Genomic DNA, 115,343 nt, shown 5'->3' on the forward strand with positions numbered 1-115,343 from the left:
AGCAGATTGATTTGGTAGATGAAAAGATTCAAGCAGTTAGCACGGGCCACTCTGACGGTGAGTGGGATTCTCTCACCGTAAAAATAGGTGTCCCTAATTACTGGTATCATTTGCACCATTCTAAGGGGGTAATGATTAGTGAATCAATGGCAATTAAACGAGGTATTCGTCCTGGCGACTATATTGATTTATTTGGCCAGTTGGGTAAACGCTGGCAGGTACTGGGTGTCTATTATGATTATGGCAACCCATATAATCAGATAATGTTGTCTCACCAAAACTGGTTAAAAGCGTTTAAAGATAGTGGTTCGGTGACTCTGGGAGTGATACTCCAAGATGGTGTGAATATTTCAGGCTTAAAACATCGTTTGGAATCAGTTTTCCGAGTGGGTGCGGAACGAACTTATGATAATAGTCATATCCATAAGAAAGCGATGAAGGTTTTCGATCGAACCTTTTCTATTGCAGACACTCTTGGCAACATCACGCTTGTAATAGCAATCTGCGGTATTTTTTTCGCCAGTCTGGCAGGGGAAGTTTCCCGACAAAGACATATCTCATTACTAAGATGTTTAGGAATAACAGGAAAAGAGCTGGTTCTCATGGGGAGCTTACAATTGTTTCTTTTTGGTGCTATTTCAGTATTTATCGCTTTGCCTCTAGGCCTAGCTTTAGCTAATTTGATCGTTGATATTGTTATGAAGCCTTCCTTAGGTTGGACTCTAAGCCTCCAGCTGCTCTCCGGAGAGTATTTCCAAACTAGCATTATGGCGATGTGCTCTCTTATGCTTGCGGGAGCTCTGCCAACGATGAGAATGATTAGGCATACGCCAATGAAGTTTGTACGGAACTCTTTATAGCATAACTAAGGTTAAGGGCCAGTAGTGATTGTTGGCGGTGCATGCTGTGCTCAGAGTTATTACAACAAAGGCCATCGGTAGCATCGTTATACCGAAATATGAACCTCAATAAAAACTCAAATTGTTTTATATATGACAATGACTTAAAGTGCGAATGGCAACCGGAGCCATCCTTTTTTGATGCTCTATTGGTAATGTAGAATCAAGACATTTGTCTCCCATTAAGCGTCCGGTTTTTTACTCTTGATGGACTGTCAAACCGGAAGGGCACTAAGTTTTTGGTATTTATCTCAAGAGTTGTTGTTTATATTGGTAATTCTCTGAATTTACCTATAATTAAGACAGGAATAAATGTGGTGTTACTCTTTAATTGTCGAAAATACCGAAGTGTAACCTCCAAACAAGCGATTTTTCCTGAAGGATATCTATGCGTAAACTCAGCTCTAGTGTTTGTTCATCGTGTATTAACATAATAATTTAAGGGACGATATCATGAACGATATTATTCGCCACTTCTTTAAAATGGAGTCAGCTGGAGGCATTCTTCTCGTCATTGCAGCAGCAATCGCAATGACTATCGCCAATACACCGCTTAATGATGTTTATCAATCGGTTCTTCAGTCTTATGTGCTAGGTTTGTCTGTTTCACACTGGATTAATGATGGTTTGATGGCGATATTTTTCCTCATCATTGGCCTTGAGGTGAAGCGTGAATTACTCGAAGGGGCACTTAAGTCGAAGGAAACCGCAATATTCCCTGCAATCGCAGCAGTGGGGGGCATGTTAGCTCCGGCTCTCATATACGTTGCTTTTAACTATAGTGATGCGGATGCCATTCGTGGCTGGGCTATTCCAGCGGCAACTGATATTGCTTTTGCGCTCGGCATTATGGCTCTTTTAGGTAACCGTGTTCCCGTAAGTCTGAAAGTCTTCCTATTGGCATTAGCTATTATTGATGATTTAGGCGTAGTGGTGATCATCGCTCTCTTCTACACAGGAGAATTGTCTACCACAGCGTTGGGTGTTGGCTTTGCAATGACAGCAGCGCTATTTATCTTAAATGCCGCAAAAGTTACTAAGCTCACCCCCTATATCATAGTCGGTGCGATACTTTGGTTTGCTGTATTAAAATCGGGTGTTCATGCAACATTAGCCGGAGTAGTCATAGGCTTTGCAATACCTTTGAAAGGTAAGAAAGACGAAGAATCACCTCTCAAGAAAATGGAGCATGGGCTGCATCCTTATGTCGCTTTTGGAATTCTTCCGGTATTTGCGTTCGCTAATGCAGGTATTTCACTTGCGGGTGTTTCGATTGATGGCCTAACGTCTATGCTCCCACTGGGAATTGCTCTTGGTTTGTTAATTGGAAAACCAGTGGGCATTTTCACTTTCAGTTGGGTGGCTGTGAAAGCTGGGGTTGCTAAACTGCCGGAGGGCATAAACTTCACTCATATATTCGCAGTATCGATTTTATGTGGTATTGGTTTCACTATGTCGATATTTATATCGTCTTTGGCCTTCGGTCAAGCTAATCCAGAGTACGATACATATGCGAGATTGGGAATCTTGATGGGCTCCACTATATCAGCGGTTCTTGGGTATATACTTCTTCGAGTATCACTTCCCGATAGTACCAAAATGGCAGATAAACCAGCCTAATCTAAATCGGAAAAGTTGCGCTCCTCACAAAAGGAGCGCTTTTAGTTTGCAGAAGAATCATTTCTCTATGATGCTAAATATAGTCCACTCTTCAACTACTATTTCATCTAGACCGATAACACTTGCTGTCACACTGCGGTTTGCAGCATGAGCGACTTCATCATCACCTTCGTCTTCCAGACGGCTTTCGCCAAATCCAACGATAGTAATGCGCTCAGGTGCTATGCCGTAATACAATAGTTCGTCCTGTACAGCTGCTGCTCTTTTTTTCGATAAATTAAGATTATATGCTGCTGAGCCTACTTTGCTTGTGTAACCACGTATTTGAATCGATGCAGACATATATTTTTCCAAGAAGTCGGCCATTTCTTGTATTTGGTCTGAAAATACAGGATTAACTTCGTATGAATCGTGTTCGAAAAGGACTCTTAATGCCCGCTCTTCTTGTGCTTTGACCGAGCTCGCACATCCATCATTATCGATTTTTGCGCCCTCTGGGGTATCCGGGCACAGATCTCTTGCATTAACTACTCCATCTCTATCATCATCCGTCAAGTCTGCTACTTGGATTGCTTTGGGTGTATCTATATAACTATACTCATCTTCTATAGCTAGGGAAGTACCAGACAGTGCAACACTGATACTAGTCAGTACAAATATGCCTACACTCTTCATGTTCAATACTCCACTTGTTCCATCCATTCAGGTGGGACAGCAACTAATAAGGAATCTAATAAATTACCAGTAGCATTCATCACTCGATACTTCGCATATTGTTCAGCATAATGCGCATCAAGATAGTCTCTTCGTGCTTCAAACAGCTCGTTTTCCGTGTTGAGAAGATCTAACAGCGTTCTCTGGCCAATTTGATACTGTTTCTCATAGGCGATAACGGTTTCTGAGGCCGAATCAACATGATCGGCAAGAAATTCTTTTTGTTGTAAAGAAAGGTCCAATGCACTCCATGATAATCGTAAGCTTTCCTCTACTTGGCGATAGGCATCATCACGTAAATCTTTTGCTCTGTTTAGTTGGTATGCGGCACGTTCAGAAAGGTCTTTATCAGAACCTCCATTAAAGAGGTTATAGTTCAATCTAAGCATAGCTAGTGATTCATCACTACTACCGACATTGCCTCCCGCATCCTCTCTCCATGTTTGGCTGGCTTCGACCGATATTGTCGGGTAGTAGTTACCTTTGGATTGTTTATACTGGTAACGCGCGGAGTCAACATCAGCCTGGGAGATTTTAATCACAGGATGACTATTGAAAGCAGTATCTAATGCGTCTTTAAGTGTAAGTGGAAGCTTAGACTCATCAGCTTGAGGATAGATTAAACCCAATGGGCTCTGCCCAACTAACCTAGTGAACTGAGTATGAGTGTCGATTAGGTTATTTTGCGCGGCAAGTAGATTGCCGTGAGCTTTAGCAATACGAGCTTCTACTTGGGTAACATCGGCAGTAGATCCAATGCCTGAGTCCGCGCGCTTTTTGATATCACGATATATCTTTTTGTGTACAGCAAGATTGCTCTCAGAAAGAGCAAGAATTTCCGTTGACTTGACAGCATTGAGGTAAACGTCAGTGACTTCTAGTGCTAGATCGGAAGCATCTGCCAATAATTGTAACCTAGATGATTCAGCTTGTGCTGCAGTTCTGTCTATATCGTTTAGAGTTGCATTTCCATCCCATAAAAGTTGAGTGAGTATAATGGATGCTTCTTTCCTGGTTAAGTCTGTATCGGTTCTACCTGATGATCGAGCAGGGCTGATACTCTCTCTACCTAATCCTGCGTCTAAATCAACATTGGGTAAGTAGGCACCAAAAGAGGCATCTGATTCTTTTAGAGCACTTTTGTATAGGTTGAATGTGCTCTTTAGTTCAGGGCTGGTCGCCAACGTAATTGATACTGCTTGCTCAAGAGTTTGGCTATTGCTGGTAAAACCAACTAAAGCGACACTACTTGCCAGAATCGCTTGTTTCCAGTTCAAGGGAGACTCCTTTCAAATCAATCTACTGAAAGCAAGATAAAACTTGTCCCAATTTATCTAATTCTTCCACGTGAAATTTATTGAATAATATAGTGCAACTGACTGAAAAAATGGTAACTTTTTACCAAAAATGCCGATTAAGTATCGAAATTGATCACTTTTTTTGTCACTATAAGTTTCAAGGGAAAGGCGTCGGTCGTGCAATGATGGAATATATTATAGAGCAGGCCAAGCAACGTGGTATCTCAAGACTTTATTCCGAGGTTAGTATTACCGCTCGCCCTTTCTATGAGTCTATGGGATTTAAGCTTGTGCGTGAGCAACAAGTCGAAATGCGAGGCCAATAGTTGACTAACTTTGTTATGGAGCAATATTTGTAGTTAGGTTGTAAATAAAGCGGGTGAATAGCATGTCTGATGAGTTGAATAATGGTCTGGATAGTAAGGGCTTTATAGTAAATCCTTGCTCATTGGATTATCTTCAGCCAGAGTTTCAGCCTTATCTTGAAAATACCATTCAAACTCTTGAATCTACATTTGATAACCAACTACATAGCGTATATCTATATGGCAGCGTTGCGAGAGGAAATGCGAAAAAGTATGTGTCTGATTTAGACATTTCATTAGTATTAAGGTGTCCGATAGAACCAAACATTATTGAGGAGCTATCATCGATCAAAATGCAATTGGAAGCTCAAACTCCAAAGCTATCAAAGATCGACTTTGATCCTGGTTACTTGAAACAAGTCCTCAGTCCCGATGAAGTATATCACTGGCAATTTTGGCTCAAGCATTGTTGTTGCTGTGTATGGGGGACTGATTTATCCCAGCATTTTACGCGTCAAAGGCCAAGTATAAACATTGCATTGGCACTAAATAACGATCTTGGGTTTTTTATGACTGAGCAGCGCTCGAAGGTGGATCAGTGCAATCAAAATACCATTGGAAAAATATTAGCAAAAAAAATGTTGCGTACTGCTTATACACTTAATGCTAACAAAGATAACAGCTGGCATACGGAGTTAAGTCGTTGTGCTGATGTTGTACGATACTATTACCCAAATCATGTTAGATATATAGAACTCGCTATGAGTATGATAACTTCAGGCAAAGCGACTGTAGATGAAATTGATAGCCTTATTAACGGTTGGGGTAACAAGTTATGTGAGCAAATAGAATTACTTGAAAGTACCTCAATCCATTCAAGTGCTGAAAAATCAATTGTAAATTAAATGTTACAATAGAGGTCGGTATTTCCCTTATCCTCATGAAGTTTTTTGACAAACTAGCCCCGTGTTACGTTTTGTTTACAAAATCCACGTATTTTTCCGATTTAATAATTTGATGGTCCTTTATTCCCTTAACGTAAAAGTTAGTACAAGTTAAATAGAAACGGACATCAATAAATCACAGAGGAAAAAACAATGACTCAGGAATATAACCCACTAGGAACCGATGGATTTGAATTTGTCGAATACACAGCCGCAACCGAAGAGGGTATTGGTCAACTAAAAGACTTGTTTGTTTCTTTGGGGTTTGCAGAGATTGCTAAGCATCGTTCGAAACAAGCATGGCTATATCGCCAAGGAGACATCAGTTTCATTATTAATGCTCAGCCACACAGCCAAGCCGAAGAGTTTGCCAAAGTTCATGGCCCGTCAGTCTGCGGTATGGCATTTCGTGTAAAAGATGCCTGTATTGCACTTCAGCACGCACTTGAAAACGGCGCAGAGGAGTTTAAAACCGAAATTGGCCCCATGGAGCTGAGTATTCCCGCTGTCTATGGTATCGGACAAAGCTTACTGTACTTTGTTGATCGCTATGGTAAGAAGAGTATCTATGATGTTGATTTCAACTTTTATGATGATGCCGACGATCGCTTGAAAAAAGCGGACGTGGGTATGTTTGAAATTGACCACCTCACTCACAATGTTAAGCAAGGCAATATGGATACTTGGGCCGGTTTCTATGAACGTATCGGTAACTTCCGTGAAATTCGTTACTTTGACATTGAAGGCAAGTTAACTGGTTTAGTTAGTCGAGCCATGACCGCGCCTTGTGGCAAAATTCGAATTCCTATCAATGAATCTTCTGATGACAAATCGCAAATTGAAGAGTTTATTCGTGAATACAATGGTGAAGGTATTCAGCATATTGCAATGTCAACAGACGATATTTACCAAACGGTGCAGACACTGCGTGATCGAGGCATGGATTTTATGCCAACCCCAGATACTTACTATGAGAAGGTGAACTCTCGAGTAGAAGGTCACACTGAAGATGTTGATAAGCTTAAGGAACTACAAATCCTAATTGATGGTGCACCTATGAAAGATGGGATCTTACTACAAATATTTACTCAAACTGTGATAGGGCCAGTCTTCTTTGAAATCATTCAGCGTAAAGGGAATGAAGGATTTGGTGAAGGCAACTTCAAGGCACTGTTTGAATCAATTGAAGAAGATCAAATTCGCCGAGGAGTGTTGAGCGATGCATAAGTGGATTACATTCCCTCACCGGGAGGGAGTGTGCTCCAAGCAGGCGCATGCAGATTTTCCGGAAGAGGCTATTTATGAGCGTGAAACAGGCCGAAGTGGTTTCTTCGGTCCTGCCTCTCATTTTCATCACCAACACGCTCCTACAGGTTGGATTGAATGGGAAGGTGAGTTGCGCCCAAGAGCGTTTAACTTCAACTTGGTAGAAAAAGCGGCGCAAATTTCGCCGTGGGCTGTACCAGACCTACTGTTCAATAACGATTGTAAGATTCGCACTTGGCGTCTTGAAGAAAAGATGGACTTTCTGGTGCGAAACGCTGATGGTGATGAACTACTTTTTATTCATCAGGGTAAAGCGGATTTGTACAGTGATTATGGTCATCTGACGGTTGGTGAAGGCGATTATGTTGTCATCCCGCGTTCGACTAACTGGCGGATAGAACCTTTAGAACCTTTGTTCATTTTGATGGTTGAAAACACTGATGCTGCTTACTCACTGCCAGAGAAAGGTATGGTAGGTAATCATGCTGTCTTTGATCCTGCAGTGCTAGAAGTACCATCCATCAATCAGCAGTTTAAGGATCAATATTCCGAACAAGAAACACAGGTTCAAGTCAAAAGGCATGGTCAGGTGAGTGTGATAACCTATCCGTTTAATCCTCTTGATGCCGTTGGTTGGCATGGTGATTTGGCAGTAGTGAAACTGAACTGGCGTGATATCAGACCATTAATGTCACATCGATATCATTTGCCGCCGTCTGCACATACAACGTTTGTTGGAGCAGGCTTTGTTGTCTGTACCTTCGTCCCTCGCCCAATAGAAAGTGATCCTGGTGCTCTGAAAGTGCCTTTCTACCATAATAATGATGATTATGATGAAGTCCTTTTCTATCACGCAGGTGACTTTTTCAGCCGAGATAACATAGAAGCAGGTATGGTGACATTCCATCCGGCAGGTTTTACTCACGGCCCTCATCCAAAAGCATTTCAAGCAGGCAGAGAGTACAAGAAAAAGTTCACTGACGAAGTGGCTGTGATGATAGATACTCGTCATGCACTGAGCTTTAGTGATGAAGCGCAATCGGTTGAGAATCAGGAATACGTTTACAGCTGGAAATCACACCCTAATAAATAACAAAGAGAATTATAATGAAGTTAGCCACCCTAAAAAATGGAACTCGTGACGGCCAACTAGTGGTCGTAAGCAAAGATCTTAGTGTTTGTTCGGCAGTCAAAGATATTGCACCCACGCTGCAATTTGCGCTCGATCAGTGGGCTAAAGTTGAGTCACAGTTGAATGAAGTTTACCTTGCCTTAAATGAAGGGCGCGTCGCTGACTCAATGCCTTTTGACCAACAAGCTTGTGAGTCACCATTGCCGCGTGCCTATCAATGGGCTGATGGCAGTGCTTATGTCAATCATGTCGAGCTAGTTCGTAAAGCGCGCGGTGCTGAAATGCCGCCAAGTTTTTGGACGGATCCGCTGATGTATCAAGGTGGTTCGGATGCCTTTATCGGCCCATGTGATGATATTCCGGTTGGAAGTGAAGAGTGGGGAATAGATTTCGAAGGTGAAGTTGCGGTGATAACTGATGATGTTCCTATGGGCGCAAGCCTTAAGCAAGCTGCCAATTCAATTCGCCTTATCATGCTGGTCAATGACGTCTCTTTACGTGGTTTAATTCCTAATGAACTGGCTAAAGGGTTTGGATTCTTTCAATCAAAGCCTTCGTCAGTCTTCTCTCCAGTTGCAGTGACGCCTGATGAATTAGGCCAAGCATGGGATGGCGGTAAAGTTAACTTACCTTTGCTTTCCTATTACAATGATGAGCCATTTGGTTGCCCTAACGCTGGTGTGGATATGACCTTTGAGTTTCCTCAGCTAGTCGCGCACGCAGCCAAAACTCGACCTCTTGCCGCTGGTGCGATTGTAGGATCGGGCACAGTATCTAATAAGCAAGGCACTGAATTTGGTACCTCAATCCAAGAAGGTGGAGTAGGATATTCATGTATTGCAGAAGTACGTATGATTGAAACCATTCGCGACAGTAAGCCTTCTACGCAGTTTATGAAGTTTGGCGATACCATCAAAATAGAAATGAAAGGCAAAGCAGGTGATTCCATTTTTGGCGCTATCGACCAGAAAGTGGTGAAGTACTAATGTCTAATATCACGCTTTATGACTATTGGCGTTCATCAGCGGCTTATCGAGTTCGAATTGCATTAAATTATAAAGGGCTTGCGTATCAACAAAAGTCAGTCCATTTGGTCAAAAATGGCGGCGAGCAGCATGCAAGTGACTTTAAGTTGTTAAATCCAAGCCAGCTTGTTCCCGTCTTAGTTGATGGCGATATACAGCTTAATCAGTCTCTAGCGATTATCGATTACCTTGATGAAACGTATCCAACAGCTTTATTGACTCCGTTGGATAAACAGAATCGCTACCTAGTTAAGGCTTTGGCTCAGGATATTGCAGTCGATATTCATCCACTAAATAACCTCAGAGTATTACAATATTTGACGGGTGAATTATTACTGGAAGAATCTTGCAAGTCCGATTGGTACAAGCATTGGATCCTACTCGGATTCGAAGGCTTGGAGCAAAAACTGGCCAAAAGCAGAGGAACGTATTGTGTGGGCAATGAAGTGAGTTTGGTTGATATTTGTTTGATTCCACAAGTATATAATGCCGAGCGCTTTGATGTTGAACTGACTGGCTTTCCAATAATAAGAGAAGTTTCTGCTGCATTAAGAGAGCTACCCGCATTCATTAATGCTGTGCCAGAAAACCAGCCTGATGCTGTTATTGGATGATCGCTTTTTTATAGCAATATTCTCCTTTCAATAGCAAGATTAAACGGCCACCTTTCACTATCTTGATAGGTGGCTTGATTCTTCATTTTTCTCATGATTTATTGCTTGTTCATAGCAATAAGAAGACAACATGCCCCAAGCAATTACATTGACTATAAAAGCTTTGATAAGATTCATTGGATTGAGAGGGATGGCTTGAAAAACAAAAAACGTACATAGACTTGCTGCAACGCCAACTAAGATACCTCTAATGTGCCATCTTTGCGTATTAAACCAAGGCAAACAGTACAACAATGCCCACAAGCCGCCCCAAAAGACTTGTTTATAGACAAAAAGGTGATCCGGTGACGCTAGTCCTTGCAAGGGATTAATAAGGTAGATTGCCAGTGCATTGGCTAGGCTTCCGATAAAACCAGCTCCTAGCGCAATAGTGATATTTTTGGTCATAGCTCTTGTTCTCCCTCTAATTGGATAAAATGTCATTAGCGACCACAGTACTCTACTCACCCAAGTAGCCATGGTGATTATTACTAATACTTTGAACTCAAATACGAGAATCAAGGTAAGAGAGAACAAGATAATTCGTTTTTCATTTCATATGGTTAGCTAAATGCCACGAAAACTTGATGAGCATCTAATTTTTGGCCTAATTAAATGGGTAAGTGATATAGAATTGCAGTAAATTTGCTCCTTATCAATGCAGTTTGGTTGGAGCACTGATGGTGATTAGGAAAGCAGTCAAGACAGATGCAAAGACACTTTTGCAGTTTATCAAGCTTAAAGCAGAGTTTGACCGAAGCATGAAAGGTTTTTCAGGTGAAGTGGCTGCCACCGTTGAAAAAATTGAGCGTGCCTTGTTTGTCGATACTCCTTATGCTTATGCCTTATTACTTGAGCTTGATGAAACAGTATTAGGCTTCGCCTTGTATCATTATCGGTATTCTTCTTTCAGCGGATATGCATCAATCTGGCTTGATGACTTATTGGTGCTGGGAGGTGAGAGATCGAAAGGATATGGTCAGCAGCTTATGTTAGCGATGAGAGAACAGGCCGATGCAGAATTAGTATCACATATAGCGTGGACAGCCAGTCCCTATAACATAAGGGCGCATGACTTTTACAAAAAGCTTGGTGCAGAGATCGAACGAATGGAAGGCCAAAGGCCTTATTTTCGTTGGGAATTAACTTAAGAGGTGGAATAGGTTTATTCCTATTTTTATGATAAATCATTTGCCATCTAGGTTTGTATCAATCGCTAGGTGAAAATCACCATACGATATATTTAAAAATTAGCAACAAATTCTATTTATTACTGTTAGGAATCATAATATGTCACAGCATTCAGCTGTCATTCGCTGGGTACGAAATGAAGACGAGATATTTAACGACGATCAATACAGTCGGGCGCACATTTGGGAATTTGATGGTGGTCTATCGATACCAGCATCTCCGTCCCCACTTGTTGTGCCATTACCATTGTCTAATGAAGCTAACGTCGATCCCGAAGAAGCATTTGTTGCAGCCTTATCCAGTTGTCATATGTTGACCTTTTTGTCGATTGCAGCTAAGCGCAAGTATGTGATCGATAGCTATACAGATGAAGCGATTGGCATGCTTGGCAAAAATAGTGAGGGTAGGGAAGCCATAACTAAGGTCGTTTTGCGCCCACATATAGTGTTTTCTGGTGATAAAACACCCACCAATGAGCAACTGACAAAAATGCACGATATATCTCATGAAAACTGCTTTATTGCCAATTCAGTAAACACTGAAGTGGTAACCGAAGTTGCGAACTGATAAAACTCGGCGCCAATAACTCATTGTTGGCGCGTCTCTGTCCTTCATAACCCTCAAAACTAGCCCCCATCAAGCGATAACGTCTCTTTTGTCATTTTTAAGCTTGCTTATTTGTGATTTTAATCTGGATATTGCACTTATACCTGACTATTTTATTAATGTTGTTATGAGTTTTATCACATATTGAGTGCTTCATATCAACTCTAACGTCAGTAGTAAGATTTAATGCAAACAACAAGGAAAGAGCACAATGAAAATTACTCTCTGCTCTGGCTTGGTGATCTGCGCTGTTGCTGTTTCTGCAAATACTTATGCCGAACCAAAGAACGAAGTCGTAAACCAATTAGCACTTGGGTGCTACTCCATCCAATCACCTCACAATGGAACTTTTCTAACCAAGTATGATAAAGGAGGACCTGTTAATGATGGGCTGAGTTACCGGTTTGAAGCTGTACCAATAGCTGAGGCAGAGCGGTTTTACATGAAACCGACATCGTTTATGAATTACTTTTTGACCGATAGAGAAGGGCGATTTCTTGCCAGCCATTTGCCTGCACAGATAGGTGCAGGGCGATATGTTGGCAGTTTTGCTGAGTGGAGTATCTCATCAACTGAAATTGCAAATGAGCAGCGGTTTGGATTGTATAATAAAGCTTTGAATATGGGGCTAAGACACAATTGGCAAGATGGAGGCCTCTATTTCTTCGACTTACTGAACCCAAGACATAAAACCAGCGAAAGAGAGTTTTTGCTGGTTGAGCAAACGGGTTGTAAAGCCTTTCCTGAAGTTGAGGTCAATGTTACCGGTGACCGAACTGCGCTAGCCGGAGATGTTAATAAACCGATTAGAGGGTATGTGGATCCTCATACCCATATTACATCGTATGAGTTTATGGGGGGCAAAATGATGCATGGCAAGCCGTTTCATCCGTGGGGAGTAGAAGAAGCGTTGAAAGACAGCGCTGAAGCGCATGGCCCTGATGGATCGCTTGACATTATTGGTAACTTGCTGGCTTTCAATGATATTACGCATAGATACGATACCCGAGGTTGGCCTGATTTCCCTTTTTGGCCGAATCATAAAGAAATGAGCCATATGGGATACTACTACAAGTGGATCGAACGGGCGTATTTATCTGGTCTTAGGTTAATGGTCAGTCATTTAGTGGAAAATGAAGTACTTTGCCATATTCAATCGACTGTAAATCCTGGTTCTTGGATAAATCCAAACAGTTGTAACACTATGGACAGCATACGCTTACAGATCCAAAGGCTCAATGAGATGCAGGACTATATAGATGCTCAATCGGGTGGGGTTGGTAAGGGTTTCTTTCGTCTGGTGACTTCACCCAGTGAAGCTCGCCAAGTGATTGCCGAAGGAAAGATGGCGGTAGTCATGGGCGTTGAAGCGTCTGAAACCTTGAACTGTGGTAAGAAGGATATATGTAATCTCGAGACTATCGAAGCTGGGCTCAATGAGCTTTATGACTTGGGAGTAAGAATCGTTTACCCCACTCATAAATTCGATAATCAATTGGCGGGCTCTCGGGTTGAACATGAGTTTATTAATATCGGCCAACTACTATCGACAGGCTATTTTTTTGAAACTAAAGAGTGCGATGCTGAAACTGGGACGGACAAACATTTTTACCCAGGTTTCCCTTTAATCGGCCAGCTTCCCTTCATCAAACCCATTCTTGATGCAGCTGGTTTAAATCCTCAATATGATGAGAGCATTTTGCATTGTAACCAGCATGGCTTAAGCACACTTGGTGAATATTTAGTTAATCGAATGATAGATAAAAAAATGCTGATTGAAATGGACCATATGAGCCCAGACACGGCTACGGCGGTGATGGATATTGTCGAGCAGAGGCAATACAGCGGGGTCATTTCATCTCACAGCTGGATGAATACATCAAGAGGTGGCGGACTTCATCCCAACACCAAGCGTTTGATTCATGCTGGTGGCTTTGTCGGACCCTACAATGGTGACGCTTATCAAATGCAAATTATGGTATCTAGGTATCTTGATGAGTTAGAAAAGACGCCTTATCTGGCTGGAGTCGGTGTTGGCACAGATATGAATGGATTAGGCACGCAGCCGGGACCTAGGTTTGATGTATCCACTAATCCTCTTAATTATCCTTACGTGTCGGAATTTGGATTAGTGTTTGACAAGCAAGTTTCAGGAAATCGGGTATTTGATTTTAATCAGGAAGGAATGGCTCATTACGGTATGCTGGCCGATCACATTCAAGATATGCGAGAGCAAGGTTCTGCTCGAGTATACGAGGCGGTTATGAACTCGGCAGAAGCTTATATACAGATGTGGGAGAGGTCAGAAGCGAATAACAGCGAGCCTTATATAGAAGCTGTTAAAGTTAACACGTCTGCACAGTCTCTATTGAGATCGACATTCACCAAACAAGCCATTTATTAAAGCCTAACCCGCAAGCGTACATACTATTTGGTATGTACGCGTTCCCATCTCTGCCATCATTATGCTTCATCTAACTTGATGAACGAGCGTCTTTTTCTTGCTGCTGAATCTCAGCTGCATTAAATTGGCGAACATCTAATTTAGCAATGTCGTTACACTCTTCACACGAGTGATGGCAAAGCCCATCTATATATTCATGTTTGGTGACCATACTGAGCTTTTTGCACCAATCGCAAACACCTTCAATAGTAAACATCATTCACCCCTAAACCTATTCTACGGTGTTATTTTCGGTGCGAATTATTACACGGCCAATAAATAAAAGTTAACTATTTGTTATGTGAATTGCGAAAGGAATCGATTACGTAACGTCATGAATTGACTCGGAGAGGTTGGGGCTTGTCACCTTTGAAGTGGGGGATTAACGTGGTGAAGGATGATTCTAAGTGCGCCATTCAGTCTCTTCATCTCTTCATCACTCCCTTTTAAGTCTGGATGATAGATTTTACACAGCTGCTTGTAGCGAATCTTGATATTCTTTTCACTGGGAATGGAATTAATCTTAAACCCAAACAGTGCGCAGGCGAGTGATAGCTTTTGATCTTTTTCCGGCGCTGTAGGACTGAGTCTGGCCTTAGCTTGCTGCGGAGATGAAGAAGACTGAATCTTTTTGAATTGTCTGTAGAGGGTTTCTAATTGCTTCTTTTGCTGCTTAAGCTGATGGCTTTTTTCTGCTAGTTTTTTTTGTAACTCACGCTTTTCGTAATCTGAATCTTTTTCTAAGGTACTTGATTGAGTTGAAAAGTTACGTAGTTTTAAGTGGTACCAGATGATTATCATTAAAAGGATGATGGAAAAGCTCAATAGCGCATAAATTAAGCTGTCATTATTGACCGATGAACCTAATACTTTTTTAGCAATAGGATCAATCTTAAGGCTGAGATCGTCGAACTGAATTTCTAATTGCTCTATTGATGATATTTGCTTGGCTCTCTGAGCGTTAAATTTCTTTTCCAGCACTCCCGAGTAGGCTTCCTCCGCCTTTTCATTGCCTGCGGATGCGGTTCGATACCACACTTCAGCTAAATCCAATGTCTTGGGTAGCTGAGGCAAGCTTTCATAGACTTTACCTAAGTTAATCTGCGCATCAATACTGCCTTCAAGAGCTAAACGGGTTAACCAGTAGATAGCTTCTTGGATATCACGTTTTGACGCTCCGTCTTCAAGATACAGAGAAGCTAACCGAGCCGCTGCTTGTGAGCTGCCATTGTTGGCGGCTTGTTCAAACCAATATAACGCATCGACACGTGAAGTAGGCGAAGAGGTAGTGAGATACTGCTCAGCAAGGAGAATTTGCGCCTCAACGTCGTTGTTCTGCGCTTTAGCTGTTAAAGCGTCGATGGATTCTGCCATACAAAAAGAGCAGAACAGAAGCAGTGAAAGGCTAACAAATTTCAATGTATTCCTTTACGAAATAAGCAGAATGACCTGACCTATAGTGTAATGTATTTACTGGGTAATGAAAAAGTTGTTACCACCACTGCTAAAGCTAATTTATTCACAAAACATCTCCATGTAGAATCATTGATTGAATGCGCCCACACCCGACTGTGGGAGCAAAGCAATTAATGCTCTAGTTGACATTTGTGTCAATTATGTATTTATTAATTTACTCAATATTTGCTTACTTCAAACATAAGTGGCTGAAAATCAGCCACCTTGTGCTGATTACTGGGAGTGTTTTCGTAACATTTTGGGTGCTTGCGCGCCGTCGATAGGTCTGCTTACTGATACAGAACGACCTTTTTTCAAGCCGACCTCATAGTCTTCGGTTAGGTTTTTCATGGCTTCCTTCAACTGTTTCTTGAAGGTTTCGCGATCTATGTTTTTAAACTCTTTATCTATGTAATCGTCGATTTTTTTGCAAGAGTCTTCATCAGGGTTGATCATCGGCAGCTTCTCAAGTGCCCCTTCGACCCACCCAGAAATAAATGAGTTCACGCGGCGGGTGACTTCGGTGTTAGAGGTTCCTGTTCCCGCAAAGCTGTTACGAAACTTTCCAGTTTGTTCGTTAAGCTCTCGATAAACGATATCAAATGCGAAGGCTGCAAAGATAGCGCGGTCTGCTTCGCCAATAAACTCAGCTCTTTTTAATCCTTTATGATTAGTAAGTACTGCCTCAACGCCAAATTTAGTGTTAATTCCTCGAATAATACGCAACAAGGTAGAGCTGATGTTGGAGGGAAGTAGGTGTGTCGATTGAGTTTTACCCATTTTGATAAATTCAATATCATCTTTGTCTAAGCCATATTTAAGCATCAGACGATGTGCCATTTTTATCGCATTGGCAGCTTCATTAACATTGGCAGAGTTACCAAGTTCAAGACATTTAGCGATCTTTTTTAGGGCTTTTTGTTTATCCATCGACAACAGAAAATCTCACCGTTTCTAAAGAAGTCGGGTATTTTAACTCTTCTGACATTAAAACGGAACTCTTGAAGCAATAATCTTAGTGACGGTGCATCATTAAGACAAACAAAGGCCGCCCAGTTGGAGCGGCTGTAGATATGGCGAGAAAAGAACTAAATACCAAGGTCATCCATTAAATCAGATGCTTGTGTATTTGACTTTTCTTTGCCCTCTTTTTCCTCTCTCACATCTGAAAGCGCCTGTTCCAAGATAGCGTCAGGGCTTTCCTCTTCATGTGATTCGAACTCTTCAAGCTGAATAAACTCTGTCTTGTCCATAGCGAGTTCAAGATAGAAAATATTGCCTGTTTCGGTGGAAAACGTTACTCGTCGCGCTTGTGGGCGATCAAGGTTTGTATCGACTGACAAGATGACTTGCTTATTTAGTGTAAGCATCTTAGGTTGGTTTTGAGTGATGTGCGTCTGGAGGTCTTTACGTATTTGGTTGGTGAAGCCACCAACAATCTGGTTCATTAGCTCACCGAGTACATCCGCCACTTCGTCTGAGGTGTGTAATGTGGCTAATTCTTCTTCTGGCATGCCCATATGGCGCATATAATTCGTATAAAGTTCTAATGCTGCTTTTGACGTGAAATTGATGACAACCAAACCGGAGAAGCCACCATCAAACAGAACAAAGCAGCCGAAATCAGGCTTTAAACCTGTTTTAGTGATTTTTTGCACCATGGCAGAGTAATGGATATCTGAATTACTCGCTTCGCTCAATATGGTTGATACAGATTGGCAAAGTTTTAATAGAATATCTTCTGTAGTGATGATTTGATTTTTTTTCATTGATGGCTCTCTTGTAAAAGATATGTGCTAACTAACCCATAATGACTAAGTGTGGATAAGAAATTAGATAAGTGCCATTTTCAAATCGTATTTATGTTTTATTCACCGTTTCAAATGTTGTAAAGTGACGAAAATCAAAAAATATTATCCGTTTATTAGGACCCTTTACTGTTAGGAATAGTGAAGTAGGGGCAGGAAGCAAATGTTACCAAGATTACACTCACAGTCTGATGTTGATCCGCTTGTACTCGGTTTTCTCAAAAACCTCAAAAATGAAGGTTTTGAAGGCGACATCGAAAGTCAATATTCTAGCCGTTTAGCGGTTGCTACCGATAACAGTGTATATCAACAGCTCCCTCAGGCTGTCGTTCACCCTAAATCAACTCAAGATGTCGTTTTATTGAGCAGGCTCAGCACACAAGAAAATTATGAGCGGATTACTTTCTCGCCTCGTGGCGGTGGAACTGGGACCAATGGTCAGTCTTTGACTCAAGGAATCGTTGTTGACCTTTCTCGCCATATGAACAAGGTTCTTGAAATTAATCAAGAAGAGGGTTGGGTAAGAGTTCAGACTGGAGTTGTTAAAGATCAACTAAATGATGCCATAAGGCCTTATGGGTATTTTTTCTCACCGGATCTCTCAACCAGTAACCGAGCAACGATTGGGGGGATGATCAATACCGATGCGTCGGGGCAAGGCTCGTTAAAATATGGAAAAACTTCAGACCATGTTTTGTCAGTCCAAGCCGTTTTTGCCGATGGTTCGCTGCTTGAATCCGATATGTCTGGTGGTAGACCGAATGAAGAAGGTTTGGCTCACCGTGCCTTGAAAGTCACCGAAAACGTATGTCGTGAAAAGCGAGACCAAATCAAAGCAAAATTCCCACCACTTAACCGTTTTTTAACCGGATACGATTTAAATAATGCCATTAACGAGCAAACGGGCGAGTTTGATATCACCCGAGTTCTCTGTGGTGCTGAGGGGTCTTTAGCATTTCTCACTGAAGCCAAACTTAATCTCACTCCGATCCCTAAAGTAAGAGTTTTGGTGAATGTTAAGTACAACAGTTTTGACTCGGCGCTGCGTAATGCTCCTTTTATGGTTAAAGCAAGCGCATTATCGGTAGAAACTATAGACTCTAACGTGTTGAATTTAGCCAAACAAGACATTGTATGGCACACGGTAAGTGATTTATTGACCGATGTCCCTGGCAAAGATATGCAAGGGATCAACATGGTGGAGTATGCTGGTCATGATGTTGAGGAAGTTGATCGCCAACTCAAGGCTTTGACCGAAAAGCTCGACAACATGATTGCCAGTAAAGAAGCTGGAGTCATAGGTTATCAAGTCTGTCGAGACTTATCGAGTATCGGGCGGATATACAAGATGAGAAAGAAAGCCGTAGGTTTACTCGGTGCTGCTAAAGGGCGTGCTAAACCAGTGGCGTTTGCTGAGGATACTTGTGTACCTCCCGAAAACTTGGCCGATTTTATTGCTGAGTTTCGTCAATTGCTTGATTCTAAATCACTGTCTTATGGCATGTTTGGTCATGTTGATGCGGGGGTTTTGCATGTACGTCCAGCTTTGGACTTGTGTGATCCTAAGCAAGAAGTGCTCATGCATGAAATCTCTGATCAGGTGGTTAAGCTCGTCTCCAAATACGGTGGTTTGATGTGGGGAGAACACGGCAAAGGCTTTCGCTCTGAATATGGTCCCGAGTTTTTTGGCGATGAGTTATTTACGGAACTAAGGAGAGTGAAAGCTGCTTTTGATCCGCATAATAAGATGAATCCTGGTAAGATTTGCACACCTCTTGATAGCCAAGCTGAATTGGTCAAAGTGGCAGGGATTAAACGGGGTTATTACGATCGTCAGATCGATGTAAAGGTTCGTGACAGTTTTAAACAAGCGATGGAATGTAATGGCAACGGGCTTTGCTTTAACTATGATACGTCCTCGCCCATGTGCCCTTCAATGAAAGTGACGGCCGACAGACGCCACTCACCAAAAGGGCGAGCGGGCCTTGTGAGGGAATGGTTAAGACAGCTCACCGAGCAGGGTATTGATATCCTTGATCTCGAGAAGAAAACTCTTACAGATACAGTGTCGATAAAGTCTATGATTGAGCGAGTAAAAAATTCTCTCACCAAGCAGAGAGACTATGATTTCTCCCATGAAGTGCTGGAAGCTATGAATGGTTGCTTAGCTTGTAAAGCGTGCGCCAGCCAATGTCCGATTAAAGTTGATGTACCAAGCTTTCGCTCTCGATTTCTGAATATTTACTACTCGCGATATCAACGCCCTGCAAAAGACTATCTTGTTGCTAATATTGAGTCTCTACTGCCGGTAATGGCAAAGACACCGAAGCTTATAAATAGTGTTTTGGGTCAGAATTGGGTACAGAAATTGACTACTTCTGTGGTCGGCTATACAGATTTTCCTTTGATGTCTGTACCGACACTTGACGCAAGAATGAGCATCTATAAAAGATTTAATTTGGACGAACTGACACGCCTATCTGCTGGTGATAAGGCTAATCATGTGGTTATTGTCCAAGATCCGTTCACCAGCTATTACGATGCGGATGTCGTCGAAGACTTTGCAAAACTGCTTGTTAAACTCGGAAAAACACCCGTGTTACTGCCATTTAAACCTAATGGCAAAGCTCAACACGTTAAAGGCTTTTTGAAGCGATTTGCTCACACAGCCGAAACTACAGCAGACTTTTTGCGGCAAGTCGCTAATTGCAACCTATCCATGGTTGGTGTTGACCCCGCACTTGTTCTTTGTTACAGAGATGAATACAACGAAGTCTTGGGAGAAAAACGAGGGGATTTTGAAGTACTCAATGTTCACGAGTGGCTAGAACCGAGACTCGAAGAGTTTGAAGCTACTGCTTCGAAATCCACGGAACCTTGGTATTTGTTTTCGCATTGCACTGAGAAGACAAAAATGCCCAATGCTGAAAAAGAATGGGGCAGGATATTTACTCATTTTGGGGCAAGTCTAAACACTGTCCCAGTGGGTTGTTGTGGTATGGCTGGAACCTTTGGCCATGAGGTTGACAAACTTGAAATGTCGCGGGATATCTATGGTTTAAGTTGGAAACCCCAGATAGAGCAGTTGCCGAAAGATCGATGCCTTGTTACGGGCTATTCTTGTCGAAGTCAGGTTAAGCGGTTTGATAGCACTAAAATGCAACACCCATTGCAAGCACTACTAAAGATTATGTGAATCATCTGGCCCAGCACGCGGTGCTGGGCTATTTTTTATATAAGTCAGTCAGGTTGGTATGGGATATGAAAAGTCTTGAAAGAAAGCTTCCTCCACCACTTGTTTTTATCATTTTGTGTTTAGCGATTAAGTTTACCAGCGATGAATTTAATACCCTGTCTGTTAATTTGCCGTTTGCTCACATCGTATTGATAGCATGTCTTGTCGTATCGGTGCTTGTTGGTTTTGCGGGTGTGTATGAGTTTAGAAAAGCGAAGACAACTATCAGTCCTATTCAGGTAAAACATGCGTCAAAGGTTGTCGATACAGGTGTATTTTCGTTTACTAGAAATCCAATGTACTTAAGTATGTTCGTTTTGCTGTTTGGTTTTGCTTATTGGCAGCAAAATATCTTAAGTATGCTGATTACATTTATTTTTGTATTCTACATTAATCGATTTCAAATTTTTCCGGAGGAAGCGGCTTTAGAGGAGCTATTTGGAGCAACCTATGTGGATTATAAGCAGCGTGTTAGGCGTTGGATATAAAAATCCCACATGTTTGTGGGACTTTTCTTTTGCTAGTTTAAGCTGCTTGGTTGAGCTGTGCTAGAAAGGTTTTTTTACGTTCGTTGAAACGAGATACTAGCTCATCGATATCATCTTGATTGTATTCTTTTAGACCGCTAGCTACCATTCTTTTGATACCTTTTCCGACAACTTCGGTTTCTTGCTTAAAATCAAAATTAAGCGTGACCACTCCACGCTTGCCTTCAACATCAAATGTTGCACCGTTAAATTCTACTTCTGGATTAGAGATATCTAAGCGGGAGAACTCTACTTCCATACTCTCGTAAATCACGAGTGGACGTTGGCAATTAATCATCATCTTTTGTTCTTGCATTAAGGGAACCATGATGTGTGGAAAATTCATCCCCGAAAACTGGACGTAGTTTGTTACCACATGCTCGATGAATGCGGGATCACGATTGATATCGCCCTCGCGTGTCATTTGAAGGTACTCTTTACCATTGCAATCGACAACGCTCGCTTGCTTGTTGCATTTATTATCTATGTGAAGAGCAATGCCTTCACCGACCATGCCTGAGAAATCAAACCGCATCTTCTGACTGACACCTTCTTTTTTTAGCAGGACAGCGAACAGAAGATCTCCGGGCACACAGAAGCGCTTGCTGTCTTCATCATGAATTGGATTGAAGTCACCAGCGACCACTTTCGCAAAGTGGCTTGCCTGCTGACGGGTGAATTCGAACTGCTTGTCATTGCTAGAAAAATAAGGTTTTAAAAACATAACTTACGCTAATTTGCCAAAACTGAGTTGAATTATATATGAGGTTTTAAATTCAATGGTCCATCCAGTGACAGGTTGCATTGGTTACAATCTCATTTGACGCTGAGAAAGAACAATAGAGTTTAGTTCGCTACTTTGATTTTGTTCAAAAGAATAAGTATGTAATTTCTCAAAAACCTGTACGATATCAACCATAATCAGTGGTTATGACTTTATATTCAATCGTTTCATATGTTATAAGTCAATTGATTTAAATGATTTTCAAATATGGTTCACTTGTTAAAAAAATAATAGATTTCGAGCGTGTGTTTTTATTTATTACGTTATATGTCTTTTATAAATTTTATTGTGAATTTATTAAATTTTAAAATTTTTATATCAAAACTTAAGTAATAGGTAAAGATGGAAACAGTCTCCGCCTTTTCTATTCAATTCATAGTTATAGATAAGGTATTGCAGATATTTGATCGTGTCTTTTTATCCGTAATAATATTTTTGAATGAAAATCACATTTTTATTTATTGGTATCAATTTTATTTATATCTAGGTCAGCTTTATAGGTCCTTGTTTTTATGGAGAAAATAATTTCTTGATACTCCATAAATTAATTGAATATTTTAGTTCAATAGGTGTGCAAGACTACCTATAAGAATTTATTCGTACTAGCGAAGAAAGCAGCTTTAATCTAATTAGGAAAAAATATGAAGTTTCGACAACTGGCACTCATTTGTGCCATGGCGTCTCCTTACGCGAATGCGTTTCAGGTTTGCAATATAGGTGAGGAGTATGGGGTGCTTGAAGGCGAAGGTTTGCACCAATTACGTAAATCAAATTATCGAGCATTCAGTGAAGATATCACACCAGAGCACTTGTTTACCTCAAATCCACTGCATAAGTCGGATATTAAACCCTCATTAATCGAAGCGGAAGATGTATATCCACAGACATCGTCATTGCTTGATGCTGGTCCTGCTAGTACTGTGGTTCTTGAAGCAGAAGAAGCGACAAGTTTGTTAAAGACAATCGGTCGTTCGACAATAGGAGCGGCAAAGGGAGCACTTGAAGTGCTAGGGCCAGTGGGTGATGCTGTCATGGTTGGTTTGTGGGCCAATGACGTCGCCAAGTCCTTTGAAGACGAGACCAATACCAGTTACGACCGTTTTGCAACTGTGATGAGTCTGATTGATTGGTTTGGTGTACTCAAGCTACCTGAACGTGAGATTGATCGTCAAATACTCGTCTCACGCTGGAACAAAGTTTCGGCGGGAGAACACTACAGCTTCAAGGTTCACAATGATATTGTGACGCAGCAAGATAAAAGAGATAAACAACACTGGGCAGATCTATCTAAAAATCAACAAGTGATGCTTGAAGGGATTGCGGAAGGTTTCGCGACAGATGTCGCTCTTAAATATCAGCAGTACTACCAAGAAGCAGTAATAGGGCAGACTCAATTGGTTGAAACCTTGCTTAACGCCGTTGACGAAGAGAGATACAAGTCAATCTCAAGCAAACTTTCCCTTGAAGAATCTGGAAGAAGAGTTTTTTCAGCAGACTTTTCATCATCTTGTCAAACTGAGGTGGATACTTTACTTGCACTTTACCCTGAGCAAGAACTCAACAATGAACGTCCACCAGCTATACCTTCAAAGCGTCAAGCAAATCGTGCGCTTGCAGATTTGCAACATTGTCAGCAAGACCAATTAGACGCGGCACTCTCTTTACTCGATAGAGTAAGAAATGGTGGTGTTGAAGGACTTGATCGTCAATCTATGCACAGGCTGTATCAACAAGTCCTGAATGCAAAAATACGCATTGTTGAAATCGCTGCACAGCAGTTAGAGGGGATGAAGAGTCGGTTGATCACAGAAATGCGTGCAGAGGGTCGGGAAGCCATCGATAACTTGTTCCAATCAGGAGCGGTGGAATCTGCCCACAGATACTTTATTGAGCAAGCTGACTACTTAGCGATTGACGAAATGTCTCGGAGTATTTTCGGTCGACCAGCAACATCTACTGAGCTTCGTCAGAAATACTTTGTCATTCAAGAAGGTTACAGAAAATGTACCAAAATTGGCATCTTAGGTGGAGATCCTAATTTTAGAGGATGTACTCAATACACATGGATCCCTGCTGAGATTGAGCGATATGACTCGTCAAAGGATGCGGTGATATCTCAAATGGTGATACCAGACAAAGACCATATTAAGCGCGTGTTTGATCGCTCTTTACAAAACTTAATCGACAATGGATGGAGTTCTCAACAGGAAGAAGACTGGCTTGAAACGCAAATTCTAAATTTCTCAGAAAAGCAAAGGATTATACAAAAAGCTCAGCAGGATAAGTCGAATGTTCTGCGCTGGCTGTTTGATTCCTCATCAGCATTAGAGCCTGAATGTGGAGGCGGTAATGCTTGTGCTGGGTGGTCAGCAGAGTATCTGAGTAAAGAAAACTTATCTCGTGATTCTTCTTTACATCACATTGCCAATTGGCATACGCGAAATAAAAACTCAGGTTATTACGTCCACTCAAAGCGTGTAGAACAGCTAAATAGCTTGATTCCAGAAGCTTTAGAAAGTGAATGGCAAGCCAACCATATTAAAGGTTTTTATAGTTATGTATACCCAGATAGTTTTGATCTAGATAAACACGCACCATTGATTGCTTCCGCGCTCAGGAACTCGAGTCTCGATATCACCAATTTAGCCTCAACACTTAGTTTAGCAAAAGGGATTGTTAAAACACATATCACTGAGGCTTTGAATCTTGCTGAGCAGCATGATGAAGGGTGGTTAAACGATAAGATTGGTGATTTTCATCGCTATGTTTCAATTGTTCATGCGCAGAATACTTCAACAGGACACTATGCCTCTGGTGAGATGGGAGCGACAGGTCTGTTCTCAGAGCCTTTGCCTGCTAACCAATTACGTTATTTAACATTGGACAGATATCAGAGTATTGATGGCGAGCAGCCAAGCTATTACTACTCAACCAAGAATTATGATGAGATGGGCTACGACACACGTTTACACTTTTCTATTGATGCTCTATTTGGCTCCAACTCAGATCTGGCAAATAAACTTGACCAGTTAAAGCAGGTTAACACTAGGTTTACTAGCCAGCCTGGTCGTACTTGTTTGATTGTTTACCCGCAGCTTAAAGATGCATTAATGCAAGTGTCAGCAAATGAGAGCCTGTATTGGATGACACCCGTATCTGATTGGTTTGATAGCTTGACTCGTCGCCAGTTTAAATTATTCGGCACGATTCGATTTGCCGTGATGAAGCAAAATGAACTTAACATTGGCTGTGATCTCAGTCCAAATAACCCTGAATATTGGCGTTAAGAAAGGATATTAATAAATATGAATACAATTAAGGAACTCAACATATTACAGCGTCTATACATAAACTGTAAGACACTAAATATAAGACCATTTTTTCTCACGTTACTATTATTACTGTCGACGCAAAGTTACGTTAATGCTGAAGATTTTGCTGAATTTAAAGGACGTAGGCTAACGTCGCAAGAGGAAGCGCAGCAGGCTGAAGATTTAATGCAGTGGTCTACAGCTCATAATGCAAGAGCCGAAAGGAAAATGCTGCCAGGTGAATATAAGGCAATTGAGCGTTATGGCCGCGTTGATTACGATGTTATTAATGAATATATGAGAGCGGGTGAGCCAGAACGTTATTTGGGTCCAATGTTTGATGATGCAATTAAATCGAGTGTGTCGAACATACGTAGCGCTTTAAACAAGCTTCCAAATTATAAAGGGACTGTCTATCGAGGATCATCAATTAAAAATAGCCTATTAGAGAAGCTGAATGTCGGAGATATCCTCTATGAGAAAGCGTTTTTGTCGACGTCAACGATACCAAGTGTCGCTCGTAACTTCGCCTCGACAGGGGCATCTCAAGAGCGTTCCATTGCGCAGTTTAAAATAGAGCTCAAATCATCGGGTCGTGCGATAAATGCATACACATTCAAAGATTATGAAGCGGAAATTTTAGCCAAGCCGAACACTTACTTTCGTGTTGAGGCAATAGAAAAAGTGTCGCCGACGAAAAACTATGTAAAATTAAGGGAAGTGAAAAATCCAGCTAAGTACGTTAGTGCAGAGCCAGATATTCACGTTTATGACAGCTATAACGGCGAGGAGGTAGCGCTTCGTTCTCGTTCAGGATTACGCTGTTTATAACCAAAATCGGCTGAGCAAATAGCTCAGCCGGATACTAAATTTTTTTAATCAAACACTTGGTAAGATTTTTTCGGGTAGAAGATGATTGTGAACAGCGAGTAAAAGGAGATTGTTCGCTTGTTCGATATCTGGTGCAAAATAGCGATCCTTATCGTAGAAAGACACTTTTTCTCGCAATATTTGCTTGGCTTCCTCTACTTTTGCCGATGATTTATTCGGCGCTCTAAAATCAAGCCCTTGAGCTGCTGCAAGATATTCAACGGCCAATATACCACGTGTGTTTTCAGCCATATCACCCAAGCGTCTACCTGCAAAGGTAGCCATAGAAACATGATCTTCTTGATTGGCGGAAGTGGGTAAGCTATCCACAGATGCAGGGTGAGCAAGTGCTTTATTTTCACTGGCTAAAGCGGCAGATGTGACTTGAGCAATCATGAAGCCAGAGTTAACGCCGCCATTGTCGACAAGGAAAGGAGGTAGCTTGCTCAAAGCACTATCAATGAGCAGCGCCATGCGTCTCTCAGATAAACTGCCCATCTCTGCGATTGCAAGAGCGAGATTATCCGCAGCCATAGCGACAGGTTCTGCATGAAAGTTGCCTCCAGAAATAATATCACCGTCATCAGCAAAAACCAAAGGGTTGTCTGATACCGCATTGGACTCAACTTCTAGAATGTCGGCAGAATTGCGGATCTGCTGTAGGCATGCTCCCATGACTTGCGGTTGGCAACGAAGTGAATAGGGGTCTTGCACCTTCTCACAACCTGTATGTGAGTCACCAATTTGGCTTCTCACATCCAATAACTCACGGTATGAAAGTGCAGCATCCATTTGTCCGCGATGCCCGCGAACTCTATGAATACGGGGATCAAAAGGTCGACGGCTACCCAGCGCTGCTTCAACAGACATAGCACCACATGTGGTTGCAGATGCAAATAAATCTTCAGCAGCAAACAGTCCTTCTAATGCGAAAGCGGTTGAAGCTTGAGTCCCATTAAGCAATGCTAGCCCTTCTTTAGGTGCCAGTGTTATCGGCTCAAGATCTGCGATCTTCATTGCCTCCAGCCCCGAAATAATTTTGCCTTTATGACGAGCTTGACCTTCTCCTAGTAATACTGTGCTCATATGAGCCAGGGGTGCGAGGTCGCCAGAAGCTCCGACAGATCCTTTTTGTGGTACACAAGGGTAGACTTCGGCATTGATTAGGTCTATTAAGGCTTGTATGACAGATAGACGTATCCCAGAAAACCCGCGTGCGAGGCTATTGACTTTTAATACCATCATCAGACGCACTGTTTCATCCGACATCAATTCACCTATGCCAGCTGCGTGTGAAAGAACAATACTTTTTTGCAGGGTTTCAAGATCTTCGGGAGCAATACGAGTATTGGCAAGAAGCCCAAAACCAGTATTTATGCCATAAACAGTGCGGTTTTCTGCAATGACTTGCTCAACGATTTTGGTGCTTTCTTCAATTGCGGGAATTGCTTCTGCATCGAGAGAAAGTTTTAGTGATGAGCGACTTACATGGCGCAGTTGTTTTAAGCTAATGCTGCCTGGTTTTAGCGTTAAATTAAACATTCTGATATTTCCTTGGTTCAACCTTTATTATTTGAGTTTGCTTAACTCTTCATTAATCATCGGAAGGTCTAACCCTTGCTCCGCTGCGCATTGTTTGGCGATGTCATAACCCGCATCGGCATGGCGCATAACCCCTGTTGCTGGGTCATTATGTAAAACACGCGCGATGCGTCGAGAAGCATCGTCAGTACCATCACAGCAGATCACCATTCCTGAATGTTGTGAAAAGCCCATGCCCACGCCTCCACCATGGTGAAGAGAAACCCATGTAGCGCCACCAGCCGTATTAAGAAGAGCATTAAGTAAAGGCCAATCTGATACAGCATCTGAGCCATCCATCATGCCTTCAGTTTCTCTGTTAGGGCTTGCAACTGAACCAGAGTCTAGGTGGTCTCTACCGATCACGATAGGCGCTTTGAGCTCGCCATTTTTTACCATTTCATTAAAGGCTTGGCCTAGACGTTCTCGGTCCTTTAAACCTACCCAACAAATCCGAGCGGGCAAGCCTTGGAATTGAATACGCTCTCTGGCCATATCTAGCCAATTGTGTAGGTGAGGGTTGTCGGGAATCAGTTCTTTCACCTTCTGATCGGTTTTGTAGATGTCCTCAGGCTCTCCTGAAAGGGCAGCCCAGCGGAATGGCCCAATGCCTTCACAAAATAGCGGTCGAATGTAAGCAGGAACGAAACCAGGAAAGTCAAAGGCATTCTCGACGCCTTCCTCAAGCGCCATTTGACGAATGTTGTTGCCATAATCAAGCGTCGCAGCTCCACGCTTTTGAAGCTCTAGCATAGCTCTAACTTGGATAGCCATGGACTCTTTGGCCGCTTTGACGACAGTTGCTTGGTCTTTTAGGCGCATTTCTGCTGCGTGGCTCATCGACCAGCCAATGGGTAAGTATCCGTTCAATGGGTCATGAGCAGATGTCTGATCAGTGACAACATCTGGTGTGATGTTACGCTCAACAAGTTCTGGAAAGACATCGGCTGCATTGGCATGCAAGCCCACAGAAATTGGATGTTCTGATTCATAAATAATCGCAAGGGCTTCATCTAAACTTGTCGCTTTCTTGTCGACGTAACCAGTACGCAGGCGGTAGTCTATGCGTGATTCATCACATTCTACGGCAATCATCGAGAAGCCAGCCATGGTAGCAGCAAGAGGTTGTGCTCCCCCCATTCCCCCAAGGCCGCCTGTTAGGACCCAACGATTTTTTGCTTCGCCGCCGAAATGCTTTTTAGCCACTGAAACAAAAGTTTCGTATGTGCCCTGGACAATGCCTTGTGAACCGATATAAATCCAGCTTCCTGCTGTCATTTGGCCGTACATCATCAGGCCTTGTTTATCCAACTCATTAAAATGTTCCCAATTAGCCCAATGAGGAACGAGATTAGAGTTGGCTATTAATACTCTGGGTGCATTTTTATGAGTTGGGAAGACACCAACAGGTTTACCAGATTGAACTAATAAGGTTTGATCTTCTTCGAGCCTTTCAAGTACTTCTACGATTTTATCGAAACACTCCCAATTGCGAGCTGCGCGTCCGATTCCACCATACACAACCAGCGCGTGAGGATGCTCTGCAACCTCAGGATCGAGATTGTTCATCAACATGCGAAGTGGCGCTTCAGTTAGCCATGACTTTGCTCTAAGTTTCGTCCCCTGTGGGGCTCGAATGGTACGGTTAGTATCGAGGCGTATATCTTCAGATTGACGTTCCGTCATAAGTTAATTCCTTGTGTTTCACTTTATTTATTTGTGCGCGACCGACACAAAAGTAGTGCTTCTGTGTACATTACCCGCTATGTATCTATTGGTTATTTTTCAGAAAAAGCGTTAGCTATGTCCCAACAAAGTCGTGCTGCAAGGCGAGCAGTTTGGCTGTCGACATCATAAGTAGGGTTGTATTCAGCAATATCAGCAATCACTAATTTTTTTTTGTAGTGTAAGATTCTGTCGAGGAACAGAGCCATTGTATCCATACTAACGCCTCTGGCAGCAGGTGCACTGACCCCTGGCGCTGTTGCTGCAGGAAATACATCGAGATCGATAGTGAGGTAGATGTAGTCACATTTGTCGATAAAGTGCTGCAACTGGGTAAGATGATAAATGTGGTTCAAGTGCGCTAGGTCTTTATCTTCGACAAACCATACGTTGAGGTCTTTGGCTCTTTCAAATAGGGCTTGAGTATTACTCGCACGGCTAACCCCTAAACATGCATAATGGAATGGCCAATTATTTTTGAGGCAATAATCATGAATCTGATTAAATGGAGTTCCTGAGCTAGGCTTGATGTCGGCGTTACTACTTTCGAAGGCTCTCAAGTCGAAGTGCGCATCGAAGTTGATTATGCCAATTTTAGGCGCTTTGGCAGGGTTAAGGTACTCAAAGTAGCGAGCGAGTCCGAGAAACGATGCCCAAGCAACTTCATGGCCGCCCCCCAATGTAATGACAGGTGTGGAGTGTAAAGCTGCGGCAATGACATCAGCACATTCCGATTGATATTGTTCGAGTAAATCGTCTTCACACACTATGTTACCAAGATCGATCACGGCACTTTCTTTATGCCATGCCATATTAGCTAATGCTCGTCGAATTAAATCTGGGGCTTTGCGGGCGCCAATACGTCCTTTATTACGAGCAACACCGGCATCACACGCAAATCCTAATATACTCACAGCATTACGGTAGGGCTCTAAATCTTTGACTTGCAGCTGCTTAATAATGTGGTGAACACGTTTGCCTAAAGCACCATCTTCTTGATCATGGCGACCCTGCCAATGAAACTCTTGATTTGTTATTGGTAGATTAGACATGATCAACTTCTCCATTAATGACTCGAGCTGACAGTCTTGCTATTCCTTGTTGATAGCTAAAATCTGCGGGATGTTCCACATCCCAAATGGCGAGGTCTGCGTCAAATCCATCACGGATCTGGCCTTTAACGTCTCCAAGCCCAAGTGCTTTTGCTGCATTACAGGTTACTCCGCGCAGCGTCTCTTCAGGTGTTAGCCCGAAAAGTGTACACCCCATATTCATCATCATAGTCAAATCTGAGAAAGGTGAGGTGCCTGGGTTCACATCAGTTGCAATCGCCATTGGAATCTTATGTTGACGCAAAAGCGCAATTGGAGGCAGTTGAGTTTCTCTTAAAAAGTAAAAAGCGCCGGGTAATAGAGTTGCTACAGTGTCGGAGTTGGCAAGAATTTCGACTCCTTCCTTGTCCAAGTATTCAATATGATCAGCCGATAGCCCCTTATATTGAGCTGTTAAAGCGGTTCCACCTAAGTTTGATAATTGTTCGGTATGACCTTTGACATCCAAACCATACTGTTTAGCTGCGATAAATACTTTTTCGGTTTGTTCTAAATTAAACCCAATAGATTCGCAGAATACATCGACACTGGATGCAAGTTTCTCTTCAGCCACTAGCGGAATAATTTCTTGGCATATGAGTTGGATATAATCATCGGCCTTACCTTGATATTCCGGTGGAATAGCATGGGCAGCAAGTAAAGTAGTGACTATGTTAATTTTACGATGACTCTGTAATGCTTTTGCGGCTCTCAGCATTTTTATTTCATCTATTAAAGTCAGCCCATATCCGGATTTGACTTCAACGGTAGTCACTCCTGAACGAATAAGCCCATCAAGACGAGGCAAAGCATACTCGACTAGTTCTTCTTGGGTAGCGTTTCGAGTGGCTTTGACCGTAGAAAGAATTCCACCGCCTTGTTTTGCTATGTCTGAGTAGGGGACGCCATTTAGGCGCATTTCAAACTCATTCGCACGATTTCCTGCGTAAACGAGGTGTGTGTGGCAATCAATAAAGCCGGGAGTGATGAGTTTGTTATTACAGTCGTAAGTTTTGATATTATGCGGGACATCGTTATTTGAAGTAATCAGCTTTCCCGACTTAATATATAACTCTGACGCAGGAGAAACATAATATCCTTGCTCACCTGCTATCATGGTGACTAGTCTAGCGTTGGTGAGTAACAGCTCTTGATGTTGCTTTTGAGATGTCGAGTTACCATGCATTTTATTGTCATCCATAAAATTAAATGTATATACAAATATATTCAGAACATAAAATAGTTCAAGAAGGTCATTAAAAAAGTGTGATCAAAAGATTTAAATTTTGTTAACTCAAGATGACTTTTGAACTCAACTTATAGCGAGTACCGGGGTGATATAAAAGTGCTGAGCTGACAAGTCGGTTGTCACTCCAAGTTCTTCTATTGAGTAATAAGCAGGGTTCATTGAGCCCCATTTTTAAAGCACTTCGGACATGATCACATGCAGCTATTGCTTCAACCGTGTGTTCTATTGCATTTAATGGACAGTTATCGGAAAGATACTCATTGGGGGTGATTTGAGTAAAATCTTGATCAAGGTACCCAGGAGCATAGACGCTGTTGACCCAACGCAACTCATATTGAATTGGTAAATCGTCTTCTAAATGAATAATCTCGCTATAGAAAACAGGGCTGTTCAACATAACGCCAAGCTTTGTTGCAACGGAGTCATCCGCACGTAATGCGATTTGCTGAAGCACTTTACTGGAGTATATTTTTCCTCGAACTTTGACTTCTTCTGCGATGTTTTGGATATCGAGTAAAGGTGACTCGGCTTTATCGTCCGAGGTACAAACGAAGGTACCAAGTCTAGGCTTTCTCTGAAGTTTACCTTCTGCTACTAGATCACGTACTGCTTTGTTGACTGTCATACGACTAACTTTGAATTGCTCAGTCAGCTCTAATTCTGTTGGAATACGATGTCCTACGGGCCATTGCGCAGATTCAATTTTATCACTGATGTACTGCTTTATTTGAAGGTATAAAGGTGACTGATTCATCATTTTATAGCTCAATCATATTTGACTATACAAATAGTGATTTATTTTTGAATTAATTGCAACTCTGGTTTCTATTTATCCATTGATGGATTGATTATATGAATTGAATTTCTTTCTGATATATCTGTTAAATAAATTACTTGCGGTAAGTTTTCTAAACATGATAATGAAAAATAACCATTATCATAAAAAAGGAAACACCATGTTTGGTCAGTTAAAAGCATCATTAGGTATTGGTGCTGCGAAGGTTGATACAGTTCTCGATAGTATGTCATATATGCAAGGCGATACTCTAAACGGGACAGTGCACATCCAAGGTGGGGACGTTGATCAACAGGTTGATGCAATTAATTTAAAACTTTGCACAGAAGTCAAAGTAGAAGGTGAAGAAGGCACGAGCTACCAGAACTTTACCTTAGGAACTTTACAGGCTGTACAGCCATTTACGATTCATGCTGGTGAAAATAAGCAAGTGCCCTTTCAGTTCAAGCTTGATCCTGAAACACCTATCACATCTCTGAATACAGTAAACAATCAATGCCATGTGTGGCTTGAAACCAGTCTTGATATTGACTTTGCTATTGACCCTAAAGATAGAGATTTTTTTGAAATCAACCCCTTACCTGTGGTTGCTAATCTCATTTCTTCAATTGAGAACTCGGGTTTTGCCATGGTTAAAGCTGATGTTGAAAAAGGATATTTAAATGGCGGTAACTTTTCATCAAAATCGGGCTGTTATCAAGAGATTGAATTTAGAAATAGTGGCATGATTAACAAAAAAGAAATAGAACTGTCCTTTATATTGGAGATGAACACTGTTCACTGTTTAGCCGAGGTTGATCGTTCTTTAAGTTTTCGTGGTGACCAGTATATTTCTTTTTCGCTAGATCGAAATGCAAGTCACTCAGACATACTTTCAGCAGTGAATCAAATTCTGTCAGTTTAAGGGTGCTCTGATAAGTTGTCGCCTCGGGAACCAAAACGGTAGCGATATCCAATACCGAATGCGATATCGGTACTGTTGTCCGCATTGAACATGTTTTCAATCGCCGTAAACTCTATCGAGGAGCTCTCCATTTGGTAACGATAGCCAAAAGTAAACTCAGTTGAGGGTTTGGAAAATTCATCGTTGCCACTTGACACGCCTTCATGTATTGCAAGTTGTCCAATCAAGTGGTGATTTTCGAATATCTTATATCGATAGCTGGTGCCAACCGTCCACGTGCTTGGTCGATAGGGCATTTCTTTGAACACGGTTGGTGTATCTCGGTATGTAAATGCAAATATGGCATCCAGAGAGTGTTTGTTCCGGCGATATCCATAGTTAAACTGGATGGCTTGCTCAAATTCTGAAGAGGAAAAAATACCGTGATGAGTATTGTTGTAATACAGCGATATCCCCACAGACAAGCCATGATGCTCTTTGGCTGTAATTTGATATTGTACATAACTTGTCAAAGCGTGACTTAAGCTCTCGCCGCGAAAGTCTTCAAGTTCAATCCCATACTCTGGTATATCGATAATGAACTGATCATTGTTGACATCTTCACGGCCATTTTGGTCAATGTTAAACCAATCATGAAACGAGATGGTAAGGCGATCCAGATGGTTATTTCCGGCGTAGTTCCATCGGTAATTCATTTCAAACTGCCACTCTTGGTGAGGTTGCCACTTTCCACCAATCGCTATTTGATTTTGGTAATAATCGAGCTTGTACTCTGGTGTTACTGCCCAGATACTTGAGATGGTTCCTGTTCCGAACAACTCCACTTGGCTTTTGTCCATCGAAAAGCCTGACCGAATCTGCGGAGAGAGGCTGTTGGTATGAAATGGAGACTGGGTGTAACTTTGTACTGGACCGTAATCAATGTTTGACGCGTGCCCATAATATGCCAGTACTGCAAGAAGAAAAAAGCAAAACGCCTTTATGCCATTCATGTGACCTGTTCTAATTCTTATTCTACTTCTATAAGATTAGTGTAGCTTGCTGACGTTTTCTTATTTGTTTTATTTATCTTAATAGTCGAACTATCAGTAAAGCTAATTAACTTTGTGCTTTAACGATGGGAAGACAGTCTATTCACAGCGGATATACTTTTTCAAACCGCTCTAATACAAGCTCTGATTCTGGCGTAAAGTTAGCTCCTACTTCTTTTGCATAGTTTGTGAAAAACTCAATATGTGCATCATGCCACCATTGATAACTTAGATCTCCTTCACCCTCTAGGCGCGCAAACTCTTCCGTCACTTGATTGAAAGGACAAATAGAAACGTCGGTTAGTTTGATAATGCAAACTGGCTCTTGATGCCAATTTAACACAATACCCAATCTCCCGACTTCTGGTAGGGGGTCACCTTCGATATCGTATCCTTCTTTAAGGCTACATGATGCTGTTTTTATGCCTTGGTTGATGAGTTTTGCGCACTGATTTGCGTTATACTCATCAGCACAAAAATGTTCAGCAATGGTGTCTGTTCTTGTTTCACGTTGGTCGCTTGGAAGAGAGGCGAGATATTGATCAAGAAATGCTTCCTGTTGCGGTGTCATGTACTGTTCCTTTTTTTTAACAACTAAAATACAGTGTGTTGATTAAGTTAAGCAGCACTTAGATGAGTAGTGATATATGGCTGCCATGCATTTTGATAGAGCGCTTTGGACTCAGTTCTCATAGAGCGAATTTGCGCTAATTCGAATTCACTCAAGGTGCGATTTTGAAGTGTCGCTTGACGCTCAATCGTTTGGATACTTTCATAAAGGTCATGTTCTGGCCCGTTCTTTACATCAGCAATTGCTTTTAGGTGCAACTGTACTTCTGCAATCAGATTGGTTTTAGGTAACTGAACGAGTATGTTTAGGTCGCGATACCCTGATGCAGTTGGATTTTTAAACCGGTTTTTAGTTTTGACTATGGTTGTTTCGCGGTTAAGTACCTCATAAAGAGAGATCAAACCTTCAATATCATCAGCCACTAAGGTGGCTCTGGCGAGATCTGTGATTCTATCCACTTGCCCATCGAGTTCTAAGGCTATCTTTTCACTTGCCCGATGAGAAGATTTAACCCCTGAAAAATAGGCTTGTGTAGAGGTCAGCATTGCCGCACTTTTACAGATCATTTCAAGTTCAGCTTGAGCTTGATGAGCTTTGCTATACAGAATATCGAAGTCACTGTAAGGTTGAATTGGTGTGGTCGATGTTGTTTGAATGCTGTATAAACCACTTAGGTTGTGCTTGAACGCTTTTGAGCAAACTTGGTTTTGATCAGTTGAGCAATTTCCCTCTACATTGGATTCGGCTTGAACGGTGGCGAAGGCGGGTGCACGGCTGAGCATTAAAAGCATCAGTGCAGTTGTTCGCAGAAATAGGCTCATTGACTCTCCTTAGATTCATAGCTGCTTGGACATAAGGGAAGGAAAAAGGTTAACGTCTCCAAAAAGCATTTATCCTATATATCTAGATGTGGTGTCAGTGTGACAAAAACAATGAATGCTCAAAGTGTTAGTGCAATTAGTAGAACTAAGTCACACTTAATATTAATTGCTTACGCCAACACATTCCATTTAACGTACCACAAGTATAATCGTCCAACCTGAACCTAATCTGAACAGATGATGCAGCAAAATAAGTACCGCTGCATAAGAGTTTAAGATAGGCTAAGGAGGTAGAAAATCATGAGAGGAAAGAGGATGAAAGATCCAGAGTTTTGGCATAGTCGATGGGCGGCAAATAAAATTGGTTTTCATCTACAAGATGTCAATCCGTTGCTTGTTGAGTTCTGGCCAGCGACTAACCCAAATCGATCTGATCGAGTGTTTGTGCCTTTGTGTGGTAAAACTGAAGATTTAGTATGGCTTGCTACTAAACATACACATATTCAGGGCGTTGAATTAAGTGAAATTGCAGTCCGTTCTTTTTTTGCAGAGCACTTCTACACACCTATGGTGACGTCAGTCAATGGCCAGCACGATTTATATCAATTTGATGAGCTATCCATTTATACTGGCGACATTTTTACTGCTCCAATAGAGCCAGCGGATATCATTTACGATCGCGCAGCCTTAGTAGCATTGCCTGAGTCAATGAGGCTTGAGTATGCAGAGCGGATAAAAGGCCTACTCAAAATCGGGGGCCGACTACTGCTGATTACTACCGAATACGAACAGGAAGAAATGTTGGGTCCACCTTTTTCAGTCACGGAACATGAGGTAAAAACACTGTTTTCAGAATTTAAAATCTCAAAGCTTCACAGAGATGAAGCCGAATTATCACACCCAAGAGTTGTAAAACATGGACTTTCTAGGTTTGCTGAAGAAGTGTATTTAATAGAAAGTTAAAACTTGAGTTTTGTCAAATGAGTCATAAAACTCTATGGCTCACTTGAAAGTTCATTCGTTAAAAAGAAAAATATCGTTAAATCCAAAGATTAAACTATGCGTAGCGACTAATTTTTTCTAATATAATATAGTATATACAATTCCTTACACTGTTCATCGGAATGAATAATCTATATTTTTATAATAATATAGATTTTTTCGTATGTGATCTAAGATGTTAAATAATTGTTGATGGATGTTTTTTTCTAAGTATATTTTTGACTGAAACAGCAATGTATATTAGAGAAAACAGTGATGATTAAATATCTTAACCAAATTATTATACTAATTATGTTAGTGTTTTCTACTCATCAGGCCCATTCCAAAGACGATAAGAATAGTCTTGATATAGATAGGTGCACTCTATTTGGATATGAAAATGAGTATCCAGATCAATGTAGCTATTATTTCCTTGATTTAGCCAACATTTCTTCTATTGAAAGACAAATATTTACGAACAAGATATTAGGTGTTGGCTTTAGCTCTCCGTATACCCTAATTACAAGCCCAAAAAACATAAGTCTTCGCCAAATATATATAATGGAAGAAAGAGATTTAGATTATATTTTTAGCATTGTCAATAAAAGAGTTCACAAGATATCAAAAATAGAACGAGTAAGCACAAACGTTAACAATTCGCAAATTATAGAATTTGCATTTCATCGACGGTTTTCTATTGGTAGAGATGGTAAAGGACATACAAACTTAAAATTTAAAGTTAGATACTATAGAAAATCTCCATACTTTTATAAGTTTGGTGACAAAGATAAATTTGTCGAAATTATATTAGATGAAGGTGCTGGGCTTAATATGGGAGATGAAGAGGATATCTATGCATCTTGGAAAAAAAATAGTCATACCAGTTATGTTTACCGAGAGTATATAGATTCAGCAAGTATTGACATTAGAATTAATGAGAGTGAGCGGTTAGATAATGGTGATATTTATCTGAATGATCTCGAGCCAAAGATGCAAGACCAGACAGATACTCGGATAGAAAAAGAAACGACCTCTTCCATAAAGCTTGGGTTGGGTCTCGCTCCAAAACTACCGATTCAAAACATTGAATATCGTCTTACTAACAAATATCAAATCAATAGTAGTAAACAATTTGGCTTAAAAACCGAAGCTCACAGAGATGGATACCAGCTTAAATATCTCAATAATACTTACGGATCGCATTTAAATCCTGAAGAAGGATTTTGTAGTTTGGGTACGGCAGATGGTTGGTGTTGGGATTGGGCTACATCAATGGATAAGCCATGGGATTTCAGTAAGCTTAAAGATAGGAATCCACTTTCTTTACAGGGTTTACGTCCCGACTTTGTGGCTAAAATTGCGGCCAAATCTCAGGTGACAGGTTTTTCAACTATTAATATCCGATCAAAAGTAAATACACTTGCTTTGTTTGGTCAAAATCGTATGTTTCTTGGTCGGAGATACATCATTTCTAATGAATTATTTTCATCAGGTAGGCATCATAGTTGGAGAGAAGATCGTAATTTTGAACAACGAGAATACAGCGACGACTTCACGATATTGGTAGATTGGGATAGTCCATGGTTTCTTGGGAGTGACGCTGTAACAATTAAATCTGTCTACTTGAGTCAAGACGATGCTATGTGTCTGACGGTTGAACCAAATTACCATCTGTCATTTAAGCGATGTGTCGAAGGAAGTAAGTCGCAAGCCTTTGTTTATGATCAAGAGAAACGTTATCGTAGTGTTGCCGATCTTGGACTCTGTCTTGATACGTCAGATGAACAGCTCAGTCTGAGTGATCAGTGCAGTGATGATTATGCTCCCAATACTCAGGTGTGGTATTGGGAAGAGCCTGATCGATTTACTAACGATGTCTTGTTTACCATCAATGCAGATCAGTCAATCAGCTTAATCGATGCATCTCAGGGTGAGCCAAGTGTACTCAAGGTAAATTATGATGAAGCTAAGCCTAACGGGACACAGTTCACTAGTCGATTTGCTGACTTTGGTACCGCTACCTGTTTGTGCAGCACCATTGAATAACAAATAGTAGGTGAGACAGCAAAAGCGAACGATTCAAACTCAATAGATAAGTATTTTTTGGGTTTGTATTTTACATGCATATAATTCATGCCACCTATGCGCCTCTGGTTTTCCTGTACCAATGGAATCACGTTAACTTTCCAGTGACTGAAATAAATTGAGTTTATAATTTAAATTATATTTATATCATTACTATCGATTGGTGAAGTGACTTCATGAAGTTTGACCCTGATAACTCGATAAAGATCCCCATTAAAACGCTTACTGTTGGGATGTTTGTAACCGCGATCGAAGATAGTGAGCGTGTGCATCTTGCCAATGCCGGAAGGGTGTCGTCAAAGAAAGCAATTCAACAGTTAGAAAGTAGTGGGATTAAATTCGCTTGGGTGGATCAGAGCCTTTCTATTGAAGGTAGTGTATTTAAACCAGTTGGTGATGAGTTGTCCGATAATATTCCTCGCATGGTAACAACGGCGAAACGCAAGTTATCGAGTCGCAAGGTAAGACAGTCGACAGCCGCTAAGATAATCCGTGACGCAAAAGAATTAGCTAATAAGCTTTTGCATGATACTTTTGATGATACTGCGCTTATTGTTCCTGATCTTGAACGTTGGGCTGAAGACTTGATTAGTGAAGCGCTCGACGATACGGATGCGCTTCATTGTGTGTCTGCGCTAAGAAACAAGGATGAGTATCTACTTGAGCACTCAGTTAATGTCGCTACCTTGCTAGTGACATTTGGTAAGTTTTTAGAGTTACCGAGTGATATGCTCAAGGAGATGGCGATAGGCGGTATTATCCATGATGTTGGTAAAATAAAAGTTGATGATAAGGTTTTACATAAAAAAGGAAAACTAACGCTGGAAGAGTTTGAGCATATGAAGCTTCACCAAGTGTATGCCGAACAAATTATTTCCGAAGTGGCAGGGATCAGCCCCATCAGTCGTGATGTTTGTTTGATGCACCATGAAAAGCTTGATGGAAAAGGCTATCCCAATGGGCTGAAAGGAGACGAAATCCCGCTGCATGGCCGCATGAGTTGCATTGTGGATATATATGATGCTCTGACTGCCGACCGATGTTACAAAGAAGGCATGAGTTCGGCTGATGCATTCAAGGTTTTACTTTCTCTGACCCCTTTTCACCTCGACAAAGACTTGGTTTATAAGTTCATAAACTGCGTTGGCATATATCCTGTTGGTGCGATTGTTGAGTTAAACGATGGAAAAGTTGGAATCGTGTGGACATCGAATATGAGTGATTCTTTAAAACCTGAAGTGAAGTGCTTTTACTCGCGCAAGTATAAAAGATTTATTGATGTTAAGTTCATTGACTTAAAGGATAAGCGTTACAGGATCGAGAAGGCAATCGCACCATGCGATTTGGAGATTGATGCCAGATCATTCTTTGATGTTTGATTAATTAGACAAAGGTGGTTTTTATCCACCTCTATCCTCAATATATTAAAGGCTTATATAGCTTAATGGAATGTCGGGATCGATAGTGTCCAAAGTAGATTGTGTCGTATCTAAATGACTGCACGAACCATCCAGTTTTTCTGCCAATGCAACGGATTCTATCTGACTAAACGACTTTCCATCTAGTAGGAGCTGACAAAGAGCGACTTGAAGCGGGGGCAAGCTAGGATTGAAAGCGGCATTCTCAGCGTAGGCACCTTGGTAAATTTTGCCATCTTTGATCTTGATGCTGACTCCACTATGATTCTTTGTGTATGGTGCGTAGCTTTTATTTAGCGCAGCAACCGCCGATGCAATCATTTCATCATTGTGTTCAGATACAAGTTGGTGATCAGTGTCAGCCATTAAACCAGAAGTCACGCCAAGATCTGCGGGACCAAAAGAATCTGGCAAATAGCTGTGAAGTGGTTTCTCACTGAGAGCTGGTAGCTGAATCATAAGCCTATCAGCGGTGATCAGTTCATTCATAAACTGGCGGCAATGACCGCACGGGCTAAAGTTAATGGTGATATCTAAAATGCCTTTCTCACCCTTCATCCATGCATGGCTGATGGCAGATTGTTCAGCGTGTACGGTCTGGCCAAGTTGAGTTCCTGAAATTTCAAGGTTTGCGCCGAAATATAAACGTCCAGATAAGCCTCGAGCAATCGCGCCAACATAAAAATTTGATATCGAAGCATGAGCATAGGCAGCGGCAAAAGGGAGTAAAGCGACTCTCAAGTCTTGATCAGCAAGCCCTGATAAATCCATAAGCTTAGAATATTGTTCTGTTGATAGAGTAGCATCAAAGTTTTCAGCCAATAGAATAGGAGATAGGAAGTCTGCGATGCTTGCAGGTGTTTCTGCCAGTGCATGTTCAATGCGGCTTCTCATTAATAAATCCTTGTGATGACATTGTTAAACATCTCGGTGCCACACGCTCTTTATCAATGTGGCGAACTTTGATGCGGCAGACCATTTTATGCCAAGAGGAGAATTTTACTGTGATAAAGATCGACATTGAAAGTGTAATATATATGTAAATTACACTATTTGAGTGATCTCACACAGGGTAACGATTGCGCAAATATAAACAATGTTTGATTTGAGATTAATACAATTTAAAGATTCTTAACCAAATCTATGCCGCTAGCCATATCGCTAGTGCAAAAAATACCGGTGAGATAATAGATGTTATGACACCCGATAGAACCAAGGCTAGGGAACTAAAAGCGGCATCCTGACCATCTTTTTCAGCGCAGGTTGCGGTGCCAAGTGCATGAGATACCGTGCCCATTGTAAGCCCTTTCGCAATAGGGTGAGTAATGTTAAGAAGCTCATAGATGGGGTAGGCACAAATGGCTCCAAATAAACCCGCTAACATAACTAAGATCGCGGCGATAGATGGCTCTCCACCAAGATGACTTGAAATTTCCATTGCGATAGGAGTGGTGACTGATTTGCCAAGTAAACTGGCAACTAGACTCAGATCAGCTTTCAGGTAGGAAGCAATAAGCGTAGTCGTAAACATAGACATAGCGCTGCCAACAATACATGACAGCATAATAATACGCCAATTAGAACGTATCTGAGGTAGCTGCTCATATAAAGGGTAAGCGAGTGCGACTACAGCAGGTTGAAGTAGATAGTTAATCCATTGATTGCCTTCATAGTAAGTATCAAAAGGCACATTGAAATAAATAAGGCAAGGTATGATAACAACAAGACTGATCAATAGTGGGTTCATCAATGGATTTCTTAGCTTTTGGCTAATCCATCGGGCTGAGAAAAATACGATCAAGGTTAAGATTAGCCACATTATTTGTTGCCCTTTTTGAGTACGCGATCCAGCATCAAGCCCAATGTGATGAGCACAATAAAACTACCGCCAACAACACTGGCGAGTACAGCAAATGCATTGGTATAAAGCATATCGAAATGTTCCATCAAACCAACACTCACTGGGACAAATAGCAGCACCATATAGCGAATGAACAAAGTGGCACTAGGGCGTACCCATTCAGAGGGAACGACTCCACTACTGAGAAGTACGAAAAGAATTAGCATGCCTATAATGCTGCTGGGTATGGAAGCACCAAGCAGGGATTGAACCTGGTTGCCTATGAGCAAGCACAGTAAGATTAACCCCATGGATACGACATATTTGAGAATTGTTGCTGTCATGATGAGCCCGCCTAACAATTACAACTTAACTATAAACACAAATACACCAGAGGCTGTTGTCTAGTGCATTTGCTGATTTTGCATGCCTGAGTGATTGTAATAGTGTAATGGCCTGCATTTCGTTAGGGTTCAGAGAATAGGTGCTTTACGAAACTAACTTCTCAACGTACTTATAGATAGATTTTAAAATAACAAGTTTGCTTTCGTCATCTTCATATTTGTGAACTAAGTTTTCCAAATTGAGCATGTAGTCTTCAATATGGTTGGCAAAATAATCTTGGCAGTGGCTTGCCCATCGACGTTGTTCACTGTCACTCAGAGTTGAAGGGAAGTTTCTTGCTCGATAGCGAAACAAGAGTGGGGCAATACGTTTATCGTAAAAAGAGATGTCTAACGAAGCCAATTTCTCTGCGTCTGCTTCTTTAATAATGTTCATTGAGCTGCGGTCTGCAGGAGAGAAAAAACCATCATATAGCTGTGAATCTACGTTGTGACTTGCTTCGTACTTTCGTTCTTCTGAATAAAGCGCAACAAGTTTCTCTCTAATCTCAGGGTTTTGTTTGATAAGTTCAAGATTTTTCAGGCATTGTTCACGGTTGATACCTATGATTTCTGCGTTCTCAGCCGTCAGTGTTTTTGCTGGTGCTAGGATAGGGCATTTATTTAGGTGTATCAGCTTAATGGGCACAGGAAGCTCATCTGGGCCGAGGTCTGAGTGTTTAGTGTATAGTCGCTGATTTAACTGCTCGGTATCAAACTCAAAAAGTGGCTGAGGATCTTTAGCTAAGTCGACTACAATCAGGGCATTTTGATTGGTTGGATGCCATGCTAATGGTACTACCCAACTTGTATATTGACACTCACGCCCAAACATACCAGAGACATGCATCAGTGGTGTCATATTAACAATGTCAACTAGCTCATTGAGCTTGCGCTTATGGCGCATGTTTAAAAAGTAATCAAACAGCTTGGGCTGGGCGGTTTTGAGCTTTTTGGCCATTTCAATGGTTGCAATCACATCAGCCATCGCATCGTGGGCGTTTTCGTGTTCTATACCATTGGCAACAGAAAGATGTTCGAGTTTAAAGCTAGTAAAACCCTCTTCATTTTCTGGCCAGTTGATACCTTCTGGCCGAAGTGCATGGCAGGCTCGCATAACATCCAGTAAATCCCAACGTGAATTGCCGTTTTGCCAGCTCCAAGCGTAAGGGTCGATGAAGTTACGGTAACAGGTATAGCGAGTAACTTCATCATCAAATCGGATATTGTTATAACCCAAGCTAGTCGTATTGGGAACAGATAGTTGACGGTGAATTTGAGCAATAAACTCTGGTTCAGGTAAACCATGTTGAACGGTAGTTTGTGGCGTAATACCTGTGATCAGGGCTGCTTCCGGTGAAGGCAAATAATCTGAAGGAGGCTGACAGTAAATAACCAGAGGCTCACCAACAATATTGAAGTCCATATCAGTGCGCACACCAGCAAACTGGCATGGCCTATCGAGAGCTGGACTTGTCCCCCATGTCTCATAGTCGAAGAAGAAAAATGTTGGTTGTTCTTTGTTACTCATTGGCTTATTGCTCTGTCTTTGTGATTTTTCACCATGAGTATTGTATATCAGTTGATAAACGAAGGAAGCTGTTTTCTCAGTGAGTGGGGGATTAATTGAAGTTAGATAATTACTTAAACTCATCGACTAATGCTTGGTACTCAGGTGTTTTTTTAAATTCATCTAACGCGGCTTGCATCTGGTTGACAACCTCAATAGGTGTAGTTTTGTTTACCGCAAAATAGTTGTCATTAAATTTAAATTGATACACGGATTCAACCAAGCTGATAGAAACGTTGAGATCGTTTAATACAGCTTCAGCGCCTTGCCAGTTGGTAGCCCAGAGATCGATACGCTCTTTTACAAGCTGTTGGGCAAGCAGCGCAGGATCATGTGAACGTATGATATTGTCTTCTGGGACTTTCAATTTTTCGACGCGCTTTTCTAAACTATCCCCCCTGATCACTCCGATACGATACTGGGCTAGGTCGGTCTCTGAGATGATATTTATGTTACTGGTTTTTCTAGCAATGAGAAAAGAAGGTGTTCCTTTGGATATCGGGCCTACCCACAAGAATAAAGCTTCTCTCTCTGGCTTACGCGATGTAGCAAATAGTATACTCCCTTTGCGTCTAAGTGTGCCTTTATAAGCTCTTGCCCAAGGAAGAATTAGGATGTCTTCTCTGCTAAGTCCTGATTTAGCATATCTCGCTGTTCCCAGTAAAACCTCTACTGACAGACCAGTTAAGCGACCGTTGTCATCAGTGAAATTTAGGGGAGGGTATTCTTCGGTCATGAACTTGAGTTCTCCCCAAGGATCATACAAAGGTAGACTAGCTCGCGAGACGAAGGACAGTAATACTAATGCTGTTACATAAAGTGTTCGGAGCATAATACACAGTATCGTTAGGGGCTAAGTTTAAGGTTCCTTTATCGAGGATAGGTCAAAATTACAAATTCGGCATTATATAGAGATGAAACAAGAGGTATTTTATTTTAAATAAAAAGCCCCAAACATTTAGGTTCGAGGCTTAGTGGGCTTAAGTTAAGCTTGTTGTACTTCTGGCTCTTTATCAGAGGATTCGTCTCCAATCAGTCGACTGGTGATGGTACCGGCTGTCATTGCTCCAGAGACATTTAAAGCGGTGCGTGCCATATCGATGAGTGGTTCGATGGAAATGAGTAGTGCTGCGATGGTGACAGGAAGGCCCATGGCTGGTAATACTATCAGCGCCGCAAAAGTAGCGCCGCCGCCAACACCTGCTATCCCAAATGAACTGATTACGATGATCCCGATAAGAGATAAAATAAAGTGTATATCTGTCGGATCAATACCTACAGTTGGTGCGACCATCACAGCAAGCATGGCAGGGTAGATCCCTGCACAACCATTTTGGCCTATGGTTGCGCCGAATGATGCAGATAGGTTAGCAATTGCTGGTGGAACGTTCAGCTTGTTGATTTGCGCTTCGACATTTAGTGGAATAGTTGCTGCAGAGCTTCGTGAGGTGAAGGCAAAAGTAAGGACAGGCCATATATTTTGAAAATAACTTTTGGGGCTGACACCCACGAAAGAAACCAGAATTCCATGAACAACGAACATAAGTGCTATTGCAACGTAAGACGCTATGATAAAGCCAAGTAAGTTAAGAATGTCATTGGCACTTGAAGTCGCAACGACTTTTGCCATCAATGCGGCAATTCCGTATGGCGTAAGTGCCATAATCATTTTTACGAGTCGCATGACAATTGACTGAGTGGCATCAACAAATACACTTATCGGCTTTTCAAGCTCTTGCTTTTCTATCATCACTTTACGTGCAGCAATACCAGTTAAAATACCAAATATTACGACCGCAATAATGGAAGTAGAACGTGCTCCTGTTAGATCGGCAAACGGGTTGGTGGGAATAAAGCTGATTAACATCTGTGGAATAGTAAGATCACTGACCGCGCCAGCTCTATTTTCCAGAACAGCAATACGGGCAGTTTCTCTGGCTCCTTCAACTAAACCCTGTGCTGTCAGCCCAAAAGCTTGAGTAATCATGATACCGACTAATGCAGAGATCGCAGTGGTAGCCAGTAATATTGAAATGGTTAGTCCAGAAATTTTTCCGAGTGAACCGCCTTTTTCTAATTTTACCACAGCCGATATCATAGATACTAATACAAGTGGCATGACAACCATTTTCAATAAACTTACATAGCCGCTGCCGACAATATTTATCCACTCAAGAGTCTGATTGATGACATGAGTTTCTTGACTGAAAGTAAGCTGGAGTATGAGACCAAATAAGCTGCCAACGATTAAACCGGTTAGAACCAATCGTGACAAACTGGTTTCTTTGTTTTGTTGCCGCATTATAAAAATAAGAAGCGCGACAAATACCGCCAAAGAAGCGATAGATGCAAATAACATAGTGTTAACCTTTAGTAACGAAGTTTATGACAATATTTGATGCTGCAATCAACGATAGTGAATTGCCAGGTCGCAATGAAATGAACATTGGGTATTACATATAACAATAAGTTATTAACCAGTCAGGATAGTGTTTCTTTGTACAAGCAGACCTGCTGTTAATTATTGATAACGATTGATGAGGTTTCTTATTTGAATGCTATCGAGAGTTCTTATCTTATGCTCGCAATTAGAAAACACACTACATTGCATTGCTTTTGCCACTTCACTCGCTTGAATTGGGATTAGTTTAGCCAGTTTTCCAAACATCAGCGGTCGTATTGATTTGAGAACTAATTGAATAACTGCTTCGTCTTTTCGTGGAGTGTCTCTTAACCCAACCAAAGGCCCGGGCCTGACGAATGTGACATGCTCAAACCCCATAGTTTCAATCGCCATTTCCATCTTGCGTTTGCAACGTAAATAATGAGAAATAGCATGTGTAGAAGCACCATAACTGGACGCAATAGCAATATGTGTGACGCCTAATCGCTTCATGGTTTGGGCAACGTCACAGACTAAATGGTAGTCAATACGTTCTAGTTCTTTTTTCGAGCCAGCTTGCTTTATGGTTGTGCCCAGAGAAATGAACCCGTATTTGGGCGATGGATTTTCCGATGGCCAATCTTTTACTTGCAGATGTGGATCTTTTATTACTTCAAGTTTTGGGTGATAAAAGGGCAGAGATCGTCGGCTTAAGGCATAGATATGTGTGATTGGCTCTGCTTCTAGCATTTGCTTGACTAATTCAGTGCCAATCAGGCCAGTTGCCCCAGCGATAACAATCACACGTGTTTTTTCTTCAGACAATGATGATGTCCTCAACAAACCTTTCGATGACTAGAGAATCTATCAACATGAGACAAAAATCTGTGATCTGTATTTGAGGTTTTAAGTTTTAGGCCCCGAACATTGAGGCCTGTGTCTACTTTAATCGCTATGTCAGTGAGAATGGAACGCGTTTTGGTGCTTTAGAAGTTGGTTTAGGGAGTTTATTTCTTTTCGATTTTTGATTGGCAAACATACAAACCTCCATGTACGAAAAAACTTTGCTCTGCAGATTAAGCAGGCTTTGTGCCATCAAACAAGTCGTATTATAAATTTCAATAGGTTACAGCGCTTTGGGCTTGTATCCACCTCAAAAGATAGCCAAAAACTCAATAATATCTTAATTTTGTCGTCAATTTTATTATCATAATGGTAATAATGCCCGTTTTTCTGTCTTTTGGTATGCTTTCTAGACAGTTGTACGGAGGTTAAGTTGAGATAATCTCAAGTTTTTTGTAGTGGGGTTTCATTCACCACAAATATGATATGATTGACAGTAAGCCGCCTAGACACTACCTCGTGCTGGCTGTTTACGGTGATGCCGCACAATTATTATTAATAAATATGACTTTTCTCGCTATAACTGAGATCATGTCAACATAATTTTCTTCAACAATTCATTAACATGCCCGCTGTGCAATAAAGGAGTAGCGCATGACGAAAAGCCTCTTTCGCCAATCTTTTCTTTTTGACAGCCTAGATCTAGATCAACCCATGTTAGCTGGTGAGATGATTGTTGCTAACGGCACCTTGTTTAAACTCCATGAGCGGGGAGTACTAGAAGTCATACCATCGCAACTGGATGAAAGCAGTAAACATATTATTCTATCTTGTGGTATTCATGGCAATGAAACGGCGCCTATGGAAATCGTCGATAAAATTGTTTCAGATATTCAAACAGGGTTTCAGCCAGTCAAAGAGCGTTTACTGTTCATTGTGGCTCATCCAGAATCGACCAATAAACATACCCGCTTTGTTGAAATGAATCTCAATCGTTTGTTCGATGACAAAGAACACTCAGCAACAAAAGAACTCGTGATTGCTGAAAATTTGAAACGAGTAGTCTCTTCTTTTTACCAAGAGACACCGCAAGATAAACGTTGGCATTTGGATTTACATTGCGCCATCCGGTCTTCCAAGCATTACACTTTCGGTGTGAGCCCTAAAACACGTCATTCAGTTCGAAGTAAAGCGCTGATTGATTTTTCAGCAAGTGCCCATTTGGAAGCTATGATGTTTTCAAATGCTCCTTCAAGTACTTTTAGTTGGTACAGCGCAGAGAATTATGCTGCACAGGCGCTTACGGTAGAGTTAGGAAAGGTGGCTCGTCTTGGCCATAATGACCTTAACAAGCTGGCTGCATTTGAGTTAGCAACACGTGATTTGATTGCGTCAACTGATTCAGAGCATCTTCCACGTCAACCAGTGATGTATCGAGTGAGTCGGACTATCGTTCGGCTTAATGAAAACTTTAATTTTCTCTTTGATGATGATGTGGCAAATTTCACGTCGTTTAAGCACGGAGAAGTGTTTGGCCATGACGGCGACAAGCCACTTATGGCTAAAAATGAAGGGGAAGCGATAGTTTTTCCTAATCGACATGTTGCTATTGGCCAGAGAGCAGCTCTCATGGTTTGCCCAGTCAAAACACGCTTTGAATCTGGTCAGCTTGTCTACGATTGATGTCTAGGAATTAACTCTTACTTTCTATTTTGGCGGCGTCAGGGTATGGTTGAGCGATTATTGTATATACTCAGCCATACTTGCTCTTAAAGCTTGAATCGAATGCACTTAAGCCAACTTCTTAACTATCAACATACTCGCTGGAAGCGCTTCGCTCTGGTGTCATTAGTCATCCTTATTACTGTTTCTGCCATCCACCTTATGGTTGGTGATATGTTTATCTCGCCGTTTTCACATTTAACGACGATTCAAACGCAGCTCGTTACTGAATTGAGATTACCTAGGTTGCTTGCTGCAATGATTATTGGCAGCGCTCTTGCGGTTTCAGGAGGTGTTCTACAAGTACTGTTAGGTAATGTGCTTGCGGAACCGGGAGTATTAGGCCTATCTGGAGGGGCCAGTGTTGTCATGGTTCTTCTTCTTTTTCTTTGGCCTGCGTGGGCCACACCTATTGGCTTTATGATTGCCGCTATTATTGGCGCCTTGTTATTTACAATTTTTTTGGTGTCTGTTGCAACAATGATGAAGCTCACCACAACCCGTTTGTTGTTGGTTGGAGTGACACTAGGGATTCTCACTGGCGCTATTGTTACTTGGGCGTTCTACTTCAGCGATGATTTAAGTTTACGTCAACTCATGTATTGGCTTATGGGCGGAATTGGGGGCGCTAGTTGGTATCATCATGTGCTTAGTTTATTTCTATTACCCGTATTAGTTTGGTTATGTATTCAAGGCCACATGTTGGATAAACTTATGATGGGTGAACAGCATGCGAAACAGCTTGGGATTGATGTTTATGCTATTCGTTGGAAACTTATTCTCTCGGTCTCTGTACTGGTCGGTGGTGCGGTTGCCTTAGGGGGAGTTATCGGTTTCGTTGGCCTGATTGTTCCTCATATGGTTAGATTGGTACTGGGTGCACACAATAGATACTTGTTACCTGTATCTGCAATCATGGGTGCAACATTAGTGGTGTGTGCCGATATTGTTGCTCGAATCGCTTTACACTCAGCAGAGCTTCCTTTGGGGGTTGTCACTACAAGTATTGGCGCACCGATATTTATTTGGATTCTGGTAAAACATCATGATTCGCATTGATAATTTGTCGCTCGGCATTCGTCTTCTGCCCCTTTCTTTTAGCCTAAATAAGGGTGAAGTGCTTCATGTGATTGGTCCTAATGGAAGTGGAAAAAGCACGTTATTGGCTTGTGTCGCTGGCCTATTAGACTTTCACGGCGATGTCTTCATTGATGATATAAACGTCGGGGAAAGCTCACTAGAAACTTTGGCTATTAGCCGTGCATTTTTAAGCCAAAATGATCGTCCAGCATTTAATCTCGACGTGTCATTTTATCTATCTTTGTCACTTCCTACTGCGTATCAGAAGCTCACAACAGCGGCTGAGGCCGTTGTTCAAGAGCTAACAGAGTTGCTTGAAATTACAGATAAATTGCACCGTTCAATACATGAATTATCCGGTGGTGAGTGGCAACGCGTAAGGTTATGTGCAATATGTCTTCAAGTCTGGCCATCACTTAACCCTGATGCCAAACTACTCATTCTGGATGAGCCTGCCGCTGCACTTGATATTGGACAGGAAGTTTTCTTGTATAGATTAATTCGTAAGATAGCAGATATGGGAATATCAGTCATTATGTCCAATCACGATCTCAATCGTACAATAAGAAATGCAGATTGTGCTTTGTTACTAGAGAAAGGAGTGATGCAAGCATATGGCTCTGTCAAAGAAGTATGTGACCCAGATGAACTCTCTCGCGTATTTAAAACCAGAGTGGAATTAGCACAAGTTAAGGGCGAGCCTGTGTTGTTTTTCACATAAGGTATCATAGCCACTCTAAGTATGGTTTTTTGGAGTCTCTTAGGGTGGCTGCAAGTATGCTTTATACCGTTAGTGGCGCTAGATCTGCGGGGCGATAGTAAACAGACTTTAATACTTTGCCTTGTCGTATCATTTTCGACTCGGACACAAAGTCTTCGGCACATTTAGCAATGATATAATCGCCTTTTTGAACCGCCATTAGTTTAATACCTTGCTCGGCATAATGAGATTCGGTGTCAGCATATTCTTGTTCATTGCGACAAACCTTACTCATATTACTTGAATGAACTTCATCCCAGCATGGAATAAAATTAATGCCACGATTTTCTGCGACGTTAAGTAATAAGTCGATGAGATATGTAATCGCAAGATTGGATTCTATCGCTGCATCCCCCAAATGTACTAAACGCCCCATGAGAACATAAACGCTATCGATAATGGCATCGGCTTGCTCGGTTTTATTGTCCGCTTCTGCTAGCTCAGTCATCTCTTCAATAGCAAGTGAGGTATGCAGTATGTCGGCTTGTAAATCTAGGGTGTCAGGGCTATCTACGGGTAAGTCAAAAGTAGTACGAAACTCCGTAATATCACGATAGAGATGATCAAAAATATCTTGAGTAAGCTTGGATAAGCGCATGATTAAACCAAAATACGAAAAATTTCTTGTATAGTATCAAAGCGTCACTCAAGGTGCCATCAAAGCCAAAAAAAATAATGGTACGACCTCACTAATAAGGGAAGCGCATGCTATTCTTTTGATAATGATGTTAATAAAAATACGCCACATCTAACTAAAAATATAGGTATTGAGATGGTAGCTACCAGCGAAACAGTAATCCGACGTCTGTATCAGATCACAAATGATTACCAGAAAGGTTTCGATATCCAAATTACCCAACTCATTATGCTTGGTTTAGAACGTTTTAACCTAGATATTGGGATACTATCGCGTGTTGAAAACGATGTTTATACCGTACTGCACTGCGTGACGCCTGAGGGAATGGGGCTCAATCCTGGTGATACGTTTGATTATAATGCTACCTACTGCCAAATTACATGTAGTTCTTTTGGCCCCGTTGCGATTGAAAATATGGGTAAAGATGACAGATATGCAAAACATCCTGCTTATGAAGCGTTTGGTTTGGAGTCTTATATCGGGGTGCCAATTTTTATTGACGATGAGGTGGTTGGCACCTTGAATTTTTCATCTGCCATACCTTACGAGCGATCGTTTGCTGAAGTCGATATTGATGCACTCAAGCTCATGGCGTCTTGGATCGAAGTCGAGCTAATAAGACGAAAGCAAGAGGAACGCTTAAAAGAACTCAATGTTAAGCTGGAGTATCAGGCGTTTAATGATGCGCTTACGGGAGTTGCTAATCGCCGATGCATGTTTAAAACCATTCATTCAGATATAGAACGGATGCTTTTGGCGGAAGGAAAAGGGTCTATCGCTGTGTTAGACATTGATCACTTCAAACAGGTCAATGACAAATATGGTCACCAAGTGGGCGATGATGTATTGAAGAAAACCGCTCAAGCACTCAAATCTAGGCTGACAGATATGGACTTCATCGCTCGCTTTGGTGGTGAAGAGTTCGTAGTTTGGCTTCCTGAGCGCAGCGTTGATGAGAGAGAACAAATATTCAGCAAGCTACATCAATCTGTCTCTGAAGTCGTGTTAGATAGAGGCCCCATTACAATATCGATTGGTGTCTGCCATTTTGATTTCGCCCAAAAGAAAAATCTTGAATGTAAAAGAACGGTACTCGAGTATTTAATCGATCGCGCTGACAGCGCTTTGTATGAGGCCAAAAAACAGGGTCGCGATCGCATTATAACAGTATCAAGTTAGTTAAAGCGTTTAAGATTGGTAAACATCAAAGTCAAATGCTCTTGCATTACTGATTTTGTTGAAATAAATATGGGAATAGTTTTATTTTTTCTGATTGAGAAAGGCTTTCCACTCTTTCAATGTTGGTGTCAGGAATAGACTCTGGGTTGGGATAGTGTTGGAGCACTTTTTCCATACTCTCTTCCCGAATAAGGTGGAAGATTGGGTATGGTGATTGGTTGGTTAGGTTCTCTGCATCTTCTGGTTCTGTGCCAGCGAAGCAATAGTTAGGGTGAAACGTCGCAAGCTGGAAGACACCTTGCCATTTTTGCTGGCGTATTAGTGCTTCAACCCAATCAATGAATAAGTTGTAGTCGTCAAAATCGCAAAGCATATTAGGGACGACAACAAGCGTTGTCTCTAATTCCGTAGATGGTTTTTTCTCTAGCTCCATTAATTGAGTCAGTATGTCTTCCAAAAGGTGTTGTTCTTCTCTTGCTTGGCTAATGAATATTTTAATTTGATTATTACGCTGTGGTTTAGCAGCAAATGGGCATAAGTTGAGGCCTATAACTACATCATTGAGCCACTGATTTACTTGCTGAGCAATCTGAACTGTATCTTTATTTGTCATTGTATTACTTAATTTGTACTGGCAGCCAAGGATAGCAGATTAGCACTATTGCTGTAAGCGATTAAGTTGAACGGCTTTTGAGCCATCAATTGAATTCTGTTTTAGTTGGTGGCACAGTAAAAGTATGGCAGTGTAAAGAAGTGAGCTTCCCCCCATGACCATTAACCAACCACCGTGTTGCCAGCAATATATAAGTAAAAAACCACCTAGACTGCCGCCAATATAGTAATGGACTAGATATAAAGCGGTTGCTGTGGCCTTGGCATTCGTAGCTTTCTGGCTCACCCATGAATAGGCTAAGGTGTGGGTGAAAAATGCTCCAAAACTAATCAAACACATACCAAGCACCATGAGCGGTATGCTTTCAAAGTGAGCAATCGCCATACCAGAAAAACTTACTAGCGTGCCAATCATTATGCCTTTTATCGGTGAATAATGGCGGCCCCAAATAGCAGTGAGTTTCGAGCTAATTGTCCCGGGCAGATAACAGAGGAAGATCAACGAAGCCAATCCAATAGGAAGAAAATGCGGAGCTTCTACCAAACGAAAGCCCATCACAGAGTATAAATTAACAAATAAGGCAAAATTAACACCACCAATCAGCATAGCGAGTACAATTGTTCTATTTTTTAGGTGTTTGATTACCGCTCGATTGTGATACCTCAGTAAACCATATTGAGGCGTAAAGTGCTTTTGCTTTGGAAGAAAAGTCATCACAAGTAGAGCTCCAAAGAAGGTGATAATTGCCATAGTTATTACCGCTTGCTCCCAACCAAAGACCTCTGTGATTACTCCCCCTATCACTCGGCCACTTATTCCACCTAGAGAGTTTGCAGCAATGTATCCACCAATGGCTTGGTTGAATGCTGAACTGGACAATTCTTCAGCCATGTACGCAACCGCGACGGATGCAAATGCAGCAATCGCTATTCCCATCATCGCTCTTAAAACAACAAGACCTGTTAAGGATGGTAGTAGTAGCATACCGACAGATATAAGTGGCATCGAAAACAGCCCAATCAACATGACCGGCTTACGACCAATGGACTCTGATGCTACAGCCCAAGGTACCAAGCTAACAGATAGAACAAGTGTGGTGGCTGCAAACAGCCAATTAACTTGGGTTTCCGTGACTGAGAACTGCTCTGCCATATGAGGTAGCATTGGTTGGAACAGATAAAGGTTACAGAAAACAACGAAAGAACCTAGGGCGAGAGTGATCATTACCCGCCAATAATCATTAGTCCCGATAGTAATCATAGGGTTAACTACCTCATTAAAAACGCCTGTTACTGTGATCAAGATATCGGTGAAGTGAGGATTAATAAAATATATTAACTATATAGAGTTGATAAGTAATGCTTATGGAGAGATGATGGATACTAGGCATCTAAAGCATTTTGTTGCAGTGGCTGAATTCAAACATTTCACCCAAGCCGCTCGTGAGCTTCATATTGCCCAGCCAGCTTTGAGCATGTCGATAAAAAAATTCGAGCAGCAATTGGGAGTTGAGTTGTTTCGTCGACATGATCGACATGTTTCGTTAACGGAAGAAGGCAATGTGCTGTATCAATATGCAAAACGTGTGTTGCAACACATTGATGACGCTAAACTGGCTATTGATGAGTTGAGGGGGCTTGAAAAAGGAGAAGTACGGCTCGGAGCCCCAAGTATGATGGGTTCTTATTTTTTCCCCCAAGTACTAATGGCTTTCAAAGCGCATTATCCCAACCTGAAAATAACGCTGATTGATGCGGGTACTCGGTCTATTCGCCAGATGCTTTTGGATGGCGATTTGGATATAGGGGTCATTGATGACCATGACGTCCCTGATGATTTAGAGACAGACTACTTATCAGATGAAGAAATGGTGGCAGTAGTTGGTCCCGAGCATAAAATAGCAAACCAAGAATACATCAGTTTTGAAGAGTTTTTTAACCATGAACTTGTTATGTTTAAATCTGGCTATTTTCACCGAGATTTCGTTGAAGATAAAGCACGCTTATATGAGCGAGATATTAAACTTTCTTTTGAAACCAATTTACTTCCACTGATTTTAAGCGTTGTAAAGCATGAGTTTGCCATTACCGCACTTCTTAAGCTGGTTACAGACAATGAGGCGGATGTCGTTGCCATACCCTTTGACGATCCTGTACACATTCGGCTCTCACTTGCATGGCGAAGGAATGGATACCTATCTATAGCAGACAGAACCTTTATTGACTTCGTTAAACAGTATGTTTAGATGCGGTTTTTACCATCAAATACGAACTTTTTTATATTAGTAAGTCAATAAATTACTGGAAAAATGACCGTACTTTCCTAGTCTAGATGGAGAAGCTAAGAATGGAAGGCGTAGATACAAGCTATGGTTAGACTGTTTTGGAACTTGATTTTCGTATTAACAGCATTTGCCGTACATGCAAGTAAACCGGATGTTGTCAGGATCTACCTTGATGCTGATAGGACAGGGCATCTAGAGTCAGCACTCTCCATTGAGCATGGTATTAAGGTAGCTTTTTCTCAACACGGCGATCAAATTGCAGGGGTGCCAGTAGAATTTGTCACAGCTGATCACAGGGGCAATGTGCTAAGAAGTAAAAAAAATATGCAGCGCTTTCTAGAAGATAGTCAGGGTTTAGTATATGTGGCGGGTTTACATTCGCCTCCTCTTATTAAGTATCGGGAATACATCAATAAATCCAAGATTCTAACACTGGTCCCATGGGCTGCGGGAACGCCGATTACTCGTTATCCATCGGCTGAAGATAATTATGTTTTTCGCTTATCTGTTGATGACTCCAAAGTCGGAAAGATACTGGTTAACTATGCGTTAAACAACCAGTGTAAACAGCCTCATTTAGTGCTGGAAAATACTGGTTGGGGAAAGTCTAACCACAAGGCGATGATGGCTGCACTGCCTGAAGAGCTTAAAAATAAGGTGAAAACCAGTTGGTTTGATTGGGGAATCAAGGATATTGATGCGAGAGTTCTTATCCGAGAAGCCCAATCTAGCGGTGGTGATTGTGCACTATTGGTTGCCAACAGTCGTGAAGGAAAGCTCATTATTGAGAGTGTGTCAGAGATGGGTATTAAGATGCCAGTCTACAGTCATTGGGGCATTACTGGTGGCCAGTTTGCGCAAAATGTACCTTACGAAATTAGGGAAAAGGCACAACTGCGCTTCATCCAATCTTGTTTTAACTTTTATAGCTCAGAAAGCAACAGCTTTAATCAAGCGATATTTGAAAAAGCTAAGACCATGTTTCCTGCCTATTTTGAAACCACTAACATTAAGGCACCGGCTGGCTTCATTCATGGTTATGATATCGCAAGTGTGTTAATTGCAGCGACAAATAAGGTCACACTTACCCAAGATGCTCAAGCTAACAGAACGGCAATAAAAGTCGCCCTAGAATCGATGAACAAGCCTGTTCAAGGTTTAGTAAAAACATACCAAAAACCTTATGCCCCATTTAGTGATGATAATTTTGATGCTCATGAAGCACTCGGCAGCAAAGATTATTGTATGGCCATGTATGACGAAAAAGATGCGGTCAAGCTCTTACCTAACTCAATTTAACCTTCAGAAGGCACAAAAGGAGCATGTTTAAATTTGATAAGAAAAATGGAATGCACCTCTTTAGTGTATTTCTTATTGTTGGGGCCTCTGTATTTATGCTCGCTAGCTTTTTATTCATCCAACATCAAGCCCGTGAAACGGCTCAGATACTTATCAATGAGAGTTTGAAAGTAAAATTTGTTGCCATAGAACGTTATGTTTTTGAGTTCTTTAAGTTGCATGAGCAAAGATTAGAACGTGTTACTTCTCACCCTGTAGTGAAGGGAGCGACATTGGAAGGAATATCGAATAATGAGGCCTTTTCTGATCAGCTGGCCTTAATCAAAGGTACTGGTGCAAGCGCGCACGTCAATATCTATGACTTTTCTGGAGGTGTGATTTACCAAGAAAATAGCTTTCCTCAAGTTGTTGAAAACTTTATTGCTTCTGGTGTAAAGACTGAAAGCCTTATGGAAAGTGTGTCTTATTCTTTATTTAAAAGTGATGGGCGTGATTTCCTGCTACTTACGTCACCTGTTTTGTATAATGGTTATGCTGAAGGTTTAGGAACTTATATAACGCCGGTCGCCGAAAGTCATTTCTTTGAAAGTCTGGGCACAGACAATATGCATTGGTTTGGTATTGCTCAAGACAGGTTGAATTGGCAGATGAGCCCACCCAATACTTGGCAAGTTGATAGGTTTCCAATTGAAGGAACCGAACTTTCCTTGCTTTATTCTGTCTCCCCACAGTTAGTGAGTGATGCCGAATCCAATCTGACTCAAAGCCTTGTCGTTGGTATGGCAATTGCCATAAGTATTTCATTATTGGTGATGTTTGCATTTGGTCGACAGGTATTGGTTTCACCATTTCGAACTTTAGCCGAGTCGGAGAATCAACTTTATGAACAGTCGATCGAGTTAAAAGCGAGAGAAGCAGAATCTGCTCAGCTTGCTCGTGTTGTTAAGTACATGCGAGATGCTGTCGTAATCACTGATTTAGACACCAGAATGACTTGGGTTAATGGTGCGTTTGTACGATTAACTGGTTACTCGCAAGCTTACTTAATGGGTAAAAAACCCGGTGATTTGTTACAAGGTGATAAAACGGATAAAGAAACGACTCGTAAAATACGTAACGCCATCGATCGCCGCACATCAGGCTTTTTCGAATTGGTCAATTATAGTAAAGACGGTCAGGCTTATTGGATCGAAATCGCTTTGACGCCCCTATATACAAAAGATGGTCAGGTTGAGGGATTTATGGCGGTTGAACGTGATATTACCCAGCGGGTGGAATTGGAAGCTTCTTTAAAAGTTAAAGCGGTTGAAGCCGAAGCTGCTAATATCGCTAAGTCACAATTTCTAGCGGCGATGAGTCATGAGCTAAGGACACCAATGAACGCCATATTAGGTGTGGGTGAATTGCTCAGTAACACTCCACTTAACGAGGAGCAGCATGAGTATGTCGATACGTTTGTGGCTTCAGGTAAGCACATGCTCAATGTACTGAATGACATTCTCGACTTCTCTAAAATTGAAGCAGGCAAGCTTGAACTCGAACAAAGAGATTTCCATCTTAAAGAACTAGTGGAACGACTAGAAAGATTGTATCAGCCGCTTTGTTTAGACAAGGATCTCGAATTTTCATGCGAATATTTTCAACCTTGCGAGAAAGCTTTGAGAGCAGATGAGACTCGCCTCTCCCAAATTTTACAGAACTTATTAAGTAACGCAGTGAAGTTTACTGAGCAGGGAACGGTCGGTCTGTCTGTTTCACTGATCGAAAAAGAAAGCCAAGGTGAGTTGACGATACAAGTGTCAGATACGGGTATTGGTATCAGCAAAGAGAAACATTCGGCGATATTTGACCCATTTTCTCAGGCCGAAGGCGACACGACCAGACGGTTTGGTGGTACAGGGCTTGGCCTTTCTATTACTAAACATATAGTGAAGGCTATGAAGGGAACCATTGAGCTGAGCAGTGTCATGGGTAAAGGTAGTCAGTTTACGATTGTGTTACCTGTTGCTTTAACCAATATGTTGGCTGAGAAAGTAACAGAGCAGGCTGTACCAGAATTTGATGGTACCGGATTATGCGCCCTTATTGCCGAAGATACGCGTGTAAATGCGGTGGTATTGGGAAAATTTCTTGCCAACAAAGGCTTTGAATATGAAGTGGTTGAAAATGGCCTACTCGCCGTTGAACGAGTTCAGCAGCGCCACTTTGACTGTGTGTTAATGGACAACCATATGCCAGGAATGGATGGGATAGAAGCGGCCAAAACCATATCTTCACTAAACTTAGATAATCCACCGATTATCATAGGGTGTACTGCCGATGCGTTCGAGCATACACGTCAGAAAATGATTTCAGAAGGCTGCACGGACGTTATTACCAAACCAGTCAGCTCTGAAAAACTTAATAAAGTTTTTCACGCTACGCTTACCCCTAATAGCGCCAATTCAGCTAAGCAGGCATAGGCTTTAGCCTCGGTACATCTTCTCAAAATTACTCGGGTTCCAGCCAACCATATAGCGGTCACCAATCTTTAGCACCGGCAGAGAGCGTGCACCAATAGCGTCGAGCTCTTTGCGGCCGCGCTGCATTTTGGCATTGGTTAAACGGTATTGATAGCCCTTGGCGTCAAGATAACGCTGCGCTTCTTTGCAATGCGGGCATTTGTCTTTGACATACAGGACAAGTCGTTTCATGGGGTGTTCCTACTGATTGAGTAACCCAAGAGTGTAATCAATAACAGATGAATGGCAAGCGTGAATCGATTAGAATAGCGCTCACTCAATGATGCGCAAAGTGAGGATAAGTATGGAACCCGCGCTTCGCTATATCCAAGGCTATCCAGAACATATTATTACCCCAGTGACAAAAATGTACCAAGATGGGCGCTTGGCAGCTTGGTTTAACCAGCGTTATCCTGACCAACATACGATTAAAAGTGAGAAAGCGCTATTTGATTACACCATGGCGATTAAAAATCGCTATATGAAAAAGACCGCGCTGCTTAGAAAAGTGACTTACGATAACAAAATACACCTGATCAATAATGCGTTAGGGTTACACACTTATGTAGCGAAAGTACATGGTGGAAAAATCAAATCCAACAATGAAATAAAAATCGCCAGTGTGTTTAAACAAGCGCCAGAACCATTATTAAGAATGTTGGTTGTCCATGAGCTGGCTCACCTTAAAGAAAAAGAGCATAACAAGGCGTTCTATCAGCTTTGCTGCCATATGGAGCCTGATTATCACCAATTGGAGCTAGATGCACGCTTGTTTATGATAGTGAAAGATCTAACCGATTCGAAATAAGAAGGCATATCGGCGGCTTAAATCAGTTAATACGGCTATCCTGATCGGTAATGTAGTGGCTTCACGACTTACGACAGAGGATGCTAGGCTGATGGAATTCGAAATCTATATGTCGTGTGAGCCAAAATGGTTGTGTGATACTTTACTAGTGTTGTTTGCACTGCTTTTTTTGCTTGGTTTGGTGGGCTTTGTTTTTGTTGTACGCAACGAATATCTTAAAATTCATCGCGCTTCGCGGGTGAAAAAGCGCCGCAAAACGCCTATGCAGCAACGAAACAAACCTCAGCGCTAGTTTGTCTTAGACTGTTTTTCTTCCAGAGTCTTGAAAAGCGCTATCGAAAGCGGATGTTGACCAAATGTAGTAGTGAAGTGGTCCAGATGTTTTAATGCTTGGTTAAGCTCCCCGTGCTCTATTTCCAGTTTCGCCAGATTTAACAGAGTTTGTGGCCGATTAGGATCGCGGGCAAGGGTGTGGCGAAAGTGGATGATAGCTTGTTCCGGTTTGCCCTCTTTTAACCAACATAGAGCTGAGTTTTCATAAACATCGGCAATGTGATAATAGTCGTCTAGTGCCTCCGCCTTTGTGAATTGCATTTGAGCCAGCTTAAATTGCGAGCGTTTACAAAGAAAACTGCCGTAATCATTAAGCACTTGGCCATTGTTTGGTTCACTGCGTAGCGCGCTTTTATACCACTTATGCGCTTTTTCATAATCAGAGACAGTATCAAAATAACGTGCCAGCGCAATGTGTGAGCGATAATACTTTGGGGCATGCTCAAGCGCCATCTGAAAATTTTGTTTGGCCTTCACCATATGACTTCGCTGCATATAGTTCATCCCAAGTGTAATTCTGGCATCGGCCTTAAGTCTTTGAGTCGAGTCTAGGCTATCGCTGCTTGGTGAAGTGGCGCAGGCAGTTGAAAGCAAGCTAGCCAAGATAATAAAAACGCGCATTGTGATTTCAGTATTTTCTACATTAATTTGAATGTATTACGCTTATCCTCCGGTCTCATCATTATCAGCGCATTTGTGCGAGCTGAATGACAAGAGTGTAAGCAACATAAGGAAACAAAGTGTGAGAAAACAAGTGGTTTGCGCGACTATTGTTAGCTTTCTGGCTGGGCTTTCGATGAAATCTTCTCTGGCTTCTGAGCTAGATACAGAAACGCACTATACCGAAGAGGGCATTGCTTATGTTGAACTGGGCAATCCATCAAGTGACTATCGCTTGATTTTTATTCATGGCTCTCCTGGCAGTAAAGAAGGGTATCAAAACTATTTATCTGATCCTTGGCTTTTAGATCATGCGCAATTGATATCTGTGGACCGAATAGGCTATGGTCAATCTCCTAATCGTCTCGAAACGAAAATTAGTCAGCAGTCGAAATATCTTCAGCCACTGCTTGCGAGTGACAAAAAGAATATTCTGGTAGGTCATTCTCTTGGTGGACCAATAGCACTTTCGTTGGCCCTGCAAATGCCCGAATTAGTTAATGGCTTGGTGTTTGTTGCCCCAGCTTTTGACCCAGAACTAGAAACGCCCAAATGGTATAACATACTCGCTGATACTTGGTTAATCGGTCTGTTTTTGAATCAAAACTGGTCTATGTCGAATGGTGAAATGATGACTCTTGCCGATGAATTATCATTATTGAGTGCTAAAAACTGGCAGCTTTTAGATAACATGCCCGTGACGCTGATCCATGGTGACCAAGATACCATTGCGGACCCAAACAACTCAAAGTTTGCCATGCATCACTTATCTGGAAAGTTAAAGAAACTGGTTCAAGTTGAAGGTGAAGGGCACTTTATCTTATGGAAGAGTCCAGCCAAGATCGTCGCTGAAATTAAACACATGATAGAAGTAATGCCAGAAACTTAAGTATGCGGTGCATTTGATCGTTCACTGGAGGGTGATGTAAAGGGAGGCATTGTTTTTGAGTTTTCGCAATCAATCGATTGTAATATTCCTCCCATTTTCACCCTTTACTATTGATAAATTTGTTTGAATAAGCATGTGTAGCTTTAAATAAGTTGTTGAGTCTAATGTTTTTATATTGGTAGAAAATTTAACAAAAAATGGCCAATGCGTGTCAAATGTTAAAGTATTCGTCTTTGTTGTTACATAGAAGCCGCTGAGCCAAAAACTTGGGCTTTTACACCTTTTTATATCCTGTCATAACGACTCACAAATACCCATTTCATTTTCACAGAATCGCTTGTGATAGTTGTATCAATAAAATTTTGAATAGTCAGCTTGACTCAGGCATTTCTCAGTTCGTATTACTAACGCATTTGGGAAAGAGCACCAAGTAAACACCATACTTAGATGTTGCGATCAAATTGAGCTGGCCGTCAATCCTAACTTTATGGATACAAGTCATGAAAACAGATTCCCAAAAATATACGCAGCAAATGATGAGCGCAGAGTCCACACCCTCACTGCAAGCAGCAGATAGCAAGTTAGTAGCAAATCAAGTAACAACTGCGGGTGAAAGAAATCAGAATAAGGGACCTAATTTCGATAGGCCTAATGTTACTGGCGGTAAGATCAAGTTGCGTGAAAAAAATGAATGTGATCAAAGTAGTCGTGACACAACCCTCTCTCCTAAACACTCTGATATGAGAGTAACTTTATCGATACAACCGGTTAGTGAAGCGTTGAAAGGTAAGCAACAAGAAGTAATAGAGGCCACTTGTGATGACTCAGAACAAGTAGATAAAGACAATTCAGATAAGCTATGGAATACAGCACTTGACAGCTTGGAAAAAACACTCCCGTACGTACAGCAATACGTTAAAGAGAGGAGAAACCAAAAGTCCCCCCTTGTTGACCCTAAACTTCTTAATGAGTTTCATTCCAAAGTGGCTGCCTTGAAGAGCGAGGGAGTGAAAACTAATGATTCAAAGGTTTTAAGGGTGTCAAAACACCTAGAAAAATTAAATAAGCAGGTGTCTGATAAAAGCACGGTTTGGTTGGCCGATCTTTACGATGAATCACCTAGACGTGCCCAGTCTTTGGCTAGAGGGCTAAATGAGACGATTAAGGTATTATCAAAGGTAGCCGATAGTCTAACGCATTCATTGGCTGTGACAGATATTGAACTGGCTGAGCAAGCAATTGATAAAGCAATTGAGGAGGTGAATGAGCTAGATCATGGGGATACGTTGGCGGCAATGGATAGCCATACTAAAAAAATGCGCTCTCGTGAAACATCTCAAAAAATCCCAGAGCTTTTACGTGTTCCTTTTCCTAAAGAAGCAATCGAATTATTTGATGAGGCACGTAAAATATGCAATACAGCTCGTCCAGTGATTAACAAACAAGCTCAGGCTCAAGCAGACAAGAAAAAGCAAGCAGATACGGCTGACCGTTATGGGATTGCAACATTAAAATCAGCAGTGGAAGGGACTTTCTGTCAACAGGATGGGGTAGAAGAACTTATAGGTCTTATAGATAGGTTGTCGAATGATAAAGCCCAAAAGTGGTTAGGTAACACCAAACAAAAACATAAAGACACATTTGATCAGCATCTAAAAGGTATCACCCACAACTTAAGCTTACTTGTTGATATATATCAGAACCCAGATAATTATCAAGACGCCGAAACATGGATTGCCATACGAGACACTCTAGATAAGTCGATGACCGGGTATAAAAAGCTCTTCAAGAAGGTTGAAAACAGCTGGAGTAATGCGCCGATAGATACACTAAACAGGCGATATGGAAACCAAGCTACTCGTTTTTTTTCTGACGCGCACTACTTGTTCAGTGAAATTAAAAACGTAATACCTAAAAACCTCACAGAAAAGAAGACAGCCACAAGCCAATTCAGTCATGGTGTAAAGAATGGACTGAGAAGTGCTAGCACTGCGGCTAATAAACTCATGCAAGTCATGGCTTCGACAGCGCACGGTCTGTCTGACCAAGTGGATTTTAGAGGCCGGAGTGAAGCAGAGATATTGAATGCCAGTCATCATCAGCGTCTAGTTGATTCAGGTGTTCGTGCCTTATTTTATCAATTGGAACAGCCGGCTCAATCCGTATCTAGGGGGGCCGACAGGTTGTATAAGCTAATGAAGGATCTGACTCCTATCAAAGGTGAGTTGAACCTTGAAAGAGCAGGGGCATTGCGTCCCGAAGATGGGCAACTTAAAGATCTTAATCTCCATCTCGATGGGATGATTGCGGAAATAGAAAAGAATTTACAAGAACTGACTGGAAAGACGCTGGATGAACTAGCGTCGCTTGATATGACAAAGCTGTGGGAAGAGAAAATCAATAGTGATAAAAGACGACTATTGCAGAGCTTTAAAGAAGACGGGGAACAGGCGGCAAACGACATTAAGGAAATAGAGCATAAATGGGACGGGCTTGCACGGCCTTTGGGAGAAAGGATAACGGGTGGGGGATACGCCTACAATGTCTTAGTTCCTGACGTGGCAAGTAAAACAGCAAAAGCCGTGAAGCAAATCGCTTCTGCCGTAGTTAAAGCCAAAAAGCGCCAATTTAATGAAGCTAAAGTCAACGCGAAGACGGCTCATTCTATCGCTTCAGCAGCGACGGCAGATATAGAACAGCGGGCACCGAGAGGGTTAGACGACTACTCTAAAGGGTCGCACGTTGCTAAGTATTGGGCAACCAAACTCAATGAAACTTTACAGCTCAAACTTGGAGATTCTATCCCCTCCCCAGGTCAACTGCTTACCGACATGAAAAAACGCGGATATCTTGTCTGTGACCCTATCCGTGTTGGCCAGTCCACCCTTTCTAAAAAGGATCCTGTAGGGTTGCATATGGCTACACAGGTTGTTGGTGAGCTTGAGAAATTGAGAAGAGGTGAACGTGTGGCACCGATAACTCAACAGGAGTATGTGGATGAGGTAGCGAAAGGGATCGTTGCTCATATGGTTAAGTGGGGGCAGAGGCAGGCGACGGGAAAAGCCACGTATTTTGCGGTTGAGCTAGCGTTTGAACATGGACTGGATGCTGTGACCTTGGGTTTAAGCCGAGCGATTAAGACGAGTGTGTCTGCGACTAAGGCCGCAATCAAAATACCTTATGCACTTCATCAAGCAAAGAAGCACACAGGAGTGGAAGAAGATTGGGATTATAAAGCACTGGATAAGTTATTGAAAGACAAGTTAAGTTATCATGCTGCCAAAGTTGGTATTTCATGGTTACCCAGCGAAGTCAAAGGTGCGGTAGGTGCAGGGATATGGGGTGTTGCTGAGCTAAAGAACATAAACACTAGGGCTTTGGAAGCAACAGTAAATGAGACACATGCAAGAGTCATTTCGGGGAAAAAGAGCAAACAATTCAAAACGAGTTCAGCAGAGGTTATTGCGTTTGATGTGGTGGTTGGCGCAAGTTTGACTGGCGCTGGTAAGGGAATAGATCGAGCTTGGGAGGCCCGTCGAGAAGCGCAATTAGAAGCACAGGCAGAAAAGGTGCTAAATGAAGAAAGACAACCCGCTGACTTAATGATGAATTTAATAGCTAGTGCATACCAAAACATTGATCGCGGTAAAGAGGAATATAAAGAAGCGGTTGACGCATCGCTTGCGAAAATCGCTAGTACGCCTTTTGGGCGTGACTTGATTGAGTCAATGGCTCAACAGGGAATTCGCATCACTATGCCAAGTGATAGTGCTTATACCTTAAAAGGTGAGCACGATCATGAAACATCGGCGGGTAATTATGCCAATCCTGATAACGATACGGTTTTCTTTGACCCTTCCTATAAGCCGAGTGCTGAAGATGTCAAAGACCGTCCTTGGCTAGATTGCGATCCCGCTATCGTCTTATTTCATGAAATGCTACATCTCCACTATAGCGAGAATCCGATTCAATTTGAGGTATCCGGACAAACTTATCAATTTGGTGGCAAGGGCGATCCTATCTCAGAACACATGGTGGCAGGTGTGGACTATGTTAGTGAGCAAGGGGTTGAATTCCGCTTTTCTGATCCTAAGTGGGTCAAACAACACCTAAAGGTGGGTAAGTATGTGAATGAGAACGATCTTCGCAGAGCCTTAAAACAGCCAATACGCGAAGGGTACTACTTTGATGCTCGAAATACAGGGGAGAATCAAGCGAGATTCTATAATGAAAATGGAGAAGATGATTCTTTTGGTCGTACGCTATATGTAGCGATGAACGCACTCCGTTCCGATACTGGCTTTAGACTCCCCAAAACGGGTGATTTTAGCAATAAAGAACGAGAGGTATGGGATAAGCTTGCTGATGATTTACCTATAAAAGCTAGTGGTCAGGTAGGGTTCTCTCTATCGGAGAGTCGATTTATCAGAGACCATTCTCACCTATACTCAGCGGAAAAATTGGCACATACCATCGAGTATTACCATCGTAATGGCTTAACGCCGTGGTATGACAATAGTGCGCGTTTAGATCGTGACTTTTATTTTAGATTATCTGATATAACGTTAGACAATGGACATGTCATCGAGTCTGAAGATATCCAACTCTATCTTGAACTTTATGGGGGCCCAGAGAAATTTGTTGAGGATAACGTTGACTCAGCGTTGGGGGGGAAAGAGACTCTGGTCGTAGATATGGTGGCTCAGCGAATTGATGATATCCGTACTGGCCAAAACTCTATAGCCTCAGTGAATGAGAATTTCTTCTACCGAAGCTTTATCACCGACTATTTCACGAAGCGTAATATAAAAGCTTCCACACCTGTGGTTGGGTATCACTCAGAAGGGCATTTTAGAGAAGGTAATTTCCACCCTCATGGTCATCTTACAACAGGCCCGAACTGGAAATCTGACATACAAGCATTTACAGCCGCTCTTGAATCAGCTGGATATACAGGCCCTTTTAAAGAAGTTGATTTTGATGAAACTTTTTATTGGTATGAAGGACAGCACTTACGGGCTTATTATGATGTTGAAGACCTTGCTAGACATGACCATCGAGACTGTATACAACGTGTTGAACGTGTTTATGTGTATCGAGGTGCAGAAGATAAAGATCTGATCTACGTTTCAGGCCAAATAGTCGAAGTCCCGAGACATAATGGACGACAGAATATTGAAATTGATATGCCACCGGAAGTTTTTAGTACTTTGGATGGGCCTGTCTTGATGATGGGGGGAGATATCAAGTTGATTCTTCCGAGAAAGAAAATGGAAACCTTGATGACTGTGGCCACAAGGAGGGATACCGCAAGTTATACCTACCAAATCAGTAATGAAGATTACCATACAGTACAAGACTCCGATGTTCAGACAGAGTTCACTGAAAAACTAGACTCTCGTTTCGAAGGTAATAATAGACAACAAATAGAAGAAGCAATTGAACGTCAGCTCAAGTATGCGCCATTAATGAGGATCCATAGTGAATTGGATAGTGACAAAGAAGATATTAAGAAATGGTTGAATGAGTTTAGTTCAGGGACAAGGCAGGGGATATTTGCAAGCCATGAATGTGTAATAAGTGATATTAACTCGATACAGAATCCAGATGTTTTTTATATCCCTTTATCACAGGGTGACTCAACTAAATATGACGGCCTGATGATTAATTGGGTTCGTGGTGAAGTTATTCCAATTCCTAGAGATCTTAAACAACGCTTAACTTTATTTAAAACCCCACAGTTTAGGTCAAGCTTTACTGAAAGTTTATCGCAATCGAATATAGACAGGTTGTTAGTAAAAACTGGTCAATATGGCACATGGGGCAAGATGGATAACATTTCTGGGTATTTAAATGAACTTAGAAGTGCTTCCCCTCTGGATATGGATCAAAAGATCGAAATATTGAATATGTGCTTAGACTACGTCGCCATGGTGGCTGTGGGACAAAAGAATCCTGATGATGATGAAACTCAAGCACTTCTAGATTTATTTGATTATGTGAGGCCTGATTGGGGGGGTAAAGTTATAAATGGTTTGTCAAGATCAGAGGAAGCGGACATCCTCTATTCGTCGAGAATGAATAATTTTGTAGCGACTATGCACCTACAAACTTCGTATCATAGCCTTGAGGGTAGAGAGTATTCCGTTGACCAGTTCCCCAACAAATTAACAGATTTCCTTGTGGATAAATTGCACAAAGACTTTGACTACCATGTGACATCTGCGTCTGAGGAGAGTACTCAGCGTCTTATTGAAAGCTTGCGAGAGCCATTAAGATGGTCGAGTTATGTCCTAGCCGTCGGTCTTGGTGCTGCGTTCCCTGGGTTTGCTGCTGGTGTTATCGGGGGCATGGTGACGACTTTTCTTACCGATACCGTGTTGGATATTGTTCAGCTTGAAACGGAAGACAGTCTTGAAAAGAGACAAGAGTTACTCGAGGGGATCATAGCCAAGTGTTATACCTCGTTGGGGGCAGAGTTAGGAGGAGCAGTACTTGGTCCAGCTGCAGGTAAACTGGTTAAGTGGATGACAAAAACAGTGTCTAGGAAGATACTAGGGGAGTCCTCTGAAGAGGTCATGCAGATGATTGATAATATTGACCTTCGAACCATACAGCAAAAGATTGATATTGAAAGGGGAGTGTCATCTCAAAATGTGATCAAGACACGTTGGGGGCGGATTAGAAGTCACGTAAAAGCTGAAAACCCGACAGCTAGGGCTAGAAAATCACCAATCATGCGAGAGCTGACAGAAGAGCAACGAACTGAACTGCTTGAGAATCAGATGTCTGATACGCTAAGAAAGTACAGTACATTTGAGTCGATTGTGGATAATACTGTGAAGATTAGAGATGTTCTAAAGGCGGCGGCTATTCTCGGGGTAATTAATGAGCTGATGTTAGAAGTAGACAAAGCCTTAGATCCTAATATTTCAGGGAATGCTTTTTACCAAATTGTTAAGATGTGGTTCGTATATTCCCTTGCAGGGGCTTCAGGAGAAGTGCTAAACATAAAAACGGCAGATGATCTTCTTGAAGAGGCAATGACAAAGTTAGACGTTCCGCCACAAAAGCGAATGGAGTTCCTTCAAAAAGTCAGAGATGAAAGGATAAGCAAACAAAAACTCCTAGGCGATCCTCAGGTTCAAGACGCGAAGGCGGCTATGGATTCTACAGATCCCGTTGTGAGCTCTACAAGAGAATTAGTTGGGCCGGACGGAAGAAGCAATCAAGAGGTGGATTATTATCCCGAAGATAATTGGAGCGATGAGGCAAACCGTTTAATGAGACTTCTTGACAATAGGGACCTCACACATATGGCCCCTGATATCGCTGAAGTACCGCTTGCTGTGGGTGAAGATCTAAAGCCAAGAGAGATGGGAGCTATCCCAAAACGTCAAAGGAAAGATGGGAATCGAATGCAAGAAGAAGAGCAACACTTACTTGCAGACAGAACGGAGGCAAATCATGGTCAACAAAGTAGCATTGCCAACCAGGGTGCAATACCAGAAGTATATCCATTTACCAACAGTAAGGGTGAAGAGAAATTAGGGAGGATGGTTTCAGGTCAATTTCAAGTTCAAGAACCTGATGGGACTTGGGTGCTAAACAACAACCCTTATTATCGGATTAAATTTGTTGAATCGAGGCGCTCTAATAACCTCCCTACTGATCAAGTTCACTCCGAAGCTCATCAGCCAAGAGATGGTCATACGCATCAAGAGTTGGGGACCATGAGGGACGGACATCAAATACAAGTTCAAGTAGAAGTTCATCAGCCGGGAGGTGATTCTTAATATGGTAGATGTGAAATTACAAAATGGGTAATTGCCTCACTAGGAATGCACTATTTTAATAGCTCTTTTCCTGCAATTATCGTAAAAGTCATGGTTTAGATCTAAAAAACATCGCCAATCATGGCGGTGTTTTTTTGATTAGACTTTATGAAATTACGCGTTTTGTATGCTCCATCGTCGTTTTTATTGGTTATCTTTTTGGCAGTTTTCTTAACTGCATATTAAGGATAATCCTGTGCCTAACAACTCGAAAGAACTTGTGCCTTACAACGTTCTTAACACCTCTTACCATGAGGCGACCCCACTAGTTCAAGGCACCGCCAGTCACGGCGGTGCCTTTTTGTGAGCTTATCGGAGGGCAGCTTACAAAGTAAGCAATAGTATGGAGAGGCCCTCACCTCAGCAATGCTACATGTAAAATGTTTAATGCTTAATGTTTAATGCTAACTAGGATGAGAGGCACACATGACAAAGATTATTAGAGTTGGCGTTGGTGACGAAGACACAACTGCTGACCCAAACAACTCAATATTTGCCATGCGCCATTTATCAGGCCAGTTAAAAAATTGGTTAAGGTCGAAGGTGAAGGGCACTTTATCTTGTGGAAGCATCCATCCAAGATTATTGCTGAAATTGAACAGATGCTAGAAATCATGTCAGAAACATAGAGCCTACTGAACAGGTAGATAGCCACAAGCGAAATAATATAGAAAACGCCTTAGTTTAGAATTGCGTCCACTAACAGATTGAGATTTAAGTCCCGACACCAATGGCATTTATTGATATTTTTATTGAAAAACATGTAAAAGGTCAACTAAGTTTATGATTTAAATGTTTTTATGTTGGTATTAACTTTAACATCAATGGTGATGCTTTGTTAAATTTTATGGATTTGAACTTAGTAGTGCTACTAGAAAAATGCTTTCAAAATTAGCAAGCTTTAGACTGAAACCTAGAGCTTTTACACCTTTTTATATCCAGTCATAACGACTCACAAATAGCCATCTCATTTATTTCTGACCATATGTGATATTTATATCAATAGTATTTTTTGAATAGCCAGTTTTACTCAGGTACTTCCAGCGCGTGCTCCTGTCGTATTTGAAAAAGAACACCCAGTAAACATCATCCTCGGGTTTTGCAAGCAATTTGAACTGGCTATCAATCCTAACCTTATGGATACAAGTCATGAAAACACTGCAACCAGATCAACAGAGAGTGAACCGCGAACAAACCAGTGTTGATGGGAGCGAAGCTAATCGATCCCATTCTTCACCTGTTATAGAGGCAAAAGGCGTTAGCTCTCGAGTCGGTGTCGTTGATGCCTCTGGTTCAAGCGATCTTGGCAATATAAAAGATTATCGAATATTTAAATATCAAAGGCGGCATAGTGGTGGTGCGGAAACGGAAGCTAACATAGTGGACGCGATAATCAATAATCGTCAAGGCACAACAAGGACCACAGATGTGCTTACCGTTCGTGAGCGAACCTTTGCTTTCTCAGAGGCGAGCTTAAGTGATGTCTTTAAGCAGTTGGACCTGAAGAACTCATAATATAAATATGTCACATTCAGTGGTTGCAGGAACGAGTTGTCTGCGTCGAACCCACCCAACTACTCAAATAAAGGTGGACAAAATATGTGGATAACCGTCGATGTGTCTGGAGATACCCCAAGAGTTGTCGATGCTCGGCCTATCGCCGGATTGTTGCAGCAGCCGGAGGATGATACAGAAGCCTCTCAGGTTACCCAAGATACAGAAGATTCTCAGGCTAGCCAAATAGATAGCTTCAGCCATTTATGTCGAATTTATGACCAACAGAGCTCTATTCAGCAATGGGATAGTTGGATACAAAATAATCGTAATGCATTGATGCAATTATTTGAAGATATGGCAAATGGCAATTCTGAAATATTTCAGGAATATCGATCCAGTTTTGATGACAATACCGCACTGAATCTATGGGTGAGTGTACAACGTTTAAAAATGGTCAGAGAAAACCCCAATATTCCCAAGAGAAAAAGAAAGCGCGTTTGTTAACGCTGTTAGATCACTCAACTTGGCATTAGAGACTATGGGACAGTAGTCAAGCAGAGATACCTATAAAAACGGCTGAAATAATCCAGCCGTTTCAAGTGTCGTTTATCTGCGGGCAATGAAGTTTTATGCTTGTCTAAACAGTGTTAGTCGTCTTTAGTAAAGTTTTCTTCGCTAAACTGGTCCAAATCATAAGGTGTTTGTTGATAAACACAATAATTGAGCCAGTTAGAAAACAACAGATGACCATGGCTTCTCCAACTGGCAACGGGTGGGTTGTCTGGATTATCGTTGGGGTAGTAATTCACTGGAATTGAAGGCTCCATTCCTTCGCCTAAATCACGAATGTATTCATGATGTAGCGTTAACGCGTCGTATTCAGGGTGCCCTGTAACAAAGACATTACGCTTGTCCTTGGTTGATGCGAGATATACTCCAGCCACGTCAGAGGTTGCTAAAATGTCGAGGTCAGTATGCTCTTGTAAATATTGAGGCGAAAAGTCGGCATATCTAGAATGTGGTGCCAGAAATGTATCATCAAATCCGCGCAGTAAAGGGTGAAAACAATGATGAATTTGATGATGGTAAACACCTGAAAGTTTTTCTTTGCGCGTACGTTTGGGGAGATCATAAAGAAGCTTTAACCCCGCTTGAGCGGCCCAACATACATATAATGTTGAGGTCACATGTTCTTTTGCCCAAGCCATAATGGCTTGTAGATGCTCCCAGTAGATGACATTCTCAAATTGTACTAATCCTAGTGGAGCGCCTGTGATGATCAATCCATCAAAGTTGCGATTTTTTACCGCTTCAAATTGTCGATAAAAATTATTGAGATGTTCCGTGGGCGTATTTTTGCTGGGTCTATCATCAATACGAAGCAGCTCAATGTCTATTTGCAGCGGGCTATTTGAAAGCAGACGAAGAAATTGAGTTTCAGTCTCTATTTTTTTGGGCATGAGGTTAAGAATGAGTACCTTAAGGGGCCGTATTCCTTGAGTTGAAGCCCTTGATTCTAGCATGACAAAAATGTTTTCCTGACGGAGGACATCACTCGCAGGTAGTTGATCGGGGATCTTAATTGGCACGGCTTACTTCCTTGGCTATTTAGACGTCTATACTTCTAAATCTAACGTAAACCTTTCTTGATGTCGATAAGATTTTTATGACGTTTTAGGGTAAAATTGGGGCCTCGTTATTCGAATTGGTTACTTATGGTATTGAAACTAATCATTGTTCGTGGATTGCCTGGATCGGGTAAAAGCACTTTAGCTAAGACTCTTGGCATGAATCATTATGAAGCTGACATGTATTTCATTAATGAACACAATGAGTATCAATTTAATCCTGATGACATTGCCAAGGCGCACTCTTGGTGCAAAAGAATGGTTCGTAAGAGCCTTAAAAATAAACAGAGTGTTGTGGTTGCTAATACTTTCGTTATGAAATGGGAGATTATCCCTTACTTTAAAATGGCTAGGCAATATGGGGCTGAGTTTGAAGTGATTGAATGCAATGGCAATTATGAAAATATCCACGGCGTTGATGCTAAGACAATTGCAGACATGAAAGCGCGCTGGCAGAAATGGTGATTAGGTAGTTAGTAATCTTAATTAATTTATGAGCTTGAGTTCATAATGTTTGCTTCCTATGCTCAATAAGTTTTAACCTAACAAACTTAGAGGGCAATAATGGGAAACATTAACGATATTGAACTGCAGACCGCAAGCACACCAACATATGGCCGAAACCTTTTTCGTGAAGAGGTGCCGACAGATAAAATGCCGGACATTGAACATGATCCGCAAGCAGTGTATCGCTTCATACGTGATGAGCTTCAATTAGACGGTAATCCAACGCTTAACATGGCATCATTCGTGACTACAGTGATGGACGAAGAAGCAAATCAGCTCATTCGTGATAATTTAGGTAAAAACTACATTGATGGCGAAGTGTACAACCGTACTCTAGAGATAGAGCAACGTTGTGTTAGGATGCTACTGGATCTTTTCAACGCCCCCCATAATATGAAAACGGCGCAAGAATTGGCTGATGACAAACATATAGAGAGCGGTTGGGGAACGGTAGCAATTGGTTCTTCTGAAGCTTTGATGCTCTGCGCACTCTCTCATAAAGAGCAATGGAAAAAGAAACGTAAAGCCCAGGGTAAAAGTTTTGATAAACCAAACATTGTCATTGGCTCTGATGTTCATATCACCTGGGTCAAGTACGCTCAATATTTTGATGTTGACATTAAATGGATTCCAATTAGTGAAGAAAACAACTTCGTTATCTCAGCGAATCAAGTAAGAGAAGTTGTGGATGAGAATACGACTTGTGTTGTCGCTGTTATGGGGACATCTTACACTGGGCAGAATGATCCTGTCGAAGCAATTAATGATGTGCTGGTCGATATAAAGAATGATTCTCAAAAAGGCTGGGATGTGCCACTCCATGTCGATGGTGCCAGCGGTGGTTTTATTGAACCCTTCCGTGATGACAATCAAGTACACAGACTAAACTGGGATTTCAAGTTAGAGCAAGTGAAAACCATCAATGTGTCCGGTCATAAATTTGGTTTAGTGTACCCTGGAGTGGGCTGGGCATTATGGAAAAACTTTCATGAAATTCCAGATAAATTGTTTATTACAACGAATGTTCTTGGCTTTGATGAGTCTACCTATAGCCTTAACTTCTCGCGGGGCAGCGCAATGGTTCTGGCTCAGTACTATAACTTTTTACGATTAGGCAAAAGAGGTTATGGCTCGGTAGTACAAAACCTGATGTCGTTAGCACAAGACTTGTCTAATGGGTTAGGCTCTTTGCGCTTAACGGTAACGGAGCATGATAAAAATGCTCACGGTGATGCTGCGAAAAGAGTTGTGTTTAAGGACAAACCAATATTTTCAGTCATCAACAATGCCGACTATTTTCCAGCATCTGTTGTAAGGCTTAATCTCAGATATGATGGTCAGGATAAACCTTTAACTAATGATGATATTGAAAACTATTTGTACTCTGTTCACGACATATCAGACAAGCTCAAGCAATCCAATTGGGTAGTACCTGCTTTCACTATGCCGCTTGAAAAAACGCCACCTATCAAAGATAAAAATGATAATGTTATTAAGCCTGCAAATCACGATGTGCCAGCCATTGCGGTGATGCGTATGGTAGTGAAAGAAGGCATCAGTAGAGATATGGTCAGTATATTGATTCAAAACTATGCCGATGCAGTGATCAAGCTTGAAGAACAAGTGCGTGGTATTCAAAATGCTGATAAGACCTATAAAGCAAGTATTTCTTTTGAGGAGGAAGTGGCTTGTAGTGCAACCGATTTAGTTGAAGTTGCTTGCTTGAAGCTAAAGCATATTCAGAAAAATCCAGCAAAAACATCAAGAGTGGCTCTTGGAGCGAAATAAGGTGATAACTCGCTCTGACCTAGTAGTTTAGAGCGAGTTTGTATTTTTACTGTATATGAAATCTCGTTCATTATTTATTAAATGGCAGAGGTTTTCTACTCTAGAAAACCGAGCTGACTCATCAAACGTTCTATATACTTTTCTGTCTGATTTATAGCCTTCGAGTATTAGTAATCCAAGCACTTAAACTTTTAAGTAAAGGGTAGGTAATAACAAGGGTCGCCAATGTAGTGAAAGTGAGCGTAATTGGGCGCTCCCATAGGAAACTTAATCCTCCATCACTGAGCATTAGCGATCTGCGCAAATTCTCTTCCATTAGGCCACCAAGGATAAACCCCAGCAGTAGGGGGGCTAATGGATAACTCGCTAATCGCAATAAAATGGCGCCGATTGCGATAATCAACATAATAAATATATCAATAGTATTAAATGATACTAGATAGACTCCCGTGATAGAGAAAAATAGTATCATGGGTAATAGTATGGTGCGTGGAACTGAAAGTAGCTTGGATATATAAGGGATCATGGGTAGGTTTAAGACTATCAACACCAAATTGCCCAAGTACATAGAGATAATAACTGACCAAAACACGTCTGGATGATCAACAAACAATCTAGGGCCAGGTTGAATTCCATACGCAAGTAACGCTCCCAGCATTATTGCTGTAGTGCCTGAACCAGGAACTCCAAGGGTTAGTAAAGGGACAAACGATCCACTGGATGCAGCATTATTTGCTGATTCAGGTGCAACCAACCCTCGAATACTTCCTTGACCAAATTCCTGTTTTTTATCCGCGGGAGCCAAGTTGCGTTCCATTCCATAGCTAAGGAATGAAGCAATAGTTGCTCCTGCTCCCGGTAAAACACCTGTGAAAAAGCCGAGTATAGACGAGCGAATAGAGACAGGAGTGACTTCTTTTACTTCTTCGATGGTTATTTTCATACTACCGATATTACTTAATCTGCTTTTTTCCTCATTTTGAGTGTCTTTGGGCATTGGGTTAAGCATACCAATTAATGTCTCACCTAGGGCAAAGGTTGCCATAGCCAGCATTAAAAAACTAAAACCATCCATTAGGTCTGTTAGACCAAAGGTAAAGCGTTCTACTCCCACGCCTTTGTCGACACCTACTGTTGAAAGCATAAGCCCAAGTATAGTCATCATCCAAGCTTTGAGAGTTTGCCCTTTACCAGCAAATGCAGCCACAGCAGATAACCCAAGTAGCATAAGTGCAAAATAATCGGGTGATTGGAAACTGAGAGAAACACTAGCTAGTGCTGGAGCAGCCACTAGCAACATTACAGCCGATAAAGTTCCCCCAGTAAATGAAGAGTAAGCGGCTAGTGCCAGCGCTTTACCAGCTTTACCGTTTTGAGCCATAGGGTAGCCATCAAACGCGGTAACGACTGTAGACGAGCAACCGGGAGCATTGATTAGGATAGAAGAGGTTGAGCCGCCAAAAACGGCGCCATAATATACGCCAGCCATAAGAATCAAACCTGATGAAGGTTCAAGGCTATAAGTAATTGGAATCATGAGGGCAATAGCCGATATGGGGCCGAGCCCAGGGATCATACCGACAAAGGTACCAACAAAGCAGCCCATAAAGACCATCATAATATTCATTGGCATGACTGCTGTGGAAAGTCCTTGTAATATTCCATCTATCATAATGCTATACCTTTACAGCCAATTAGAGAAAACTATGCCCGGTTCTAAATAGATACCTAAGCCTAGTGTTAATAAAAGATAAAAGGCTATTGCAAATGGGAAAGATGCACCAAACAACACCGTTTTTCTCCTTTCGCCAAGCAAATAAAAGCCAATCAGGAGGAATGTACCTGTTGCAAGGGCAAAACCAATGTAAGTAAGTCCAAGTCCGTATAAAGCCATCAATACTAAAAATTTAATCAGAAGCTTATAATTGAGTATCTTGATATTTTCATTGTTAGCATCTGGCTTGGCTGTTACCAGCAGTAGTATGGATAACCCAATTCCTATAAAAGTTAATAGTATTGGAAGTGTTCTGGCTGTGAATGGCTCATACTCATCACTTGGAAAGAGAGGTATTTGCGTTGTTTGATAACCGTAGCTAAAACATATAACAAGGAATATTAGGGCACTAACTCGGTCTCTATTTGGTAAGTTATTATTGGCTTGTATCTGCTTGGTATGAAAATATTTCGATGAGGACTTTGGCATGGCTAACTCTCGGCAATTTACTATAGGTCAAACCGTACATGAGCGCTCAAATAGCAATGGTACTAAAATTAAACTTGGTTAGTTAAAATTTTAAAATTTCGCTTCTATGATTGAGACGTTCATGTACGGAAAGTTAAAGGGATTTAGCTTATTTTAGAAAACCGAGTTCACTCATTAATCTCCCTATTTGTCTTTCTTGACCTTCAAGAAAGGCATAAAAGTCTTTATCTGCTTTGTAGTTATCCATCCATCCATTTCGATTTTTAACCACGTGCCATTCTTCAGTTTTATACATTCTTTTCAGTGCATGATTCCACTTATCGACTTGTTCTTGATTGATTCCCGGAGCTGCAAAAAAACCTCTCCAGTTGGCAAAAACGGTGTTGTTGCCATATTCAGTTAGAGTTGGGATATCGGGAGCCACATCAATACGCTTTTGAGCTGTGATTGCGAGAATTTTTAACTGACCGGATTTAGCTTTCTCAAGAATCTCTCCGAGACCTGTAGATAAGAGTTCCGTTTCTCCTGACAATAGAGCGGCGGTTGCTTTAGCGCCTGCATCATAAGATATATATTTTACTTTTCGTGGGTTAAATCCTTCGTTTTTAAAGGCTGCTGCGATGACTAAATGATCCATGCTTCCTCGTGCAGAGCCGCCGGCGATTTTGATTTTGCTAGGGTTGCTATGAAAGTCTTTCACAACATCAGGCCAGCTAGTATATTGTGAATCTGTAGAAGTAGCTATGGCACCATAATCAGCAATAGTTGCAGCAACAGGAGTTAAATCTCGAAAAGATTGAGGGAATATTCCATTGAGTGCTCGGACAACAATCGGAGTAGAGCTTACCATTAAAGTGTTTGGTTGGCGTTCTGCTGTCTCAATTAGGTGTGAAATAGCTTTACCACCGCCACCACCAGATAAGTTTTGAAAAGATACTTGGTCAACAAGCTCTTCTTTGACTAGCACGTCGCCAATACCTCTTGCTGTCATATCCCAGCCACCACCTGCTCCACCAGGTATTAGAAAATGTAGCTTTTCAATTTCTTCTGCCGCGATAGATTGACTTGCTAAGGGAGCTGCGATGAACACACACACAAGGTGTCGCATAAAACTTTTAAACATAGTTCATATTCCTTATGTTCTATTTAAACCTAATTTGAGCAACCTTTTCACATGTGTGGTGTTAGCCTGCTCATCACTAATATGATTGCAACAATACTCATATGTTATTTGTTCGTCAATGATATGTTTTAAAACTGCAAATTAGTGAGGCGGAAATTGATGTTTGACAGGGTAGTAACTATCTTTTTTCACTTAGCTTATTAGAAAGCGAATCTAATTTTGAGGTTTAAGAAGTTTAAGAGTTGTTGGTTAAAGGGCTTATCAAAGTTATTATATTCTTAAAACCAGTGAGCTATTGATTATTTAGAAAGGCAGCTAGGCTATCTATATTTGTTTAAAAATATACCACATTAACCAATTTCTTAAATTTTCTTTAGTATACTGTGCAGTATGCTCTATGAAGAAATAGGTCCATCAAGCATACCGCATAACTTATTTCTCTCTTTACCTTTTATCAAAACTATACTTTAAACCACCAGTGACTAGTGAGTTTTTATTATCAAGGCCTGCGGAATTAGCAAACCCCTCTTTATTGTTAAAGTTATTTATTTCTGATGATATAACGTAGCGAAGTTAAGACCCCTCACATATATCGATTTTTTGGGTGCTGTTTTCGTAGCATTGGGCTGCCTTTGGTGAATCAACCATAATGGCGTAAACGCCGAGTGATTTAGCATACTGGTAATCTTCTAGGCTGTTAACGCCAATAAGCACAATGTTATTATTGGCATTGTCAAAGCATGATAAGTCGTCTTTTGACCATCTGAAGGTCGCTTGGGTTCGGCCTTCTCCGAGCATAAAGTGTTCTACAACTTCTACATTACGTGTTAATTCAAAAGCATGCCAACCAGGTTGGTCATTGGTAGCCTTACACTGGTTGGATAGTTTACTACCAAATAAAATATCTCTTGTCTCAGCTCGACTTTTAAACACATTGAGGGACGAATATTTCTTGGCTGCGCCTATGTATGCTTCAGATGTAGAATAAATTCTCGTGCGGTCAACAGAATCTGTTTGTTCAATAACATCGGCAACGTTCCTTATATACTCTTTGGCCTCAGCATCGGGAGATTTTAAGTCGATAAAAAACTCTGTATGTGGGAATTTAACTAAAACATCCTTCAATGTTGGTATCTTATATACGTTTTCGGTATTCGACGTTTTACCTTTGAAGAAGCTGTAACTCGCATCTAAAGAGGCCAACTCTTTGGCCGTCATTGCTGACACTTGTGTTGATTTTGTTAAATTTGTGAGCGCTGACAGGTCACTGGGCCTATACAACACCGGAATACCATCTTTCGATAATTGAACTGTTATCCAAATTATATGAGCACCTCTCTGTATGGATGATTCTATGGTAGGAATCGTATTCTCTGGACCATCGGCGGTTCCTCCTCGGTGAGCAATAATGAGTGGATTACGATTTTTGATTTTGTCATTGTTATTATACGGTGATATGGGATAGGTTTCGTTAGCTAAGGTTTCTGAGAAGGCAACCCCTAAATGGTTAAACATCAGCATAAACAATAAAATTTTAAACTTTTTCATATATAACTCTGTGAATTTAAAAACGGCCTGTATGGCTAATAGCGGGCCACAAGCCCCAAAAAAGCCCGCTCCTACCAGAGTAAACTACGAATGCTGGATTTTTTATCAGGTGTTGACCTGAGTTGAAAGATATTGGTGAGTTGACCGCTTAGCCAGTTTGATTTGTTTAGAAATCAAAATCTGATAGCGGCTAAAGAGTGCTTCAAGTTCAGGCAAATCATTGTTTTTAACAAACTCTAGCAAGGATAAGTCTTCGAATGGATGTTTCTTCCAAATGGTTTGTAGTGATACTGCTAGTGAAAAATAGTCATGTTGAGGGGATGCTTGTCCAGTCCGAAGGAAGGGGGTTAAATGGCAGAATTTAGGAGTTAAAGACGGCACATTATGCTCTCTATAGTTAGCGCCGATCGGGACTATACCGCCTAAATCAATTAGTTTCACTTCGTGAGATAAAGTCACAATAAGATTGGAAGGCTTGATATCTCCATGTATGTAGCCTTTGCTATGGAGAGTATGTAGAGCTTGTTCCGCGCTTTTGGTAACTTTTTGCCTTTCCACAATGTTAAAGTTACGCATGTTGCCACATAAGGTGTCAAGAAACTCTATTATCAGCCAGTCCATCCCCATAGTGGAGCCGTAGTCTATGTATTTAGGCCAACAGAGTTCATTATGATTGTGGAGAAATACAGCTTCGGTGTTGAGTTGTTGCTTGGTTGTGACTGTGAAAGCAAACTTAACTACGCACGAACCATAAAATGGATGAATGGCTAAATATGTTTGCTGTCTCAGTAAAGAATACTGGGATATCCCCAGTACTCTAAATACTGTCGCTATTTTATCGCCAAACTGATTCTGCTCCTTCATTCTAAATGCTCGATGGTAATGAAAAAGCAGAGAAAAAATTGGGTACAAATGGGTTGTTTTGACCTTGTGTTTTAATGCTTAACTGAACTTGGCTATTACCATATTTAATCGCCACTTCGGTTTCTTGTGATGTCGCTGAAGCAACCCTTGGCTGGATGAATTTAAACCATGCCCAGTTACCTTTATAACTTTCAGAAGCAATGCTACTTTGTTGGGCTTTTATCTGGAACCCAACAGAGTCTTGCTCAATCGCTGCCGCTCTCCAGCTTTGTTTGGTCCAAAGGCGAGGACCATGCTGGTATACGAAGAGGGGCTTTTCGCCTTGAATAATAAATTCGGTGACGTCAGAGCTCATTTCTTTAGCCCTTAACTGAAATTGGAGTGACATGTTCTGTGGGTCGGCCAAAAAGAGAGCATTGCGAATGTCACGTGCCTTCGAAATCATTTGCCAAACTGAAGGGTCCAAAGCAAATCCTGTGTTTGGTAGTAAACCGTAGAGGTAAGGAGAGCGCTCTTCCGTAGAGAAATTTTTCAATTTCGACTGGTAATATTGCTCTAAGGTCCCGTCAGATTTAAAAAAAGCGGCAACATCGGCGGTACTTGCATCTGAACTGGCACTCTTATTAAACGGATAATAGCCAGCAATCGTTGTTTTATATGGCTGATAAACCTCGGATCGCCAGGTGTTGTTTAAATAATCATGTGCAAGGCTCATCACTAACTCATTTGATTGCCGTGTTAATTGGGTCAAAATTTGTTGTGATATTGAAGGTTGAGCAGCTTCTTGTTGAGCCAAAACAGATATAGGGTTACTGGTTTTTATGGATGCGGTAAGCGCATGATAGGCGACTTTTTGTGGATCTTCGGCTTGGTAGAATTTATCTAGCCAAGCTTCCGCCTGAGTAACTTTACCCAATAATGAGTCAATGGGTTTATTCCCTTGTTCATCAGTAGAGACTTGATTGTGGAACTTTTCAAAGGCTAGCTGAATTTGCCTCGCGGATTCCTTTTTATCCATGTCCTGTTGTTGTGGCTGAGTGTCGCTGTCTTTCGTGGGATCTTTTGGTAACTCAACGGATGTGTATTTACTTACCGTGTTATAAAGCATAGCAAGAGGATTGTTTGACGCATTGGTTAGTAATGCCATTGTTCGTTTAAGATCATCAGCGTTGCTAACATTAGCAACTTGAATTTGAGAAATAAAATCACGCCAATAATTAATGTAATCATTTTGATATCTCTGCTTCAAATCTCGACTAATACGATACATTTCTGACGCACTAGGTGATGCTCCTGCCACACCTTCATACGCTCTTAGGGCTTCTTTTAAAATTGGTGAATTTATTGATAAATCGAGTTCATTAAACCCCGAGGGTGTATACAAATACGGAACCATATAACCAGCATAGTTCGGAGAAAACGACATCAGTTTTCGGAAGTTATTTCCTAGTTCATGGCGTATGTCTATGCGGCTTGAGTAGGTCTCTGAATTAAGAATATGTTGATATAGTAGCGTTTCAACTCCGGTTTGGCTGATAATTCTCTTAGCTAATTGTTCAAGCCCTAAATTGGCCTTAATAGGAACCAGCCCTTTTTCAAATACATCATCAAGCAATATCTCGAGTTGAGCAATATTGACGCTATCTGCTTCACCTTGCTCCTCCAAAGTCTTGATGAAATACCGTTTTAGTGCGCCAATGTTGCTACGGTCAACATTGAACAACAATCGATAATTGTTAAGCAAAGATAGTGTCTTGGCTTGATCTTCTAAATTTACATAAACAAATAAATCTTTTTCAAGAGTGTTTTCCATTGAAGGAATAAGCACTCGTTGTAATTCATCAAAATAGGCTGCTTCAACGTCACTGACGATACTTGATGTTGGCATGAACGAAAAACTGTACCAAGGTCTTGGCTCCCGATACAGGGCATAAATTCGATTGAGAGAATATAGGTTAGGAATGTTATCCGCCATATTTTCGATATTGTATGGTTGGGCCGATATTGCTTCTTTGTAACGCTCTAACATAGTGTCGGCCTCTGCTTCTAGTTTACTTTGGTAGTCAAAGTCGATTTTTATGTCGATGAGCACAAAGGCAAATAAGCTTAGCCAGAATAGGGTATAAGCCACTTGCATCGTTAATAATAAATTTTCTTTGCGACGATTAACCCCGACCAACTCATGTTCATTTAAAATGGTGTGAGTCATCAAATATTGAGCAAAAAGGGTTTGTTGTACAGGGATCTGCTGGTGCTGCTGAAATTGCTCGTATCCCAGCGTTTGATTAACCTTATTGGCCAACACGTCATGTTGTTTTTGGATCTGGCCGCTATGGGTAAAATAGAACCCACGAAAGTTAAGGCCATCATGTAATTGCTCACCACGGTACAAACGATAGAGGAATTCCCATAAACTCTCTTTGAGTAATGCGAATTGATAGGGTGCGGCACAAATTGCATTGCGATAATCTTGATTGAGTTGTGAGGCTAATGCATTGCTCATATTAGAGAGCAGTTGTGTAATGAGGTTATCGTATTCAGTGTTATACCAATCTGCATCTATTCCACCATGTTTCATTATTGGGGAAGTGACTCCAAATACATCGTTTCTTTTGGTTTCATCAAATGCAGAGAAAAACTGACAAAAATCATTGATCTGACCCATTTGAGTTATGATGTTGTAAACAGGTAGATTAAGGCCAAAAATATGGTTGAAGCTTTTTATCTGTGATTTGATCTTGTCAGCTTTTTGGGTGACGGTTTCGGTTGACTTCAATAGTTCTTTGACATCAGTCGTCAGTATAATGCCATTGATTGCCTGACGAGAGCGCCATTTGTTTAGGTTTTGACAAAGCGTTTTGATATAGTCTGGATGTTGCTCATCTCCTAGGCTAACAGAGATCAATATAGAGTGTTCACTTAACCAAAATAAAATTGGAAACTCTATATCATTGCCAAAATCGTCCACTTTGTACGCCTCATAACCCATTTGTGTAATGATGCTTTTATCTTTGATTGGGTCATCGCTCAGAAGAACATAAAAAGGCAGATCGTATCGACTAGATAAGCGTTTTTTTCGTTTTTGTATGTTAAGCATCGCTTTGAAATGTTTGGAGAGTAGTTTGCAACGCTTATTGATGAGAAGCTTGTCTTGATTGGGTGTTTGAGGCTGTATTCGCCTTTTCGATAGTAACCAGAAGCAAAACGAGCCGAGAATTAAAGCCACTAATAAAGTTAATGACAGGCCTGTTATCGTATGTATTGGGTAGGCGTATTTCCACGTTAACAATCCACCTAATACCAAAATAGCCATGACCAAAACGAATGTCCAAACTAGAGTGCTTATCCTGTTAGTTTGTGGTTGAGATGAATTTTGTTCTGCCATGACTAAGGAGCCTCTGAAGTGTTCTTAGTGTTATTTATTGTGGTTTTACTCTGCACAACGATTGCTTTAATGGAGTCTTTTTCTAGATACCAGCTTTTTATTTGTTCTGCTTGCTTGGGAGAAGTACTTCGAACAATAACACGATAGTAAGAGCGAACTTTCTCTACAGTTGGTGAGTAAGCCGATGGTGACAAACTCCTTATGAATGAATCTGCATTTTTTTGTGAAGAAAAGGTTGCTAACTGTACTAACCAGCCAGATTTACTTGTTTTCAAGCTTGGTGGTGGCACTGTATCTACCATCTCCACTTTACTTGCTTTTTGGGGAGGAGAAACTAAGTCTTCATCTTGGCTGATAAACACAATATCTTTTACCTCCCCAGATAGAATATAACGATCACTAAAAGTAGGCAGTGTGGTAAAGTCACGTGATCTTGGAGGTAGTGTTTCTTTGTACCAAAAGTGTGTGAGGCCAATACTTAACGCTATTAACGTCCCGAAAAATAGTGTGGTCAGCAAATAGCGTTTACGCCTTGTCGGTTTGCGAGTTTTGGGCTGCTTTACCCGTGTTCTACAATGAATATTATTACTCGGTCTATATTGAGCAATGGCTTGTTCAAGTTGATGGATGAACCCTTTTATCTGCTCGCTACCTGTCTCTCGATATTGGCCTTTGAAGCCGATATTTAAGAAAATATAAATAATTTCTAGTAAATCAATAAGCTTATGGGGTTGTCGAATTGCTTTTTCCGCGACGGTAAAAAAGAGTTCACCGCCGTTACGCATACCGAAGAGCTCACTAAGTAAGGTTTTGTTTTCCCAACAACGTTTCTCTCCCCATTCACTGTATATAATGAGCTCGTCTAACACGACGGCATACAAAAAGCACAACTTATCTATGACCGCTACTGGGTAGGTAAGCTCCGAGCCTTTGGCTTTAATCTCGTTAATATTGTTAGCAAGTTGGTGTCTTAGAGTCGTCACGTCTTGCGGTTCAGGAAGCGTTGAGATTTTGAGTGTGATTGCCAACAATTCGCTACTAATGTTGAGAAGCTGATTTTCTGCTTTATTGAAATGATCGAGCAAGCCATGCTTATTTTGTGAAGCATTAACAGGTGTCCATTGTGAAGCACTATCGTCACTACTTTTTTCTGAGAATTCTGATTTTTCTGCATTCCATACTAGCGTTTCTTCGTCTAAGTAATCCATTATTGTTACCTCAACGCGTATAGCATAACATCTAATTCGTTAATGCGAGTATCAACATGCAAAGCAATAGCATCTCGATTTTCCAGCATTTCCAGCCACATTCGATCCGACGTGTCTACCTCGAAATAGGCGACGCCTTGCATCGGTTTTAACTCGCTCGGAGCTACGGGTAATGGTGAAAGAGCTATGCCAGAAAGGCTATTCCTGACAAGCTCGACAATTCTTGCATTGTTTCCAAGTTTTGCCGCGACGGGGAACAGTTCATTGAGTTCTGCGCTACTGATGTTAGATTTGACCGCTAATACAAAACGGCGATTTGCGACGCTCGCTGTGTCTTTGATTAATGTTCGCAATAAGCGACGCCTTTCAAACAAGGACGAATCCCAACTGAATTCAACAACAGAATCTTGCTGTACCATAGTCAACATATTCCTGAGGTTGGCAAAAAGTGGATTGAAGCTTTCATACAGCTTTTGATATTGTAGGCTAGCGCAAGGCTCTGGTATGGCTGGGGTTAAGGCCATTATTTGAGCCTCAAATTTTCTGAGCTCCAAGTAGAGTTCGTGAGTTTGATATTTTGGGTTATTAATGGTCAGATCAAACCAGGGAAGCCAAGTGTTTAACGTCTGTAGCCATAAGTAATCTTGCATCATTGACTGAGGGCTTTTTTGTCCTTGTCCCGCCTCAATTCGTTTGAGAAGGCTATTGGCTCGATTTGCAGAAAGTGCATGAATTTCCTTCATTCTTTCGGTTAACAGTGTAGATGCACCATAATGAAGACACGCAGGGATAAAAGAACGATCAAGGACCACCTCTCCTGATTCAATACTTTCTAACACTTTACTGATGGGGATTAAAGTGAAACCAGAGGTATCTTCTCCGTCAAGCTTAATTGAGACATTTAGTTGAGCAACGTCAATTTCAACACTGGCATTTTCTGATGTTGAAGTGTCAAATACATTGATAGATTGTGTGACGTATCTGCTTTGCTCGGACTCATCACTGCCATAATCGTTATTGCCTTGTAAAGATATTGGCAGGGCTAAATATGCAACGGTTTCTATCGTTCCTTGTGGAATATCGCGAGCAATCTCTTCTTTTAACTCAAATTGGGTACCATCTGGAAATATTCCAGCGGAGGAAGACACAGAGAGCTTACCAATTTTGAGCAAGCTATGATTAATGGTTAGCTCAGTCACACCATAAAATGGAGAAAAACCAGCTAATGTTTCGATATTTTGACGGACATAGTTTTGAACATAACGATCTTGTTGCTGAAAATGCTGTGGGGCAATAAACATGCCTTCTTGCCATACCACTTTTTTGAATGCGTCCACGTATTTCCCCTCAAATATGATTAAAACAATTTCCACCAAGGTGAATCTGGTGTAATAACGATTAACTCGGCTTTATCGCCCGAAATACTTAATTGCAGGTATCCATCAGAGCTTGTGGGTAGTGGAGAGACTGCTTTGGGCTGGCTATGTTGATAGTCGATAAACTCAACCAATATTGCCACATACTGAGTTTGGCTGTTGATATCTAGAGTAAGCTTTGTATCGCTATCGGGTATAACCACAGGCAATATCTGTTTGGATATTAGGTTGGCACTAAGTAATTGAACATCATTACTATATAAGTCAATAAATGGCTGCTGCTTAAACATCTGAGCATCAGTCAGTTGATATAATCTTACCACTACAGGGTTTGAAGTATTTGACTCTGAAGGGTTAGATGATTTGTCTGATTTTATCGCTAATGAGTATTGTGTAACGACAGGCGTAGGATCGGATGAACATCCAAGCATAAATAAAGCCCATACCAAACACCACTTAGCCATTATTTTTCCTCTCTATTCTTTTGCATATTTTCCATGAAGAGGGCTTTGAACTGACGTCTAAAGTCTCCGTTATCTTGACGATGCTGGAAGTGTTTTCGATAGATCCTCCAATACTTCTTTTGTTTGCTGGTAAAAATCCCGCCTGAAATATAGCCGTCAAACTGTTTTTCTAATTGGTTTGGTGAAAAATCATTTAAGAACTGGTCAACGGTTTGATCGAGCGTTTTAAACAGTAGTTCATGGTGAAGAGTCGGGTTAGCTAAGTATTTTTGGTTCTTCTCTGTGATTGATAGTATTTTTTCCAACGATGTTTCTATTGGAGAGTCGTCTTTGGTACTTGCTGGTAACAACTCAGGATCACTAGCTTGATGGACCGGATTAGAGTCGGGTTCGTCTTTCTCAATATGTTGGGATATAAGAACATCTTCCAAATCTTCAAAAGGATCCGCTGCAAATGGGTCGTCCGTAAGGACGCCTTCTTGTGTAAAGTTCCCTTTTTTTTCATTCGATACAGAAGGAGCTGTCTCGTCAAGAAAATCAGTATCATCATTATCTATCTGTAATGAAAAAGGCTCTGAAAACATGGCGCTATCTTCATCTCGGTCCTGGGGTGGCTTGGTTGACACTAAAGTAGAAACCAACATGGTATAGCTTTCAACTTTAAGTATATCCCCATCATTAAGTGGGTAATCTTTATCTCTTACCATGGCTTTGTCATTGAGAGAGGCCGCATTTTGACCGGTACTTTTTACACTGTATCCCACTTCTGTACGCCGAATGTTGCCATGAACTCTAGATATGCGCTTGCTTTGATCGGGTAGGGCGATATCGCATGATGTCGAACGGCCAAACTCTCCTCCAGCTTCAGGTAAGTATATGACTCTGGAAGTGACCACTTCATCAGAGGGTACAGAGATCAAATGAATACTAATCGTCACTTGTTTACCCCTCACATTTTAAAATTGCAGAATTAAAGGCTGGTAAAAAACCAGCATACTTTTTAAGGAAATGATTGGAAAAGTAGACTCCCATAGGTTTGGAATCTTTAAGTTTGGACTGAAAGAAATTAGCAGGGAGTGCTGCATTCTCTAATTCTCGCTGAAATACTTTTTCGTCTTCCAAAACAACATCAATTTCTCTTTGCTTTAGGAGCTTTAATAGAATTTTTGCATCTCTTGGTTGTTTAACGACTCTGAAGCCGTTACGTTTTAGCCAAAACCATTTACTTGACCCAAACTTAGCTGAAAAGTTGAGGTTGACCTTAGTTAGCTCGTTGATGTTTGGCTTAACCCCAGGGCCGAAATACCAACGTAATTCTTGCTGGGCAATGGCTGTGGAAAGGGTGGCATATTCGTCTCTCTCTGCCGTTTGTGTCGCGACAAAAAATCCGTGTTGCAAGCCGCTTTGTACTCTTAACTGAGCATCTGACCATGCTGTCATCGTAATTTGGTAAGGCTGTCCCATTTTATTGAGTGCGCATTTTACTTTATCGATTGCCAATCCTCGCATCTCCTCATCTACGTAATCTTGATATGGTGGCCAATTTTGAGTTGTAAGTTGAAGTCGAGCCGGACCAAATACTGGCTGAGCATACACCGAAGCGATATTCATAATGCAGAAGAAAGATAGGATGACGAAAGTAAAATACTTTATGATAGTGATCATTCAGTTCCTCCGATTAGTTCGGAAATTTTAAGGATAGAAACAGGAGGGTAATAGTCTAAAGCGCGGGCGGCACCAATGTTCACTATGTATGAATACTGAGTTAAAGACTCAATAGGGATCTCGCTAACAGGGAACTGCCCTGTAAGAATTTGTTCTGCTTTATAACCAGCGAACTGCCCTGCGTTATAATAGCGGCTTACAATCCCAAACAATGCGTCGTTGTTACGTATTGGTGATTCCGTAGCAGAAAATGTAGCAATGCCATGCGTATGTAAATTATCGACGATATTTTGGCCTTTGCTAATGATGTATGAATCTGGCGGTAGATAGGCTAACTGAACCCCATCTTCTTGCATCATGGCAACAACTTTGCCTATTGAGCCTGTGTCTGGCTTATCATTGATTGTTCTCAAAGGGTAAAGAAAAACGTCTTTTTTGAAATCAGAAGAGAGAGCTTGAATATTTCTAGCTGTTACCACTGAATTATTCTCAAGAGGATTAAAGATAATGCCGATTGTATCAAGTCCTTCTAGTTGGCTAATCGCTTTTAGCTGAACATTGTGGGGTACGATATGGCTTACCCCTGTAAAGTTACGATGTTTAGCTTGAAGTGAACTTACTATCTTTGAACCGACCGGGTCTGTAACTATGCTGAATACGACAGGAGTGTCACTCTCTTTCCTAAACGAGCTTGGGTAACTTTCAGTTCCGAGTAAGCCAAGTGTTATTGTTGTTCCGAAAGTATAAATTAAGTCTGGTTTTAACCTATCTACACTCTTTAAGTGGTTTGCTAATAATTCTTTATCCCGTTTAGCATCCAGAATAGTATAGTGCGCCGAAATTTTACCAGACAGGTAATCCATAAACCCTCTTTCGGCCTCAGTGATACCTCTCCAAAGGACCATGACAATGTGTTTATCCCCTTCAGACGGTTTTACTGATGCATCAAATGGCAGGATCGCCAGTATAGCGAGAAGCCAAACTCTCATTTCACTACCTCCATTTGTCTTTTGTCTCGGCGAACAAACATGCTATACAAGCTTAGAAAGCATATAGAACTTAACAGTAACACGACACCAAAAAGCATAATGGTGGTTTGGAAGCTCACGATGCTCAAACATAGTCCGGCAATTAAGGGGCCTGATATGTTTCCGATTCGTTCAATCAAACGGAATATCCCTATGGTTTTACCTTTATCTAAATTTGACTCGCCTAAACATTCAATCACAAGAGGTACTTGAGGTGAAACACCAATACCGTGAGCGATACCAATTATTACAACGATAAAAAGTAACCCCAGAGTGCCAGGCAAAGCGGTAATATTGATCAATGCCACAGCAGATAAAATGCCTCCTGCAAAGATGAAAGTCATTTTATTATTCCATTTATCTATTAAAATTGCCGAAAGTGGAGCAATAAGTACGATGGCTAAACCATAAGTCATCATGATACGTCCTGATACCGCATTGCTCTCACCTAGAGACTGCAGGTAAACAGGGCAAATGTAATAAAGGAAGCCAGTTAAAATAATCTTAGCAGGAATGGCGCTAAAGAAAGCGATAAGCGTAAAATACTTGTTTTTTAGCAGTACTTTAAAGTCAGAGAGTTTGACTGGTTGACTGGTTAAATTTGTATTGCTGCGATCAAATACGCTAAAAATTAGTACAACTCCAATCAAAGCTAATATCGAAGATAAAGCAAATGTTGTCGTATAACCGAGTTTATCCGCTAGAATGCCTCCAATTGCTGCCCCGCAAAGTGAACCAGAGAAAAATGCAGAGAAAAACGTCGACATTCCTTTCGTTCTGTTTTCAGAGGTGGTCGTGTCAGTGATGTATCCTTGAGCAGATATAAAAACTACACCATAGCCAAAAGCTGTTATCGCCCTAGTCAACAATAGAACTTCTAAGTTTGGGCTCGCTGATGTTGCGATAAGTCCTACTGAAATAACACTGCCACCGGCAACAAGTGATTTTCTTCTGCCAACTTTGTCTGACCAGTGTCCAGCGAAAGGTAGGGATAATGCCCAACAAGCCATAAACAATGAGATAGAAGTGCCAGTGACTAAATTTTGTGGTATCAAATTGAAACTACTTGGGATATTACTAACAAAGTTGGGCAAAAAAGCCAAAGACATTGCCTCGGCAAAAATTAATATAAACAGTGGCAGTCTAACAAAGCGATAGTCTTGGATGTTTTTATTTGGAAATACTTTATTATCAAACGTTCTTTGAACCAGCTGATTTAGCTTTTCTATCAAGGTGCCAAGCTCGTCCCTTGATTGAACCTGAACAAGGTGAGGGTCTTCTTGGTTTTCATCTATTGTGACTAGCTGCTTTATCTGTTTCCACGGTTTAATTATCATAGCATTGCAAACAAATAATATGATTTCGATAACAAATAGGCTTGAGGCAATCAGTACCGTCAACATGTCCATAAGGCTGTCTTTAATCAGCTGTGGGATGATATTTATGTCTGCCATCATTTGAAGTTGGATGATACCAGTCTCATCAATTGGGATGGATAGTAAACTTGCATCTTTGTAATTGGGGAAAACCTCCGGATATTGGTAAATAGAGTCTTCATTTTTTTCTATGCGGATGGACAAGAGTTCGGGATTATGGGCGACATAAGAGGCAAATTCTTGCTCTAACCCTGTTAACTTATCCAGCGGTACGCCCTCTTCAACTAGGCGACTGATCATAGTAGACAGAGTATCTCCGATTAGATTTGATTTCTGCTCTAATTGCTCTTGGTAAATACTAGAAAAGCTGGTTAGTGAATGGTGTGAACTTCCAATATTTGAGGCGATAGTTAAAAAGATAGCCAAAATGATGACCAATACTGGAAAGTACTTAGCACGCATTCGTTCCCAATTAGACCGAGCTTCATTAACGATTATGAGCTCTTTGATGGAATGGAGTGCTTGCCTATCAGGTATCTCTCTATTGTTGGTTAAATCAGTGGCAGATTGAATTTTGTTTAGAAGGAAGTCCAGTAAAAGGTTAACAATTAAATAGCCTAAAACCGAGGTAACTAAGACCCAAAGCAATGTGTAAATAATTTGTTGTGCCAGTAGACCTTGTTTGATTTTTTTTAGGTATAGAGGAGAATAATAAAGCCTAAGCTCTCCCTGTTTCACATTAAAAGTATTAATAATATCAGTTTTAATTAGCCGATCGGTGTCAAACTTAGCGACTCCGGTTGTAAACAATACTTCATCATCATTGTTGACTACTTGAATTTTATTTATTCCGTCAACGAGTTCAGAGCGTCTTTCAATGAGAGATTGAATATTTGAAATTGAAGCTAAAGGTAAACCAAGGCTCATTGCTTGTCGGATGTCACTGTCTGTTTCGTCTACTACAACTTGATAGGTTGAATCGCTTGTTTGAGTCAGTCTCTTGTCAAAGTTTAGATAATTGAGCGTTGTGTTTAGTCCATTAGAGAACAGCAAGATAGCAACTATAGCTAAGATCAGTTTAAACCTTAACGACAACAATCCCTTTGAATAACCTTTATTGTATGTATCCATCTTGCTGCTCAGTCCCATATATTACTGAATGGTCAGTTCGAAGCCCATCTCAGAGTTTGCAGCTACAACAGAGACCTGAGATATAGGTTGTTGTTGACTCAGCCTGTTGATGCATTCTTCGGCGAGTTTTGGCATTAAGGAACGATTGATAATTTGCTCTACAGCTCGACCTCCTGTCGTTGGGTCGGTATTTTTCGCTATGACATAATCAACAAAACCTTTGTCCCAAGTAAACGAAGCCTGATACTGTTCAGCCAGCTTTTTCTTGATACGATTTAGAGATATCTCAGTAATTTTCGATAGCTCCTCATCATTAAGAGGGTAGTAGGGGACAATCGTTGTTCGGCCTAAAAACGCTGGCTTAAAATAGTGCTGCAAATCAGGACGGATAGCTTCAAGTAACTCTTCATTGCTCAAGCGCTCATTGCTATTAGAGCACGCGTCACAAATAGCTTGATCTGCGGCATTAGATGTCATGATTATAATCGTGTTTTTAAAGTCAACATTACGGCCCTCACTATCTTTTATATGTCCCTTATCAAAAATCTGATAGAACAGGTCGTGCACTCCTGGATGAGCTTTCTCCATTTCATCTAATAAAAGAACAGAGTATGGATTTCGACGGATAGCTTCGGTTAGTACACCTCCCTCTCCAAAGCCGACATAACCAGCAGGTGACCCAAGTAGCATTGAAATTTTATGCTCTTCTTTAAACTCGGTCATATTGATTATGGTTAGATCGTTGTTTCCACCATATAGCTGCTCAGCAAGAGCCATGGCCGTTTCGGTTTTTCCAACGCCACTTGGTCCACACATTAGGAATACGCCGATAGGTTTACGATTATCAGTTAATCCAGCACGTGATATGCGAATGGCTTTTGCTAATTCCTGCTTAGCGACATTTTGACCAATGACTCGTTTATCTAGTTCCTCTTCAAGTGACAATAAACGAGCGATCTCGTCGCTCATCATATTTCCGACCGGAATTCCAGTCCAATTGGCGATAACTTGGGCGATGGTATTTTCATCCACCATTGCATTAACTAGAGGCTCTTCTCCCTGCAGTGCTGTCAGTTTTTCAATAAGATCATTCAGTCTGTCTTGTTTTGGTTTATCGACTTGCTCACCAGTTTGTGCATCGCTTATTTCTTGCTGTAACTGCTTAATATCATCGACAAGTTGAATTTCTTGTTCCCAGCGCGACTGATAGTCACTGAGTTTCTTTTCATTGTCGGCTATTTGAGATGCTAATTGCTTAATTTCATCTTCAGAGGTAGCAAATAATGCATTTTCTTTTTCGAGTGCAGATTTTTCATTCTTCTGGTAGCGAACTGTTTGTTCAAGCGCTTCAATGACTTCTGGCTTTGCGCCTTGTGTTAAAGCAATTCGAGCACTTGCCGTATCTAACAGGCTGATTGCTTTGTCAGGGAGTTGACGGCTGGGAAGGTAGCGAATAGACAAATGGACGGAGGCATCAATGGCTGATTCCGTGATAAAGGCATCATGATGGCTCTGTAACGATGCTGCAATTCCTCGTAACATTTGCTTAGCGTCTTCTGCATTAGGCTCCTCAATAGAGACGACTTGGAAGCGTCGAGTTAGTGCGGGATCTTTTTCAAAGTATTTTTTGTATTCAGCCCAAGTAGTAGCGGCGATTGTCTTAAACTCCCCGCGAGCTAAGGCTGGTTTAAGTAAGTTTGCAGCGTCATTTTGGCCTGCAGCACCGCCCGCTCCAATTAGGGTGTGTGCTTCATCGATGAATACGATAATAGGGTGATCGCTATTTTTTACTTCATTAATGACGTCTTTTAGGCGGTTTTCAAACTCACCTTTCACACTGGCACCAGCTTGCAGTAACCCCAAGTCTAAGGAATGTATTTGAACACCTTGAAGGGCGCTAGGGACTTCATTTGCTGCAATTCTTAGCGCTAATCCTTCGACAACTGCTGTTTTACCAACACCGGGCTCACCAACAATTATTGGGTTGTTCTGTCTTTTCCGACATAGAATATCAATGGCTTTGCGAACTTCGCTATTACGCCCAGAGATAGGATCGATATTTCCATCAATAGCTTGTTGAGTAAGGTTAGTGGTGTATTTACTCAGTGCATCATTACCCGAAGGGGCTGTCCCATCTGCAGAACCACTATGGGCCGACGTTTTGGTTTTCGCAACGGCAGTTTTATTTATAAGGCCTTGTAACGATTCCAGAGAAACATTCTGTAAGCTTTCGAGCTGCAGTGTATTCATACCCAATACATTTTGCTGCAGCATAGCTTGGATAAGGTGTAGACTAATGATTTCACCATGGCCATAGTTAACAGAAGCTATCATCCACGCATCTTTTACGATTTCAGTCAGTGCTTGACTAAGAGTTGGTTGTCCCTCATTGCCTTTGGGAAAACGGGCTATCTTCGAAGATAACTCATTGATTAAGTTATCTTGGGACAAGTTTTGTGATTGAATGAGGCTAGCTAAGTGCTGATCTTGCTGTGATATAAGTTGCAATATCCAGTGTTCAGTCTCAATAGAAGGAACATTCTGATTCATTGCCGCGCCAGCTGATACTTCTAGTGCTTGTTTTAGCTCGGGGGAAAGCTTAGCGACTAAATTTGTTAGTGTAACTTGCGTCATACCGTTTTCCTTTCTTCTCAAAGGCTGTGATTACCTAGCTCATTATTTAACCTGAAGTGTTTCACTTCAGAAGGATACTTACTATGTGTTGAGGTTTTCGCTCTGGCGCAAGGCAGTCGACTTCGCCTAATTTTGCCGCGTTGTATTTATTACTCGAAAGCCTGGGGCGATTTAAATACTCCCTTTTCACATTTAGATAAACCGAGATTGGGGTATTATCGCCAAGATAATGCTGAATTAACTCTCTCATGTTTTTTGCGAGTAGGGGATCTGACTGTATAGTGATGAGTTCTTTTTCAGTCTTAGGCGTGATATAAACCAAAAGATGGCTGAAATGAGTCAAGCACGTGTTTCCTAGCAAAAAACCATGGCCCATTCTGCTGTTGTAATTAACATCCTTTCCCAATCGGGTTAGTGAGTCTCCAGGCAGCTGGCGTCGTTCGTTTATTTTTGTCGAAACCGTCATTCTAAAGGGAAAATAATCATTGAGTATTTGCGAGAGCGTAGGTAGATTCCTTTGCCCTTGATTGAGCAAAATGGAGTATTGGAAATACTTAGAATGCTTTCGGTCTAATGCTGCTAGATTGTTCAGTAAAGCAGTTTTCTCCGGTTGAATCTCATTTTGAATGACCAACCAGGCTCCGGTTTCTAAGTGACTGACTAATTCAAAATACCTTTGATTAAATACATCAAGGAAATCCTTTAAGGCATGTTCATCGCGGTGTAAAGAAGACAATAGTTCTTCATATATGTAATTTGGAATAACCCCTTTTACTCCAGATAAAGCTTGCTTTGCGAGACGCAACTTAAGCCGATTCTTTTTTAAAGAAAAATATTGGATTTCACTGGCATCACCGGTCGGCATGGCTTCTGCTTTCAATTCAAGCGTTATCCTGTTTGGATTTTGATTTGTCCAGTGGCTTAGTAGCCTCATCGCTTGCGCAAAGTCGTATTGTTGTGGGTGCTGCCTAAGATCGTTTATCAATGACATTAATTTCCAGTTAGCCGCTACATGGCTAACTGACTCCCATGTATTTTAGGATATTGCTTTACGACGCCATCTCTGCCGTAAATCCTGATCGATAGTTGTATATATCGGTCGAAACTACAAAATTGCTGGAAAAATCGATTAAGCACATCACAAAAAGCGAGAAAGCTATTTTGAGTATCAAGTGTCAGTTCGATCTCACTACCAGGTGAAAATACGTTTTTGCCCATGATTCGTATAGCTGATACTTGTGATTTAACCGATACACTATGTATTGCCTGTATTTCTTCAGCAGAAAGTTGTTCTCTGCTGCATAGCTGAAGCATTTGTTTGAGTGTTTCGGTAGGATTATCTGCATGCAATAGTGACGAAAAGTTACCATTTAGTAGACCAACAAATTGCCAGTGAAGGTTCAAATTCTGTTCACGCTCAATGGGAGCGGTGGGGGGATATATCGCGCTGAACGTTCCCAGTATATCAATGTTTTCTGAGCATTCCATTTCCCCATCGATTCCACAAGCTTGTTTACCATTAGTACAAAGTAGGTAGGTACCATACAATTTGCTAAATTCCAGTTCATGTGTTGGTTTGAGACTAACTGCCAGTCTAAATTGTCCAGATAAATCTCTAGAGCTTTGCCAGTAATCAGCATTGACGTCAGATTGATAACTATCACGAAACAAAGGTATTAATGGCTTTTCTCCTTGGGGAGTGATTTCAAATACCTCTTTTACTTCAATAACTTCTATATCGCTATCACTGTGTGCGTCAGCGTTGACAGGTATAGTCAGAGACCTTTGATCATAACTGGTAGGTTCTCCAGTTTGCTCAAACATGTTTACCGCAGGTATCACATCAAGTTTAAATACATGGTTGTCGAATAGGCGCATGAATTCAGCGGGAATTGCATTCATAAACAGGTTCAGTTTGACCTCTGAACTATCGAATTCTTTAGCGGCTGATCCAAAATCTTTTAGGCGGAAAAACTGGCGCTTTTCTTTGAAAAAGAAAAACTCACTGATTAGCTGAAAGCCTGAAAATTGATTGCCTTTTTGGGGCAGGAATAAAAAATTTAAGTCGCTGATCCTATTTTTTAGTTTTCCAGCAGGCATTACAATATGTTTATCACAGCTCATATCCGAGATTGATATGGCTTTTGTTTGCCCTAACAATAGCTCAACAATTGAGTCGGCATTATTTTCGAAACCTTGCACAAATAGATCAAGGTCTTGGTGATTGAGCTGAGAAAATTGAATACTAGGGTCGCCCGTTGAAAGTGACAGCTGAATGACGGCTGTCGATTGCTCAGTGCTGACGGGGCGGTTAAATTTAAACGGGGCACTTGATGCTGTGGTATCTATTAATTGAAATGGAGCTGTTACCAGTTTATCAACGGTCGTAAATTGACAGGTTCGACCTTTAGCATCTGAAGTAAAATGTGACCCTTTTGGAATAGTGGTTGACTCTGGAGTATCACCTTGGGCAGACAAATGCATGTAAGCTACACTCGGTATGGTTTGGGTGTAACTAGGGTAAATTACATTTAGCAGTCCCTCGACAACCTGCGGTAACTGCTCAGATAATTGTTTCTCTACCGTCGCGTTTAATAGTGAAACTCCATCAAGAAGCCTTGCAAGGCTCGGATCTTCAATTTTTCCTTGGTGAATATTGAGGCGTTCAGCATATTCTGAATGTTGGTGTCCAAACTGTCCGAGTGCACGTCTTACAAACGTTAGCTCTTGTTCAAAGTAACGCACTAAAGGATCAGTCATAGCTATCCTCCGTCATAATTGTTGTAAGATCGTTGAGAGATATTTTTGAATCAAAAATAAGCTCTTGTTCTCCTCTCGATGTATTGGCGCTAGCAATAATATTAAACACCAAAGCGTTTTCAGTTTCGTTGCGCTCTAGCAACTCTACTATGACCTGAGACAGGCGTGGTTCAAAATGGCGAATGTAGCTTTCTAGGCGAATAGCCAGTTGAGCTTGATCTAAACTGGCACTTAACAGCTGAACATCTTCGATCCCAAACCTGAGGTTAGAGCGATGAAGTTCGATAAACCTATCGTCGATGCTCAGCAAAGGAGATTCTGACTCAAGTAGCTTGGTTAGGTGGTACTTTATGTCTTCAACTTCTTCGGTTTGAGTTGAACCTTTTGAATCAATAAATGCTTTCCAAAATCCCATTAGCCAACCTCATCAAGCTCTGTGGTCAATACTACTTCACCAGTGAAGTGGTCATATTGATATTGAGGTACAATCCTAAGTGTGCAAATAAAGCTTCCCGCTTGAGCCTCCGACTTGGATACCGATACTTTCGCGAAACTAAGGGGGTATTTCGCGAGCGTTTCTTCATTTGCATAAGTGACATTACTAGAGAATTTTTCAATCCACTGTGTTAAAAAACGTTCACATTCGGAAGCGGTATTGAAGCTTCCCAGCATTTCTCGTACCTGTACTTTTAGGTAGTGTGCGATGCGGCAAGACATTAAGCTAGTTTGGATCTGTGTTAGCACTTTATCATTATCTGATGTTCCACTTTGCCAGATGGAATTATTACCGTTGAAAAAGTACTTGTCTGTCAATGGATTTTTGGTGAGAGGGATAAATCCGTGTTGGGCGTAAAATGTTGAGATCTTGCCAAATAAAACCACATTGGTTTGCGGTTCTCTGATGAATAAACAATCGTGCTGGTCGATATTAATGACCGCCCCCTGAGATTTATCATTCCAGCGAGATTTTAGAAAACCAAACCAGTTAACCCTATGGTATTCGCGCATTATTGTTGATAGTAGCGCAAACCCAGAATTCCCCCATAATCCACTACCAAATTCATTGTATATGAAACCTACCTTCATGTTTTTGTATTGATGCCTCATGCGTATTAAAGGCATTGCGAAACCTATAAAACGGCAACTTTGCTTACTACGAAGTGATTGCCACGCATGAAAATCTGGTCCTGCTAAGATTTTTTCGATTCTATCAATGTCAGAAAGCCAGTCTGCTCCAGACTCTACAAAAAAATTTTTATTAGGGGAAAAAATCATTGGGCATAATGTGGATTCACCAAGTTTACTTAGTAGTTCAACAGTAAATAGATCGTCATAGTCAGCGTCGAAATCCATATCAACTGCCACAGGATGAGTGAACAATATGCAACCAAAAGGCTGGCCTCCTAGAGTGTTAAGTTCCTTGTTACCTATTTTATTAAACAAATTTGATGCTTTGATATTGTATGCTTGATTGACATCAGAAGAGACTTCATGCCAATGCATATCTAGGACTTTGACTTTCACCCTTTGATTATTGATGGGCAAGCTCACAAGCCCGTGTATCCCTAACCAACTGCCATGTAAACTTTTAAACTCGTCATGATGAATGATCTTATCCATCTGGCTCGAGAGTTTCCTGTCTAGTAGAGAAATCATCTTGGCGACAAAATCGACGAGAGAAAACTTATTATCTAAAGCACTTGGTTGAAGTTCAAACAGTACAGACAGTGCCTTTCGAAGAAAGTCGCTGTCTGTACTGTCTATCTCCAGAAACTTTTTTTGCCAATCAAGATTTAAGTTCAGTTGCATATTATTCCTGAGTAATACAAACATATAAACAAGGCCGGGGTTAACCGGCCTGTAATTCGATTAGCCTGGTATTTTGGCAACCATTCGAACTGAGGTAGTTAGTTCTTCAAGTTGTAACCAAGGTCTAAGGTGAGCGACCGCAGAATAAGAACCTGGACGTCCAGGCTGCTCAACAACTTCTATTCTTGACTCACACAGGGGTGTTTTTGCACGTTGCTCATTACCAATCGCGCCAGCATTGGTGTACTGATCGATCCAAAGCTGAAGTTCTCGTTGAATGTCCGGAGCCTCCAAATTTGAGCCGAGCTTGTCGCGTCCCATTACTTTTAGGTAATGAGCGATGCGGCTACTGGCCATAATGTAGGGAAGACGAGCGGAAATTGCTGCGTTTGCCGTTGCATCTGGGTCAGTGTACGTTTTAGGCTTTTGAGCTGTCTGACCGCCAATAAATACACCGTAATTAGAGTTCTTATAATGAACGAGAGGCAAAAAACCTAAATCGCTAAGTTCTTTTTCTCTTTCATCAGTAAGATTTACCTCGGTGGGACATTGTTGGACAAGATCTCCAGCTTCAGTTTTGTAGGTTAGGTTAGGAAGGTTCTCGACTTTTCCTCCATTGTCCAAGCCTCGTATTGATGTGCACCAGCCTGATGCTGTATAGGCTTGAGTCATCTTTAAACCGAGGTCATAGGCAGCGTTGGACCAGACCAATTGGTCGTTGCTTGATGGATTTGGATTACCATCCATATCAGTAGCAAGTTCTTCATAGTCGAACAACTCTGTGCCAAGGCCTTTGTTACCATAAGGTAAACGTGCTAAGGTTCGGGGCAAAGTAAGGGTTACATACCTTGCATCGTCACTTTCACGAAATGCATTCCATGCCGCATAAGCAGGGGAGTCAAAGCCTGCTGCAACGGGTTTGCCTTCATCAAATGTGGTGAAGTCGTTAAATTCGAACATTTGTGCATTGGCTGCAGCAACAAAGGGAGCATGACAGGCAGCCGCTACTTCACCCATATAGCGAAGGAGAGCCACATCCTCATCTTTAGCACTGAATTCGTAATCACCGATGAAAGTTCCATAAGGCTCACCACCAGCGGTACCAAACTCTCCTTGATAAACAGCGTTAAACAGTGGGCTGCGATCAATTGCAGGCGCATCTTCAAATTGGTCGAGTAGCTCTTCCTGAGTGAAATCAACCATTTTTATCTTTAAGTCTCGACCGAGCTCACTTTCTTTTACCAGCTTCTGTAGGCCACGCCAAGAACCTTCGAGCTTTTGAAAGTCCTTCTGTTGCATTACCTCAGATAATTGCTTGGAGAGCTTTTTATCAATTTCTGAAATCGCATTTTCAATAGTCTTAGTAACATTTTTATCCCATGTTACTGTTCCAGAAAGCGCTTGTTCAGCAAGAACTGAAAATAGCTCCTTAGTTGTGTCGGCGGGGGTTTGAGTTGTTGCTTCTATCGCTCGGTCAAGAAAAGTCAGTGAGCCTTCTGCCGCTTCCGCTTGCGGTTGATTTTCAGCTTCTGTACTCATTATTCGCCTCCTTCCGTACTTACACCCAGTTCTTCAGATAACGCGTTGATCGTATCTGCACTCTGTAGGACTTCTTTAAGCAGCTTCTCTAAATCTCGCGAGCGATCCGCTTTGGAGAGAAGCACTTTTAGTTGGTTTCGGGTTTCAACTAGCTTTTTAAGAGGCTCTACCTGCTCTACAATCGCTTCAGGTTCAAAGTCTTTCATGGAGTTAAATTTGAGTGGAGCTTCAAACTGACTATCATCATCAGCAAGGACGTTGTCGACTTTTAAGGACAATTCTGGTCCCACACGTTTCATAACAGTATCAAAATTATCTTTATCAACGTTGTAAAAAGTACGGTCTTCAACGTCTTCTTTGTCTTGCTTATGGCCTGAGTAGTCACCAATTACCCCAACCACAAATGGGAGTTCTTTGGTTTCTACGGCGCCATTAGTTTCCACATCGTAAGTAATACTCACTCGGTTTTTACTTACACGTTTGTGCTGGGAATTCAGTGCCACAGTGGGCCTCCTTACTTAGTTAGTTAGCAGTTGAGGTGACTTTGGCTGTTGTTGCATCGAAGCCAACTTCTGGCCCTTTCTCAATCTTACCGCCATCGGCTTCAATGTAGTAAGCTTTGGATATTTGGGTATAGGTTAAAGAGAAAGACTCATTGGGCAGACTACCGTCAGAGCCAACCATGTTGTAGCTAGACATACGCGCTGCTTGAAGGGTAAGGATGAGGTAAGGGTCAGCGCCTGAACCTTCTCGGTTTGGTTTAGTCATGACAATTTCAATGACTTTCCCTTCTGGACCAGGAGCGTAAAGGAATGTAGTTAGATAAGGGGTAGCACCATCACACCCCCGAGTAATGTTGATTTCACCTAATGCAACCATTCCTTGGTCAGCGTTATTGGCATTGCCGACATCAATCCCGACACCGCGTACAGCATTCCAAGTGACAGAATCAATAGCGAAGAACCCGTCTTTACCACCGATTTTGTCTACTGTCGCCGCACCCTTTGGGGTAGTGCCATCAATTCTCATAAAAATAGAAGCCATTGTGTTCTCCTTTGCTAATTAGCATGTAGTGTGCTACCACTCGAAATTACTAATCCCACTATCAGACTGAGTATTTGTGTCATTTTGAGAGGGACTTTCACTGTGTGCTACAGTCTCTGTTGAGTCTGAATCTTTCAGTGGTTGTGTGTTTACATCTGTCTCTACAAGCCCAGACGGTTGGGTGAATGCTCTATGTGGTGATGGGGGAAGACTACCAAGCTTTGTGGGTTCCAAGTTATCCATACCAGAGACCTGATTGATATGGGTAATGACTCCTGAATTGCCACCTGTCATCTCGTTTAATAGGTCAGGTAAGCTCATATGGCCCCAACGAATTGCACGTTCAAGTAAAAATGGGATAGGGCTGTGCGGCTCTGTTTTTTGAAAAAAACGTGAAATTTTACGTAGCTCGTGAAAGGCTTGGTCGCGACTTGAAATGACATTTGCAGAAGAAGCTGATTGAATGTTATTACCCTGTCCAGATGTTGCGGTTTGAGTACTTGCTTTTGGAGACTGAGTTACGCTAGAGCTCTCAGCCGGAGTTTCTGGGCTTTCAACGCTTACTTCGTTTTGTGTTGACTCATAAGTGATCATTTTAAAATTACTGTCTAATGGCCAAGGTGCGAACCTATCACCAACTAAGTATTGTATTGCATTGAGAAGCTCCGAAATATTGGCTTTGGCATACTTAAAGCTGATCGGAGAAACATTTACTTTCTGGCATGCCTGAGCGATGAGTTTTTCGGCTGTGTTGAAGTTCTGATATGCAGTAGCAAGATTGCGTACGACATCTTCCATCTCGTTTGAATATAGTGAATACGCTGACTCTTTAAGCTCAGATAGGGTTCCGCTTCGCTCTGCTCTTAAAAAATCACCAAATGTAACGTGTCCTATAAGGTCGGTCATTTGTAGTGGCATGAAAAGGGCAGTTGAATCTTGGGTTTCCCCCACGAGTTGAAGAAGCGGCTTGATCCTAAATTCCGTTAGCTCTTTATTACGTCCATCTTCGTCATTACTTTTTAGTTTATCTTCAGGAGGCCGAGGGTGAAGGGTTTCCCAAAATTCTCGGATAATTTCTACCAAAACTTTTGTTGCATCAGCGAGGTTAGTATAAGGGGAAGAGGTAAATAGTTGGCTGGTAATAAACCAACCGAGTAGTTCGGTATCTTTTGTTTGGGATGTTAACGCGTCAAATGTGGTAGTGCGCACTAAATTCCAATTAGTATCGTTTGCTTCGATAAGCGCTTCGTCACCTGAAGCGTCAGGTGTTTCAACTAACTGTCGAAATGATGATTGAGCTGTATTGTAATGATTTCGCAGGGTACGGTAAGCGCTTCTATCCAACTTGAGATAACTACCTGATGGTTGCTCTTCAGATATAGGTTTCAATAACGCATCAACATCTACCATATACGGTCCATTTTTAGCCTTTGACAAGAAAAATGTAATCTATTCAGTTATTTGTTATTTGTAAGTAAGAACCTGCATCTAAAATTCTAGATGGTTTTCCGCAAAAAACTTCATTGAATTCATTATTTTATTAAAAGGGTGATCGGTTTCTAAAAACTGATGTTAAATCTTGTTAATGTGGTTAATTTATTTAGTAATAATAATAGGTTACATGTTCATGACATTCAAATATGAGCTATTTCAATAGCTCATATTTGACTATTTTATCATTCTAATGGACGTGGAAACAGTTAACCCCCGATAAGAACTGTCGGCATTCCGAGAACAATAGAGCCGCCATGTGCGGTGGTATCTCCCATTCTTGCTGCGGGCTTACTATTAATTAATACGGTAGCACTTCCCTTAACGATTGAATCCGGCGGGCCCACGCATACAACGATATCCCCAAGTGTAGCTGCTGGCATATTTCCTACCAGAACAGTCGGAGCACCAGGTCCAGTAATTGGCCCACCAACATGAGGGATAGGAGGAACCGCGGGTGTTTGCATTGGGCATACATGCATATCTGTAAGTCTGGCGGCAGGAAGAGTCATATCAGACCTCCGTTTCCACCTTGTGCAATATCAATTGCTGCTATAACGGCGTTTTCATAATAGGTGGAGGTTTGATCCCACACTGGTAGTGCAGCGGCGTGATTAATGGCTCCCGCAACCGCTTTAGCGTACAAGTATGGATCAGGTAAGACAGTGGGTAAGTCTGGCGCCACTATACTCCCAGAGCCGTTCCAAAATACTGCTTGGCTAACCCAAGATGGTCCACAATTTAATTCTAATCGATTGGCCAATAACTCAGATTTTCTGCGCAGCTCTTCAGACGGAGACAATGCCCAGTACTTTGTAGTATCCAATGCCATCTTTTGAGTGTCATTCCAAACATCATTGCGTGAATATAGACAACATAGTGCCCACCAAATACTTTCTCTGACAGGTAACGCATGGGCGAGAAACTGTACTAGATCATTATAAAGTTCTGACTTTTGCAAACTTACTATCACTTGATCTATCGGAAGTTCGTCATTGATACACTCCTTAGCTTCCTCAGAAGCTTGAAACCTTGGAATAATTTGAGAACTGCTTTGATAGGGAATTTTTTTATACATAGTTTTAATTAACCTTAACAATCGCACCTTTCAATTCACCTAATACACCGCCGTCGAAAGTTCCTTTTAGACCTGATTTGAATTCCGCGCTTAATGAACCTTCAGCACTTAACGTGGTGTCCGCTTTCATCTCTATGCTTAGCCCTTTTATAGTATTTGAAGTGGTTGCTTCAAGTGCTGTAGTCGTGCCTGATATTTTATTTGCGGATGTCGCTTTACTGGTAACATTGGTGCCTTCTAAATCCAGCGCACTGCTTGCTTTTATGTCTATGTTTGTGGCTTCTATTGATATTGAAGAAGAAGACATAGATATTTTGCTGGAACCAACCTTCAAATCAATGGTGTCATCGGCCTCTAGCGTGATGGTCTTGGCTGAACCACTCATATCCTTAGTAACAGATAAAGTATAGGTATCTTCGGTTGTTATTTTCATAGCTTTGGTAACGGTTTGGCTCAACTCTCCTTTCACGGTTTCTGTATGGTTATTTTCAATTTCTTGTGAGATATCTTTTGCCGCATGAAGGTAAATAAGTTCATTGTCCTTTTTGTCATCGAAATAGAGTTCATTGGCCTCTGCGGTTAATTTAGTTTTTATACCGCTTTTGGTTGTATTTGCTTCTTTGTAAGGAGGAGCATTATCGCTGTTATAGACACTTCCAGTGATAATGGGTTGGTCGGGATCCCCATCAATGAACGAAACTAACACTTCTTGACCTACTCTAGGAATAAACTGTGCACCATAGCCACTACCAGCCATCATTTGGGCGACTCGTACATAGCAACTGGTTTTGTCACCACTGGCTTCTGTATCCCAGTGGAATTGAATTCTTACCCGTCCTTGATCGTCTTGATTGATCTCTCCTGCGGTGTTTCCTGCAACAGTCGCGCTTTGTAATCCTTTTACAGACTGCTTTCCTCTGGGCTTTGGATGATTGGGTGTCGCTTTTGGTATCAGTCGAACTTCGGTACTACATTGAACATTGTCTTTGTAATGGGTGGCTATGCCAACGACGGAAAAATCACCTAGCTGTGATTTATCTAAATGGCTACTTAGGGAAAACCAAGTAGCGATATCAAACATATCGTGTTTGGCATGAGCTATGACGGATTGATAGTCTTGTTCAACGTATTCAATTCGTCGTTTAGCGAGGTTACTTGAAAGATCCGTCATGTCGCCGCTGATACCTAGCTCCGGATAAAGCACAGAGGTCAATTTGGTGTTGTTTGCTACTGTATTACCACTTTTTTTTGCTTTACTCGTTACCAGCTTGGACTGCGAATAGTCATAAGCTGTCAATTCAATGCTGGCGCCATGAAATTCCATGACAGGTACCCAAGACTCTATTAGTGGTAGGCTTCCAGAAGGGGTCTCTTGCATATCAAATTTTGCGACATCTGCTTTGGTATATGGCGAAGTGGCGTCTTGAATCACCATTGTATGATCGCCGGATTGATGCTCGAAATAGAAGTGCAATCCTTCTTCTGCAAGTAATCGAACAACGAAGTCATAATCTGATTCATTGTACTGCAGGCAATATTCTCTTTTTGTCGAAGGTAAACTAGAAAGTTTATATTTGCCCTTAAAACCAGCATTATCAAAAATATCGCTAATTATATCTTTGGTCGTTTGAGTCTGATAAACACGGAACGAATGAGTGTGTTTTAGTAGCCAAAACCAAGGCTTGAGTATGACGCGAAACTGCAAGAACTGGAAGTTGGCATCTAAACCCATTTGTTCAATACGCGTTATTACTCCATTGAATGTTCTCTGCAGTTTGTTGCTGCCAGATTCATTACTATATCGATTGACAGTTAAGAGTTGACCTAGTTGGTCTTGAGCATCAAACGTTGAAGAGACAATAGTTGCAGTGATTTCAAATGGAATGGACAGAGCCTGAGTGACGGTAAAGTCACTAACTAAGTGTTCTTGGCTTTTATAATCTTTTGCAGACATTAAACCAGCCGATGCTGAATACTTATCAGGCATAGAATATCCTCATATTAAAAATTCTTTTTAAATTATATTGATATGCGTAAATTTAATCCGATTAATACAAAGTAGCAGTTAATTTAGAGTTAATAAATCTAGCTTGCTGGGATACTCGATGACTCTCATTAAAAGTAAACTAATGTGTGAACTAGCTTGATGTTTGCGCAAATTTATCTGCTGTCTACGATAAGTAAGACGGCTTTTTCATAAGCAAAACTCATACTTTTGATTTCATTTTTACTCTGCCAAATAGACTCAACAGGTGGCAATATCACGAAAAATACTAACGGTTCATGGTGAAGAGAACGCCAACGTCGGTCTAAGTCATTTTTCTTATGTATGTTCATATTGACGGTAAGAACAAGGCTACCTTGGGATAGTTCTGAATTAGGGATTTTTCCCAGTTCGTGCACCGCCCCCCAAAGTGTATCAAGCGATCTTTCTTGGACACTTCTTAGGAAGAGTTCAAATTCGAGACCAACTGAATCATTGTGAATCGTTGTACTCAAGCGATGTTTTAACCTAACACCATCAATAAATGGAAGGGCACGCTCTGCAGTATTGGTAGCGTTTTTAGATAACGGACAAAGCTGAATAGAACTGTTGGGGTGCTTGCTGGTAAAAACCTCACAAGTAAATTGTTTGATAATTGACTCTAGCGCATTATGAAACAGACTGCTTTGAACATCACTTAGCGATACAGCAGAACTTACTTCTGCTTCATTGAACACTATCTTAGCTACGTCATTTACGCCTTGATAGTCTGAAACGCTGACATAACGATTTGATTTGATGGCTTTGATAACAACATTGTTTGTCTCTATTAAGGTAAGGCTTTGATCTGAAAAAATACTATGTGATAACAGAGGGTAATATGGCTCTCTTGTGGTCGAAGAAAAGTAAGAGCATGAACTAAGAATGATACAAGCAACAGTTAGGCCCTCCGCCACATGAAACGCAACACTTCTCCCTCTATGCAGCATCTAGGTGCTGCATAAATATAACGTAATGTGCATAAAATTTTAGACTCGCACGTCTATAGAGCGTCAACTATTCAGAATATCACCCACTATAGCGACCATGAATCGCTCATGGTATCGAGTAAGCAGAAGAATTTCTTCCGACCTGATGTGATATTTAGTATCAAAGCTCACATACCGTTTGCTAGGGAGCCAAAAGGTAAATTACAGATTGGCATTTATTCTATCAATTGTGTCTTTTTCTACTTTAAAACTACAAAGTAGATATCTATAGTTTCCTTCGGGCATATCGTTAAAGCGTACGACCTTAAATGTATCTTTCTGAAGTTGCGGACTTTTTACTACACTGATAAACTCCTCCTCTGTAATAAAAGTGTAGTCAGCTCTACCTGAACTAATCATTTTAATGATTTGGAGGTTACTACCAACAGTTGAGTATGTCTTAGGATTCAGCCTTTTTATTTTATCGTCAATAAATTCGCCATATGAAAACCCGTCTTTTACTAATAGCTTTAAGTTGGGGTCACTTAGAGTGTGCTCAATCGCCTGTCCAGAACTGATCTTATCATTGTCAGCATTAGCGATAGCGGTCATAGGCTTATCCCGATAAATAGGCGCTGAAAAATGAGCAAACTGCTCACGATCTGGCTTTTTAAACCACCCAATAGCACATACTTTGGCCTTATTTTCTTTCAAAACGTGCATTTGTCTTTTGGTCGGTATTTTTTTTAGGTTAAAATTTATGCCTGCCTGCTCAAAAGCTTTAACAACGGGTCCCCCTGTTAATCCTGTCAGCTCGTCACCATTCATCATCATGTAAGGGACTCGGTCATTGTACATTAACTCTATTGAGGCGGAAACAGAGAGTGGATATAGGATGAGCAGTGATATTATAGCCGTAATATTTTTCATTTATAGATCTCCGTAAGTCACTTACTACTATATATGATAGGTACAATTACCCAGATGACAAATCATACCAACACGTGAAATACAACACTTCCACTTTCTATTGTTCGGCATTCAGGTATTGTACAAATATATCGTAAGGTGAATAAAACCCTAGACTCTCACGACCACGAGTATTCAGAATATGTTCTATTCTAGCCAGCTCTTCATCGCTTACGTCATCAAAGTCAGTGCCTTTGGGCAAGAAACGACGAATTAGTCCACTCGTGTGTTCGTTCAGGCCTCGTTCCCATGAACTATATGGTTTCGCAAAGTAAAAGTCTGCACCCGTTATCTTCGCAATCTCTTCATGCCCAGCAAACTCTGTTCCATTGTCAGCCGTGATGGTCTTAAATTCATAGAAAGTTGACCCATCAACTTCTTTAAAGCCTTCTATGACCGCTTCCGCCGACTTGCTTTTCAGTCTTCTTATTGTGACCACTTTGCAGGCTTTATCGACAATAGTCAGCAGCTGAGATTTGTGATTTTTCCCAACGATAGTGTCAATCTCTACATGCCCTATTTCTGTTTTTTCATCGGCTATAGCAGGCCGTTCGCTGATGTCTACTCGGTTCTTAATCGTTGAATGTACCGTCCCTGAGCGCTTGTAGGGCTTTCCTCTACGGGGTAAATCTTTACGTAGCGACTCTCCTTGCTCTTCAAGGTGCTCGATGTATCGATACAACGTATTCTCACTGACATGAGTTTGATGTTTCAAAGCTAGCTCACCACTGACAACATTGGGAGATGTGTGGTTGGCCAGGTTTTGTCTTAGGTAGCCATCAACAAAAGAGTCAATGTGTTTGAAAGCCTTTGATTTACTGGCCTCTGTTCTTCTCAGCTTGGCCAATTTGTCGACAGCTCGCCAACAATACAATCCATTAAAGTCATCGGGAGTATTGCGCCTCAATTCCCTCGAAATTGCAGATGGACTTCGTTCCAGCTCTCTAGCTATCGCTCTCATTAATACATTTTCTGCTCTACGTTTCTCAATGTAGAACCTGTCCTTTGATGTTAGATGTTCAGCCATCTCTCTCACTATAATTAAAACTATGAATAAACATGCTGAGAGCAGTATAAATCACTCAGCCTTCATAGGGTGATCAAGTGTTGCGTTTCATCTGGAGGAAGGGGGTTAGGATTGTCGCTTTTGTTATGTGGGGGCGCATTCGACTACCTTCTCCTTACTGCACTTACCAAAAGATATTAGCGACATGCTCATTTGGGTTCATATTATTTCTTGTGCTAACCCTAGCTCAAGTCACAAAAGTTTATGTAATGAATTTAAATCCTCTCTGGCAAATATGACCCATGATCGATATCTATCATCTCATTGGGAGTATTGTCGACAATGATCTGGTTTTAAGCGTAAAAGCGTGGAATTTTCTTACTCAATCCATAATATTGTAGACAATATACTAAGGCCACTCGTTAATCATGAATGAAGAACTCACGTCTCGCATTAAAATACGACTCGCAGAGAGAGAAAGCACTAAGTCTGAAAATTTAACCGAGCTTTTAATAGAGGCAATTGTTACCGGAGCAATACATTCTGGCAGCAAGATTTCTGAACCCGACTTAGCCAAACGTTTAAACGTGAGTCGAGGGCCTTTGAGAGAAGCTTTGATGAGGATTGAAGGGTTAGGGTTAATCGAACGAATTCCTCATGTGGGGGCGAGAGTAGTTAAGTTATCCGCTGAAAAATTAGTGGAAGTGTATTCAGTTAGAGAGGCACTGGAAGGTATGGCTGCTAGGTTAGCGGCTAGACATATATCAGAAAGCGAGATATTTGGCTTAGAGACATTACTCGCCAAACATTCTAAGCATATTGATGAGGTTGAGGGGAGCTCGTATTTTCACCAGCAAGGTGATTTCGATTTTCACTATCGTGTAATATTGGCCAGTCGTAATAGTAAACTTATCTCCTTATTATGCGATGAGCTATACCATTTACTTCGTATGTACAGATATCAATCTCCGCGTTCTCAATCCAGGCCCCATGAAGCATTAAGTGAACACAAACTGATACTTAAAGCGATAGAAAATCGTGACGAAGAATTGGCTGAGCTTCTTATGAGACGACACATTTCAGGCAGTAGAAAGTTAATAGAACAACAAATTATAGTGACTCAAAATGATTAGAAGGAAATAGTCATGGGTTTATCTCAAGGTGGAAAGTTTAGGGCAGCAGTAGAAAAAAATACTCCATTGCAAATTGTTGGAGCTATCAATCCTTACTGCGCAATGATGGCAAAAAATTTGGGGCATCAAGCCATTTATCTATCTGGTGGTGGTGTGGCCAATGCTTCTTATGGGTTACCGGATCTCGGTATTACCACCCTTAACGATGTTTTAGTGGACGTAGAACGCATCAGCAACGCGTGTGATCTTCCTCTTTTGGTCGATATTGATACAGGATTTGGTGGGGCGTTTAATATTGCGCGCACAATAAAAGCAATGGAAAAAGCAGGTGCGGCTGCAATACATATGGAAGATCAAGTTGCACAAAAACGTTGTGGTCACAGGCCCAACAAGGCGATAGTCAGCCAGCAAGAGATGGTCGACCGTATTAAAGCGGCAGTCGATGCCCGTCAAGATTCAAATTTTGTCATTATGGCCAGAACAGATGCGCTTGCTGTTGAAGGGATGGACAAAGCGATAGATAGAGCGATAGCTTGCGTTGAAGCTGGGGCTGATATGGTATTTCCTGAAGCAATGAACAAACTCGAGCAGTATGCACAATTCTCCAAAGCTCTTTATCAGGCCATAGGTAAAGATGTCCCAATATTGGCTAACATTACTGAATTTGGTCAAACTCCTCTATTCAACACCCAGCAGCTAGCAGAAGTGGGAGTTGATATGGTGTTGTATCCACTCAGTGCATTTCGTGCCATGAACAAAGCTGCAGAGACTGTTTATTCTCACCTTTTAAAAGAGGGCAATCAGGAGGAGCTCATTGGTATGATGCAGACGCGAAGCGAATTGTATGCTCATCTTAATTATCATGATTATGAACAGAGATTGGACAAGCTTTTCTCACAAGAAAGTGACTGACATGGTGTAAAAAGTTTAATTATTCAATAACGTTAAATGAGTTTGGCGACCAGTAACTAAATTTAGTTTGCCAAACAGAAAAGGAGTTCGATATGTCAACTAAAGAGTTAGGTGGCGCAGGCTTGAGAGGCCAAAGTGCTGGAAGCACAGCGTTATGTACAGTAGGTAAAACAGGAACCGGCCTTACCTACCGAGGGTACGATATTCATGATCTCGCGAATAATGCACAGTTTGAGGAGGTTGCACATCTGTTATTGCGTGGTCACCTTCCTACGCAGCAAGAACTAGATGCTTATAAAACACGCCTGATCAGCCTTCGTGGTTTACCTGAAGAGGTTAAAAAAGCGCTTGAACTCCTCCCACGCGACGCACACCCTATGGACGTGATGCGCACTGGGTGCTCTGTTTTAGGAAACATTGAACAAGAATCTGACTTTTCTGAGCAACTTAATGCGACAGAGAGAATGTTAGCTTTGTTTCCTGCAATTATTTGTTACTGGTACCGGTTTAGTCATGATGGAGTGAAAATTGACACGCAAGATCAGTCACAAAACTGTATTGGTGGCTACTTTCTGAAAATGCTGACAGATAAAGACCCGAGTGAGCTACACAAGCAAGTTATGCATTGCTCGCTGATTTTATACGCAGAACACGAGTTTAATGCGTCGACTTTTGCAGCGAGAGTATGCGCATCAACCCTTTCTGATATTCATTCATGTATTACGGCTGCAATTGGCACGTTAAGAGGGCCTTTGCATGGTGGTGCCAATGAAGCGGCAATGGATATGATCCAAGACTGGCAAACTCCCGAAGAAGCTGAGTCTAATATCATGCGAATGTTGGCCAACAAAGATAAAATAATGGGTTTTGGCCATGCTATTTATAGAGAAAGTGATCCGAGAAACGCATTAATTAAACGTTGGTCTAAAGAGTTGTCAGAGCAGGTAGGTGACAAACACCTATACGCTGTTTCTGAACGAGTAGAGACCGTAATGAAACGCGAGAAAGGATTATTCTGTAATGCTGACTTTTTCCATGCTTCAGCCTACCACTTTATGGATATCCCCACTAAATTGTTCACACCAATATTTGTTATGAGCCGTTTAACTGGCTGGGCTGCTCATGTGTTTGAACAGCGGGCAAATAATCGCATTATTCGCCCTAGCGCAGATTATACAGGGCCAGATGCACAAGAATGGCTACCTATCGATAGAAGATAGGAATCTTACGACTTTACTAAGGCTTGTGTTTCTATATCAAGCCTTTTTATTGGTTCATACCGAGTTATACATTCTAGGCTTAGGTCTTTTATCAGCTTGACCGTTTAACCTGTTCACAGCTGTATCAAGAACACCCAAAAACATAATTGCTATCACTTTGAGGTATTTTAACGACAATCCAGAGTGATATTCAGATGGAAGTAATACAATGAGCTGTACTGTTAACACTGATTATCGTAAGCCGCTTTCGGGATTCGACTTAGATTTTTTTGATGCGCGCCAAGCCATCAACGATATTTCTCCCGGAGCTTATGACTGCTTGCCATATACCTCCCGTGTACTTGCCGAGCAATTAGTGCGTCGGTGTCATCCAACAACTTTAACCGAATCACTGAAACAGTTAATCGAACGCAAGAGAGATTTGGATTTTCCATGGTATCCCGCTAGGGTGGTGTGTCATGACATTCTTGGTCAAACTGCTTTGGTAGATTTAGCTGGGTTACGCGATGCCATAGCCCAGCAGGGTGGTGACCCTACGAAAGTTAATCCAGTTGTCGAGACCCAATTGATCGTGGATCACTCATTAGCGGTGGAACATGGTGGTTTTGACCCTGACGCTTTCGAAAAAAACCGAGTCATTGAAGAGCGCAGAAATGAAGACCGCTTTCATTTCATTGAGTGGTGCAAAACGGCGTTTGAAAATGTCAGCGTTATTCCTGCAGGCAACGGCATTATGCACCAGATAAATCTAGAAAAAATGTCACCCGTCATTCAAGCCAAAGATGGCATCGCGTTTCCCGACACATGTGTTGGTACAGATAGCCATACACCTCATGTCGATGCGCTGGGCGTGATCGCAATTGGTGTAGGGGGCCTTGAAGCAGAAACAGTTATGTTAGGTCGCCCTTCGATGATGAGGTTACCAGAGATAGTTGGTGTCAAACTGGTGGGTAAACGCAGCTCTGGAATTACCGCGACAGACATCGTTTTGGCCATTACGGAATTTTTGCGTGGCGCTAAGGTGGTCTCATCTTACCTCGAATTTTTTGGCGAAGGCGCAAGTAGCTTAACCATAGGTGATAGAGCGACGATTTCTAATATGACACCTGAATATGGTGCAACGGCTGGTATGTTTTATATTGACGAGCAAACACTCCAATATCTCAAACTAACGGGACGTGACTCTCAGCAAGTCGAATTGGTTGAAAAATACGCTAAGCAAACTGGGCTGTGGGCAAGTGACTTACAGGAAGCTGAATACGAACGTGTCTTGGAGTTTGATCTTTCTTCAGTGGCCCGAAACTTAGCGGGTCCGTCAAACCCTCACCGCCGTTTACCGACCTCAGAGCTCATTGCAAAAGGTATTGCTGGGAAATGGGATGATTCAGAAGGTCGATTACCCGATGGAGCAGTTATTATTGCTGCGATCACTTCGTGTACGAATACAAGTAACCCGAGAAATGTTGTTGCTGCTGGACTTGTCGCCAAAAAGGCAAATCAGTTAGGACTTGAGCGTAAGCCTTGGGTAAAAACCTCTTTTGCTCCCGGATCAAAAGTGGCTAAAATCTACCTTGAAGAGGCAGGGCTATTGCCCGAAATGGAGAAATTGGGCTTCGGAATAGTCGGCTACGCCTGTACAACCTGTAATGGTATGAGTGGCGCTTTAGACTCTGATATCCAAAAGGAGATTATCGACAGAGACTTATATTCCACCGCAGTTCTGTCTGGTAATCGAAATTTCGATGGCCGTATTCACCCGTACGCTAAACAAGCGTTTTTAGCTTCGCCCCCTTTAGTAGTGGCTTATGCCCTTGCGGGGACAATTCGATTTGATATTGAGCGCGATGCGCTAGGATACAGCTCTGACGGGCAACCGATTTATCTTAGTGATCTTTGGCCTAGTGATGAAGAAATTGACCAAACTGTCGCTGAGTACGTTAAGCCAGAGCAATTTAAACAAGTCTACATACAGATGTTTAAACTTGATGATCAACAAGCCAATTGTAATCCTCTCTACGATTGGCGCCCGATGAGTACCTATATACGT

General features: G+C 41.4%; 94 protein-coding genes and 1 pseudogene (2 of these 95 running past the window's edge). 38 read left to right on the top strand and 57 right to left on the bottom strand.

The genetic code is table 11. From position 1 onward, the window contains the following. Positions 1 to 860, top strand: the 3' portion of a protein-coding gene (locus FIV01_RS06480) for an ABC transporter permease (protein ID WP_152430266.1). The gene continues 1,594 nt to the left of window position 1, outside the view; only the last 860 of its 2,454 coding nucleotides appear in the window; its start codon lies off the left edge, out of view; its stop codon occupies positions 858 to 860. Positions 861 to 1,352: 492 nt separating this feature from the next. Beyond that, entirely contained in the window at positions 1,353 to 2,519 is a 1,167-nt protein-coding gene (gene nhaA, locus FIV01_RS06485) for a Na+/H+ antiporter NhaA (protein WP_152430267.1), read from the top strand. A 57-nt stretch (positions 2,520 to 2,576) separates the two neighbouring features. On the opposite strand, the gene FIV01_RS06490 is transcribed toward nhaA, so the two are convergent. Together FIV01_RS06490 and FIV01_RS06495 are read right to left on the bottom strand one after the other, a co-directional pair. Continuing rightward, positions 2,577 to 3,194: an OmpA family protein gene (locus FIV01_RS06490; protein ID WP_246210433.1), complete on the bottom strand. Its 618-nt coding sequence runs from the start codon at positions 3,192 to 3,194 to the stop codon at positions 2,577 to 2,579. Between the two features lie 2 nt (positions 3,195 to 3,196). Then, positions 3,197 to 4,510 (bottom strand): TolC family outer membrane protein, encoded by a 1,314-nt coding sequence (locus tag FIV01_RS06495; protein WP_152430269.1) that lies wholly within the window; start codon positions 4,508 to 4,510, stop codon positions 3,197 to 3,199. A 146-nt stretch (positions 4,511 to 4,656) separates the two neighbouring features. Between FIV01_RS06495 and FIV01_RS06500 the strand changes: the two are divergent. The 6 genes and pseudogenes from FIV01_RS06500 to maiA form a co-directional block, all read left to right on the top strand. Continuing rightward, positions 4,657 to 4,857: pseudogene (locus FIV01_RS06500) on the top strand (GNAT family N-acetyltransferase); the annotation flags it as partial. Between the two features lie 62 nt (positions 4,858 to 4,919). After that, a complete protein-coding gene (locus FIV01_RS06505; RefSeq protein ID WP_152430270.1) occupies positions 4,920 to 5,741 on the top strand; it encodes a nucleotidyltransferase domain-containing protein in 822 nt (273 codons plus the stop codon). Between the two features lie 192 nt (positions 5,742 to 5,933). Next, positions 5,934 to 7,007 carry a 4-hydroxyphenylpyruvate dioxygenase gene (gene hppD / locus FIV01_RS06510; protein ID WP_152430271.1) on the top strand — a complete coding sequence of 358 codons (1,074 nt, stop codon included), beginning with the start codon at positions 5,934 to 5,936 and terminating at the stop codon, positions 7,005 to 7,007. After that, positions 7,000 to 8,139: a homogentisate 1,2-dioxygenase gene (locus tag FIV01_RS06515; RefSeq protein ID WP_152430272.1), complete on the top strand. Its 1,140-nt coding sequence runs from the start codon at positions 7,000 to 7,002 to the stop codon at positions 8,137 to 8,139. Before hppD ends, FIV01_RS06515 begins: the two co-directional genes overlap by 8 nt. Positions 8,140 to 8,153: 14 nt before the next feature. Further along, a complete protein-coding gene (locus FIV01_RS06520) occupies positions 8,154 to 9,164 on the top strand; it encodes a fumarylacetoacetate hydrolase family protein (protein WP_152430273.1) in 1,011 nt (336 codons plus the stop codon). Continuing rightward, on the top strand, positions 9,164 to 9,817 hold the full coding sequence (maiA, locus tag FIV01_RS06525; protein WP_152430274.1) for a maleylacetoacetate isomerase: 654 nt from the start codon (positions 9,164 to 9,166) through the stop codon (positions 9,815 to 9,817). Before FIV01_RS06520 ends, maiA begins: the two co-directional genes overlap by 1 nt. 57 nt (positions 9,818 to 9,874) lie before the next feature. Here the strand turns inward: maiA and FIV01_RS06530 are convergent, their stop codons facing one another. After that, the gene (locus tag FIV01_RS06530) at positions 9,875 to 10,264 is read right to left on the bottom strand and encodes a hypothetical protein (RefSeq protein WP_152430275.1); all 390 of its coding nucleotides are present in this window, start codon (positions 10,262 to 10,264) and stop codon (positions 9,875 to 9,877) included. A 272-nt stretch (positions 10,265 to 10,536) separates the two neighbouring features. Between FIV01_RS06530 and FIV01_RS06535 the strand changes: the two genes are divergently transcribed. From FIV01_RS06535 to FIV01_RS06545, 3 genes are all read left to right on the top strand, one after another. Continuing rightward, on the top strand, positions 10,537 to 11,007 hold the full coding sequence (locus FIV01_RS06535) for a GNAT family N-acetyltransferase (RefSeq protein WP_152430276.1): 471 nt from the start codon (positions 10,537 to 10,539) through the stop codon (positions 11,005 to 11,007). 139 nt (positions 11,008 to 11,146) lie between these two features. Then, positions 11,147 to 11,614: an OsmC family protein gene (locus FIV01_RS06540; protein WP_152430277.1), complete on the top strand. Its 468-nt coding sequence runs from the start codon at positions 11,147 to 11,149 to the stop codon at positions 11,612 to 11,614. A gap of 250 nt (positions 11,615 to 11,864) precedes the next feature. Continuing rightward, positions 11,865 to 14,057 carry a membrane dipeptidase gene (locus tag FIV01_RS06545; RefSeq protein WP_152430278.1) on the top strand — a complete coding sequence of 731 codons (2,193 nt, stop codon included), beginning with the start codon at positions 11,865 to 11,867 and terminating at the stop codon, positions 14,055 to 14,057. A gap of 70 nt (positions 14,058 to 14,127) precedes the next feature. Here FIV01_RS06545 and FIV01_RS06550 read toward each other — a convergent pair whose 3' ends face one another. The 4 genes from FIV01_RS06550 to FIV01_RS06565 form a co-directional block, all read right to left on the bottom strand. Next, complete coding sequence (locus FIV01_RS06550) at positions 14,128 to 14,313, bottom strand: hypothetical protein (protein WP_114785460.1); 186 nt, start codon at positions 14,311 to 14,313, stop codon at positions 14,128 to 14,130. Positions 14,314 to 14,459: 146 nt separating this feature from the next. Beyond that, positions 14,460 to 15,515 (bottom strand): tetratricopeptide repeat protein, encoded by a 1,056-nt coding sequence (locus tag FIV01_RS06555; protein WP_152430279.1) that lies wholly within the window; start codon positions 15,513 to 15,515, stop codon positions 14,460 to 14,462. A gap of 270 nt (positions 15,516 to 15,785) precedes the next feature. After that, on the bottom strand, positions 15,786 to 16,481 hold the full coding sequence (locus FIV01_RS06560; protein ID WP_114785457.1) for a DUF2786 domain-containing protein: 696 nt from the start codon (positions 16,479 to 16,481) through the stop codon (positions 15,786 to 15,788). Between the two features lie 158 nt (positions 16,482 to 16,639). Continuing rightward, entirely contained in the window at positions 16,640 to 17,320 is a 681-nt protein-coding gene (locus FIV01_RS06565; RefSeq protein ID WP_152430280.1) for a DUF3334 family protein, read from the bottom strand. A gap of 202 nt (positions 17,321 to 17,522) precedes the next feature. Between FIV01_RS06565 and ydiJ the strand changes: the two genes are divergently transcribed. Next, positions 17,523 to 20,555 carry a D-2-hydroxyglutarate dehydrogenase YdiJ gene (gene ydiJ / locus FIV01_RS06570; protein ID WP_152430281.1) on the top strand — a complete coding sequence of 1,011 codons (3,033 nt, stop codon included), beginning with the start codon at positions 17,523 to 17,525 and terminating at the stop codon, positions 20,553 to 20,555. Between the two features lie 65 nt (positions 20,556 to 20,620). After that, positions 20,621 to 21,082, top strand: a complete 462-nt coding sequence (locus tag FIV01_RS06575) for a methyltransferase family protein (RefSeq protein WP_152430282.1) — start codon at positions 20,621 to 20,623, stop codon at positions 21,080 to 21,082. 37 nt (positions 21,083 to 21,119) lie between these two features. Here the strand turns inward: FIV01_RS06575 and FIV01_RS06580 are convergent, their stop codons facing one another. Beyond that, positions 21,120 to 21,845: a DUF3581 domain-containing protein gene (locus tag FIV01_RS06580; protein ID WP_152430283.1), complete on the bottom strand. Its 726-nt coding sequence runs from the start codon at positions 21,843 to 21,845 to the stop codon at positions 21,120 to 21,122. 701 nt (positions 21,846 to 22,546) lie between these two features. On the opposite strand from FIV01_RS06580, the gene FIV01_RS06585 reads away from it, so the two are divergent. Further along, positions 22,547 to 25,192 (top strand): hypothetical protein, encoded by a 2,646-nt coding sequence (locus FIV01_RS06585; RefSeq protein ID WP_152430284.1) that lies wholly within the window; start codon positions 22,547 to 22,549, stop codon positions 25,190 to 25,192. 81 nt (positions 25,193 to 25,273) lie between these two features. Next, a complete protein-coding gene (locus FIV01_RS06590) occupies positions 25,274 to 26,047 on the top strand; it encodes an ADP-ribosyltransferase (RefSeq protein WP_415846722.1) in 774 nt (257 codons plus the stop codon). Between the two features lie 48 nt (positions 26,048 to 26,095). Here FIV01_RS06590 and hutH read toward each other — a convergent pair whose 3' ends face one another. The 5 genes from hutH to hutC all read right to left on the bottom strand — a co-directional run bounded on the left by hutH (position 26,096) and on the right by hutC (position 32,486). Continuing rightward, complete coding sequence (gene hutH / locus FIV01_RS06595; RefSeq protein WP_172971845.1) at positions 26,096 to 27,634, bottom strand: histidine ammonia-lyase; 1,539 nt, start codon at positions 27,632 to 27,634, stop codon at positions 26,096 to 26,098. A gap of 21 nt (positions 27,635 to 27,655) precedes the next feature. Then, positions 27,656 to 29,353, bottom strand: coding sequence for a urocanate hydratase (gene hutU / locus FIV01_RS06600; RefSeq protein WP_152430287.1), 1,698 nt, complete (start codon positions 29,351 to 29,353; stop codon positions 27,656 to 27,658). Between the two features lie 92 nt (positions 29,354 to 29,445). Next, positions 29,446 to 30,444, bottom strand: coding sequence for a formimidoylglutamase (gene hutG, locus FIV01_RS06605; protein ID WP_152430288.1), 999 nt, complete (start codon positions 30,442 to 30,444; stop codon positions 29,446 to 29,448). Then, a complete protein-coding gene (gene hutI / locus FIV01_RS06610) occupies positions 30,437 to 31,684 on the bottom strand; it encodes an imidazolonepropionase (RefSeq protein ID WP_415846719.1) in 1,248 nt (415 codons plus the stop codon). The genes hutG and hutI overlap by 8 nt, the downstream gene beginning before the upstream one ends. A gap of 88 nt (positions 31,685 to 31,772) precedes the next feature. Next, on the bottom strand, positions 31,773 to 32,486 hold the full coding sequence (gene hutC / locus FIV01_RS06615) for a histidine utilization transcriptional repressor HutC (protein WP_152431675.1): 714 nt from the start codon (positions 32,484 to 32,486) through the stop codon (positions 31,773 to 31,775). Positions 32,487 to 32,688: 202 nt separating this feature from the next. On the opposite strand from hutC, the gene FIV01_RS06620 reads away from it, so the two are divergent. Further along, complete coding sequence (locus FIV01_RS06620; protein WP_152430289.1) at positions 32,689 to 33,432, top strand: sporulation protein; 744 nt, start codon at positions 32,689 to 32,691, stop codon at positions 33,430 to 33,432. Here the strand turns inward: FIV01_RS06620 and FIV01_RS06625 are convergent. From FIV01_RS06625 to FIV01_RS06635, 3 genes are all read right to left on the bottom strand, one after another. After that, positions 33,429 to 34,424: a DUF3187 family protein gene (locus tag FIV01_RS06625; RefSeq protein ID WP_152430290.1), complete on the bottom strand. Its 996-nt coding sequence runs from the start codon at positions 34,422 to 34,424 to the stop codon at positions 33,429 to 33,431. The genes FIV01_RS06620 and FIV01_RS06625 overlap by 4 nt on opposite strands. Before the next feature lie 142 nt (positions 34,425 to 34,566). After that, positions 34,567 to 35,034, bottom strand: a complete 468-nt coding sequence (locus FIV01_RS06630) for an ASCH domain-containing protein (RefSeq protein ID WP_152430291.1) — start codon at positions 35,032 to 35,034, stop codon at positions 34,567 to 34,569. Between the two features lie 47 nt (positions 35,035 to 35,081). Beyond that, positions 35,082 to 35,855 carry a nucleotidyltransferase family protein gene (locus tag FIV01_RS06635; RefSeq protein WP_152430292.1) on the bottom strand — a complete coding sequence of 258 codons (774 nt, stop codon included), beginning with the start codon at positions 35,853 to 35,855 and terminating at the stop codon, positions 35,082 to 35,084. 315 nt (positions 35,856 to 36,170) lie between these two features. Here FIV01_RS06635 and FIV01_RS06640 point away from each other — a divergent pair, with 315 nt between their 5' ends. From FIV01_RS06640 to FIV01_RS06650, 3 genes are all read left to right on the top strand, one after another. Then, a complete protein-coding gene (locus FIV01_RS06640; protein ID WP_152431676.1) occupies positions 36,171 to 36,818 on the top strand; it encodes a thiopurine S-methyltransferase in 648 nt (215 codons plus the stop codon). A gap of 294 nt (positions 36,819 to 37,112) precedes the next feature. Beyond that, a complete protein-coding gene (locus FIV01_RS06645; protein ID WP_152430293.1) occupies positions 37,113 to 38,882 on the top strand; it encodes an RICIN domain-containing protein in 1,770 nt (589 codons plus the stop codon). A 215-nt stretch (positions 38,883 to 39,097) separates the two neighbouring features. Beyond that, positions 39,098 to 40,300: a cyclic di-GMP phosphodiesterase gene (locus FIV01_RS06650; RefSeq protein ID WP_152430294.1), complete on the top strand. Its 1,203-nt coding sequence runs from the start codon at positions 39,098 to 39,100 to the stop codon at positions 40,298 to 40,300. A gap of 45 nt (positions 40,301 to 40,345) precedes the next feature. On the opposite strand, the gene cdd is transcribed toward FIV01_RS06650, so the two are convergent. From cdd to FIV01_RS06685, 7 genes are all read right to left on the bottom strand, one after another. Continuing rightward, a complete protein-coding gene (cdd, locus tag FIV01_RS06655; protein WP_152430295.1) occupies positions 40,346 to 41,233 on the bottom strand; it encodes a cytidine deaminase in 888 nt (295 codons plus the stop codon). Between the two features lie 247 nt (positions 41,234 to 41,480). Continuing rightward, entirely contained in the window at positions 41,481 to 42,158 is a 678-nt protein-coding gene (locus FIV01_RS06660; RefSeq protein ID WP_152430296.1) for a CidB/LrgB family autolysis modulator, read from the bottom strand. After that, positions 42,158 to 42,523, bottom strand: coding sequence for a CidA/LrgA family protein (locus tag FIV01_RS06665; protein WP_152430297.1), 366 nt, complete (start codon positions 42,521 to 42,523; stop codon positions 42,158 to 42,160). Before FIV01_RS06665 ends, FIV01_RS06660 begins: the two co-directional genes overlap by 1 nt. 145 nt (positions 42,524 to 42,668) lie before the next feature. Then, entirely contained in the window at positions 42,669 to 44,093 is a 1,425-nt protein-coding gene (sbcB, locus tag FIV01_RS06670; RefSeq protein ID WP_152431677.1) for an exodeoxyribonuclease I, read from the bottom strand. Between the two features lie 109 nt (positions 44,094 to 44,202). Then, positions 44,203 to 44,868, bottom strand: a complete 666-nt coding sequence (locus FIV01_RS06675) for a substrate-binding periplasmic protein (protein ID WP_216649459.1) — start codon at positions 44,866 to 44,868, stop codon at positions 44,203 to 44,205. 249 nt (positions 44,869 to 45,117) lie between these two features. After that, positions 45,118 to 46,491 carry an L-cystine transporter gene (locus tag FIV01_RS06680; protein ID WP_152430299.1) on the bottom strand — a complete coding sequence of 458 codons (1,374 nt, stop codon included), beginning with the start codon at positions 46,489 to 46,491 and terminating at the stop codon, positions 45,118 to 45,120. Positions 46,492 to 46,653: 162 nt separating this feature from the next. Then, the gene (locus tag FIV01_RS06685) at positions 46,654 to 47,340 is read right to left on the bottom strand and encodes an NAD(P)H-binding protein (RefSeq protein WP_152430300.1); all 687 of its coding nucleotides are present in this window, start codon (positions 47,338 to 47,340) and stop codon (positions 46,654 to 46,656) included. Positions 47,341 to 48,012: 672 nt separating this feature from the next. Here FIV01_RS06685 and FIV01_RS06690 point away from each other — a divergent pair. From FIV01_RS06690 to btuD, 3 genes are all read left to right on the top strand, one after another. Continuing rightward, positions 48,013 to 49,041, top strand: coding sequence for a succinylglutamate desuccinylase (locus FIV01_RS06690; protein WP_152430301.1), 1,029 nt, complete (start codon positions 48,013 to 48,015; stop codon positions 49,039 to 49,041). A 102-nt stretch (positions 49,042 to 49,143) separates the two neighbouring features. After that, the gene (btuC, locus tag FIV01_RS06695) at positions 49,144 to 50,139 is read left to right on the top strand and encodes a vitamin B12 ABC transporter permease BtuC (RefSeq protein ID WP_152430302.1); all 996 of its coding nucleotides are present in this window, start codon (positions 49,144 to 49,146) and stop codon (positions 50,137 to 50,139) included. Continuing rightward, positions 50,126 to 50,881 (top strand): vitamin B12 ABC transporter ATP-binding protein BtuD, encoded by a 756-nt coding sequence (gene btuD, locus FIV01_RS06700; RefSeq protein ID WP_152430303.1) that lies wholly within the window; start codon positions 50,126 to 50,128, stop codon positions 50,879 to 50,881. The genes btuC and btuD overlap by 14 nt, the downstream gene beginning before the upstream one ends. Before the next feature lie 61 nt (positions 50,882 to 50,942). Here the strand turns inward: btuD and FIV01_RS06705 are convergent, their stop codons facing one another. Then, a complete protein-coding gene (locus FIV01_RS06705) occupies positions 50,943 to 51,518 on the bottom strand; it encodes a nucleoside triphosphate pyrophosphohydrolase family protein (protein WP_152430304.1) in 576 nt (191 codons plus the stop codon). 168 nt (positions 51,519 to 51,686) lie between these two features. On the opposite strand from FIV01_RS06705, the gene FIV01_RS06710 reads away from it, so the two are divergent. Then, a complete protein-coding gene (locus FIV01_RS06710; protein ID WP_415846723.1) occupies positions 51,687 to 52,736 on the top strand; it encodes a sensor domain-containing diguanylate cyclase in 1,050 nt (349 codons plus the stop codon). A 46-nt stretch (positions 52,737 to 52,782) separates the two neighbouring features. Here FIV01_RS06710 and FIV01_RS06715 read toward each other — a convergent pair whose 3' ends face one another. Together FIV01_RS06715 and FIV01_RS06720 are read right to left on the bottom strand one after the other, a co-directional pair. Further along, a complete protein-coding gene (locus FIV01_RS06715; protein WP_152430306.1) occupies positions 52,783 to 53,349 on the bottom strand; it encodes a DUF1415 domain-containing protein in 567 nt (188 codons plus the stop codon). Positions 53,350 to 53,394: 45 nt separating this feature from the next. Continuing rightward, entirely contained in the window at positions 53,395 to 54,609 is a 1,215-nt protein-coding gene (locus FIV01_RS06720; RefSeq protein WP_152430307.1) for an MFS transporter, read from the bottom strand. Positions 54,610 to 54,724: 115 nt separating this feature from the next. Between FIV01_RS06720 and FIV01_RS06725 the strand changes: the two genes are divergently transcribed. From FIV01_RS06725 to FIV01_RS06735, 3 genes are all read left to right on the top strand, one after another. Next, positions 54,725 to 55,594 (top strand): LysR family transcriptional regulator, encoded by an 870-nt coding sequence (locus FIV01_RS06725; protein ID WP_152430308.1) that lies wholly within the window; start codon positions 54,725 to 54,727, stop codon positions 55,592 to 55,594. Between the two features lie 123 nt (positions 55,595 to 55,717). Then, on the top strand, positions 55,718 to 56,932 hold the full coding sequence (locus FIV01_RS06730) for an ABC transporter substrate-binding protein (protein ID WP_152430309.1): 1,215 nt from the start codon (positions 55,718 to 55,720) through the stop codon (positions 56,930 to 56,932). Between the two features lie 23 nt (positions 56,933 to 56,955). Continuing rightward, the gene (locus FIV01_RS06735; RefSeq protein ID WP_152430310.1) at positions 56,956 to 59,394 is read left to right on the top strand and encodes an ATP-binding protein; all 2,439 of its coding nucleotides are present in this window, start codon (positions 56,956 to 56,958) and stop codon (positions 59,392 to 59,394) included. 3 nt (positions 59,395 to 59,397) lie between these two features. Here the strand turns inward: FIV01_RS06735 and FIV01_RS06740 are convergent, their stop codons facing one another. After that, positions 59,398 to 59,625, bottom strand: a complete 228-nt coding sequence (locus FIV01_RS06740; protein ID WP_152430311.1) for a glutaredoxin family protein — start codon at positions 59,623 to 59,625, stop codon at positions 59,398 to 59,400. 112 nt (positions 59,626 to 59,737) lie between these two features. On the opposite strand from FIV01_RS06740, the gene FIV01_RS06745 reads away from it, so the two are divergent. Both FIV01_RS06745 and FIV01_RS06750 read left to right on the top strand, forming a co-directional pair. Next, positions 59,738 to 60,241: a M48 metallopeptidase family protein gene (locus tag FIV01_RS06745; protein ID WP_152430312.1), complete on the top strand. Its 504-nt coding sequence runs from the start codon at positions 59,738 to 59,740 to the stop codon at positions 60,239 to 60,241. Between the two features lie 91 nt (positions 60,242 to 60,332). Then, entirely contained in the window at positions 60,333 to 60,533 is a 201-nt protein-coding gene (locus tag FIV01_RS06750; protein ID WP_152430313.1) for a hypothetical protein, read from the top strand. On the opposite strand, the gene pilW is transcribed toward FIV01_RS06750, so the two are convergent. Further along, the gene (gene pilW, locus FIV01_RS06755) at positions 60,530 to 61,195 is read right to left on the bottom strand and encodes a type IV pilus biogenesis/stability protein PilW (RefSeq protein ID WP_152430314.1); all 666 of its coding nucleotides are present in this window, start codon (positions 61,193 to 61,195) and stop codon (positions 60,530 to 60,532) included. The two genes, FIV01_RS06750 and pilW, sit on opposite strands and share 4 nt — an antisense overlap. Before the next feature lie 121 nt (positions 61,196 to 61,316). On the opposite strand from pilW, the gene FIV01_RS06760 reads away from it, so the two are divergent. The 4 genes from FIV01_RS06760 to FIV01_RS06775 all read left to right on the top strand — a co-directional run bounded on the left by FIV01_RS06760 (position 61,317) and on the right by FIV01_RS06775 (position 71,959). Further along, positions 61,317 to 62,123, top strand: coding sequence for an alpha/beta fold hydrolase (locus FIV01_RS06760; RefSeq protein WP_172971821.1), 807 nt, complete (start codon positions 61,317 to 61,319; stop codon positions 62,121 to 62,123). 500 nt (positions 62,124 to 62,623) lie between these two features. After that, positions 62,624 to 69,919, top strand: coding sequence for a M91 family zinc metallopeptidase (locus FIV01_RS06765; protein ID WP_152430316.1), 7,296 nt, complete (start codon positions 62,624 to 62,626; stop codon positions 69,917 to 69,919). 1,188 nt (positions 69,920 to 71,107) lie between these two features. Then, the gene (locus FIV01_RS06770) at positions 71,108 to 71,473 is read left to right on the top strand and encodes a putative adhesin (protein WP_152430317.1); all 366 of its coding nucleotides are present in this window, start codon (positions 71,108 to 71,110) and stop codon (positions 71,471 to 71,473) included. A gap of 84 nt (positions 71,474 to 71,557) precedes the next feature. Continuing rightward, the gene (locus tag FIV01_RS06775; RefSeq protein WP_152430318.1) at positions 71,558 to 71,959 is read left to right on the top strand and encodes a hypothetical protein; all 402 of its coding nucleotides are present in this window, start codon (positions 71,558 to 71,560) and stop codon (positions 71,957 to 71,959) included. A gap of 143 nt (positions 71,960 to 72,102) precedes the next feature. Here FIV01_RS06775 and metA read toward each other — a convergent pair whose 3' ends face one another. Next, the gene (metA, locus tag FIV01_RS06780) at positions 72,103 to 73,044 is read right to left on the bottom strand and encodes a homoserine O-acetyltransferase MetA (protein WP_152430319.1); all 942 of its coding nucleotides are present in this window, start codon (positions 73,042 to 73,044) and stop codon (positions 72,103 to 72,105) included. Between the two features lie 126 nt (positions 73,045 to 73,170). Here metA and FIV01_RS06785 point away from each other — a divergent pair, with 126 nt between their 5' ends. Both FIV01_RS06785 and gad read left to right on the top strand, forming a co-directional pair. Then, positions 73,171 to 73,548 (top strand): ATP-binding protein, encoded by a 378-nt coding sequence (locus tag FIV01_RS06785; RefSeq protein ID WP_152430320.1) that lies wholly within the window; start codon positions 73,171 to 73,173, stop codon positions 73,546 to 73,548. 99 nt (positions 73,549 to 73,647) lie between these two features. Then, complete coding sequence (gad, locus tag FIV01_RS06790) at positions 73,648 to 75,378, top strand: glutamate decarboxylase (protein ID WP_152430321.1); 1,731 nt, start codon at positions 73,648 to 73,650, stop codon at positions 75,376 to 75,378. A 151-nt stretch (positions 75,379 to 75,529) separates the two neighbouring features. Here gad and FIV01_RS06795 read toward each other — a convergent pair whose 3' ends face one another. The 28 genes from FIV01_RS06795 to FIV01_RS06930 form a co-directional block, all read right to left on the bottom strand. Beyond that, positions 75,530 to 77,050 carry a tripartite tricarboxylate transporter permease gene (locus FIV01_RS06795; RefSeq protein ID WP_152430322.1) on the bottom strand — a complete coding sequence of 507 codons (1,521 nt, stop codon included), beginning with the start codon at positions 77,048 to 77,050 and terminating at the stop codon, positions 75,530 to 75,532. A gap of 12 nt (positions 77,051 to 77,062) precedes the next feature. After that, positions 77,063 to 77,581 (bottom strand): tripartite tricarboxylate transporter TctB family protein, encoded by a 519-nt coding sequence (locus FIV01_RS06800; RefSeq protein ID WP_152430323.1) that lies wholly within the window; start codon positions 77,579 to 77,581, stop codon positions 77,063 to 77,065. 148 nt (positions 77,582 to 77,729) lie between these two features. After that, positions 77,730 to 78,704, bottom strand: a complete 975-nt coding sequence (locus FIV01_RS06805) for a tripartite tricarboxylate transporter substrate binding protein (protein WP_152430324.1) — start codon at positions 78,702 to 78,704, stop codon at positions 77,730 to 77,732. A gap of 573 nt (positions 78,705 to 79,277) precedes the next feature. Then, entirely contained in the window at positions 79,278 to 80,252 is a 975-nt protein-coding gene (locus FIV01_RS06810; protein ID WP_152430325.1) for a glycerophosphodiester phosphodiesterase family protein, read from the bottom strand. A 105-nt stretch (positions 80,253 to 80,357) separates the two neighbouring features. Further along, a complete protein-coding gene (locus FIV01_RS06815) occupies positions 80,358 to 81,116 on the bottom strand; it encodes a protein kinase domain-containing protein (protein WP_152430326.1) in 759 nt (252 codons plus the stop codon). A 1-nt stretch (position 81,117) separates the two neighbouring features. Then, positions 81,118 to 84,501, bottom strand: coding sequence for a type VI secretion system membrane subunit TssM (gene tssM / locus FIV01_RS06820; protein ID WP_152430327.1), 3,384 nt, complete (start codon positions 84,499 to 84,501; stop codon positions 81,118 to 81,120). A gap of 2 nt (positions 84,502 to 84,503) precedes the next feature. Then, positions 84,504 to 85,709, bottom strand: coding sequence for a type IVB secretion system protein IcmH/DotU (gene icmH, locus FIV01_RS06825; RefSeq protein WP_152430328.1), 1,206 nt, complete (start codon positions 85,707 to 85,709; stop codon positions 84,504 to 84,506). Between the two features lie 5 nt (positions 85,710 to 85,714). Continuing rightward, on the bottom strand, positions 85,715 to 87,046 hold the full coding sequence (gene tssK, locus FIV01_RS06830; RefSeq protein ID WP_152430329.1) for a type VI secretion system baseplate subunit TssK: 1,332 nt from the start codon (positions 87,044 to 87,046) through the stop codon (positions 85,715 to 85,717). A 20-nt stretch (positions 87,047 to 87,066) separates the two neighbouring features. Beyond that, positions 87,067 to 87,549, bottom strand: a complete 483-nt coding sequence (gene tssJ / locus FIV01_RS06835) for a type VI secretion system lipoprotein TssJ (RefSeq protein WP_114785787.1) — start codon at positions 87,547 to 87,549, stop codon at positions 87,067 to 87,069. Continuing rightward, positions 87,549 to 88,487: an FHA domain-containing protein gene (locus FIV01_RS06840; protein WP_152430330.1), complete on the bottom strand. Its 939-nt coding sequence runs from the start codon at positions 88,485 to 88,487 to the stop codon at positions 87,549 to 87,551. Before FIV01_RS06840 ends, tssJ begins: the two co-directional genes overlap by 1 nt. Positions 88,488 to 88,491: 4 nt before the next feature. Then, on the bottom strand, positions 88,492 to 89,160 hold the full coding sequence (locus FIV01_RS06845; protein ID WP_246210449.1) for a type 2 periplasmic-binding domain-containing protein: 669 nt from the start codon (positions 89,158 to 89,160) through the stop codon (positions 88,492 to 88,494). Between the two features lie 50 nt (positions 89,161 to 89,210). After that, the gene (locus FIV01_RS06850; protein ID WP_152430332.1) at positions 89,211 to 90,203 is read right to left on the bottom strand and encodes an ABC transporter substrate-binding protein; all 993 of its coding nucleotides are present in this window, start codon (positions 90,201 to 90,203) and stop codon (positions 89,211 to 89,213) included. After that, positions 90,200 to 92,749 carry an MFS transporter gene (locus FIV01_RS06855; protein WP_152430333.1) on the bottom strand — a complete coding sequence of 850 codons (2,550 nt, stop codon included), beginning with the start codon at positions 92,747 to 92,749 and terminating at the stop codon, positions 90,200 to 90,202. Before FIV01_RS06855 ends, FIV01_RS06850 begins: the two co-directional genes overlap by 4 nt. Before the next feature lie 21 nt (positions 92,750 to 92,770). Then, complete coding sequence (tssH, locus tag FIV01_RS06860; RefSeq protein ID WP_152430334.1) at positions 92,771 to 95,383, bottom strand: type VI secretion system ATPase TssH; 2,613 nt, start codon at positions 95,381 to 95,383, stop codon at positions 92,771 to 92,773. 61 nt (positions 95,384 to 95,444) lie between these two features. Beyond that, positions 95,445 to 96,374, bottom strand: coding sequence for a type VI secretion system baseplate subunit TssG (locus FIV01_RS06865; RefSeq protein ID WP_152430335.1), 930 nt, complete (start codon positions 96,372 to 96,374; stop codon positions 95,445 to 95,447). Between the two features lie 17 nt (positions 96,375 to 96,391). Continuing rightward, the gene (tssF, locus tag FIV01_RS06870; RefSeq protein WP_152430336.1) at positions 96,392 to 98,143 is read right to left on the bottom strand and encodes a type VI secretion system baseplate subunit TssF; all 1,752 of its coding nucleotides are present in this window, start codon (positions 98,141 to 98,143) and stop codon (positions 96,392 to 96,394) included. After that, a complete protein-coding gene (gene tssE / locus FIV01_RS06875; RefSeq protein WP_152430337.1) occupies positions 98,136 to 98,558 on the bottom strand; it encodes a type VI secretion system baseplate subunit TssE in 423 nt (140 codons plus the stop codon). Before tssE ends, tssF begins: the two co-directional genes overlap by 8 nt. After that, a complete protein-coding gene (locus tag FIV01_RS06880; RefSeq protein ID WP_152430338.1) occupies positions 98,558 to 99,952 on the bottom strand; it encodes a type VI secretion system contractile sheath domain-containing protein in 1,395 nt (464 codons plus the stop codon). Before FIV01_RS06880 ends, tssE begins: the two co-directional genes overlap by 1 nt. Positions 99,953 to 100,012: 60 nt before the next feature. After that, positions 100,013 to 101,491: a type VI secretion system contractile sheath large subunit gene (gene tssC, locus FIV01_RS06885; protein ID WP_152430339.1), complete on the bottom strand. Its 1,479-nt coding sequence runs from the start codon at positions 101,489 to 101,491 to the stop codon at positions 100,013 to 100,015. After that, positions 101,491 to 101,994, bottom strand: a complete 504-nt coding sequence (gene tssB / locus FIV01_RS06890) for a type VI secretion system contractile sheath small subunit (RefSeq protein ID WP_152430340.1) — start codon at positions 101,992 to 101,994, stop codon at positions 101,491 to 101,493. The genes tssC and tssB overlap by 1 nt, the downstream gene beginning before the upstream one ends. Before the next feature lie 19 nt (positions 101,995 to 102,013). Next, entirely contained in the window at positions 102,014 to 102,535 is a 522-nt protein-coding gene (locus tag FIV01_RS06895) for a type VI secretion system tube protein Hcp (RefSeq protein ID WP_152430341.1), read from the bottom strand. A 33-nt stretch (positions 102,536 to 102,568) separates the two neighbouring features. After that, positions 102,569 to 103,945 carry a type VI secretion system protein TssA gene (locus tag FIV01_RS06900; protein ID WP_152430342.1) on the bottom strand — a complete coding sequence of 459 codons (1,377 nt, stop codon included), beginning with the start codon at positions 103,943 to 103,945 and terminating at the stop codon, positions 102,569 to 102,571. A gap of 290 nt (positions 103,946 to 104,235) precedes the next feature. Further along, positions 104,236 to 104,538, bottom strand: a complete 303-nt coding sequence (locus tag FIV01_RS06905; RefSeq protein WP_152430343.1) for a PAAR domain-containing protein — start codon at positions 104,536 to 104,538, stop codon at positions 104,236 to 104,238. Next, positions 104,535 to 105,104 carry a DUF6931 family protein gene (locus FIV01_RS06910; protein ID WP_152430344.1) on the bottom strand — a complete coding sequence of 190 codons (570 nt, stop codon included), beginning with the start codon at positions 105,102 to 105,104 and terminating at the stop codon, positions 104,535 to 104,537. The genes FIV01_RS06905 and FIV01_RS06910 overlap by 4 nt, the downstream gene beginning before the upstream one ends. A gap of 4 nt (positions 105,105 to 105,108) precedes the next feature. After that, positions 105,109 to 107,091, bottom strand: a complete 1,983-nt coding sequence (locus FIV01_RS06915) for a type VI secretion system Vgr family protein (protein WP_152430345.1) — start codon at positions 107,089 to 107,091, stop codon at positions 105,109 to 105,111. Between the two features lie 173 nt (positions 107,092 to 107,264). Then, positions 107,265 to 108,077, bottom strand: a complete 813-nt coding sequence (locus FIV01_RS06920; protein WP_246210434.1) for a hypothetical protein — start codon at positions 108,075 to 108,077, stop codon at positions 107,265 to 107,267. A gap of 201 nt (positions 108,078 to 108,278) precedes the next feature. Then, a complete protein-coding gene (locus tag FIV01_RS06925) occupies positions 108,279 to 108,986 on the bottom strand; it encodes a substrate-binding periplasmic protein (RefSeq protein WP_152430346.1) in 708 nt (235 codons plus the stop codon). Between the two features lie 97 nt (positions 108,987 to 109,083). Then, positions 109,084 to 110,052 carry an IS30 family transposase gene (locus FIV01_RS06930; RefSeq protein WP_152430347.1) on the bottom strand — a complete coding sequence of 323 codons (969 nt, stop codon included), beginning with the start codon at positions 110,050 to 110,052 and terminating at the stop codon, positions 109,084 to 109,086. A 407-nt stretch (positions 110,053 to 110,459) separates the two neighbouring features. On the opposite strand from FIV01_RS06930, the gene FIV01_RS06935 reads away from it, so the two are divergent. From FIV01_RS06935 to acnD, 4 genes are all read left to right on the top strand, one after another. Next, on the top strand, positions 110,460 to 111,164 hold the full coding sequence (locus FIV01_RS06935; protein ID WP_152430348.1) for a GntR family transcriptional regulator: 705 nt from the start codon (positions 110,460 to 110,462) through the stop codon (positions 111,162 to 111,164). Between the two features lie 12 nt (positions 111,165 to 111,176). Next, positions 111,177 to 112,076 carry a methylisocitrate lyase gene (prpB, locus tag FIV01_RS06940; RefSeq protein WP_152430349.1) on the top strand — a complete coding sequence of 300 codons (900 nt, stop codon included), beginning with the start codon at positions 111,177 to 111,179 and terminating at the stop codon, positions 112,074 to 112,076. A 92-nt stretch (positions 112,077 to 112,168) separates the two neighbouring features. Beyond that, positions 112,169 to 113,296 (top strand): bifunctional 2-methylcitrate synthase/citrate synthase, encoded by a 1,128-nt coding sequence (gene prpC / locus FIV01_RS06945; protein WP_152430350.1) that lies wholly within the window; start codon positions 112,169 to 112,171, stop codon positions 113,294 to 113,296. A 208-nt stretch (positions 113,297 to 113,504) separates the two neighbouring features. Then, positions 113,505 to 115,343 carry the 5' portion of a Fe/S-dependent 2-methylisocitrate dehydratase AcnD gene (gene acnD / locus FIV01_RS06950; RefSeq protein ID WP_152430351.1) on the top strand. It continues 753 nt past the right edge of the window, so 1,839 of the gene's 2,592 nt are visible here — the first part of the coding sequence; it begins with the start codon at positions 113,505 to 113,507; its stop codon lies off the right edge, out of view.

Source organism: Vibrio aquimaris (assembly GCF_009363415.1).
In the GTDB taxonomy this organism is placed as follows: domain Bacteria; phylum Pseudomonadota; class Gammaproteobacteria; order Enterobacterales; family Vibrionaceae; genus Vibrio; species Vibrio aquimaris.

What these genes read in the sequence shown, in the direction of transcription:
- nhaA (WP_152430267.1), top strand. Translation starts at nt 1,353, where the DNA reads ATGAACGATATTATTCGCCACTTCTTTAAAATGGAGTCAGCTGGAGGC.
- FIV01_RS06490 (WP_246210433.1), bottom strand. Translation starts at nt 3,194, where the DNA reads ATGAAGAGTGTAGGCATATTTGTACTGACTAGTATCAGTGTTGCACTG.
- FIV01_RS06505 (WP_152430270.1), top strand. Translation starts at nt 4,920, where the DNA reads ATGTCTGATGAGTTGAATAATGGTCTGGATAGTAAGGGCTTTATAGTA.
- hppD (WP_152430271.1), top strand. Translation starts at nt 5,934, where the DNA reads ATGACTCAGGAATATAACCCACTAGGAACCGATGGATTTGAATTTGTC.
- FIV01_RS06515 (WP_152430272.1), top strand. Translation starts at nt 7,000, where the DNA reads ATGCATAAGTGGATTACATTCCCTCACCGGGAGGGAGTGTGCTCCAAG.
- FIV01_RS06520 (WP_152430273.1), top strand. Translation starts at nt 8,154, where the DNA reads ATGAAGTTAGCCACCCTAAAAAATGGAACTCGTGACGGCCAACTAGTG.
- maiA (WP_152430274.1), top strand. Translation starts at nt 9,164, where the DNA reads ATGTCTAATATCACGCTTTATGACTATTGGCGTTCATCAGCGGCTTAT.
- FIV01_RS06530 (WP_152430275.1), bottom strand. Translation starts at nt 10,264, where the DNA reads ATGACCAAAAATATCACTATTGCGCTAGGAGCTGGTTTTATCGGAAGC.
- FIV01_RS06535 (WP_152430276.1), top strand. Translation starts at nt 10,537, where the DNA reads ATGGTGATTAGGAAAGCAGTCAAGACAGATGCAAAGACACTTTTGCAG.
- FIV01_RS06540 (WP_152430277.1), top strand. Translation starts at nt 11,147, where the DNA reads ATGTCACAGCATTCAGCTGTCATTCGCTGGGTACGAAATGAAGACGAG.
- FIV01_RS06545 (WP_152430278.1), top strand. Translation starts at nt 11,865, where the DNA reads ATGAAAATTACTCTCTGCTCTGGCTTGGTGATCTGCGCTGTTGCTGTT.
- FIV01_RS06550 (WP_114785460.1), bottom strand. Translation starts at nt 14,313, where the DNA reads ATGTTTACTATTGAAGGTGTTTGCGATTGGTGCAAAAAGCTCAGTATG.
- FIV01_RS06560 (WP_114785457.1), bottom strand. Translation starts at nt 16,481, where the DNA reads ATGGATAAACAAAAAGCCCTAAAAAAGATCGCTAAATGTCTTGAACTT.
- FIV01_RS06565 (WP_152430280.1), bottom strand. Translation starts at nt 17,320, where the DNA reads ATGAAAAAAAATCAAATCATCACTACAGAAGATATTCTATTAAAACTT.
- ydiJ (WP_152430281.1), top strand. Translation starts at nt 17,523, where the DNA reads ATGTTACCAAGATTACACTCACAGTCTGATGTTGATCCGCTTGTACTC.
- FIV01_RS06575 (WP_152430282.1), top strand. Translation starts at nt 20,621, where the DNA reads ATGAAAAGTCTTGAAAGAAAGCTTCCTCCACCACTTGTTTTTATCATT.
- FIV01_RS06580 (WP_152430283.1), bottom strand. Translation starts at nt 21,845, where the DNA reads ATGTTTTTAAAACCTTATTTTTCTAGCAATGACAAGCAGTTCGAATTC.
- FIV01_RS06585 (WP_152430284.1), top strand. Translation starts at nt 22,547, where the DNA reads ATGAAGTTTCGACAACTGGCACTCATTTGTGCCATGGCGTCTCCTTAC.
- hutU (WP_152430287.1), bottom strand. Translation starts at nt 29,353, where the DNA reads ATGACGGAACGTCAATCTGAAGATATACGCCTCGATACTAACCGTACC.
- hutG (WP_152430288.1), bottom strand. Translation starts at nt 30,444, where the DNA reads ATGTCTAATCTACCAATAACAAATCAAGAGTTTCATTGGCAGGGTCGC.
- hutI (WP_415846719.1), bottom strand. Translation starts at nt 31,684, where the DNA reads ATGGATGACAATAAAATGCATGGTAACTCGACATCTCAAAAGCAACAT.
- hutC (WP_152431675.1), bottom strand. Translation starts at nt 32,486, where the DNA reads ATGAATCAGTCACCTTTATACCTTCAAATAAAGCAGTACATCAGTGAT.
- FIV01_RS06620 (WP_152430289.1), top strand. Translation starts at nt 32,689, where the DNA reads ATGTTTGGTCAGTTAAAAGCATCATTAGGTATTGGTGCTGCGAAGGTT.
- FIV01_RS06625 (WP_152430290.1), bottom strand. Translation starts at nt 34,424, where the DNA reads ATGAATGGCATAAAGGCGTTTTGCTTTTTTCTTCTTGCAGTACTGGCA.
- FIV01_RS06630 (WP_152430291.1), bottom strand. Translation starts at nt 35,034, where the DNA reads ATGACACCGCAACAGGAAGCATTTCTTGATCAATATCTCGCCTCTCTT.
- FIV01_RS06635 (WP_152430292.1), bottom strand. Translation starts at nt 35,855, where the DNA reads ATGAGCCTATTTCTGCGAACAACTGCACTGATGCTTTTAATGCTCAGC.
- FIV01_RS06640 (WP_152431676.1), top strand. Translation starts at nt 36,171, where the DNA reads ATGAAAGATCCAGAGTTTTGGCATAGTCGATGGGCGGCAAATAAAATT.
- FIV01_RS06645 (WP_152430293.1), top strand. Translation starts at nt 37,113, where the DNA reads ATGATTAAATATCTTAACCAAATTATTATACTAATTATGTTAGTGTTT.
- FIV01_RS06650 (WP_152430294.1), top strand. Translation starts at nt 39,098, where the DNA reads ATGAAGTTTGACCCTGATAACTCGATAAAGATCCCCATTAAAACGCTT.
- cdd (WP_152430295.1), bottom strand. Translation starts at nt 41,233, where the DNA reads ATGAGAAGCCGCATTGAACATGCACTGGCAGAAACACCTGCAAGCATC.
- FIV01_RS06660 (WP_152430296.1), bottom strand. Translation starts at nt 42,158, where the DNA reads ATGTGGCTAATCTTAACCTTGATCGTATTTTTCTCAGCCCGATGGATT.
- FIV01_RS06665 (WP_152430297.1), bottom strand. Translation starts at nt 42,523, where the DNA reads ATGACAGCAACAATTCTCAAATATGTCGTATCCATGGGGTTAATCTTA.
- sbcB (WP_152431677.1), bottom strand. Translation starts at nt 44,093, where the DNA reads ATGAGTAACAAAGAACAACCAACATTTTTCTTCTTCGACTATGAGACA.
- FIV01_RS06675 (WP_216649459.1), bottom strand. Translation starts at nt 44,868, where the DNA reads ATGACCGAAGAATACCCTCCCCTAAATTTCACTGATGACAACGGTCGC.
- FIV01_RS06680 (WP_152430299.1), bottom strand. Translation starts at nt 46,491, where the DNA reads ATGTTATTTGCATCTATCGCTTCTTTGGCGGTATTTGTCGCGCTTCTT.
- FIV01_RS06690 (WP_152430301.1), top strand. Translation starts at nt 48,013, where the DNA reads ATGACGAAAAGCCTCTTTCGCCAATCTTTTCTTTTTGACAGCCTAGAT.
- btuC (WP_152430302.1), top strand. Translation starts at nt 49,144, where the DNA reads ATGCACTTAAGCCAACTTCTTAACTATCAACATACTCGCTGGAAGCGC.
- btuD (WP_152430303.1), top strand. Translation starts at nt 50,126, where the DNA reads ATGATTCGCATTGATAATTTGTCGCTCGGCATTCGTCTTCTGCCCCTT.
- FIV01_RS06705 (WP_152430304.1), bottom strand. Translation starts at nt 51,518, where the DNA reads ATGCGCTTATCCAAGCTTACTCAAGATATTTTTGATCATCTCTATCGT.
- FIV01_RS06715 (WP_152430306.1), bottom strand. Translation starts at nt 53,349, where the DNA reads ATGACAAATAAAGATACAGTTCAGATTGCTCAGCAAGTAAATCAGTGG.
- FIV01_RS06720 (WP_152430307.1), bottom strand. Translation starts at nt 54,609, where the DNA reads ATGATTACTATCGGGACTAATGATTATTGGCGGGTAATGATCACTCTC.
- FIV01_RS06725 (WP_152430308.1), top strand. Translation starts at nt 54,725, where the DNA reads ATGGATACTAGGCATCTAAAGCATTTTGTTGCAGTGGCTGAATTCAAA.
- FIV01_RS06730 (WP_152430309.1), top strand. Translation starts at nt 55,718, where the DNA reads ATGGTTAGACTGTTTTGGAACTTGATTTTCGTATTAACAGCATTTGCC.
- FIV01_RS06735 (WP_152430310.1), top strand. Translation starts at nt 56,956, where the DNA reads ATGTTTAAATTTGATAAGAAAAATGGAATGCACCTCTTTAGTGTATTT.
- FIV01_RS06740 (WP_152430311.1), bottom strand. Translation starts at nt 59,625, where the DNA reads ATGAAACGACTTGTCCTGTATGTCAAAGACAAATGCCCGCATTGCAAA.
- FIV01_RS06745 (WP_152430312.1), top strand. Translation starts at nt 59,738, where the DNA reads ATGGAACCCGCGCTTCGCTATATCCAAGGCTATCCAGAACATATTATT.
- FIV01_RS06750 (WP_152430313.1), top strand. Translation starts at nt 60,333, where the DNA reads ATGGAATTCGAAATCTATATGTCGTGTGAGCCAAAATGGTTGTGTGAT.
- pilW (WP_152430314.1), bottom strand. Translation starts at nt 61,195, where the DNA reads ATGCGCGTTTTTATTATCTTGGCTAGCTTGCTTTCAACTGCCTGCGCC.
- FIV01_RS06765 (WP_152430316.1), top strand. Translation starts at nt 62,624, where the DNA reads ATGAAAACAGATTCCCAAAAATATACGCAGCAAATGATGAGCGCAGAG.
- FIV01_RS06770 (WP_152430317.1), top strand. Translation starts at nt 71,108, where the DNA reads ATGAAAACACTGCAACCAGATCAACAGAGAGTGAACCGCGAACAAACC.
- FIV01_RS06775 (WP_152430318.1), top strand. Translation starts at nt 71,558, where the DNA reads ATGTGGATAACCGTCGATGTGTCTGGAGATACCCCAAGAGTTGTCGAT.
- FIV01_RS06785 (WP_152430320.1), top strand. Translation starts at nt 73,171, where the DNA reads ATGGTATTGAAACTAATCATTGTTCGTGGATTGCCTGGATCGGGTAAA.
- gad (WP_152430321.1), top strand. Translation starts at nt 73,648, where the DNA reads ATGGGAAACATTAACGATATTGAACTGCAGACCGCAAGCACACCAACA.
- FIV01_RS06795 (WP_152430322.1), bottom strand. Translation starts at nt 77,050, where the DNA reads ATGATAGATGGAATATTACAAGGACTTTCCACAGCAGTCATGCCAATG.
- FIV01_RS06800 (WP_152430323.1), bottom strand. Translation starts at nt 77,581, where the DNA reads ATGCCAAAGTCCTCATCGAAATATTTTCATACCAAGCAGATACAAGCC.
- FIV01_RS06805 (WP_152430324.1), bottom strand. Translation starts at nt 78,704, where the DNA reads ATGTTTAAAAGTTTTATGCGACACCTTGTGTGTGTGTTCATCGCAGCT.
- FIV01_RS06810 (WP_152430325.1), bottom strand. Translation starts at nt 80,252, where the DNA reads ATGAAAAAGTTTAAAATTTTATTGTTTATGCTGATGTTTAACCATTTA.
- FIV01_RS06815 (WP_152430326.1), bottom strand. Translation starts at nt 81,116, where the DNA reads ATGAAGGAGCAGAATCAGTTTGGCGATAAAATAGCGACAGTATTTAGA.
- tssM (WP_152430327.1), bottom strand. Translation starts at nt 84,501, where the DNA reads ATGGCAGAACAAAATTCATCTCAACCACAAACTAACAGGATAAGCACT.
- icmH (WP_152430328.1), bottom strand. Translation starts at nt 85,709, where the DNA reads ATGGATTACTTAGACGAAGAAACGCTAGTATGGAATGCAGAAAAATCA.
- tssJ (WP_114785787.1), bottom strand. Translation starts at nt 87,549, where the DNA reads ATGGCTAAGTGGTGTTTGGTATGGGCTTTATTTATGCTTGGATGTTCA.
- FIV01_RS06845 (WP_246210449.1), bottom strand. Translation starts at nt 89,160, where the DNA reads ATGAATATCGCTTCGGTGTATGCTCAGCCAGTATTTGGTCCGGCTCGA.
- FIV01_RS06850 (WP_152430332.1), bottom strand. Translation starts at nt 90,203, where the DNA reads ATGAGAGTTTGGCTTCTCGCTATACTGGCGATCCTGCCATTTGATGCA.
- FIV01_RS06855 (WP_152430333.1), bottom strand. Translation starts at nt 92,749, where the DNA reads ATGGATACATACAATAAAGGTTATTCAAAGGGATTGTTGTCGTTAAGG.
- tssH (WP_152430334.1), bottom strand. Translation starts at nt 95,383, where the DNA reads ATGACGCAAGTTACACTAACAAATTTAGTCGCTAAGCTTTCCCCCGAG.
- FIV01_RS06865 (WP_152430335.1), bottom strand. Translation starts at nt 96,374, where the DNA reads ATGTCATTGATAAACGATCTTAGGCAGCACCCACAACAATACGACTTT.
- tssF (WP_152430336.1), bottom strand. Translation starts at nt 98,143, where the DNA reads ATGACTGATCCTTTAGTGCGTTACTTTGAACAAGAGCTAACGTTTGTA.
- tssE (WP_152430337.1), bottom strand. Translation starts at nt 98,558, where the DNA reads ATGGGATTTTGGAAAGCATTTATTGATTCAAAAGGTTCAACTCAAACC.
- FIV01_RS06880 (WP_152430338.1), bottom strand. Translation starts at nt 99,952, where the DNA reads ATGCAACTGAACTTAAATCTTGATTGGCAAAAAAAGTTTCTGGAGATA.
- tssC (WP_152430339.1), bottom strand. Translation starts at nt 101,491, where the DNA reads ATGAGTACAGAAGCTGAAAATCAACCGCAAGCGGAAGCGGCAGAAGGC.
- FIV01_RS06895 (WP_152430341.1), bottom strand. Translation starts at nt 102,535, where the DNA reads ATGGCTTCTATTTTTATGAGAATTGATGGCACTACCCCAAAGGGTGCG.
- FIV01_RS06900 (WP_152430342.1), bottom strand. Translation starts at nt 103,945, where the DNA reads ATGGTAGATGTTGATGCGTTATTGAAACCTATATCTGAAGAGCAACCA.
- FIV01_RS06905 (WP_152430343.1), bottom strand. Translation starts at nt 104,538, where the DNA reads ATGACTCTTCCTGCCGCCAGACTTACAGATATGCATGTATGCCCAATG.
- FIV01_RS06910 (WP_152430344.1), bottom strand. Translation starts at nt 105,104, where the DNA reads ATGTATAAAAAAATTCCCTATCAAAGCAGTTCTCAAATTATTCCAAGG.
- FIV01_RS06915 (WP_152430345.1), bottom strand. Translation starts at nt 107,091, where the DNA reads ATGCCTGATAAGTATTCAGCATCGGCTGGTTTAATGTCTGCAAAAGAT.
- FIV01_RS06920 (WP_246210434.1), bottom strand. Translation starts at nt 108,077, where the DNA reads ATGCTGCATAGAGGGAGAAGTGTTGCGTTTCATGTGGCGGAGGGCCTA.
- FIV01_RS06925 (WP_152430346.1), bottom strand. Translation starts at nt 108,986, where the DNA reads ATGAAAAATATTACGGCTATAATATCACTGCTCATCCTATATCCACTC.
- FIV01_RS06930 (WP_152430347.1), bottom strand. Translation starts at nt 110,052, where the DNA reads ATGGCTGAACATCTAACATCAAAGGACAGGTTCTACATTGAGAAACGT.
- FIV01_RS06935 (WP_152430348.1), top strand. Translation starts at nt 110,460, where the DNA reads ATGAATGAAGAACTCACGTCTCGCATTAAAATACGACTCGCAGAGAGA.
- prpB (WP_152430349.1), top strand. Translation starts at nt 111,177, where the DNA reads ATGGGTTTATCTCAAGGTGGAAAGTTTAGGGCAGCAGTAGAAAAAAAT.
- prpC (WP_152430350.1), top strand. Translation starts at nt 112,169, where the DNA reads ATGTCAACTAAAGAGTTAGGTGGCGCAGGCTTGAGAGGCCAAAGTGCT.